This is a genomic window from Paenibacillus dendritiformis, from assembly GCF_021654795.1.
In the GTDB taxonomy this organism is placed as follows: domain Bacteria; phylum Bacillota; class Bacilli; order Paenibacillales; family Paenibacillaceae; genus Paenibacillus_B.
The window spans coordinates 3,628,981-3,742,905 of sequence record NZ_AP025344.1 but is presented as its reverse complement, the minus strand read 5'-3'; the positions used below and the strand labels follow the sequence as shown (position 1 = coordinate 3,742,905).

Annotated in this window: 123 protein-coding genes and 1 riboswitch (2 of these 124 cut by a window edge); of the genes, 118 read left to right on the top strand and 5 right to left on the bottom strand. The window is 56.3% G+C overall.

Going from position 1 to position 113,925, the window contains the following annotated elements; all coding sequences use genetic code 11:
* Window positions 1-950, top strand: the 3' portion of a protein-coding gene (locus L6439_RS16585) for a mannonate dehydratase (protein WP_168178045.1). The gene continues 124 nt to the left of window position 1, outside the view; the window shows 950 of its 1,074 coding nt (coding positions 125-1,074); its start codon lies off the left edge, out of view; it ends in the stop codon at window positions 948-950.
* A 77-nt stretch (window positions 951-1,027) separates the two neighbouring features.
* On the opposite strand, the gene L6439_RS16580 is transcribed toward L6439_RS16585, so the two are convergent.
* Window positions 1,028-1,177 carry a hypothetical protein gene (locus L6439_RS16580; RefSeq protein WP_168178046.1) on the bottom strand — a complete coding sequence of 50 codons (150 nt, stop codon included), beginning with the start codon at window positions 1,175-1,177 and terminating at the stop codon, window positions 1,028-1,030.
* Between the two features lie 151 nt (window positions 1,178-1,328).
* Here L6439_RS16580 and L6439_RS16575 point away from each other — a divergent pair, with 151 nt between their 5' ends.
* From L6439_RS16575 to fur, 4 genes are all read left to right on the top strand, one after another.
* Entirely contained in the window at window positions 1,329-1,916 is a 588-nt protein-coding gene (locus L6439_RS16575) for an NUDIX domain-containing protein (protein WP_168178047.1), read from the top strand.
* Complete coding sequence (locus tag L6439_RS16570) at window positions 1,904-3,115, top strand: endonuclease Q family protein (RefSeq protein WP_420540598.1); 1,212 nt, start codon at window positions 1,904-1,906, stop codon at window positions 3,113-3,115. Before L6439_RS16575 ends, L6439_RS16570 begins: the two co-directional genes overlap by 13 nt.
* 121 nt (window positions 3,116-3,236) lie before the next feature.
* The gene (gene spoIIM, locus L6439_RS16565) at window positions 3,237-3,881 is read left to right on the top strand and encodes a stage II sporulation protein M (RefSeq protein ID WP_168178048.1); all 645 of its coding nucleotides are present in this window, start codon (window positions 3,237-3,239) and stop codon (window positions 3,879-3,881) included.
* Window positions 3,882-3,983: 102 nt separating this feature from the next.
* Window positions 3,984-4,463: a ferric iron uptake transcriptional regulator gene (gene fur, locus L6439_RS16560; protein WP_168178049.1), complete on the top strand. Its 480-nt coding sequence runs from the start codon at window positions 3,984-3,986 to the stop codon at window positions 4,461-4,463.
* 15 nt (window positions 4,464-4,478) lie between these two features.
* Here the strand turns inward: fur and L6439_RS16555 are convergent, their stop codons facing one another.
* Complete coding sequence (locus L6439_RS16555; protein ID WP_213468204.1) at window positions 4,479-5,894, bottom strand: S8 family peptidase; 1,416 nt, start codon at window positions 5,892-5,894, stop codon at window positions 4,479-4,481.
* Window positions 5,895-6,082: 188 nt separating this feature from the next.
* Between L6439_RS16555 and ald the strand changes: the two genes are divergently transcribed.
* The 33 genes from ald to L6439_RS16390 all read left to right on the top strand — a co-directional run bounded on the left by ald (window position 6,083) and on the right by L6439_RS16390 (window position 38,915).
* A complete protein-coding gene (gene ald, locus L6439_RS16550) occupies window positions 6,083-7,201 on the top strand; it encodes an alanine dehydrogenase (RefSeq protein ID WP_213468205.1) in 1,119 nt (372 codons plus the stop codon).
* 87 nt (window positions 7,202-7,288) lie between these two features.
* The gene (locus tag L6439_RS16545; RefSeq protein WP_168178052.1) at window positions 7,289-7,525 is read left to right on the top strand and encodes a DUF4227 family protein; all 237 of its coding nucleotides are present in this window, start codon (window positions 7,289-7,291) and stop codon (window positions 7,523-7,525) included.
* Window positions 7,526-7,668: 143 nt separating this feature from the next.
* On the top strand, window positions 7,669-8,655 hold the full coding sequence (locus L6439_RS16540) for a tyrosine recombinase (protein WP_168178053.1): 987 nt from the start codon (window positions 7,669-7,671) through the stop codon (window positions 8,653-8,655).
* Window positions 8,652-9,473, top strand: coding sequence for a purine-nucleoside phosphorylase (locus tag L6439_RS16535; RefSeq protein WP_168178054.1), 822 nt, complete (start codon window positions 8,652-8,654; stop codon window positions 9,471-9,473). The genes L6439_RS16540 and L6439_RS16535 overlap by 4 nt, the downstream gene beginning before the upstream one ends.
* 34 nt (window positions 9,474-9,507) lie before the next feature.
* Window positions 9,508-10,836: a pyrimidine-nucleoside phosphorylase gene (locus tag L6439_RS16530; RefSeq protein ID WP_168178055.1), complete on the top strand. Its 1,329-nt coding sequence runs from the start codon at window positions 9,508-9,510 to the stop codon at window positions 10,834-10,836.
* 223 nt (window positions 10,837-11,059) lie between these two features.
* Window positions 11,060-12,289, top strand: coding sequence for a D-alanyl-D-alanine carboxypeptidase family protein (locus tag L6439_RS16525; protein ID WP_168178056.1), 1,230 nt, complete (start codon window positions 11,060-11,062; stop codon window positions 12,287-12,289).
* Between the two features lie 89 nt (window positions 12,290-12,378).
* Complete coding sequence (spoIIAA, locus tag L6439_RS16520) at window positions 12,379-12,732, top strand: anti-sigma F factor antagonist (protein WP_006676804.1); 354 nt, start codon at window positions 12,379-12,381, stop codon at window positions 12,730-12,732.
* On the top strand, window positions 12,729-13,178 hold the full coding sequence (gene spoIIAB, locus L6439_RS16515) for an anti-sigma F factor (protein ID WP_168178057.1): 450 nt from the start codon (window positions 12,729-12,731) through the stop codon (window positions 13,176-13,178). The genes spoIIAA and spoIIAB overlap by 4 nt, the downstream gene beginning before the upstream one ends.
* An 11-nt stretch (window positions 13,179-13,189) precedes the next feature.
* Entirely contained in the window at window positions 13,190-13,945 is a 756-nt protein-coding gene (gene sigF, locus L6439_RS16510; RefSeq protein WP_087442623.1) for an RNA polymerase sporulation sigma factor SigF, read from the top strand.
* 996 nt (window positions 13,946-14,941) lie between these two features.
* Entirely contained in the window at window positions 14,942-16,696 is a 1,755-nt protein-coding gene (locus L6439_RS16505) for a spore germination protein (protein WP_213468206.1), read from the top strand.
* A 145-nt stretch (window positions 16,697-16,841) separates the two neighbouring features.
* A complete protein-coding gene (gene lysA, locus L6439_RS16500) occupies window positions 16,842-18,182 on the top strand; it encodes a diaminopimelate decarboxylase (protein WP_213468207.1) in 1,341 nt (446 codons plus the stop codon).
* Between the two features lie 126 nt (window positions 18,183-18,308).
* Window positions 18,309-18,746 (top strand): peptidylprolyl isomerase, encoded by a 438-nt coding sequence (locus L6439_RS16495; RefSeq protein ID WP_168178060.1) that lies wholly within the window; start codon window positions 18,309-18,311, stop codon window positions 18,744-18,746.
* 522 nt (window positions 18,747-19,268) lie between these two features.
* Window positions 19,269-20,081, top strand: coding sequence for a transglycosylase SLT domain-containing protein (locus tag L6439_RS16490; protein WP_213468208.1), 813 nt, complete (start codon window positions 19,269-19,271; stop codon window positions 20,079-20,081).
* 110 nt (window positions 20,082-20,191) lie between these two features.
* Window positions 20,192-20,614: a VanZ family protein gene (locus L6439_RS16485; RefSeq protein ID WP_331253358.1), complete on the top strand. Its 423-nt coding sequence runs from the start codon at window positions 20,192-20,194 to the stop codon at window positions 20,612-20,614.
* 79 nt (window positions 20,615-20,693) lie between these two features.
* A riboswitch (FMN riboswitch) is annotated at window positions 20,694-20,859 on the top strand.
* A 263-nt stretch (window positions 20,860-21,122) separates the two neighbouring features.
* Window positions 21,123-22,292: a bifunctional diaminohydroxyphosphoribosylaminopyrimidine deaminase/5-amino-6-(5-phosphoribosylamino)uracil reductase RibD gene (gene ribD, locus L6439_RS16480; RefSeq protein WP_213468209.1), complete on the top strand. Its 1,170-nt coding sequence runs from the start codon at window positions 21,123-21,125 to the stop codon at window positions 22,290-22,292.
* Window positions 22,273-22,932: a riboflavin synthase gene (locus L6439_RS16475; protein ID WP_213468210.1), complete on the top strand. Its 660-nt coding sequence runs from the start codon at window positions 22,273-22,275 to the stop codon at window positions 22,930-22,932. The genes ribD and L6439_RS16475 overlap by 20 nt, the downstream gene beginning before the upstream one ends.
* Before the next feature lie 23 nt (window positions 22,933-22,955).
* Window positions 22,956-24,197 carry a bifunctional 3,4-dihydroxy-2-butanone-4-phosphate synthase/GTP cyclohydrolase II gene (locus L6439_RS16470; protein ID WP_213468211.1) on the top strand — a complete coding sequence of 414 codons (1,242 nt, stop codon included), beginning with the start codon at window positions 22,956-22,958 and terminating at the stop codon, window positions 24,195-24,197.
* A 53-nt stretch (window positions 24,198-24,250) separates the two neighbouring features.
* Window positions 24,251-24,718, top strand: coding sequence for a 6,7-dimethyl-8-ribityllumazine synthase (gene ribH, locus L6439_RS16465; protein ID WP_213468212.1), 468 nt, complete (start codon window positions 24,251-24,253; stop codon window positions 24,716-24,718).
* 82 nt (window positions 24,719-24,800) lie between these two features.
* On the top strand, window positions 24,801-25,595 hold the full coding sequence (locus tag L6439_RS16460) for a segregation and condensation protein A (protein WP_168178066.1): 795 nt from the start codon (window positions 24,801-24,803) through the stop codon (window positions 25,593-25,595).
* Complete coding sequence (gene scpB, locus L6439_RS16455) at window positions 25,564-26,181, top strand: SMC-Scp complex subunit ScpB (RefSeq protein ID WP_168178067.1); 618 nt, start codon at window positions 25,564-25,566, stop codon at window positions 26,179-26,181. The genes L6439_RS16460 and scpB overlap by 32 nt, the downstream gene beginning before the upstream one ends.
* A 1-nt stretch (window position 26,182) precedes the next feature.
* Window positions 26,183-26,884, top strand: a complete 702-nt coding sequence (locus L6439_RS16450) for a metal-dependent hydrolase (RefSeq protein ID WP_168178068.1) — start codon at window positions 26,183-26,185, stop codon at window positions 26,882-26,884.
* A gap of 241 nt (window positions 26,885-27,125) precedes the next feature.
* Window positions 27,126-27,830, top strand: a complete 705-nt coding sequence (locus L6439_RS16445) for a DUF2953 domain-containing protein (protein WP_213468213.1) — start codon at window positions 27,126-27,128, stop codon at window positions 27,828-27,830.
* Between the two features lie 137 nt (window positions 27,831-27,967).
* Window positions 27,968-28,408, top strand: coding sequence for a GerW family sporulation protein (gene ytfJ / locus L6439_RS16440; RefSeq protein ID WP_168178070.1), 441 nt, complete (start codon window positions 27,968-27,970; stop codon window positions 28,406-28,408).
* A 213-nt stretch (window positions 28,409-28,621) separates the two neighbouring features.
* Entirely contained in the window at window positions 28,622-29,851 is a 1,230-nt protein-coding gene (locus L6439_RS16435) for a D-alanyl-D-alanine carboxypeptidase family protein (protein ID WP_213468214.1), read from the top strand.
* A gap of 44 nt (window positions 29,852-29,895) precedes the next feature.
* Window positions 29,896-30,540: a nucleoside recognition domain-containing protein gene (locus tag L6439_RS16430; RefSeq protein ID WP_168178072.1), complete on the top strand. Its 645-nt coding sequence runs from the start codon at window positions 29,896-29,898 to the stop codon at window positions 30,538-30,540.
* An 80-nt stretch (window positions 30,541-30,620) separates the two neighbouring features.
* On the top strand, window positions 30,621-31,154 hold the full coding sequence (locus tag L6439_RS16425; RefSeq protein WP_168178073.1) for a spore maturation protein: 534 nt from the start codon (window positions 30,621-30,623) through the stop codon (window positions 31,152-31,154).
* A 153-nt stretch (window positions 31,155-31,307) separates the two neighbouring features.
* Complete coding sequence (locus tag L6439_RS16420; RefSeq protein ID WP_213468215.1) at window positions 31,308-31,658, top strand: hypothetical protein; 351 nt, start codon at window positions 31,308-31,310, stop codon at window positions 31,656-31,658.
* 547 nt (window positions 31,659-32,205) lie between these two features.
* On the top strand, window positions 32,206-32,949 hold the full coding sequence (locus tag L6439_RS16415; RefSeq protein WP_168179767.1) for a pseudouridine synthase: 744 nt from the start codon (window positions 32,206-32,208) through the stop codon (window positions 32,947-32,949).
* Between the two features lie 268 nt (window positions 32,950-33,217).
* Window positions 33,218-33,739, top strand: coding sequence for a redoxin domain-containing protein (locus L6439_RS16410; protein WP_168179766.1), 522 nt, complete (start codon window positions 33,218-33,220; stop codon window positions 33,737-33,739).
* Between the two features lie 24 nt (window positions 33,740-33,763).
* Window positions 33,764-35,428 (top strand): cytochrome c biogenesis protein ResB, encoded by a 1,665-nt coding sequence (gene resB / locus L6439_RS16405; protein ID WP_213468216.1) that lies wholly within the window; start codon window positions 33,764-33,766, stop codon window positions 35,426-35,428.
* Window positions 35,425-36,678 (top strand): cytochrome c biogenesis protein CcsA, encoded by a 1,254-nt coding sequence (gene ccsA, locus L6439_RS16400; RefSeq protein ID WP_213468217.1) that lies wholly within the window; start codon window positions 35,425-35,427, stop codon window positions 36,676-36,678. Before resB ends, ccsA begins: the two co-directional genes overlap by 4 nt.
* 79 nt (window positions 36,679-36,757) lie before the next feature.
* A complete protein-coding gene (locus L6439_RS16395; protein ID WP_168179763.1) occupies window positions 36,758-37,474 on the top strand; it encodes a response regulator transcription factor in 717 nt (238 codons plus the stop codon).
* A gap of 1 nt (window position 37,475) precedes the next feature.
* Window positions 37,476-38,915: a sensor histidine kinase gene (locus L6439_RS16390; RefSeq protein WP_168179762.1), complete on the top strand. Its 1,440-nt coding sequence runs from the start codon at window positions 37,476-37,478 to the stop codon at window positions 38,913-38,915.
* A gap of 156 nt (window positions 38,916-39,071) precedes the next feature.
* Here L6439_RS16390 and serA read toward each other — a convergent pair whose 3' ends face one another.
* A complete protein-coding gene (serA, locus tag L6439_RS16385; RefSeq protein WP_213468218.1) occupies window positions 39,072-40,658 on the bottom strand; it encodes a phosphoglycerate dehydrogenase in 1,587 nt (528 codons plus the stop codon).
* Between the two features lie 519 nt (window positions 40,659-41,177).
* Here serA and L6439_RS16380 point away from each other — a divergent pair.
* The 62 genes from L6439_RS16380 (at window position 41,178) to L6439_RS16075 (ending at window position 92,949) form a co-directional block, all read left to right on the top strand.
* Window positions 41,178-41,768, top strand: coding sequence for a CPBP family intramembrane glutamic endopeptidase (locus tag L6439_RS16380; RefSeq protein ID WP_168179760.1), 591 nt, complete (start codon window positions 41,178-41,180; stop codon window positions 41,766-41,768).
* Window positions 41,765-42,160: a hypothetical protein gene (locus L6439_RS16375; protein WP_168179759.1), complete on the top strand. Its 396-nt coding sequence runs from the start codon at window positions 41,765-41,767 to the stop codon at window positions 42,158-42,160. Before L6439_RS16380 ends, L6439_RS16375 begins: the two co-directional genes overlap by 4 nt.
* Window positions 42,161-42,166: 6 nt before the next feature.
* Window positions 42,167-42,976 carry a metallophosphoesterase gene (locus tag L6439_RS16370; RefSeq protein ID WP_168179758.1) on the top strand — a complete coding sequence of 270 codons (810 nt, stop codon included), beginning with the start codon at window positions 42,167-42,169 and terminating at the stop codon, window positions 42,974-42,976.
* A 134-nt stretch (window positions 42,977-43,110) separates the two neighbouring features.
* On the top strand, window positions 43,111-43,539 hold the full coding sequence (locus L6439_RS16365; RefSeq protein WP_168179771.1) for a DNA-directed RNA polymerase: 429 nt from the start codon (window positions 43,111-43,113) through the stop codon (window positions 43,537-43,539).
* 266 nt (window positions 43,540-43,805) lie between these two features.
* Window positions 43,806-44,426 (top strand): genetic competence negative regulator, encoded by a 621-nt coding sequence (locus L6439_RS16360; RefSeq protein ID WP_168179757.1) that lies wholly within the window; start codon window positions 43,806-43,808, stop codon window positions 44,424-44,426.
* A 174-nt stretch (window positions 44,427-44,600) separates the two neighbouring features.
* Window positions 44,601-45,851, top strand: coding sequence for a Glu/Leu/Phe/Val family dehydrogenase (locus L6439_RS16355; protein ID WP_168179770.1), 1,251 nt, complete (start codon window positions 44,601-44,603; stop codon window positions 45,849-45,851).
* Between the two features lie 65 nt (window positions 45,852-45,916).
* Window positions 45,917-46,630, top strand: a complete 714-nt coding sequence (gene prsW, locus L6439_RS16350) for a glutamic-type intramembrane protease PrsW (protein ID WP_168179769.1) — start codon at window positions 45,917-45,919, stop codon at window positions 46,628-46,630.
* A gap of 53 nt (window positions 46,631-46,683) precedes the next feature.
* Window positions 46,684-46,833, top strand: coding sequence for a hypothetical protein (locus L6439_RS16345; RefSeq protein ID WP_168179756.1), 150 nt, complete (start codon window positions 46,684-46,686; stop codon window positions 46,831-46,833).
* A 119-nt stretch (window positions 46,834-46,952) separates the two neighbouring features.
* A complete protein-coding gene (gene ypeB / locus L6439_RS16340; protein ID WP_168179755.1) occupies window positions 46,953-48,296 on the top strand; it encodes a germination protein YpeB in 1,344 nt (447 codons plus the stop codon).
* Window positions 48,297-48,414: 118 nt separating this feature from the next.
* A complete protein-coding gene (locus L6439_RS16335; RefSeq protein WP_168179754.1) occupies window positions 48,415-49,050 on the top strand; it encodes a flagellar brake protein in 636 nt (211 codons plus the stop codon).
* A 794-nt stretch (window positions 49,051-49,844) separates the two neighbouring features.
* Entirely contained in the window at window positions 49,845-50,045 is a 201-nt protein-coding gene (locus L6439_RS16330) for a diadenosine tetraphosphatase (protein WP_213468219.1), read from the top strand.
* A gap of 147 nt (window positions 50,046-50,192) precedes the next feature.
* Entirely contained in the window at window positions 50,193-50,897 is a 705-nt protein-coding gene (gene cmk, locus L6439_RS16325) for a (d)CMP kinase (protein ID WP_168181459.1), read from the top strand.
* Between the two features lie 6 nt (window positions 50,898-50,903).
* Window positions 50,904-51,482 (top strand): lysophospholipid acyltransferase family protein, encoded by a 579-nt coding sequence (locus L6439_RS16320; protein WP_168181460.1) that lies wholly within the window; start codon window positions 50,904-50,906, stop codon window positions 51,480-51,482.
* A gap of 256 nt (window positions 51,483-51,738) precedes the next feature.
* A complete protein-coding gene (rpsA, locus tag L6439_RS16315; RefSeq protein WP_006678906.1) occupies window positions 51,739-52,959 on the top strand; it encodes a 30S ribosomal protein S1 in 1,221 nt (406 codons plus the stop codon).
* Window positions 52,960-53,070: 111 nt separating this feature from the next.
* The gene (locus L6439_RS16310; protein ID WP_237096503.1) at window positions 53,071-53,664 is read left to right on the top strand and encodes a permease; all 594 of its coding nucleotides are present in this window, start codon (window positions 53,071-53,073) and stop codon (window positions 53,662-53,664) included.
* A gap of 139 nt (window positions 53,665-53,803) precedes the next feature.
* The gene (gene der / locus L6439_RS16305; protein WP_168181463.1) at window positions 53,804-55,126 is read left to right on the top strand and encodes a ribosome biogenesis GTPase Der; all 1,323 of its coding nucleotides are present in this window, start codon (window positions 53,804-53,806) and stop codon (window positions 55,124-55,126) included.
* 12 nt (window positions 55,127-55,138) lie between these two features.
* Window positions 55,139-55,753, top strand: a complete 615-nt coding sequence (gene plsY, locus L6439_RS16300; RefSeq protein ID WP_168181464.1) for a glycerol-3-phosphate 1-O-acyltransferase PlsY — start codon at window positions 55,139-55,141, stop codon at window positions 55,751-55,753.
* The gene (locus L6439_RS16295; protein WP_213468221.1) at window positions 55,743-56,768 is read left to right on the top strand and encodes an NAD(P)H-dependent glycerol-3-phosphate dehydrogenase; all 1,026 of its coding nucleotides are present in this window, start codon (window positions 55,743-55,745) and stop codon (window positions 56,766-56,768) included. The genes plsY and L6439_RS16295 overlap by 11 nt, the downstream gene beginning before the upstream one ends.
* Before the next feature lie 95 nt (window positions 56,769-56,863).
* The gene (locus tag L6439_RS16290) at window positions 56,864-57,142 is read left to right on the top strand and encodes a stage VI sporulation protein F (protein WP_168181466.1); all 279 of its coding nucleotides are present in this window, start codon (window positions 56,864-56,866) and stop codon (window positions 57,140-57,142) included.
* A 181-nt stretch (window positions 57,143-57,323) separates the two neighbouring features.
* Window positions 57,324-57,503, top strand: a complete 180-nt coding sequence (locus tag L6439_RS16285; protein ID WP_006678900.1) for a DUF2768 family protein — start codon at window positions 57,324-57,326, stop codon at window positions 57,501-57,503.
* A 28-nt stretch (window positions 57,504-57,531) separates the two neighbouring features.
* Window positions 57,532-57,834: a 2Fe-2S iron-sulfur cluster-binding protein gene (locus L6439_RS16280; protein ID WP_168181467.1), complete on the top strand. Its 303-nt coding sequence runs from the start codon at window positions 57,532-57,534 to the stop codon at window positions 57,832-57,834.
* A gap of 118 nt (window positions 57,835-57,952) precedes the next feature.
* Window positions 57,953-58,591, top strand: coding sequence for a nucleotidyltransferase family protein (locus L6439_RS16275; protein ID WP_213468222.1), 639 nt, complete (start codon window positions 57,953-57,955; stop codon window positions 58,589-58,591).
* Between the two features lie 57 nt (window positions 58,592-58,648).
* A complete protein-coding gene (locus tag L6439_RS16270) occupies window positions 58,649-59,005 on the top strand; it encodes a 2Fe-2S iron-sulfur cluster-binding protein (protein WP_172878989.1) in 357 nt (118 codons plus the stop codon).
* Window positions 59,006-59,292: 287 nt separating this feature from the next.
* Window positions 59,293-60,033, top strand: coding sequence for a hypothetical protein (locus tag L6439_RS16265; RefSeq protein WP_213468223.1), 741 nt, complete (start codon window positions 59,293-59,295; stop codon window positions 60,031-60,033).
* A gap of 364 nt (window positions 60,034-60,397) precedes the next feature.
* Window positions 60,398-61,876 (top strand): stage IV sporulation protein A, encoded by a 1,479-nt coding sequence (spoIVA, locus tag L6439_RS16260; RefSeq protein ID WP_168181471.1) that lies wholly within the window; start codon window positions 60,398-60,400, stop codon window positions 61,874-61,876.
* Between the two features lie 280 nt (window positions 61,877-62,156).
* Window positions 62,157-62,429: an HU family DNA-binding protein gene (locus L6439_RS16255; RefSeq protein WP_006678894.1), complete on the top strand. Its 273-nt coding sequence runs from the start codon at window positions 62,157-62,159 to the stop codon at window positions 62,427-62,429.
* A 168-nt stretch (window positions 62,430-62,597) separates the two neighbouring features.
* Window positions 62,598-62,819, top strand: a complete 222-nt coding sequence (gene mtrB, locus L6439_RS16250) for a trp RNA-binding attenuation protein MtrB (RefSeq protein ID WP_168181472.1) — start codon at window positions 62,598-62,600, stop codon at window positions 62,817-62,819.
* A gap of 197 nt (window positions 62,820-63,016) precedes the next feature.
* Window positions 63,017-63,568 (top strand): ATPase, encoded by a 552-nt coding sequence (locus L6439_RS16245; protein ID WP_237096502.1) that lies wholly within the window; start codon window positions 63,017-63,019, stop codon window positions 63,566-63,568.
* A 124-nt stretch (window positions 63,569-63,692) separates the two neighbouring features.
* Complete coding sequence (locus L6439_RS16240; RefSeq protein WP_168181474.1) at window positions 63,693-64,562, top strand: heptaprenyl diphosphate synthase component 1; 870 nt, start codon at window positions 63,693-63,695, stop codon at window positions 64,560-64,562.
* A gap of 38 nt (window positions 64,563-64,600) precedes the next feature.
* Window positions 64,601-65,338, top strand: coding sequence for a demethylmenaquinone methyltransferase (locus tag L6439_RS16235; RefSeq protein WP_210429554.1), 738 nt, complete (start codon window positions 64,601-64,603; stop codon window positions 65,336-65,338).
* Window positions 65,331-66,200, top strand: a complete 870-nt coding sequence (locus L6439_RS16230) for a UbiA-like polyprenyltransferase (RefSeq protein WP_168181476.1) — start codon at window positions 65,331-65,333, stop codon at window positions 66,198-66,200. Before L6439_RS16235 ends, L6439_RS16230 begins: the two co-directional genes overlap by 8 nt.
* Complete coding sequence (locus L6439_RS16225) at window positions 66,197-66,826, top strand: UbiX family flavin prenyltransferase (protein ID WP_213468224.1); 630 nt, start codon at window positions 66,197-66,199, stop codon at window positions 66,824-66,826. Before L6439_RS16230 ends, L6439_RS16225 begins: the two co-directional genes overlap by 4 nt.
* Entirely contained in the window at window positions 66,798-67,667 is an 870-nt protein-coding gene (locus L6439_RS16220) for a menaquinone biosynthesis protein (protein ID WP_168181478.1), read from the top strand. The genes L6439_RS16225 and L6439_RS16220 overlap by 29 nt, the downstream gene beginning before the upstream one ends.
* Window positions 67,668-67,675: 8 nt before the next feature.
* The gene (hepT, locus tag L6439_RS16215) at window positions 67,676-68,650 is read left to right on the top strand and encodes a heptaprenyl diphosphate synthase component II (protein WP_213468225.1); all 975 of its coding nucleotides are present in this window, start codon (window positions 67,676-67,678) and stop codon (window positions 68,648-68,650) included.
* Window positions 68,651-68,742: 92 nt separating this feature from the next.
* A complete protein-coding gene (gene ndk, locus L6439_RS16210; RefSeq protein ID WP_168181480.1) occupies window positions 68,743-69,186 on the top strand; it encodes a nucleoside-diphosphate kinase in 444 nt (147 codons plus the stop codon).
* 168 nt (window positions 69,187-69,354) lie between these two features.
* The gene (locus L6439_RS16205; RefSeq protein ID WP_213468426.1) at window positions 69,355-70,236 is read left to right on the top strand and encodes a CheR family methyltransferase; all 882 of its coding nucleotides are present in this window, start codon (window positions 69,355-69,357) and stop codon (window positions 70,234-70,236) included.
* 90 nt (window positions 70,237-70,326) lie between these two features.
* Window positions 70,327-70,512 carry a molecular chaperone gene (locus tag L6439_RS16200; protein WP_213468226.1) on the top strand — a complete coding sequence of 62 codons (186 nt, stop codon included), beginning with the start codon at window positions 70,327-70,329 and terminating at the stop codon, window positions 70,510-70,512.
* Between the two features lie 215 nt (window positions 70,513-70,727).
* Window positions 70,728-71,897, top strand: coding sequence for a chorismate synthase (gene aroC, locus L6439_RS16195; RefSeq protein ID WP_213468227.1), 1,170 nt, complete (start codon window positions 70,728-70,730; stop codon window positions 71,895-71,897).
* 11 nt (window positions 71,898-71,908) lie between these two features.
* On the top strand, window positions 71,909-73,030 hold the full coding sequence (aroB, locus tag L6439_RS16190) for a 3-dehydroquinate synthase (RefSeq protein WP_213468228.1): 1,122 nt from the start codon (window positions 71,909-71,911) through the stop codon (window positions 73,028-73,030).
* A gap of 2 nt (window positions 73,031-73,032) precedes the next feature.
* Window positions 73,033-73,401 carry a chorismate mutase gene (gene aroH / locus L6439_RS16185; protein WP_168181484.1) on the top strand — a complete coding sequence of 123 codons (369 nt, stop codon included), beginning with the start codon at window positions 73,033-73,035 and terminating at the stop codon, window positions 73,399-73,401.
* Window positions 73,402-73,811: 410 nt separating this feature from the next.
* Window positions 73,812-75,455 (top strand): anthranilate synthase component I, encoded by a 1,644-nt coding sequence (trpE, locus tag L6439_RS16180; RefSeq protein WP_213468229.1) that lies wholly within the window; start codon window positions 73,812-73,814, stop codon window positions 75,453-75,455.
* The gene (gene trpD / locus L6439_RS16175) at window positions 75,452-76,507 is read left to right on the top strand and encodes an anthranilate phosphoribosyltransferase (protein WP_168181486.1); all 1,056 of its coding nucleotides are present in this window, start codon (window positions 75,452-75,454) and stop codon (window positions 76,505-76,507) included. Before trpE ends, trpD begins: the two co-directional genes overlap by 4 nt.
* Window positions 76,497-77,300, top strand: a complete 804-nt coding sequence (trpC, locus tag L6439_RS16170) for an indole-3-glycerol phosphate synthase TrpC (RefSeq protein ID WP_168181487.1) — start codon at window positions 76,497-76,499, stop codon at window positions 77,298-77,300. The genes trpD and trpC overlap by 11 nt, the downstream gene beginning before the upstream one ends.
* Before the next feature lie 19 nt (window positions 77,301-77,319).
* Window positions 77,320-78,090: a phosphoribosylanthranilate isomerase gene (locus L6439_RS16165; protein ID WP_213468230.1), complete on the top strand. Its 771-nt coding sequence runs from the start codon at window positions 77,320-77,322 to the stop codon at window positions 78,088-78,090.
* On the top strand, window positions 78,047-79,270 hold the full coding sequence (gene trpB, locus L6439_RS16160; RefSeq protein WP_213468231.1) for a tryptophan synthase subunit beta: 1,224 nt from the start codon (window positions 78,047-78,049) through the stop codon (window positions 79,268-79,270). The genes L6439_RS16165 and trpB overlap by 44 nt, the downstream gene beginning before the upstream one ends.
* Window positions 79,267-80,097 carry a tryptophan synthase subunit alpha gene (gene trpA, locus L6439_RS16155; RefSeq protein ID WP_168181490.1) on the top strand — a complete coding sequence of 277 codons (831 nt, stop codon included), beginning with the start codon at window positions 79,267-79,269 and terminating at the stop codon, window positions 80,095-80,097. Before trpB ends, trpA begins: the two co-directional genes overlap by 4 nt.
* A 42-nt stretch (window positions 80,098-80,139) precedes the next feature.
* A complete protein-coding gene (gene hisC / locus L6439_RS16150) occupies window positions 80,140-81,237 on the top strand; it encodes a histidinol-phosphate transaminase (RefSeq protein ID WP_213468232.1) in 1,098 nt (365 codons plus the stop codon).
* On the top strand, window positions 81,234-82,328 hold the full coding sequence (locus L6439_RS16145) for a prephenate dehydrogenase (protein WP_213468233.1): 1,095 nt from the start codon (window positions 81,234-81,236) through the stop codon (window positions 82,326-82,328). Before hisC ends, L6439_RS16145 begins: the two co-directional genes overlap by 4 nt.
* A 266-nt stretch (window positions 82,329-82,594) precedes the next feature.
* Window positions 82,595-83,689, top strand: coding sequence for a phosphotransferase (locus L6439_RS16140; protein WP_213468234.1), 1,095 nt, complete (start codon window positions 82,595-82,597; stop codon window positions 83,687-83,689).
* Between the two features lie 566 nt (window positions 83,690-84,255).
* Window positions 84,256-84,837: an RNA polymerase sigma factor gene (locus tag L6439_RS16135; RefSeq protein ID WP_168181494.1), complete on the top strand. Its 582-nt coding sequence runs from the start codon at window positions 84,256-84,258 to the stop codon at window positions 84,835-84,837.
* The gene (locus L6439_RS16130) at window positions 84,837-85,433 is read left to right on the top strand and encodes an anti-sigma factor family protein (RefSeq protein ID WP_168181495.1); all 597 of its coding nucleotides are present in this window, start codon (window positions 84,837-84,839) and stop codon (window positions 85,431-85,433) included. Before L6439_RS16135 ends, L6439_RS16130 begins: the two co-directional genes overlap by 1 nt.
* A 48-nt stretch (window positions 85,434-85,481) precedes the next feature.
* The gene (locus tag L6439_RS16125) at window positions 85,482-86,096 is read left to right on the top strand and encodes a histidine phosphatase family protein (protein WP_168181496.1); all 615 of its coding nucleotides are present in this window, start codon (window positions 85,482-85,484) and stop codon (window positions 86,094-86,096) included.
* A gap of 139 nt (window positions 86,097-86,235) precedes the next feature.
* Window positions 86,236-87,390: a hypothetical protein gene (locus L6439_RS16120; RefSeq protein WP_168181497.1), complete on the top strand. Its 1,155-nt coding sequence runs from the start codon at window positions 86,236-86,238 to the stop codon at window positions 87,388-87,390.
* Between the two features lie 69 nt (window positions 87,391-87,459).
* A complete protein-coding gene (locus tag L6439_RS16115) occupies window positions 87,460-87,966 on the top strand; it encodes a gamma carbonic anhydrase family protein (RefSeq protein ID WP_168181498.1) in 507 nt (168 codons plus the stop codon).
* Window positions 87,967-87,989: 23 nt separating this feature from the next.
* The gene (locus L6439_RS16110; RefSeq protein WP_006678866.1) at window positions 87,990-88,169 is read left to right on the top strand and encodes an IDEAL domain-containing protein; all 180 of its coding nucleotides are present in this window, start codon (window positions 87,990-87,992) and stop codon (window positions 88,167-88,169) included.
* 94 nt (window positions 88,170-88,263) lie between these two features.
* Window positions 88,264-88,719 (top strand): DUF2487 family protein, encoded by a 456-nt coding sequence (locus L6439_RS16105; protein WP_213468235.1) that lies wholly within the window; start codon window positions 88,264-88,266, stop codon window positions 88,717-88,719.
* A gap of 166 nt (window positions 88,720-88,885) precedes the next feature.
* Window positions 88,886-89,422: a QcrA and Rieske domain-containing protein gene (locus L6439_RS16100; protein ID WP_006678864.1), complete on the top strand. Its 537-nt coding sequence runs from the start codon at window positions 88,886-88,888 to the stop codon at window positions 89,420-89,422.
* A 19-nt stretch (window positions 89,423-89,441) separates the two neighbouring features.
* Complete coding sequence (gene qcrB / locus L6439_RS16095; protein WP_168181500.1) at window positions 89,442-90,113, top strand: menaquinol-cytochrome c reductase cytochrome b subunit; 672 nt, start codon at window positions 89,442-89,444, stop codon at window positions 90,111-90,113.
* 18 nt (window positions 90,114-90,131) lie between these two features.
* A complete protein-coding gene (locus L6439_RS16090; protein WP_213468236.1) occupies window positions 90,132-90,995 on the top strand; it encodes a menaquinol-cytochrome c reductase cytochrome b/c subunit in 864 nt (287 codons plus the stop codon).
* Between the two features lie 143 nt (window positions 90,996-91,138).
* The gene (locus L6439_RS16085) at window positions 91,139-91,774 is read left to right on the top strand and encodes a DUF1405 domain-containing protein (protein ID WP_168181502.1); all 636 of its coding nucleotides are present in this window, start codon (window positions 91,139-91,141) and stop codon (window positions 91,772-91,774) included.
* 52 nt (window positions 91,775-91,826) lie between these two features.
* Window positions 91,827-92,669 carry a sporulation protein YpjB gene (locus L6439_RS16080; RefSeq protein WP_213468237.1) on the top strand — a complete coding sequence of 281 codons (843 nt, stop codon included), beginning with the start codon at window positions 91,827-91,829 and terminating at the stop codon, window positions 92,667-92,669.
* Window positions 92,670-92,781: 112 nt separating this feature from the next.
* Window positions 92,782-92,949 (top strand): hypothetical protein, encoded by a 168-nt coding sequence (locus L6439_RS16075; protein WP_213468238.1) that lies wholly within the window; start codon window positions 92,782-92,784, stop codon window positions 92,947-92,949.
* Between the two features lie 481 nt (window positions 92,950-93,430).
* Here the strand turns inward: L6439_RS16075 and L6439_RS16070 are convergent, their stop codons facing one another.
* Window positions 93,431-94,348 (bottom strand): transposase, encoded by a 918-nt coding sequence (locus tag L6439_RS16070; RefSeq protein WP_213468239.1) that lies wholly within the window; start codon window positions 94,346-94,348, stop codon window positions 93,431-93,433.
* Between the two features lie 763 nt (window positions 94,349-95,111).
* Entirely contained in the window at window positions 95,112-95,981 is an 870-nt protein-coding gene (locus L6439_RS16065) for a YitT family protein (RefSeq protein ID WP_213468240.1), read from the bottom strand.
* A gap of 166 nt (window positions 95,982-96,147) precedes the next feature.
* Between L6439_RS16065 and L6439_RS16060 the strand changes: the two genes are divergently transcribed.
* The 18 genes from L6439_RS16060 to L6439_RS15975 form a co-directional block, all read left to right on the top strand.
* Window positions 96,148-96,528, top strand: coding sequence for a nucleotide pyrophosphohydrolase (locus tag L6439_RS16060; RefSeq protein ID WP_168181504.1), 381 nt, complete (start codon window positions 96,148-96,150; stop codon window positions 96,526-96,528).
* A gap of 29 nt (window positions 96,529-96,557) precedes the next feature.
* A complete protein-coding gene (gene dapB, locus L6439_RS16055; RefSeq protein WP_213468241.1) occupies window positions 96,558-97,361 on the top strand; it encodes a 4-hydroxy-tetrahydrodipicolinate reductase in 804 nt (267 codons plus the stop codon).
* A 41-nt stretch (window positions 97,362-97,402) separates the two neighbouring features.
* Window positions 97,403-97,825 (top strand): methylglyoxal synthase, encoded by a 423-nt coding sequence (mgsA, locus tag L6439_RS16050; RefSeq protein ID WP_168181506.1) that lies wholly within the window; start codon window positions 97,403-97,405, stop codon window positions 97,823-97,825.
* The gene (gene bshB1 / locus L6439_RS16045; protein ID WP_213468242.1) at window positions 97,825-98,523 is read left to right on the top strand and encodes a bacillithiol biosynthesis deacetylase BshB1; all 699 of its coding nucleotides are present in this window, start codon (window positions 97,825-97,827) and stop codon (window positions 98,521-98,523) included. The genes mgsA and bshB1 overlap by 1 nt, the downstream gene beginning before the upstream one ends.
* Before the next feature lie 67 nt (window positions 98,524-98,590).
* The gene (gene bshA / locus L6439_RS16040) at window positions 98,591-99,751 is read left to right on the top strand and encodes an N-acetyl-alpha-D-glucosaminyl L-malate synthase BshA (RefSeq protein ID WP_213468243.1); all 1,161 of its coding nucleotides are present in this window, start codon (window positions 98,591-98,593) and stop codon (window positions 99,749-99,751) included.
* A gap of 71 nt (window positions 99,752-99,822) precedes the next feature.
* Window positions 99,823-101,112 (top strand): CCA tRNA nucleotidyltransferase, encoded by a 1,290-nt coding sequence (locus tag L6439_RS16035; protein WP_213468244.1) that lies wholly within the window; start codon window positions 99,823-99,825, stop codon window positions 101,110-101,112.
* Window positions 101,109-102,080, top strand: a complete 972-nt coding sequence (locus tag L6439_RS16030) for a biotin--[acetyl-CoA-carboxylase] ligase (protein WP_213468245.1) — start codon at window positions 101,109-101,111, stop codon at window positions 102,078-102,080. Before L6439_RS16035 ends, L6439_RS16030 begins: the two co-directional genes overlap by 4 nt.
* 355 nt (window positions 102,081-102,435) lie before the next feature.
* Window positions 102,436-103,317 carry a 3-methyl-2-oxobutanoate hydroxymethyltransferase gene (gene panB / locus L6439_RS16025; protein WP_168181338.1) on the top strand — a complete coding sequence of 294 codons (882 nt, stop codon included), beginning with the start codon at window positions 102,436-102,438 and terminating at the stop codon, window positions 103,315-103,317.
* Window positions 103,314-104,225, top strand: a complete 912-nt coding sequence (gene panC / locus L6439_RS16020; protein WP_213468246.1) for a pantoate--beta-alanine ligase — start codon at window positions 103,314-103,316, stop codon at window positions 104,223-104,225. The genes panB and panC overlap by 4 nt, the downstream gene beginning before the upstream one ends.
* Window positions 104,210-104,596 carry an aspartate 1-decarboxylase gene (panD, locus tag L6439_RS16015; protein WP_168181340.1) on the top strand — a complete coding sequence of 129 codons (387 nt, stop codon included), beginning with the start codon at window positions 104,210-104,212 and terminating at the stop codon, window positions 104,594-104,596. The genes panC and panD overlap by 16 nt, the downstream gene beginning before the upstream one ends.
* A gap of 186 nt (window positions 104,597-104,782) precedes the next feature.
* Complete coding sequence (locus L6439_RS16010) at window positions 104,783-105,415, top strand: tetratricopeptide repeat protein (protein ID WP_213468247.1); 633 nt, start codon at window positions 104,783-104,785, stop codon at window positions 105,413-105,415.
* A 117-nt stretch (window positions 105,416-105,532) separates the two neighbouring features.
* Window positions 105,533-108,388, top strand: a complete 2,856-nt coding sequence (gene dinG / locus L6439_RS16005; protein WP_213468248.1) for an ATP-dependent DNA helicase DinG — start codon at window positions 105,533-105,535, stop codon at window positions 108,386-108,388.
* A 35-nt stretch (window positions 108,389-108,423) separates the two neighbouring features.
* A complete protein-coding gene (locus tag L6439_RS16000) occupies window positions 108,424-109,071 on the top strand; it encodes a redox-sensing transcriptional repressor Rex (RefSeq protein WP_168181343.1) in 648 nt (215 codons plus the stop codon).
* Window positions 109,068-110,375, top strand: coding sequence for an amidohydrolase (locus tag L6439_RS15995; RefSeq protein ID WP_213468249.1), 1,308 nt, complete (start codon window positions 109,068-109,070; stop codon window positions 110,373-110,375). Before L6439_RS16000 ends, L6439_RS15995 begins: the two co-directional genes overlap by 4 nt.
* A gap of 12 nt (window positions 110,376-110,387) precedes the next feature.
* Window positions 110,388-110,909: a cell wall elongation regulator TseB-like domain-containing protein gene (locus L6439_RS15990; RefSeq protein ID WP_168181345.1), complete on the top strand. Its 522-nt coding sequence runs from the start codon at window positions 110,388-110,390 to the stop codon at window positions 110,907-110,909.
* Window positions 110,910-111,201: 292 nt separating this feature from the next.
* Window positions 111,202-111,768: a quinolinate synthase gene (locus L6439_RS15985; RefSeq protein ID WP_213468250.1), complete on the top strand. Its 567-nt coding sequence runs from the start codon at window positions 111,202-111,204 to the stop codon at window positions 111,766-111,768.
* Entirely contained in the window at window positions 111,737-113,254 is a 1,518-nt protein-coding gene (locus tag L6439_RS15980) for an AAA family ATPase (protein WP_168181347.1), read from the top strand. Before L6439_RS15985 ends, L6439_RS15980 begins: the two co-directional genes overlap by 32 nt.
* A gap of 132 nt (window positions 113,255-113,386) precedes the next feature.
* Window positions 113,387-113,925 carry the 5' portion of a 3-hydroxyacyl-CoA dehydrogenase family protein gene (locus L6439_RS15975; RefSeq protein ID WP_168181348.1) on the top strand. 334 nt of this gene lie beyond the right edge of the window, so the window shows 539 of its 873 coding nt (coding positions 1-539); its start codon is at window positions 113,387-113,389; its stop codon lies off the right edge, out of view.

Here is a 113,925-nt window from a genome sequence, read left to right as displayed (position 1 = left end):
GCCGCGAACGGATTCGCGGCCTGAAGGAGACGGTGGAGGCGCACGGCTTGCGGCTCGCCGTCATCGAGAGCGTCCCGGTGCATGAAGATATCAAGCTGGGGCTGGCCGGGCGGGACCGGTATATCGACAATTACGTCGCGACGCTTCGCAATCTGGCGGCCGAAGGGATCCGGACGGTATGCTACAACGTCATGCCGGTGTTCGATTGGACCCGATCGAAGCTCGATCATGTCTTGCCGGACGGTTCCACGACGCTTATCTATGAGGATGACGTCATCCAGCAGATGGATCCGGCATCCGGAACGCTGCGTCTGCCCGGCTGGGATACGAGCTATCTTGACGGGGAAGCCGGCCGCCTGTTCGAACGGTACCGTTCGATCGGCGAGGAGCAGTATTGGGAGAATATCGCTTATTTCGTCCAGCGGGTCATGCCGGAGGCGGCGGAACTGGGGATAAGGATGGCGGTTCATCCGGACGATCCGCCGTGGCCGATATTCGGCTTGCCGCGAATCCTGGGCCGCGAGGAGCAGTTCGCCCGCTATTTGTCGCTGTTCGATCATCCCGCCCACGGCATGTGCTTCTGCACCGGCTCGCTCGGCTCTGATCCGGCCAATGATTTGCCGCAAATGATCCGGCAGTTCGGCAGCATGGGGCGGATTCATTTCGTGCACGCCCGCAATGTGCGGGTGACCGGACGCCGCTCGTTCCAGGAGACGGCCCATCTGTCCTCCTCCGGTTCCGTCGACATGACCGCGGTGATGCGCGCGCTGGCGGACATCGGCTACACCGGCCCGCTGCGCTCCGATCACGGGCGCATGATCTGGGGAGAGCAGGGGCGTCCCGGCTACGGACTGTATGATCGGGCACTCGGCGCCGTCTACCTGAACGGCATTTGGGAAGCGGTGACGAAGTGTTCGGAAGCATCACGGGCGAGTCATTCCGCCAAGTAAGACTAGGGTACGTACAAGGCGACGACTGCCTTGGAACGTACCCTTTTTTTGAGGACAGGCCGCAATGCGATGCGTCTCTACTTTTTGGCCCGGCTTTGCTGCTTTTGGAGCGTCATGGACAGCGTGGCGGTACGTCCTTCGCGAATCATGAGCCTTCTCAGCTCGGCGCGAATTTCATAGCTTTTGCCGACGAACAGCAGATCCTGCTTGGAATAATATTGTTTCACGTCACTACCTCATTTCGTTCGGACGAGCCGTTTTGGTATAATAGGTATGTTGCATCGGCCGGAATTATGTATGCATAGCGGCGGCTCGCTTCGGGGGCGGACAGCCCCGGAAGGACGAGCCAACCATTTATTATAAGGGAGTGGCCACGAGATGAGCGTGCACGATGATGTCAATCAAGCCAACAACCGCCCGTCGCTCGAAGAAGTGACGGTCGATACGTCTACCATTTTCGAAGGGAAAATTATCGATCTTCAGGTCGTTACTGTTACTTTACCCGATGGGACAAAAGCAACTCGCGAAATTGTCCGCCATCCGGGCGCGGTCGCGGTGCTGGCGATCAAGGACGGGCGCATGCTCGTCGTCGAACAGTACCGCAAGCCGCTGGAGCGGACACAGGTCGAGATTCCGGCAGGCAAGCTGGACGCGGGGGAGCGTCCGGAGGATGCGGCCAAGCGGGAGCTGGAGGAGGAGACAGGCTTCCGGGCACGGTCCTTGATTCCGCTCGGGGCGTTCTCGACCTCTCCGGGCTTCGCGGACGAGATTATCTACCTGTATGCGGCGGTCGATTTGGAGGAAGGCACGATGAAGCCGGACGAGGACGAGTTCCTCGAGGTGAGCGCGCTCACGATGGACGAAGCGTTCGAGGCGATGCGCCAGGGCCGAATCGGCGATGCGAAGACGATACAAGCGCTCTATGCATGGAAAATATACGAGATGACGGGCTCATGGCCGGTATAGCCGCGCGAGAGGAAGGATTGATGTTCGCCGGCATGCGCGTCTTCGGAGATTTCCATATCCATATCGGCAGCACGTCCCGCGGCGCACCGTGCAAGATGAGCGCAAGCCGGGATCTAACGTTCGAAGCGATTGCGAAGGAAGCGTCGGAGCGCAAGGGCTTGCAGCTGATTGGGATTATCGACGCGCATGCGCCAGGCGTGCAGGAGGATATCGCCGACTTGCTGGAGCGGGGAGAGATGGAGGAGCTGGCCGACGGCGGCATCCGCTACCGGAACACGACGCTGCTTCTAGGAGCCGAGCTTGAGATCCGGGCGGAAGGGCTCGGAATGGCGCATGTGCTGTGCTATCTTCCCAGCTTCGATGCGATGCGCCATTTTTCGGCCTGGCTGTCGCCTTACGTGACCAATATGAATCTGTCTTCCCAGCGGGTATACGTCTCGGCCCGGGCCCTGCAGGAGCAGACCGCAGCGCATGGGGGCCTATTTATCCCGGCGCATGTCTTCACGCCGTTCAAGAGCATCTACGGGAACTGCTCCGATCGCATGGCGGATGTATTGGACATGGAGCTGATCGATGCGGTGGAGCTGGGCCTTAGCGCCGACACCGAGATGGCCGGTCTCATCTCGGAACTGGACCGGTATACGCTCCTCACGAATTCGGATGCCCATTCGCTGCGCAAGATTGCCCGGGAGTACAACCAATTGACGGTCGCCGAGCCCAGCTTCAAGGAATGGGCGTTGGCGCTTCAGAACCGGGATGGCCGGCGCGTCAACGCCAATTACGGACTGAACCCGAGCCTGGGCAAGTATCATCGCTCGCGCTGCGCGGATTGCGGAGCCGTGCCTGAGCCGGCTCAGCTTCCCGCGGCATGCCCCGCCTGCGGCAGCGGCAAAATGGTGCAGGGCGTGCTCGACCGCATTAACGCCATCTCGGATCGGGATGGCAGCCAGGTTCCCGCTCATCGGCCGCCGTATATTATGCAGATTCCGCTGGAGTTCATTCCGGGCGTCGGGCCCCGCACGCTGAACAAGCTCCTTGATCGGTTCGGCACCGAGATGGCGGTGCTGCATCAGGCGACCCCGGAGCAGCTCGCGGAGACGGTCGGCGAGAAGACGGCGGAATATATCGTCAAGGCGCGAAGCGGAGAGCTGGTCCTGGCGAGCGGCGGGGGAGGAACCTACGGCAAAGTCCTCGCGTAACGGCGAAGCCCGCCGGGCGGAACGACAGCCCCGGCGTTCATATTCGGACGAGCCGCCGCATACAATGGAATGACACAGAGCCGCTGTGAGTCCAACGTATGGGAAAGGAGCCGTTCCCCGCATGAAGCCGCCATCGCATTCGCTTCGCGCGCAACTTCATTTGTACCTTTTTGTCTCGATTTTGTTTTTGGTTGGCGTCGTGTTCGGGGCGCTGCTGGTCAACGCGCTGACGCTGGAGCAGCAGCAGGATCTGGGCAGCCATCTGGGCCACTTCTTCGTCATGCTGGACGGCGATAGTCCGGCGCCGGACCGGGCCGGGATGTTCGCCGAATCCGCCTTGCTATACGGCAAATGGATTGCGCTGATCGCGCTGCTGGGCTTTTCGATCATTGGGTTTCCGCTTATCCTTGCGCTTGTCTTTGCCAAAGGGATCTTCATCGGCTTCGCGGTGGGCACGCTGATTGGCCAATACGGGTGGAAGGGGATGCTGTTCGCTTTCGCTTCGGTCGCCCCTCATAACTTGCTGGCCATACCGCTCATCCTGATCGCCAGCGTCGCATCGATTACGTTCGCCACGTATATCTTGAAGAACCGGGTCTTCATGCCCAAGGTTCAGTCGCTGCGCGAACCGCTAGGCCGCTTCGTTCTCGTTCAGACGTCGGCAGCCGCCGGGATGGCCGTCGTGGCCGCCGTCATGACCTGGATATCGCCCTCTCTCATGAAGCTGGCCGCCCCGCTGCTGGCCGGAGCGGTATCCGGAGGATGAGACCCTTTTTCATTTGCGTAAATGATTTGACACTTATTGCATTCTCCCCCTATAATGATAGAAGCGAATAGAATTGCGGATTGGCGGGCAAGGGGGGAGATCATGGAAGCGCGTATTGAGAAGATCAAACAACAACTGCAATCCCAAGGGTACAAGCTGACACCCCAGCGTGAAGCAACCGTTCGCGTTCTTCTCGAGAACGAAGAGGATCACCTCAGCGCGGAAGATGTATTCATGCTAGTGAAGGAAAAGGCCCCTGAAATCGGTCTTGCCACCGTGTACCGGACATTGGAACTGCTGAATGAGCTGCACGTGGTGGAAAAATTGAACTTCGGGGATGGTGTAGCCCGTTATGATTTGCGCGGCGACAACAACAAGCATCACCATCATCATTTGATCTGCGTCCAATGCGGTTCGATGCAAGAGATACAGGAAGACTGGCTGGGCCCGCTGGAAGAGCGACTGGAGAAGGAATTTCAATTCCACGTCGTCGACCATCGGCTTGACTTCCAAGGCATATGCCGGGAGTGCCAGGAGAAGGAGCGCCTTCGCAGAGAATCTTCATCGAACGATGAATCATAACATACAGCCTCGATGTCAATGACGTCGAGGCTTATTTAATCTGTGACGGATGGAGTTTCTTGACAGATCTGCCGAACGCTGCTTGCGCGAGGCGGTCCTTGCCGCCTTCTGGCGTGAGCCCGGCACATCTGCTGGCGCCGCGGATGGAGCGGGCGGCCGTGAACGCGAAGGAGACGGATTCTTGCTTGCCACGCCTGCCGTAAGCGCTGCCGGCAGCGCGGGGCTGCACATTTTTGTCGCGTGGCGCTTAGCCTTCTCCGTGTACGCGAGCGCCCCGTGCGCATTGATTAGCCCCGCGCCTTGGGCGGTCATCGCTTCCCCTTGCAAGCGGTGGGACGTATGAACCAAGGCGGCGCGAATCTGTTCCGGCTGTATGCCGGGACAAGCCGCCGCCATCAATGCCGCCGCGCCCGCGACATGCGGGGCTGCCATCGAGGTCCCTGAATCTAAGGCGAAGCCGCCCTTATTGCTCGTTGAGACAATATCCGAGCCTGGGGCCGAGACATCGATCCCGGCGCCGCGGCTGCTGAAGTCGGCAATGCAGTTGAGCCGGTCGGTCGCGGCCACCGCGATCACCTCCGGATAACTGGCTGGCTCATCAATGGCTTCCGCATCCTTGCCGTTGTTGCCGGCCGAAGCGACGATGGCGATCCCTCGGCGGTGAGCGCGGCGGATCATGCTGTGCAGCAGCTTGCTGGGACCGTTCAGACCCAGGCTTAGATTGATCACATCCATCCGGTTCCGAATACACCATTCCACGCCTTCTACGATATCGGATACATAACCTTCGCCATTTTCATCCAGAGCCTTCACTGCATACAGCTCCGCTTCGGGAGCTGTGCCGTACAGGAGTTCCCCTCTGCCGAGCGCGGCGGCGGTGCCTGCCACATGGGTGCCGTGACCGTGGTCGTCGTCATAGGATTCCCCTGGGCGAATCGTGTTGATCCCGCCGGAGATGCAAAGATCCGGATGGGGCGAGATCCCTGTATCGACAATCGCGATCCGAATTCCCTTGCCTCGGGTTGCCGGCCACACTTTGGGCGCCTGAATCCGTTTTATACCCCATGGTATCTGCTGCATAGGAGCCGCTTGACTTTTGGCTGTAGAATGGTTCTGCTTCATGGAACGCACTCTAGCGGAAGAAGAACGCAGACCCCGACCAACCGCATGAGCCCGCACGCGGGCATCGTTTTCGATTCGGCGCACGCTGGGATGCTTCCTTAATTCGGCCAGCTTGGCATGAGGATGAACATGACAGCATAGCATGCAGGCCGATTTCACCTGCTTCACGGGAACGATGCCCTGCTTTTTCAACTCGCGAACGCACGCATTGAAGCTTTTTCGATCTTTCAGCACGATGATTTTCCGTACCGTGTGCCGGGCAGGCTTCCCGTGCACGACGGCTTGTAACATGCGGGGTAAGTTGCGCATGCCATACCGTCCTCCCGTTCCATTCAGGATAGGTTCCGTTGTGCCTTCGTATAAGGGGCACACGTTTAGAGTATGGGAACGAACGAGAGACGGTGAGCCTCCGCGATGCATTTGTCGCGATGGCAATTGGAGCGCCTGCCCAAGGGAAGACTTATTAAAGACCATTATTGTCATTGGGAGGATTCTGTATGAAAATTGGAGTGCCTAAAGAAATCAAAACGAATGAGCGCCGCGTCGCCTTGACCCCTTCGGGAGTTCACGCGCTTGTGCAGGACGGTCATCAGGTCATCGTGGAGCGCGGAGCCGGCGTTGGCAGCGGATTTGAGGATGAAGAATATGTACGGGTAGGCGCTGCGGTTGCGCCGGATGCGGCCGCGGTATGGGGCGAATCGGATTTGATCGTGAAGGTCAAGGAACCGCTGCCGGAGGAGACCGCCTTTTTCCGGGCCAATCAGACGCTGTTCACGTATCTCCATCTGGCCGCCGCTCCTTACCTGGCTGAGGCCTTGGTCCAATCCGGGATGTGCTCGCTCGCGTATGAGACTGTCCAGCTCCCGAACGGCAAGCTGCCTCTGCTCACCCCAATGAGCGAGATCGCCGGCAAAATGTCGGTACAGATCGGCAGCCATCTGCTCGAATCCTATGTAGGGGGCCGGGGCGTGCTGCTCGGCGGCGTGCCGGGCGTTCCGCCAGGAGAAGTCGTTGTTATCGGCGGCGGGGCCGTCGGCACGAATGCGGCCAAAATCGCGCTTGGCATGGGGGCTCGGGTAACGATTCTCGACCTGAACATCGACCGGCTGCGCGAACTGGACGATTTGTTCGAAGGGCGAGTCACGACCGTAGTCTCCCAGCCGTTCTATGTGGAAGAAGCGGTCCGCCATGCCGATCTGCTGGTCGGAGCCGTTCTCGTACCGGGGGCGAAGGCGCCTCGCATCGTGTCCGAGGATATGGTCAAGCAGATGAAGCCCGGATCCGTCATCGTCGATGTCGCCATCGATCAGGGCGGTTCGATCGCGACGATGGATCGCGTCACGACACACGAGAACCCGACCTTCGTGAAGCATGGCGTCATCCATTATGCGGTCGCCAATATGCCGGGGGCCGTCCCGCGCACGTCCACGCTCGCCCTGGCGCATGCGACGCTCCCGTATGTGCGGAAGCTGGCTGCCTTGGGGCTCGAAGGAGCAATTCAACGGGCGCCTGAACTGAGAGGCGGCCTCACGACATACGAAGGCGGGATCGTACACCGGGTCGTCGCGGAAGCGCTTGGCTACGAAGCGCGTCCGGAGCCGTTCCCGTCCGCCTAGCGCCCTTCATCCCGATGGCATAACCCGTCCGCTTGTCTCATACGTTACGAGTAATGGGGGCAATTCCGGTAAGGGGGACGTAAGGGAATGATCGTGTCGCTTCGCAAAGTATTGGACCGGCTCAAGTTCGCCGCGCTTTTTTTGCTCTTGACATATGTGATGGCTCATCTGCTCGGAAGCGTATCCGACTGGATCTCTCCCGTGGATAAATATCGAGAGCCGCAGGGCAAAGCGGTGAAGGTATTCCAGACAGAGGGAATGGCTGACATGGAGCCTCATACGTTCAAGGAGCGGCTTCGCCTGTTCTATTGGCTGGGGGAATAAGTTCGGCATTCACGCATCAGACACACGTTGCGAAGCAGGAAGATGCGGAACCAGCGTGGAAAGTATAAGTGGAAAGCATAAAAGGAAACTACTCATGTCTGGCGCCTCTATAGTGGGAGAAAGACGCAGCAAGGAGATTTAACATGCAGCATCCGATAGAAGAGTGCATCGAACGTTATGAACAGCATGTAACACAGGAGCGGCGAATGTCTGTCCATACCCGAGCCGCGTATCTGCGGGATATTCGCGCGTTCCTGGGGGCGGACACGATGAGCGGACTGGATTCGATCGGGGCGCTCCGGCCTTTTCATGTAAATCAATATGTATTTCAGCTGAAGCGGGAGGGGCGGGCCGCAGCGAGCATTTCCCGCCTCGTCGCTTCGGTTCGCTCTTTCTGCCATTACTGCATCCGCGAGGGATGGCTGGATCTGGATCCGACGCTCGGGCTGGAGCGGCCGAAGCCGGAAGCGAAGCCTCCCGAGATTTTGTCGCCGGAGGACACCGAACGGCTGCTCCGCCTTCCGGATCTGGCCACCGAGCAAGGAATCCGCGATCGCGCCATGCTGGAGACGCTGTATGCGACCGGCATGCGCGTGTCCGAGCTCATGGCGATGAATGTCGGAGACGTGCAGCCCAAATTGGGCTTCGTGCGCTGCTCTTCCGCGAACCGTGAGCGGGTGATCCCGCTCGGACAGGCTGCGGCCGAGGCGGTTCAGCGGTACTTGGAGGAAGCGCGGCCCCGGCTGCTCGGCGACGGAGGCGACGGGCCTGCCAGCGGAGACGAGAGGCCACGGAATGGAACCGGAGCGGAGATGGGGGAAGAGGCGTTATTTCTCAATGTGCGCGGACAGCGTATGTCCCGCCAAGGGTTTTGGAAGACCATGAAGAAATATGCGGAGCGCCTGGAACTCCCGTTTGCGCTTACGCCGCATACACTGCGCCACTCGTTCGCGGTGCATCTGCTGCAGAACGGAGCCGACGTCCGCGCGGTGCAGGAGATGCTTGGCCATACCGAATTAGCGACGACGCAGCGGTATATCGCGCAAATGTCAAGAACAAGCATGAAGGACGTCTACACGCACGCGCATCCGCGCGCCAGAACATCATCATTCGGGGAGGAAAAACAATGAATCAAGCTTATGAACACATCCAAGAAGCGGCATCCTATATTCAGAGCCGTACCAGCGCCCGTCCGGAGATCGGGTTGATTCTCGGCTCGGGTCTAGGCGTTCTGGCCGAACTGGTCGAGAATCCTGTCACGATTCCGTACCATGAGATTCCGCATTTCCCGGTATCCACCGTCGAAGGCCATGCGGGCGACCTGCTGATCGGCACGATTGAAGGACGAACGGTCGTCATGATGAAAGGGCGCTTCCATATGTATGAAGGCTATGGCCCGGAAGTGACGGCGTTCCCGGTGCGGGTCATGAAGGCGATCGGCGCGGAGAAGATCCTTGTCACGAATGCGGCCGGCGGGATCAATACGAACTATGAGCCGGGCGATCTGATGGTCATTAGCGACCATCTCAACTTGACAGGCCGCAATCCGCTCATCGGGGCGAACGACAACCGTCTCGGCGTCCGCTTCCCGGATATGTCCCAGGCATACAGCCCACGGCTGCGCCAGCTGGCGAAGGCCACGGCGGAGGAGCAGGGGTTCACGCTCCGCGAAGGGGTCTACGCCGGGCTGCTCGGCCCGAACTATGAGACGCCGGCCGAGATCCGCATGCTGCGCATGATGGGAGCGGACGCGGTAGGCATGTCCACCGTCTCGGAAGTCATTGTCGCCAGTCATGCGGGCCTTGAGGTGCTGGGCATCTCCTGCATCAGCAATATGGCGGCGGGAATTCTCGATCAGCCATTGTCCCATGACGAGGTGATGGAGACGGCGGATAAAGTGAAGGACGCCTTCTTGAAGCTGGTACTGGCACTGATTCCGAAAATGTAAGCTTGATTACAGCATCCGATTAGGAGGAGCGAAGATGAGGGCAGTCGACATCATTCACAAAAAACGGGAAGGTCACGAACTGACCGCCGAAGAAATTCGTTTTCTCATTCAGGGCTACAGCAGCGGCGAGGTGCCGGATTATCAGATTGCCGCTTGGGCGATGGCTGTTTATTTCCAGGGCATGACCGCGAGCGAGACGGCGAGTCTCACGCTGGAGATGGCGCGCTCGGGCGATCAGATCGACCTGAGCTCGATCAGCGGCATCAAGGTGGACAAGCATTCCACCGGGGGCGTCGGGGACAAGACATCCTTAATTCTCGCGCCGCTCGTCGCCGCGGCAGGAGTGCCCGTCGCGAAGATGTCCGGGCGCGGTCTGGGCCATACGGGCGGAACGATTGACAAGCTGGAGTCGATTCCTGGCTTCCGGGTCGAATTGGAGAGGGAGCAATTTTTCAAGCAAGTGAACGAGATAGGCGTCTCTCTTATCGGGCAGACCGGCAATATTACTCCTGCGGACAAAAAGCTGTACGCTCTGCGCGACGTAACGGCCACGGTCGAATCCATCCCGCTCATTGCCAGCTCGGTCATGAGCAAGAAGATTGCGGCTGGAGCCGACGCGATCGTGCTCGATGTGAAGACGGGAAGCGGCGCTTTCATGAAGACGCTGGATGACTCGATTGCCCTCGCGCAGGCCATGGTCGATATCGGCACGGATACGGGACGCCACACGATTGCGGTCATCTCGGATATGGATCAGCCGCTCGGCCGCCTGATCGGAAATTCATTAGAAGTTGAGGAAGCGATACAGACGCTGCGCGGCGAAGGTCCGCGCGACTTGTATCGTCTCTGTATCGTGCTCGGCTCCCATATGCTCGTGCTGGGCGGGATCGCCCGCGATGCGACGGAAGCGGAAGCGCGTCTGGAGCAATTGATTGCGGACGGGTCGGCGCTTGAGAAGCTGAAGGAGCTCATTGCGGCCCAGGGCGGAGACGCGTCGGTCGTGGATCATCCGGAACGGCTGCCGCATGCCCGGGAACGCTTCGAGGTGAAAGCGGAAGCCGGCGGCACGGTATCGGCCATTCAAGCCGAAGAGATCGGCATTGCCGCGATGCTGCTTGGAGCCGGAAGGGAGACGAAGGATTCCGTTATCGATCTGAGCGTTGGCATCGATCTCCGCGCCAAGGTGGGAGATGCCGTGAATGCAGGCGATGTGCTCGCCGTGCTCCATGTCAACGACGCTTCGCGTCTGCAGGAAGCGGCGCAGAAGATTATCCAGGCATACCGGATTACTTCCGAAGCGAGAGCCGAGGCGCCTCTTGTCTATGCGATCGTCACGAAGGATGGCGTAGAGAGATTTGTCTGAGCATGCCTCTCTGCTCAGAGTTCCACAGGAAGCCGTTCCCTCCGCGGCAACCCATGAGGGATACCGTTTCTAGCGAAACCTTTGGTTTTGCTAGAAACTTTTTTTATGTCCGGAAAAGTGGAATATTTTGCTTGCGATCAGACAAGACTGAAATTAAGCACATCTGGCGGAGGATAGACCCGTCCATTCTGTTGTGCACAACTCTTGTAGGAGGGGAACTGCTTTGAAGAATAGGCTATATAGAATGGCATGTTCCGCATTGCTGAGCGCAAGCCTGATGACGACCGGCGCCGCTGCAGCGTTCGCCGACGTGCCGCCATGGACCGGAACGGAAGAGCCTAGTCAGGCCACTTCATCAACGGGCGCAGCAGAAGTGCAGCTGGCGGAACATGCACGCTCGGCCATACTGATGGATGCGGATACGGGTACCATCATTTTTCAGAAAAACAGCCATGATCGGCTGCCGCCGGCCAGCATTACGAAAATCATGACGATGCTGCTTGTGATGGAAGCAATAGATGAAGGCAAGCTGAAGCCGACGGATAAAGTTACGACCAGTGAGTATGCGGCATCAATGGGCGGATCACAAATCTTCCTCGAGCCGGGCGAAGAAATGACGGTCGATGAAATGATGAAGGGAATTGCAATGGCTTCAGGCAACGATGCATCGGTCGCCATGGCGGAGAAGGTCGCGGGATCGGAAAAAGCATTCGTGCAAATGATGAATGAGAAGGCCAAAGAACTCGGCATGAAGGATACCCACTTCGAGAATAGCAACGGTCTTCCTGCGGACAATCATTATACATCCGCGTATGACATCGCTCTGATGTCTCAAGCCTTGCTTCAATACCCGGGCGTCACCAAATATACGGGGGCTTACGAAGATTATTTGCGTCAGAACACCGCCAAAAAGTTCTGGCTTGTCAACACGAACAAGCTGGTCCGGTTCTATCAGGGGGCGGACGGATTGAAAACGGGATATACTTCGGAAGCGAAGTTCTGCCTGTCTGCCACAGCCAAGCGGGAAAATTTGCGCGTAATCGCGGTCGTGCTGGGCGAACCGAATACGAAGACGCGCAATGCGGAAGTGACGCAAATGTTCGATTACGCGTTTGCCCAATACATGAATGTTCCGATTCTGAAGAAGGGCGATGCCATCGGCAGCATTCGTGTGGAAAAAGGAATGGTCGAGTCGCTTGATCTGGTGGCCCAGCGCCCATACCATGTACTGCTCAAAAAGGGCGGTTCCAAGGAGAACGTCCATTTCAAGCTGGAGTCTCCGGATTCCATCAAAGCGCCGATCGAAAAAGGCCAGTCGCTTGGCAAGATTATCGTGTATCAAGGGGATAAAGCGATCCGTGAATACCCTGTCGAAGCAACCGAGTCCATAGCGAAAGCTGGCTGGTGGACGTTGTTCAAGCGGACGTGCGGAAAGTTGTTTTTTGTCAAATAACAGCGTGCTTCTTCTAGTTTTGTCGCCAGGCAGGAATTGGGTTTGGCGGCGACGAATGGGATCGGCAACATGGGAGGAGAGTGATTCGCATGAACTTGCAGGTGGAATTGGAACACCGGCGCAATGTACTGATCACCCGTCTGAGGGGAGAGCTGGATCATCATACATCGGAAATTGTACGCATGCAGTTGGATGAAGCGATTCAGCGCGGACAGGTGAACCATGTGGTGTTAAGCTTGAGCGAATTGACCTTTATGGACAGTTCCGGTCTGGGGGTCATTCTCGGCAGATACAAGCAGATTAAGGGCAGAGGCGGAAAAATGGCCGTCTGTGATCTGAACCCTGCCGTACGGCGGTTGTTCGAGCTGTCGGGCTTGTTCAAAATCATGCATGTCTACGATAACGAGCGCCAGGCGCTCCTTGGATTGGAGGACGTATCATGAGTGGACATTCGAACAAAATGTCATTGGAATTTTCCAGCCGCTCGGAAAATGAAGCCTTCGCGCGCGTCGCCGTGGCGGCCTTCGTAGCGCAGCTGGATCCGACTCTGGAAGAGCTGACGGATTTGAAGACCGTAATCTCCGAGGCGGTCACGAACAGCATCATTCATGGATATGACAACAATCCGGAAGGCATCGTATCGATTACGGCTGAGATTGAGGGAGATCAGATTATGCTGACGGTCTCCGACCGGGGCCGTGGCATTGAAGATGTCGAACTGGCCAGACAACCGCTGTTCACATCCAAGCCGGACATGGAACGCTCGGGCATGGGCTTCACCATTATGGAGAACTTCATGGATGAATTTGAAGTGACAACCGAATTGGGCGCCGGTACCACCATCCGTATGAAAAAGCGGATCGAATCCAAAAAAGCGCTCTACAATTAGGGGTTGAAGCCATGAAAGCTGATGTGAAACAATCGTCGCAAAGTTATTTGGACGACGCAGAAGTGAAACGTCTGATAGCGCTGAGCCAAGCGGGTGATGCCGTGGCTCGCGAAACGCTGGTCAATTGCAACATCCGGCTTGTATGGTCGGTCGTGCAGCGCTTTATCAACCGCGGGTACGAACCGGATGATTTGTTCCAAATCGGCTGCATCGGCTTGCTCAAATCGGTCGACAAATTCGATTTGACCTACGACGTCAAATTCTCTACCTATGCCGTGCCGATGATAATCGGAGAAATTCAGCGCTTTCTGCGCGATGACGGGACGATCAAGGTGAGCCGTTCCTTGAAGGAAATGGCGAACAAGGTCCGCAAAATGAAGGACGAGCTCTCGAAGCGGCTCGATCGTCTTCCTACCATTAAGGAGGTCGCGGACGAGTTGGGCATCTCGCCGGAGGATGTAGTCTTCGCCCAGGAGGCGAACAAGCCGCCAAGCTCGATTCACGAGACTGTCTTCGAGAACGATGGGGACCCGATCACCTTGATGGATCAGATCGCGGATGATTCCCAGGACCGCTGGTTCGACAAGCTGGCGCTGAATGAAGCGATTGAAGGCTTGAGCGAACGGGAACGGCTTATCGTCTATTTACGCTATTTCCGCGATCAGACGCAATCGGAGGTTGCCGGCCGGCTCGGCATCTCCCAGGTGCAAGTCTCCCGTCTGGAGAAAAAAATATTGCAATCCATCAAGGCGCAAATCGCACAATAAAGCGGACACCGCAAGGAGTATTCCTGCGGTGTCTTTTCATTTGGTGTGTTAGGGAGGCCCGCAGGCTGTTTGTCTCTTATCTGGGGAAGGGCGCGAGGCACGGAGCAAGCCGCTTATTCTCATTATCCCCTTAGGCCAGGCGCATGCATTTGGGCGGTGCTAAAATTGATGATCGGTTGCCCGTCCTGATCTGTTATGGCCCGCTGATGCCCGGTGTTTCGCCGGATGCACTCATTTGGCGTAGCGGGCAGATCTTGTGCTTGTGCTTTTGCTTGTGTCGAATGGGAGGGGATCGTCCCCAATCTCTTTGCGGCACTCTCCCATCGGGTCAGGGAGCGGAATTTTCCATCCGAAAAGACCGAGCACTTCCCGCTGCGGAATTGCCCTGCCTCATGCCCGGCCTGATGTACCGGGACAATCTATCCTCTATAAGGCCTCGAACCATTCTGACGAAATGGGATCGTGCTGTAAGCTCCTAAATCCATGCTGCACGCCCTGACTGTAAGGGATAGTGCTGGTAAGCTCTTAAAGACGTGACTGTAAGGGATAGTGCTTGCAGGGAGCAGCTTGTATGCCGACCCGCCCTGACTGAAAGGGAGAATGCTCATAAGGAACCTGATCGCAATCGCTCGGCCCTGATTCGCAGGGATAGGCCTGCAAAGGCTCTTGTCTTGCCGGCCTCCTGGCCGAAAGGGAGATTGCAAGTAAGAGGCCTTGCCAGCTCATCGCATTGATCTGAACGAATGGGATAATCTTCCTAAGGCTCGCCGTATATCGAGGGAGTCCCGCTGCCAATATCCTGACCGAAGGGGAGAGTAACGCTCAAGCTTCGGAGAGGAGAGCGGCCAGTAGGGAACCGGGGGTATGGAGGATGGAGGAGGGCGAGGCATGACGCCAACGGATGCAAATGTTTCCTACCCGGTTCTTTCCTCATAATGCAATGGAACTCAACCATACTAAAGATATATATTACATGGCGACAGGAGGTTTTTCGCGATGAAGGAGCAGCAGACGCATGAGCCGGGCCAGCCGGAAGGAGAGCTGCAGCCTCTGCTTTCTGCGGACGGTTCGCATGAATCCGGAGCTCAGGAGAATGAGCGGGGGCGAGGATTAGCGGATGCGTGCCAGCAGAGTGGAGCCATACAGAAAGGAAAGGGCCATAAGCGGGGCAAAAGAAATGCGCGGAATGGCAATGGCATGCAGGGGCAGGTTGAAGTCTCCAATACGATTGAAGAGGCGATCGCGTATTGGAGTGGCGATGATGATATTCCGAAACGGCTTGAGGATACGAAGAAGACATTGAAGGAGGTCGTCGGTTTTACCGATTCGTTTGATGTCATTTTTCGGGAAATGACATTCGGCGGGCGGCGTGTCGGCCTCTTTTATTTGAATGGCTTCGCCAAGGATGAGGTTATGACGATCATTTTGACGCGTCTTACCTTCCTGGACAAAAAATCGCTGACCCCGAACGCGCTTAAGGCATTTTTTGATTGCTATATCCCGCATATTCAGGTGGAAAAGGTAAACAAGTTCAGCGAGGTAATCAACAAGGTGCTCGCTGGCGGCAGCGCCTTCTTCATCGAGCATGAATCGGAAGCGATTGTGACGGATGTCAAGACATTCCCGTCCCGGGGACCGGAGGAGCCATCGCTGGAAAAGGTCGTGCGCGGGGCTCGCGACGGATTTACCGAAACGCTGCTTACGAACGTTACGCTCGTGCGGCGGCGGCTTCGCGATCCGGGCTTGAAATATGAGATCATTCAGGTCGGAAGACGGACGCGAACCGATGTCTGCATTGCATATATTGATGATATCGCCGACATGTCGCAGGTGGAGGCCGTCCGCAGGAAGATTAAAGCTGCCAATCTGGAAGGACTGCCGCTCGCCGATAAGCAACTGGAGGAGGTTATTGTCAACAAAGGCTGGAATCCGTATCCTCTCGTGCGGTATTCCGAGAGACCGGACGTGGTGGCGGCCCATTTGCTCAACGGAAATGTCGTCATTTTCGTCGATACGTCGCCTTCCGTCATGATCCTGCCGACGACTTTTTTCGATCTGTGCCAGCATGCCGAAGAGAACCGCCAGACGCCCTTTATGGGGACCTATATGCGATGGATTCGGTTCATCGGCATATTTTGTTCCTTGTTCCTGCTTCCGCTCTGGATGCTGTTGGTGATCGATCCAGGCCTTAAGCCGGCCGCCTTGCAGATTATCGGTCCGCATAAAATGGCGAAGCTCCCTATTTTCCTGCAGTTTTTGCTGGCTGAGATCGGCATCGATCTGATGCGCATGGCGGCTGTCCATACGCCGTCCCCGCTAGCGACAGCACTTGGTCTCGTGGCGGCGGTCCTGATTGGCGACATCGCGGTGAAGACCGGCGTCTTCGTGAATGAAGTCATCTTGTATTTGGCCGTTACGGCGGTCGGAATGTTCGCTACGCCTAGCTATGAGCTGGCACTCGCCAATCGGATCATCCGGCTCCTTTTGCTGGTGGCGGTCGCTTTGTTCAAAGTGCCGGGATTGGTCATCGGCGTTACGGTGTTTATTATATGGCTATCGCTGCACCGCTCCTACAATTCGTCATATCTGTGGCCGTTCATTCCATTCAATGCGAAGGCGATGTTCAACATTCTGTTCCGTCAACCGGTCCTGAACATGAAAACCCGGCCGAGCTTCAACAAGACCCGCGATAACACGAAGATGCCCCCGGATCGCTCTTCCGGTCGGAATGACGGCGAGCTGCAGACGTAGCACGGTGTCGCGATAAAGATATAATGCAAACGTTATGTACAAAAGTCCATTCTTCCATATAGAATGGACTGGTATACTCGATGTAATATTTTTCATGGTGCTGGGAGATCCAGTGTATGGATGAGGAAATGGGGAGAAGAGAACGATGCACTTACATGGAACAAGTACTGTCAATGAATCCGGCCACCTCGAAATCGGCGGCTGCGATGTAACCACCTTGAAAAATCAGTTCGGAACACCGCTGTACATCATGGATGAGGCGCTCATTCGTACCCGCTCCCGCGAATATATGGAAGCGTTTCGCGAATCGGGGCTGAACTTCCAGGTTGCCTACGCGAGCAAGGCATTCTGCGTAATGGCAATGTGCCGCATCGCGGACGAGGAGGGCTTGTCCCTCGATGTCGTATCTGAAGGGGAACTGCATACGGCGCTGCAGGCAGGCTTTCCTGCCGAACGGATTCATTTCCATGGCAATAACAAGACCCCGGCCGAGATCGAGATGGCGCTTGATGCCGGCATCGGATGCTTCGTCGTTGACAGCTTCGCAGAGCTGCACCTGCTGAATGCGATCGCCAAAATGCGGCGTCAGCGGGTCGCGGTGCTCTTGCGCGTTACGCCCGGCGTCGAAGCGCATACCCATGAATATATCTCGACCGGGCAGACGGATTCCAAGTTCGGCTTCGATATCGGGAACGGGACGGCGCTCCGGGCGGTCGCGCAAGCATCCGATGCGGAAGGCTTGCAACTGCTCGGCGTTCACTCCCATATCGGATCGCAAATTTTCGAGACGGAAGGATTCCAGATGGCGGTACAGCGCGTCGCGGAGTTCGCGGCCAACGTGCTCAGCCAGATGAATGTTGTCTTCCCCGTCGTGAACCTGGGCGGCGGCTTCGGCATTCGCTATGTTGAAGGCGATACGCCGTTGGCTGTGCGGGATTACGTGAAGGCGATAACGGAAGCGGTTCGCACGCATTTCGGGAAGATTTACAGCGAGCTGCCGGAGATCTGGGTCGAGCCGGGCCGGAGCATCGTCGGGGAAGCCGGAACGACGCTGTACACCATCGGTTCGATTAAGGATATCCCCGGGGTTCGCAAGTATGTTGCGGTCGATGGGGGCATGACTGACAATCCGCGTCCGGCGCTGTATGAATCAAAATATGAGGCGCTTGTTGCCAACCGTGCGAAGGACGCGGTCCGTGAAGTGGTCTCGATTGCGGGCAAATGCTGCGAGAGCGGCGATATGCTCATCTGGGATGTGGCGCTGCCATCCGTGTCGGCCGGAGATTTGCTGGCCGTCTCTTGCACGGGAGCTTATAACTATTCCATGGCCAGCAACTATAACCGGATTCCGCGCCCGGCTGTGGTCTTTGTCCGGGACGGGGAAGCGGACTTGGTGGTCCGCCGCGAAACCCGTGAAGATATTGTCCGCTGCGATCTGATTCCTGCACGATTGGAAAAGCGCGAATCGCAGCCGCTTGGCCGATAAATTCCGCGCCCCGCAATTCGCCTGCGCATTGGCGGAGCGGGGCCGTTTTCTTTTTGCGCCCAAATAACGTATAATCGTTAACGATAGTTATATCCCACAACGAGTAATGAGAGGAGTTCATACATAATGAGCAAATTTGCACAAATCGAGATGGAAAAGGGCGGAGCCGTCAAAATCGAACTGCATGAGAAAGAAGCGCCGGGAACCGTAGCCAACTTCGAGAAGCTGGCAAATGAGGGCTTCTATAACGGGTTGACCTTCCACCGCGTCATTCCGGGATTCGTCGCCCAAGGCGGATGCCCGCAAGGAACCGGAATGGGCGGGCCGGGGTATACGATCAAGTGCGAGACGCAAGGCAATCCGCACAAGCATGTTCGCGGCGTGCTCGCGATGGCGCATGCCGGCAAGGATACCGGCGGCTCCCAATTTTACATCACGTATGACGCATTCCCGCATTTGGATGGCGTGCATACGGTTTTTGGTAAAGTTGTGGAAGGAATGGAAGTTGTCGACCAAATCAAGCAAGGCGACAAAATGAAGGAAGTTCGCGTCGTAGAAGGATAAAGTTCGCCTCCCTGCTCCCGGCAACTGCGGAGCAGGTTTTTTTTTACATTCAGAAACATTAGACAAGAAAAAAATATTGCGTATAATCATAGAAGATGATAAAATGCTATGGAAAGAACGAACATGCGTTCCCTAGCAACCATGGCAGTCCAGCCGGCCGGCAGCGGCAACGCAAGCAGGCGGCTTGTGCCATATCAGAACAGACCCGAAGCTATTGACAACAAATCAGGTTGAAGCGAATAGGTAATCTGCTCCCGGAATGGTTCGATGCCGGGCAAGCGACGATTTATTTTGCACTGATTCCCCATTTGAACACCTCATGAATCAATCCCATCCATTGCTTCCGTTTGATATCGCTTCTATCATTTCCGCCTTCCCGTATATCTCACTCTCCCCTATGAGAATCGGAAATACCATGATTTGTTTCAAGCTAACCAAGATTGAATAAGTAGAGATAGAGAGAAACGAAGCCGGATAATGGGACCGGCGATGTCGGGGTAGGGTCATTAAGAGGAGATGAACATGAAGAAAGGTGTCATAACCGTCGTAGGCGCAGCCATTGTCCTTACATCCTGCAGCCTGGATGGTCTGAACAGAGAGACGGCCACGTATCAGGAGTATTTGGATCGGGTGCCGCTCGTATTTGAACTGGAAATGGAGCGTCAGGCCCGGCAAGCGGGTTGGCATAAGACGAGCGGAAGAGAAAAAGAGGTTCGCATTCAATCGGCGTCCGAGAAGAGCGAGGCGCCCGTTCGCCCTCGCATTCCGTCGGTTAAGCTGCCGGAAGAAGTGCTTGATGTGATCTGGAAGGAAACGAGCAAAAAAAATATTGATTACATGACCTTTTTGGCTCTGATCAAAGTGGAGAGCAACTTCAATGCCGAGCTGGTGCACAGCAATCCGAACGGTACGGAGGATTACGGGCTCGTACAGATGAACTCCGTCAACGTATCGCGGCTGTCCAAAGCGATCGGACGCCCGAATCTTGATATGTTCGAGCCGAAAGACAATATTCTGCTCGGCTTGGCGGAATTGCTGGAATGCCGCGCTTACTGGCAGGACGATTATAAGGGAGATGACCTGGAAAAAGCGATGCTCCTCGCTTATAATCGAGGCAGATACGGCTCCAAGCGCTGGATTCAGGATAAAGGCACGCTGGACAGCGCCTATACGAAAAGAGTGCTGAATACGAAGGCCCTGTATAAGCGCGAAGCGGCCAAGGCCGCCCAGGCCGCCAAGGCGGCCCCGCAGAAGCCGGGGGTGAAGACGGCTTCCCCGAAGCTGCAGAAGCCGGCTCAGACGATGAGAATCCAGCGCGCGAGACAGGCGAATTAAAACGGGCCGGACTCTATATGTAGAAAGGGGCACGCGAATCTATGCGCCAGAGAAGCCGGTTAGGCCTCCTATGGTTCATATTAACCATCGCTTGGATGGGATTTATATTTATGAAATCGGCCGAGCCGTATTCAGTCCAGGACATGAAGCCGGCGCTTGGCTCCTTCATGCCGGAAGAGAAGCTGCTTCGCTATCTTCCGCGCTGGGAATTTCTGTACGACGGGAGTCTTGTGTCGTGGCGGGAGCCTTATCATTTCATTGAATTTTTTATTCGCAAATTCGGTCACGTCACCGAATTCGCCTTGCTGACGCTTCTGCTTATCTTGACGTTCTCGGCCCGCGTCCGTTCGAAGGGCCTGATAGCGGCGGGGAGCGGCCTGATTGCCATCTTATACGCCTGTTCCGATGAGTGGCACCAGACCTTCGTGCCCGGGCGGACCGGGCATCTCGCCGACGTGGCGGTCGACTCGATCGGAGTGGCGCTCGTATTGGCTGCCTATGTACTCGTGAGTGCGGTCCGGCGGAGAAGGTGAGGTATGGCCTTGCCTTTTTCCGCGCGAAGTGATAAGATCCGTTACGTAATCGCATGGCGGTTACTTAATATGATATCTGCTGAACCTTCAGGGCAGGGTGCAATTCCCGACCGGCGGTGATGGAAGGGTAGCGCTGTTGACGGCTACCGCCTTCCTTAGTCCGTGACCCGGGCGAACTTCGTTCGAACGGTGGATCTGGTGCAAATCCAGAACCGACAGTATAGTCTGGATGGGAGAAGGGCGTCAGGAGAAGAGTTTTCTTTTTAACTCTTTTAGTTCTTTTTTTCACATAGTTTTTTCAGTTGCCGATTCAGCCGGTTTATTTGTCGTACGCGGGAAGGCGGTTGCGTTCCGTCTCATTTTTGCGAAGATGCCGGACTGTTTATTTGACTGTGCTATGATGAAAAAGAGTACATACCTGTAAGCTCAACAACCTAGCCCTTCGGAGGATTCCGAAGGGTTTTTTGCTGCGATGGGGCAAGCTGTAAAAAGAAGGAGGGACGCTCTGGTGCATCCGGTAATCAATGACGAGTTCTACATGCAGTTGGCGCTTGATGTGGCGGAACGGGCCATGGGGCAGACCGGAATCAATCCGGCCGTCGGCTGCGTCATCGTCCGCGAAGGCCGGGTCGTCGGACTGGGTGCGCATCTGCGGCGCGGCGAAGGCCATGCGGAGGTGCATGCGCTGCAGATGGCCGGCGAAGACGCGCGCGGCGCTGCCGCCTATGTGACGCTTGAGCCTTGCAGCCATTACGGCAAGACGCCCCCTTGCAGCCTTCGCCTGCTGGAAGCCGGAATCAAGCGCGTCGTCATCGGCTGCCTGGATCCGAACCCGGCGGTCAGCGGCCGGGGGGCCCAGTTGCTGCGCGAGCAGGGCGTCGAAGTGACGGCAGGCGTGCTCCAGTCCCAAGCCGAGTCGCTCATCGAGATGTTCGCCAAGTACATCACGACCGGCCTGCCGTATGTGACGCTCAAGACGGCGAGCACCCTGGACGGCCGCATCGCGACGCATACGGGCGACAGCCGTTGGATCTCCAACGAGCAGGCCCGGGAACGGGTGCAAGCGATGCGCCACCGCCATCAGGCGATTATGGCCGGAATCGGCACGGTGCTGGCCGACAATCCGTCCCTGACGACGCGGCTTGCCGTACCGGGCCTGCATCCGACGCGGCTTATCGTCGATTCACGGTTGCGGCTGCCGCTGGAGGCGAAGGTCGTCGCCGATCGCTCCGCGCCGACGATCGTGTTCACGACTTCCCGGGCGGATGCCGGGAAGCGTGAAGCGCTGGAGGCGCGCGGCGTAGAGGTTATCGCCGCGGGCGACGGGCCCCGGGTCGATCTGCGGCGCGTGATGGAATGGTGCGGAAGCCAGGAGATCGGCTCGATCCTGCTGGAGGGAGGCGGCCGTCTGAACGGGGCGCTGCTGGAGGGCCGCTGGGTGGATCGGGTCGTGCTGTTCTACGCGCCGACGATTGTCGGCGGCGCGTCGTCGCCGCCCAACTTCGCCTTCGATGGCGTAAGCCGGATGAACGACGCTTACCGGCTCCGGCATACGCGGGTCGAGACGCTGGGAGACAATGTCTGCATCAGCGGTTATCCGTTCGGCACCGTATTTGAAAGGATAGCCGCCACGCTGAATGAGAAGGGAGGAAGCGACGATGTTCACGGGACTCGTTGAAGAAGTCGGACGGCTGCAGGCCGTGACGAAGCGCGGAGAAGCGATGGTGCTGCATATCCGGGCCGCGAAAGTGCTGGAAGGGATGAAGATCGGCGACAGCATCGCGGTGAACGGAGTATGCCTGACGGCGGTCTCCCATGACTCCGGCTCCTTCATGGCGGATGTCATGCCCGAGACATTCCGGCATACGAATCTGAAGGATTTGCAGCCGGGCGCTCCGGTCAATCTGGAACGGGCGATGGCGGCGGACGGCCGTTTTGGCGGACATATCGTACAGGGCCATGTCGATGGGCTGGCGCGCATTATGCGCCGGACGGCGCAGGCGAATGCGGTCGTGTTCGAGTTCCTCGCCGAAGATCCGGGCATGGCCAAGTATATGATCCCGCGCGGATCGGTTACCGTGGATGGCATGAGCCTCACCCTGACCCGGGCGGAGAAGGGGATGTTCGCCGTATCGATCATTCCGCATACGCTCGCCGAGACGGCGCTCCAGGGCAAGCAGCCGGGAGACACAGTCAATATCGAATGCGACGTGCTGGCCAAATATGTCGATCATTTGCTGGCCTGCGGCAGCCGCTCCGCCGCGAGCGGAAACTCCCGCATCAGCAGCGCCTTTTTGGCGGAACACGGCTTCATGTGACATCATGCAAAGGGGGAAGAGCGATGAGTGAACAATTTTCGTTCGATACGATAGAGGATGCCATCCGCGACTTAATGGAAGGCAAAGTGATCATCGTCGTCGATGACGAGGATCGAGAGAACGAAGGCGACTTCCTGGCGCTGGCTGACAAGGCGACGCCGGAAGCGATCAACTTCATGATTACCGAGGGCCGCGGGCTCGTCTGCGTGCCGATTACGCCCGAGCGGGCAGAAGAACTGGATCTGCCGCCGATGGTTACGCATAACACCGACAATCACGGGACGGCCTTCACAGTGTCGATCGACCACATCGAGACGTCGACGGGCATCTCGGCCCATGAACGCTCGCTGACGATTCGGAAGATGCTTGATCCGAAGGCGCAAGCGGCAGACTTCCGCCGTCCGGGCCACATCTTCCCGCTGATCGCGAAGCGGGGCGGCGTGCTGCGCCGCGCAGGCCACACCGAAGCGGCCGTCGACTTGGCTCGCTTATGCGGGGCATCCCCGGCCGGGGTCATTTGCGAAGTCATCAAGGAAGACGGGACGATGGCACGGCTGCCAGACCTGATCGAGATCAAGCAGAAACACGGCTTGAAGCTCATTTGCATCAAAGATCTCATTCATTATCGCAACGAGAAGGAGAATCTGGTCCGGCGCGAAGTGGAAGTGAACATGCCGACAGATTTCGGCGTGTTCCGGGCGATCGCTTACACGAACGAGGTGGATAACAAGGAGCATGTCGCTCTGGTGAAGGGCGAAATCGACAGCTCGAAGCCAGTGCTGGTCCGGGTTCATTCCGAATGCCTGACCGGCGATGTCTTCCATTCGCACCGCTGCGATTGCGGTCCTCAGTTCGCTGCCGCTTTGCGCGCCATTGAGCGGGAAGGGAACGGCGTGCTCCTCTATATGCGGCAGGAAGGCCGGGGAATCGGCCTCATCAACAAGCTGAAGGCGTACAAGCTTCAGGAACAGGGCCTGGATACGGTCGACGCGAACCTGAAGCTCGGGTTTCCGGCGGATCTGCGGGACTACGGCATCGGCGCGCAGATTTTGAAGGATCTCGGCGTCCGCCAGATCCGGCTGATGACGAACAATCCCCGCAAAATCAAAGGGTTGGAAGGCTACGGCCTGGAGATTGTCGAGCGCGTGCCGATTCAGATGCAGGAAAATGAAGACAATACCCGTTATCTGCATACGAAAGCGGCGAAGCTCGGGCATATGCTCGTATTCGACGATATCGAGCAGAACGAACATATCGAATCCTGATTCACTATTTGGAAGCTTCAGAGCAGACTATATTCCATCGGGAGGTTTTACCAATGCCACATGTATTTGAGGGTCATTTAGTATCTGAAGGTTTAAAATACGGGATCGTTGCCGGGCGCTTCAATGAATTCATCGTCTCCAAGCTGCTGTCCGGCGCGCTGGACGCGCTGAAGCGCCACGGCGTGAAGGATGAGGAGATCTCGGTCGCCTGGGTTCCCGGCGCATTCGAGATTCCGCTTATCGCCCAGAAAATGGCGGAAAGCGGCAAGTATGACGCGGTGATCACGTTGGGCGCCGTGATTCGCGGATTTACGCCGCATTTCGATTATGTGTGCAGCGAGACGGCCAAAGGGGTGGCTCAAGTCAATATGAAAACAGGCGTCCCGACCGTGTTCGGCGTGCTGACGACGGATTCGATCGAGCAAGCGATCGAGCGCGCAGGCACGAAGGCCGGCAACAAGGGTTGGGAAGCCGCCGCGACGGCAATCGAGATGGCTAACTTGACGAATCAGCTGAAATAGTGCTTATTTAATGTAGTGCCCTTTATAGAGGTACACCCTTTATAATCGGGCGCTACATTTGTTTTTTACAGGAGGAACGTTCGTGTCCGTCACTTACAAGCTGGAGCTGTTCGAAGGGCCGCTTGATCTGCTGCTTCACCTTATCGATCAAGCGGAAATTGCCATTCAGGATATCTCGATCAGCGAGATCACCGATCAATATATGGATTATTTACATAGCATGAAGGAATTGGAATTGGATATTACGAGCGAGTTTCTCGTTATGGCAGCGACCCTGTTAGCGATGAAATCCCAGCAGCTCTTGCCGAAACCGCCTGTCATGGAATGGGACGACGACCTGATGGACTACGAAGAAGAGGAACTGGATCCTCGCGCGGAGCTGATCCGCAAGCTGGTAGAATACCGGAAATATAAAGGAATCGCCGAGCATTTGCGGGAAAAGGAAGCGGAGCGAAGCCTGCTGTTCACGAAGGAGCCGGAGGATCTGACTCCGTTCATGCCATCGAAGCCGTCGAATCCGGTGGAAGGACTCCATGTGTCGGATTTGATTGCCGCCTTTCAGAAGGCGCTTCGCAAAGCATCCCGGCGCACGATGGTCGCCACGATTCACCGCGACGAAATTTCCGTGAAGGATCGGATCCGCGATATCGTTACGGTGCTGCGGCCGGTGGGAAGGGGAGGCAAGCTGCTGTTCTCCAAGCTGCTGAGCGAGCAATTGACCCGCCACGAGGTGGTTGTGACGTTTCTTGCGGTGCTGGAATTAATGAAGCTGAGACAGATTCGATGTTTTCAAGACCGGGTGTTCGATGAAATCGTGATTCAGTGGCAAGGGGATGGGGAAGACGATGGACTTTCAGACGTTGAAGTCGATTATTGAAGGGCTCCTGTTTATGGCGGGAGATGAAGGTTTAAATAGTAAGCAAATCGCAGAAATTACGGAACAGCGGCAGGAAATCGTCATGGAGGCCTTGCATGATTTGCAGGCGGACATGGAGCGTTCGAAGCGCGGCATCCAGATCGTGGCCATTGCGGGCATGTATCAATTGGCGACTTTGCCGGATCATGCGCCTTATTTTGAACGGATGGCCTATTCTCCTTCCCGGTCCTCGCTGTCCCAGGCAGCGCTCGAGACGCTGGCTATCGTGGCCTACCGCCAGCCGATCACTCGCGTGGAGATTGAAGAGATTCGCGGCGTCAAGTCGGATCGGGCCATTCAGACGCTGGTGAATAAGGATCTGATCGAGGAAACGGGCAGAGCCGAAGCGATCGGAAGGCCGATACTGTATGGCACGACACGCGCGTTTCTTGATTATTTCGGGTTGGGCAGCTTGTCCGAGTTGCCCGAAGCGGCGGCCTTTGAACAAAGTGAAGGCTTGGAGGAGGAAACGCAGCTCTTGTTCGAGAAATTAGAAGGACGGCAGCTTACGATTGAGGATGTGAACGAAGAAGGAGGAGAACGTTAAAATGCGAATTCAGTTTCATGGTCATGCATGCGTCGCAATCGATACCGGGAAGCATCGGCTTATCATCGATCCGTTCTTGACGGGGAATCCGGCCGCGAAGGCCGCCCCGGAACAAATTCAGGCGGATTACGTGCTGCTAACCCACGGTCATGGCGATCATATCGCCGACGCGGCGGATATTGCGAAGCGGAATGATGCCACGATCCTGGCCATTGTGGAGCTGGCCGACTACATGGAACGGCTGGGAGCGCGCGCCATCGGCATGAATCTGGGCGGAGGAGGCACGTTCGACTTCGGCTCGATCAAATGGGTCAATGCTCTCCACAGCTCATCGGTCACGGTAGACGGGCAGGCGCAATATTTGGGCAACCCGGCGGGAATCGTGCTTCAGATGGACGGGTTGACGGTATATCACGCGGGAGACACGGCCCTGTTCAGCGATATGAAGCTGATTGGCGAGCGGTATAAGCCGGATATCGCTTTCCTGCCCATTGGCAGCTTCTTCACGATGGATCCGGAGGATGCGCTCCTGGCCGCGCAATGGATCAAGGCGAAGGTCGTCATCCCGATTCACTACAATACGTTCCCGCCGATTGAACAGGACGGCGCGGCCTTCGTGTCCCAACTGAAGGTGATCGGCATTCAGGGCGTGGAACTGGCCCCGGGACAAACGCTTGACACCGATGAATTGGAGCTTGGCTGACCTGTGCTGGCATGGGCGGGAGCAAGCCCGGAGAACGCAGCGAATGAAATAAAGCGGATATAAGCTGAAAGTTGCAGCAATGAACAAGCCCGCCAGCGGACGACACGAGTCGATCTGCGGCGGGCTTTGCCGTGCCTCGCCGTCCCCTTCGGCCAGGAAGCGATGGAACATCCTGCATGTATAATTGGATAAAAGGCCATAATACGGTTAGTTCAGGAAATCATCCGGATGGAGGCAGACTATGGGGATATGGATAATGGCAGGCATCGCAGCGGTCATCGCCATGCTGCTCTTCCTGATTCTCTTCTCGACCGTCGAATGCAAGTTGGTCATTCACAAAGCGGATAAGCATGAGCGGGTATTCCTGATGATCCGGGCCTTCTACGGATGGATTCGCTGGCGGTACGAATGGCGTTCCATCCGCTTCATCAATATGGAGGAAGGCTTCAATCTGAAGCAGAAGAAGAAGGAGAACTTCGGCGGGAGCAGTCAGGATAGAACGAGGCGACAGGTGAACCGGGAGACCGTCGCCCGGTACATCAGACGGATCAAGCGGCTGGCCCGCCATACAAGAGGCATCGTCCAGTGGATCGAGGAGACGATGGACAAGATGAAGTGCAGCCTGTTCATCTGGGAGACGGAGATCGGACTTAGCGATCCGGCCGGAACCGCCATCGCCACAGGCACGACCTGGTCTCTCAAGTCATGGCTTGTCGGCAAGCTTAGCTACGCGCTTCGCTTTCAGGATTATCCGAAACTGGAAATTACCCCTCAATATCATCATCCTTGCTTCTCCACCCGCCTCGTCTGTATTGCCGAGATCCGATTCGGCCATGTCGTTCGCGCGCTGGCCCGTCTTATCTTCCGCATTATGCGTGCCGAAGGCGGGATCGGCATCTGGCGGCGGACGCTGGCGGACGCCAATGCGCGGAAAGTGCAGGGATAGCCTATACATACTACGCTTTATTTGTGCGCAAGCTATCCACGTGCAGGCAATACCTGATGTGGGGATAGGTGTGGTAAAGCCGGTTTTCGGCTTTTGGAACGGCACTATTTTATATACGCGGAGGAGGACTCAAGGCAATGGCAGAACATCCTGTCGCAGGATTGATGCAAGCTGCGTTCGAGAATATCAAAGCCATGGTCGATGTGAACGCGATCGTTGGCGATCCGGTTCAGACCCCGGACGGCAGCGTTATTCTTCCGATCAGCCGAGTCGCTTTCGGCTTCGCTGCGGGAGGGAGCGACTTCCGGATTGATCCTCGTCGCGGCGGATCCGGGAACGGGCATGAGGATCGGAAAGGGGCTCCTGCCCTGCCCTTTGGGGGAGGAAGCGGCGGCGGCGTCTGTTTGACCCCGATTGCGTTCCTTGTCGTGGGCCAGCAGGGCATTAATGTCGTCTCGCTCGATAATCAGACCCATCTGCTCGAACGCATTATCGACGTGACCCCGAGCGTGCTTGACCGGATCGAAGCGATGTTCACGCGCGACCGCTACGACGGACCGAATGAAGAAGAGGCGTGATATCGTAATGCTCTTACACGCAGAAGCGTCAAGTTCGCCTGCCTTCCCCGTCCGCTAAGCGATGTGCGAAGGAGGAGCGGGCTTGGCGCTGTTTGTCATGCGCGAGCGACGGCGTCTTCTTTCGCATGTTTTCTCGTCTGCTTCCGCATACCTGGAAGAAGACAAGCATACACATGGTAACAATTGGACTGGCATCATCAAAAGGAGGACCCTATGATCCGATTCACCAACGCGGGATTCACCAAAAAGCTGCTGCTTATAAGCTCCGTGCTTCTTGTCTTTAGCTCGTTCAGCGAGGCGGGCAACGGAAGCACGGGGCTTTCCGATAGCTCCGTCCAGGTGGCGCAAGCGGAACCCGAACGCGAGCCCGGGCGCCGGGCCGAGCGGTTAAAGCCCCCGGCCATCCATGCCAAGGCGGCGGCGCTCATTGATGTCGCCAGCGGGAGAATTCTGTACAGCCGGAACGGCGAAGAGCCGCTGCCGATGGCGAGCACCACGAAGATTATGACGGCCATCGTGGCGATTGAATCCGGCAAGCTGAGCGATGTCGTGAAGACGAGCAAGCGGGCATTTGCCAAGGAAGGATCCTCCTTGTACCTTCGCAGAGGGGAGGAAATGAGCCTCCATCATCTGCTGTACGGGTTGATGCTTCGCTCCGGCAACGATGCCGCCGTCGCGATTGCGGAGCATGTCGGCGGGTCCGAGGAAGGGTTCGTGTACATGATGAACCAGAAAGCGGAAATGCTTGGCCTGGAAAAGACGCAGTTCCGCAACCCGCATGGGCTTGACGCCGACGGGCACTATACGACGGCGAACGATCTGGCGCGGCTGTCCGCTTATGCGCTTCACAATCCGACCTTTCAGGAGATCGTCCGCACGAAGGTGAAAACCGTGCCGAATCCGAATGCGAATTGGGATTATAAATGGACGAATAAAAACAAAATGCTGCAGCTGTACGAGGGAGCCGACGGGGTGAAGACCGGATATACGTCCAAAGCGCTTCGCTGTCTCGTCAGCTCGGCGACGAGACACGGCCAGCAGCTAGCGGTCGTGACCCTCAACGACGGCAACGACTGGCTCGATCATACGCGCTTGCTTGATTACGGGTTTTCCGCCTTTCCGGCGGTGCCGCTCATCGCCAAGGGCGACAAGATCCAAGGCTATGAGCATCTGCAAGCTTCGGTCTCGGCCGCCTACCCGCTCGGTGAGGATGAGCGCGGCCAGGTGAAGGCGTCCGTCCGGCTTGTTCCGGCGGGAAGTCTCGATTACCGGTTAGGCTACCGCGGCACGATACGCTATGAGTTGGATGGCCAGCCGCTCATCGCGGTCCCGTTGGAGGAGGCTGCGGCAGGCGGCGACGGGCCAGGCAAGGGGGATTCCCCCGCGGCCAGATGGTTCGACGGGCTGCGGACCGCGGTCGGCGCGTTATTCGATGCGAGTTAATCGCAGCGGGGAGGGAGCGCCGGAAGGGATAAGGGGGGAGAATAATGGTCAATGCAATCTGGATGTTCATGCTGCTGGTCGGTTTTATCTCAGCCGCCGCCCAAGGACGGATTGACGCGGTGACGGAGGCGGTTTTTGACGGCGCGAAGACCGGAGTCACGGTCAGCTTTGGCCTAATTAGCGTGATGGTATTCTGGCTGGGGATGATGCGTATCGCGGAAGACGGCGGCCTGTTGGCCAAGGTCGCGAAGGCGCTTGGCCCGATCGTCCGTTTTTTGTTCCCGGACGTGCCGCCGAATCATCCGGCGCTCGGGTACATCATGTCCAATATGAGCGCGAATCTGCTCGGCCTGGGGAACGCGGCGACGCCGATGGGGATACGGGCGATGCAAGAGCTTCAAAAGCTGAATCCGGACAAAGAGTCGGCGACGCCGGCGATGTGCACGTTGCTCGCCATTAATACGTCCAGTATTACGTTGATTCCGACGACGCTCATCGCGATTCGGATGAACTTCGGCTCGGCCAATCCGGCCGAGATCGTCGGCACGACGCTGCTGGCCACGATGGTGGCGACGCTCGCCGCGATTGCTGCCGACCGGTGGTGCCGCAACCGGGCTTCGGTACGTCCGCCGAATAAGACGGCCGGAACGGGCCAGGACGGTCTTGGCGTCCCGCCGATGCCCGACTAAGACCCGGCAGGCCGGTCATTCGGCCACGCGCCATTGGCTGAAGAGGGACTTCATCACTCGTTCGGAAAGGACGGCTGCGCATGTACGCTGTAGTGTCGCTTATTTCGGCCTGGGCGATCCCGGCCATTATCGTCTTCATTCCTTTATATGCGTATTTCAAGCGGATCCCCGTCTATGAATCGTTCGTGGAAGGGGCGAAGGATGGCTTCCAGACCTCGATCAACATCATTCCGACGCTTGTGGGGATGATGGTTGCCATCAGCGTGTTCCGGGCCTCCGGGGCGATGGAATGGATCGTCGGCTGGTTCGCGCCGCTTCTCAGCTGGTTCGGCGTGCCGAGCGAGGTGCTGCCGCTGGCGTTCCTGCGGCCGATTACGGGTGCGGGTTCGCTTGCTTTTACGACCGATCTGATTAAGACCTACGGCGCCGATTCCATGATCGGACGCATGGCTTCCACGATTCAGGGCAGCACCGATACGACGCTGTATGTGTTGATGGTCTATTTCGGAGCGATCGGCATCCGCAAGGGACGCTATGCGCTCAAGGTGGGCCTGTTCTCCGATTTGGTCGGCTTTGTGGCCGCCATTATCGTCTGCCTGCTCGTATTCGGGTGAGATGGCGGAATCGAATCATGGGAAGGAAGCGTCTCATCAGCATTGCAAAAAGATTGAGGTGACGAGTCAACAGCGAATGTGGATGCGGAAAAAACGGAGAAGCTCCATAGCGACGGTACAGAGCGAAAATGACGGCGCGCAAAACGGGGGAAGATGTCGACTACGCAATGGCCTGATTTACGGGATCCAAGCGACCGCGTCGGATGCTGGGGGGGTATCATCGCCTTCTGGGAGGATCATCGCCTTCAGGAAGCATTATCGGCCTGCTGGAAGCATCGTTGCCTCCTGGGGCTTGGACATGCGGAGGAAATTGCTGCTATTTTACAGGAAGTTCGGCTTAATGAGTCCACCTCCCAAGGAATTGCTGCAAATCTGCATCATTTTAGGCCCTTTTGCTTCAAGGCCGAAGCGGGTGAAATTCCTGTAATTTTGCAGGATTCCCTTTCTGGCAAAGTCGTCCATATCGAATTGCTGTATTTACGCAGGATTTCGCTTGCCGAATAGGCGTATCTGGAGAAATCGTGGTGTTTTGCTGACTTCGCCTGCCGGATGGGCGTATCTGGAGAAATCCTCGGGTTTGACGGATATCGCCTGCCGGATGGGATGGGCGTGTCCAGGGAAATGGTGCAGTTTTCAGGCCGGTGGAGATGTCCATTTTCCTCTCGAAACTTGGCACCCATTTTAAATCGATTTTTTTCTACAGAGAGACGAGATCCGCCACATAAAAAATGAAGTGCCGAAATTTCCCCTGGACTTTCTCAACAGCCTGAGAAGTAGATGATGTTCATCGCTTTTTCACTTTTCTAGATTGAATAGCCGGAAATTAATGCCGTTTTGCAGGATTCCCTATTACGGAGTGCTCTTCATAAAGAAAAGTTTTTTGGCCGTTTTTTCGGAGAGTCGAGCTTTGAGAATCGGGGGCTGTCTCAATGTAGTTGAATTCTACTTTTGGGACACCCTCTCTTTGTCATGGAATTCGACAATATTTTGAACCTCCGGCTTGTGGTCTTGTTCACAAAAGGATATCATAGGTTTGAGGTGACAGACATCGATGGAAGAACGATTGCAAAAAATAATGGCAAACGCAGGGGTTGCGTCGCGCCGCAAATGTGAACAATTGATACTGGACGGGAAGGTGGAGGTGAACGGAGAGGTCGTGACCGCGTTAGGGGTCAAGGCGGATCCGGCAACTGACATCATTACCGTGAACGGCAAGCCGATTACCGCGAATGCCAACAAAGTATATGCCGCCTTTCACAAGCCGAAAGGGGTCATTACGAGCATGTCGGACCCGGAAGGGCGCAAAACGGTCCTGGATTTCGTCAAAGGAATCGGAGCGCGGGTGTATCCGGTAGGGCGGCTCGATTATGATACGGAAGGGCTGCTGCTTCTGACCAATGACGGCGATCTGGCGAACATGCTCATGCATCCGCGCCATCACGTGGCCAAGACGTATCACGCGACGGTCAAGGGCATTCCGCACGGCGATGTGCTGGACAAGCTGAGAGAGGGCATTCAACTCGATGACGGTATGACGCAGCCAGCTGAGGTGGAATATCATGATGTGGATATGGAGCGCCAATCGGCCACGATCAGCATCACGATCTACGAAGGGCGGAACCGCCAAGTCCGCCGGATGTTCGAAGCGATCGGGCATCCTGTCGTGAAGCTGAAGCGGGTTCAATTCGGCAGCATCTTCCTGCAAGGGATTCCGCGGGGCAAATTCCGGCACCTGACCAAATCCGAGGTCAACGAATTGAAGATGGCGATCAAGGCGAACCGCACAGAGGCCTGAACCGATTCTCGAATCGGTCGGAACGAACCCGGCAGGCGTGGGGTTTGTTTCCCGTTGCTATGACACATAATTTTCATATTAAGGAAGAGGGGGTACTCCGCCAATGACTTATAATGATCGTGGATGGTGTGCGGAAATTGTAGCAACTCCTCTGTCTGGTTGTGAAAAACGTCATAGAAACGAGCGTTCAGACAGTCCGGTTTTCAGAAGTTTAGAAGGGGCTTGATCAAAACCGGATGATGAACAACCTCTGGAAGGGGCGAAGATAATGGGGAAACGCAATAAGACAGTGCAAATCATTATTTTAGCGGGCATCCTTCTCCTTGGCGGCTTCGCTGTCAGTTCCGCCTTCAAGAAGCCGGAGACGCCAAAAGCCGGGGATGCGATCCCGAACCTGACCTTGCAGAGCGTGCAGGGGGATCTGGTTCAGTTAAGCGATTACCGGGACAAGACGGTGGTCCTGAATTTCTGGGGATCCTGGTGCGAGCCGTGCGAGCGGGAAATGCCTGCCTTGCAGAGCACGGCCGATGATTGGAAGGAACGGGGGGTCGAGGTTGTCGGCGTCAATGCGGGGGAAGATGCGCTGGTCGTCGAGAACTATATGAAAAAAGTGAACGTCGGCTTCACGATGCTGCTTGATCAGAAGAAGAAGGCGATCAAGGCGTTCGGCATCGGGCCGATGCCGACCACGTTCTTCATTAAGCCGAACGGCAAGGTCCACGCCATCCATATCGGAGAATTATCCCGTGATCAGCTGAATGCTTATCTTCAGCAGATTACAGGCAGCTAACCGGGATGGAAGGAGGGCAATGACGTGGCGTTTGTCAACACGAAGTGTGAATGCGGGCATCAGAACGCCGTAGGAACGGTGCTGTGCGAAGCCTGCGGCAAACCGCAGAACGAGGATTCCGGTTCCGATGCGGTGCTCGAAATGAGATATGACGGCGTCGCCCGCAAGTCGCAAAAAGCGAATCCTTCATGGATTGACCGGATCTGGAATTTTTTCTCGTCGGTCAAAATCGCGATCATCATCATTATCATCACGCTGATCGGTGCTTCTCTCGGGACGATATATCCGCAGGAAAGCAATTTCATCTCGATTGACGCCGCGACCTACTACAAGCAGACCTACGGCACGCTCGGGCATATCTATTATTTGCTCGGCTTGTCCCATACGTATGAATCATGGTGGTTCATTACGCTGCTCGTCATGATCGGGGCCTCGCTCGTCATATGCAGTCTGGATCGGGTCCTTCCGCTGTACCGCGCCTTACATAAGCAAAAGGTTCGCAAGCATGAGCAATTCATTACGCGGCAGCGCGTTGTCTATCAAGGGGACATCAAGGAGGAGCCGGAGGCGTGGCTGGACAAAATGTCGGACGCCCTCAAAAAACGCGGCTACCGCATTATCCGCGACGACGGGGCGCTGCTGGCGGAGAAGAACCGCTTCAGCCGCTGGGGGCCTTATATCAACCATATCGGCCTCATCGTCTTCCTGCTGGCGGTGCTGGCAAGAAGCATTCCGGGATGGCATCTGGAGTACTATGCCGGATTCCCGCAGGGAGAGCCGCGGGAAATTCCGAATACGCCGTACTATTTGCAAAATGATCATTTTAGGGTGGAATATTATTCGGAAGACGAGATGCCGGAGCAATTCGTCAAGGAAGGGCGGGTATTCCCGAAGCTGTTCGAGACGAAGGCGACCCTGTTCCGCTGTGTCGACAAGTGCGACGATCCGGTGGCCGAGCCGGTGCTCGAGAAGGTTCACCAGCATGATATCCGTGTCAATGAACCGATGGAATACGACGGAATCTCGGCGTATCAGTTCGATTTCGATCTGAAGCCGAAGCTCGTGGCGGTCAAGCCTGAGCTGCGGAATCCGGCCACGGGCGAAGTATACGGGCAATTCGAGCTGAAAGTGAACCGGACGGAACGGGAGTATAAGGTAGGGCCGTATACGTTGGAATTAACGAGCAAATTCATGGATTTTGGCTTGAACAGCAAGGGCGAGCCGACGAATCTGTCGCAGGAGCCGAATGCTCCCGCTTTTATTTTCCTGATTAAGGGGCCTGGTTTATCGGATGAGGGAGAGCCTTATCTCTATTTCCCGCTGCAAAAAGATAAGGTCCGCTTCCAGCAGGATGTCATTAACGGCAAGATGGCGGAGCGGTTCGAGGTCCGCGTGTCCTCGATGGAAGATGTGACGATGTCCGAGTCGACAAGCTTCCTGACCGTGCGCAAGGATACGGCGATGCCGTTCATCTGGGTCGGGGCCGCGATCAGCATGATCGGCCTTGTCATGGGCTTCTACTGGCAGCACCGCCGCGTATGGCTGCGGCTGGACGGGCAGAATCTGGCATTGGGAGCGCATACGAACAAAAATTGGTTCGGCTTGCGCAATGAAGTGGCGCGCGCATTGGCGGCCGCCGATGTGCAGGTGGATTCGAAAATGATAGATCGTGGGGGGAATAAGGCTTGAATTTGCTGCAATTTAGCCAGGACGCCTATTTAGTCGCATTTTTCTTGTTCTGCATCGCGTTCATTCTGTTCGTATTCGCCTTGGGGGGCGGCAAGTCCCAGGACTACGGCCGCCGGGAACGGAAGTGGGGGAAGATTGCGTTCGCCGTGACGATCATCGGCTTCTTGGCGCAGGCCGCCTACTTCTTCACGCGGTGGATCGGGGCGGGGCATATTCCGGTCAGCAATATGTACGAATTTATGTCCTTCCTGGCGATGATGATTATTGCCGCTTTCGTCGTGGTGTATCTGATATACCGTTCGACGGTGCTCGGCGTCTTCGGGGTGCCGCTGGCCGTGATCATCATGGGCTATGCCTCGGTTTTTCCGAGTGAAGTTCAGCCGCTCATCCCGCAGCTGGACTCGATCTGGCTCTATATCCATGTCACGATGGTCGCGCTCGGCTACGCGTTCTTCGCGGTCGGGTTCCTGGCCGGCCTGCTTCATCTGCTGCGCTCGATTCGCTGGGATGCCGGGGCGCCGCGCAGGCCGCAGCGATGGCTCGAATTCACGATGGCCAGCATCGTTATCGTCATCGGCTTTATCTCGATCGTGTTTATTTTCCGGGGAGCCGGATATGAGATCATCATCGACCAGAAGGTGGAGAGCGTCAAGAACGGTCAAATCGAGACGAGATTGGAAAAGGTTACGTATCAAATGCCGCCGCTGGTCGCTCCGTACAACAGCGACTCGGCTTCCTTGGAGAAGGTGCCGAGCTTCATCGGGATTTCGCTTCCGCTGATGGAAGCTCCAAGCTGGATGAAGGGCGTGCAGGCAGGGCGGAAGCTGAACACCGTCATCTGGTCGCTGCTGACCGGACTGGTGCTCTACGGTCTCATTCGCTTGATTATCCGCAAGCCGATCGCGAAGTCGATTCAACCGTTTGTCCGCGGCGTCGATCCGGAGCTGGCCGATGAGATCAGCTACCGCTCCATCGCTCTGGGGTTCCCGGTGTTTACGCTGGGCGGGCTTATCTTCGCGATGATCTGGGCGCAGATTGCCTGGTCCCGCTTCTGGGCGTGGGATCCGAAGGAGGTCTGGGCGCTCATCACGTGGCTGTTTTATAGCGCCTATCTGCATTTGCGCCTGTCGCGAAGCTGGATCGGGACCAAATCGTCCTGGCTTGCCGTCATTGGCTTTTTGATCGTTATGTTTACCTTGGTCGGAGTCAATCTCATTATCTCCGGGCTGCATTCCTATGCCGGAGTATAATCCGGGCAGCTGCGCATGCGACTGGACAGGACCACGTTCTGTCCAGTTACGCGTATAACCATTGGAAGGGGAGTCGTATATGTCTGAACATGTGAATCGCATACTGGTGGTCGATGATGAAGAACGCATTCGCCGCCTGCTCAAAATGTATCTGGAAAAAGAGGGATACGCGATCGATGAGGCGGAAGATGGAGAAGTGGCGCTCCGCAAAGCGGTAAGCGAGGATTATGATTTGATCCTGCTCGACGTAATGCTGCCGGGAATGGACGGCATTGAAGTGTGCACGCGGCTGCGGCAGGTCAAGGCTACGCCGGTCATCATGCTTACCGCCAAAGGCGAAGAAATGAACCGGGTGCAAGGGTTCGAGGTGGGAGCGGATGACTATGTCGTCAAGCCGTTCAGCCCGCGCGAAGTGATCTACCGGGTCAAGGCGGTGCTTCGCCGTTCGTCGGCGACGGCGTTCTTGACCAACGATCCGAAGACGAGCAACAATATCGTATTCCCGCATTTGGTTATCGAGCATGATGCCCACCGCGTCACGGCCGGAGGCCAGGAAGTGAGTCTGACGCCGAAAGAGTATGAGCTGCTGCACTATCTGGCAATATCTCCGGACAAAGTATTCTCGCGCGAAGAATTGTTGAAGGATGTTTGGAACTACGAATTTTTCGGAGATCTGCGGACCGTGGATACCCATGTGAAGCGTCTGCGCGAAAAGCTCAACAAGGTATCGCCGGAGGCGGCGGCTATGATTACGACCGTATGGGGCGTCGGTTACAAGCTAGAGGTGCCTAAATAACGTGAAATTTTGGCGAAGCATTGTCGGAAAGCTATGGATGACCATTATCGGTCTTGTCGCCTTCGTCATGGCTACGTTGGGCGTATATCTGCTGCCTTACATTGACAGCAACTTCGCGCATCCGAATGACATTAAGCAATTGTTCGTTTATACCGCCATCACCGGCTTCTCGCTGACGACGTTCTTTGCGCTGTTCCTCTTCACGAAGATTACGCAGCCGCTGCGCAAGCTGAAGGAGGCGGCCGACACGATCCGGCAAGGAGACTATTCCACGAAGGTGACGATACGCTCTTCCGACGAGATCGGCGAGCTGTCCCGCACGTTCAACCATATGGCCGAAGAGCTGAAGCTGACGATTCAGGATTTGCAGCATGAGAAGGAGCACCTGGCCAGCGTGCTGCGAAGCATGACCGATGCGGTGATTACGTTCGACGCCGCCGGCCAGATGCTTCTCACGAATCCGCAGGGCGAAGCGATTCTGAACACCTGGAATCAGATGGAGTGGAACATTCAAGAGGAGGGAGCCGAATCTTCGGCGGTTCCCGATCCGTTGAAGCCTTATTTCGACAAGGTCGTGAAGGAAGGGAAGGAAGTCACCGCGCGGGTTCATGTGCAGAAGGAAGTATGGTCGGTCGTGATGGGCCCGCTCCATGCCGACAGCCGCGTGCGCGGGGCGGTGGCCGTGCTGCGGGATATTTCCGAGGAAGTCAAGCTGGAGAAGCTCCGGACGGATTTCGTCGCCAATGTGTCCCATGAGATTCGAACTCCGCTCTCCATGCTGCAAGGTTATAGCGAGGCGCTGATGGATGATATCGCCGCTTCCCCCGAGGAGCGGCAGGAACTGGTCCAGGTCATTCATGACGAATCGCTGCGCATGGGGCGTCTCGTCAAAGATCTGCTGGACTTGGCCAAGATGGAATCCGGCCATATGCAGATGCATTGGAATGAGACCGACGTAAATGAACTGATTTACCGCGTATTCCGCAAGTATACGGTGCTCGCGAAGGAGCAGCAGATCCCGATCGTGCTGAAGCTCGAAGCGCACGATCCGGTGCTGCCCGCCGCCGACGAGGATCGGCTGGAGCAGGTGCTGACCAATCTGCTGGACAATGCCCTGCGGCATTCGTCGGCGGGGGAGGAAATCAGCATCGGCACGTGCCGCGGCATGTCCGCAGACGGCGGCGAGACGCTGAGCATCGTCGTTCGGGACCATGGCCAGGGCATACCGTCTGAGGATCTCCCCTATATTTTCGACCGCTTCTACAAGGCCGACAAGGCCCGCAAGCGGGAAGCGACCGGCGGGACCGGATTGGGCCTCGCCATCGTCAAAAATATTGTGGAGGCCCACAAGGGCTCGATCCAGGTTCACAGCGTGCAGGGCGAAGGGACAACATTCACCATTCAGCTCCCGATCCCGGTGTCGCAAAAAGAGAACGGTTGACGAAACGGGAAAACTCCCTTTTCCGCTTGGCGGAGAAGGGAGTTTTGTGTCATGCGGCGATTCGCTAATCATGTCAGAGCAGGACGGATTTTTTACCAAAATCTTGTTGCCCGTGGAACAAGGCGCATGGCTTTGCTTGTTATCGGCGCCTTTTCGTTATAAGACGATGACTTTCGCTTTATTGATATCCGCATGGGCTTTCAGCTCCGCGAGCACATCCTGCGGCACCGACTTGTCCACGGATAGCACCATAATCGCGTCTCCGCCCGCGATCTTGCGTCCCACCTGCATCGTCGCGATGTTCACGCCGTTGTTCCCGAGCAGGGAGCCGACCAGTCCGATGACGCCCGGCTTGTCATGATGCGAGATCAGAAGGAGATAGCCTTCCGGCACCAGATCGACCGTATATTTATCGATCTGAACGATTCGCTCTCCGTATCCGTTCAAGAGCGTGCCGGCCACGAGCCGTTCCTCGGTGCTCGTGCGCAGCTTGACCGTCAGCAGGTTGGTGAAGCCTTTGGCGATATGGGATTTTTCCACCAAAATATTGATGTCGCGAACCTTGGCCAGATGCATCGAATTCACCTCGTTCACATCGGAGCCAAGGTGGCGGGACAGCACGCCTTTCACGATGTAGCGCGTAATCGGCTGAGTGTCCACCTCGGCCAGGTCGCCGCAGTAATTGACGACGATCTCGAGGACAGGGCTTTTGGCCATTTGGCCGGCGAATTGCCCCAGCTTCTCGGCGAGCTTGAAGTAAGGCTGGATCTTCTTCAGCACGCTTGGCGCGACCGGAGGCATATTCACCGCATTTTTGAACGGTTCGTTCCGCAAAATATGAAGCACCTGCTCGGAGACGTCTACCGCCACGTTTTCTTGCGCTTCGACCGTCGATGCGCCGAGGTGAGGGGTGACAATAATGTTCGGATGATGCAAGAACGGATGATCCGCTGCAGGCGGTTCCGCCTCGAACACGTCGAAGGCCGCCCCGGCTACGATGCCCTCGTCGATCGCCTCGATTAGCGCCCGTTCATCGATAATCCCGCCGCGGGCGCAGTTGATAATGCGCATTCCCCGCTTCATCACTTCGAACTGCGGCCGGGAGATCATATGGCGCGTCTCGTCGGTAAGCGGCGTATGCACCGTGATGAAATCGGCGGCGCGGATTATCTCGTCAACCGTTCCAAGCTTGACGCCAAGCTTCTCCGCCCGTTCGTCCGTCATGAACGGATCGTAGCCGATGACTTCCATGCCGAACGCCTTGGCGCGCTTCGCGACCTCGCTCCCGATGCGTCCCATGCCGAGCACGCCCAGCGTCTTGTTCATCAATTCGACGCCAAGGAACGACTTGCGATCCCATACGCCGCCAATCGTCTTCACGTACGCTTGCGGAATATGGCGCGACAGGGCCATCATCATGGCGAAGGCATGCTCGCAGGTCGTAATCGTGTTGCCGTCCGGCGCATTGATGACGATGATTCCCCGCTTCGTCGCGGCTTCCAGATCGATGTTGTCCACCCCGACACCCGCGCGTCCGATCACCTTGAGCTGCTTGGCGGCTTCCATGATGCGCGCCGTCACCCGCGTCTGGCTGCGGACAAGCAGGGCGTCGACATCGCCGATGATGTCGATCAGCTCGTCTTCAGACAATCCTGTCTTTTTCAGGACGGTCACATCCTGCGCGTCGACGAGCTGCTGGATGCCGAAATCGCTGATCGGATCCGATACGAGTACTTTGAACATGGAAATCTCCTCCCAATATCTAAATCATAGTTATCTATAAAAAAACTCCCGTCCGCATACTACGACCGTAGTAAGGGACGAGAGTCTTCTTCCGTGGTGCCACCCTTCTTCGCCCGGCGCTTGCGCGCCAGACCTTGACCATCTCGCAACGAGATGCCGAGCGTTAACGGGCTCTAGCCGGTTGGACCTACGCACTTGCCGCCGGCAAGCTTCAGCACAACAACTCCGGAACGCTGGAACATGATGGTCCGCCGCCGATTCCCACCAACCATCGGCTCTCTGCAGGGCTTCGCATCTGTTCTTTTCCTTCACCGTATTACATCATGAAATTTTATTTAATGTATCACGCATCCTGATCGGTGTCAATAGGGAGAAAAAAGACCTAATTGCATAGGAAACGCAGGGCGAATCGCAGCGGCGGAGGTTGTATCGGAGCCATTTTTTCTGATATGATTCATCTGTCGGTTCATCGCAACTTTACTTGCATGTGTGTGTATATATCGGTAAGGCAGGGATCGAATGAAACAGAAATGGAACCAATTTAAACAACGGCAGGTTCGTGTTCACGAGCTGGACGATCGCCTCCTGCTTCTTAACTTGTACCTGACTCAAGGCCTCACCCTGCTGGCGGGATTGATATGGATTTGGCTGCAGGGCAGAAATCCGTTCGCTCTTCTGGCCGTGCCGGAAGCCTGGCAGTGGTTGTGGTGGAGCGCCGGATTGGCCGTCGTCGTCGTGCTCGTCGACATCGCCGTGTCGCAATTCGCGCCGGAGGACATGACAGACGACGGGGGCATGAACGAGAAGCTGTTCGGCAAGCGGCCGGTGTGGCATATTGTCGTGATTTGTCTCATCGTGGGCATCTGCGAAGAGCTGCTGTTCAGGGGGGCCGTCCAGCATGCTTTTGGCCCGTACTGGACCAGCATACTGTTCGCCGCGATCCATGTCCGCTATTTGCGCCATTGGCTGCCTACACTGATGGTCTTTCTAATCAGTTATGCGCTCGGAACCGTCTACGAATGGACGGGGACTTTGTGGGCGCCGATTGCGGCTCACTTTTTCATTGATTTGATTATGGGACTTATTTTACGCTTTCGGAGGGAATTATGAGCGAGAAGCGGCCTGACCCGTCATTTCGCGGGTTCACACGCAGAACCGCGGCCCCCGACATGGAAGACAGCCCGGCGCTCGCTGCGCTGCGCCGGCTGCGGGAAGATTCGGCATCCAAGGCTTCGGCCCAAGGGATGGAAGCGGCCGGGTCCCATCCAGACACCAAGACAACAGCATCGAATCGCCAGGAAGACGAGCCCGGGGAACATGCGGAGGCTCTTCTTGATGGGGAAGAGGATGATGATCGTTATTTGCCGCCCCGCAAAGAATTGTATCCTTCCAATTACGCGAAACTTACGCAATGGTTTTACAATATATTGTTTTTGCTGTTTATCGGGCTGTTAATCGCGCTCTTTTTGTGGGGGCGGCATAAGATGGCGTTGGGAGGATAAATCGCCATGATTGCTGTGATCGGTCTTGTTGTATTGGGCTTCTGTGCCGTGGCGGGCTACATGCTGCGGGAAGCGAGCGGATGTAACATTGTGGAGGAAGAAGTGTCGTTAAGGCGGCTGCCGTCATCATTTGACGGCACCCGCTTGTTTTTTATTTCCGATATTCACCGGCGGACCATTGACGATCGGGAGCTCGCGGCTCTGATGCAGCACGACAAGCCGCATCTTGTCATTATAGGCGGGGATATGACGGAAGCCGGCGTTCCGCTCGAACGTTGCAGACATAACATACGGATGCTGTCGCGCCTTGGCCCGGTCATGGCCGTTCATGGGAATCATGATTACAGGGCCGATATCCGCAAGCTTGACGATATGCTGAGGGAATTGGGCGTGAAGGTGCTGGACAATGAAGCTGTCCGGCTGGAGCGGGACGGAGCCTGGATATGGCTCGTCGGCTGGGATGACTTCAGCACGGGAAGAACGAACGCCAAGCTCAGCATGCTTGACGTCAAGCAGGAGCCGGGCTGCACTATTGTCGTCACTCACGATCCGCTGTCCCTGCGGGGCGAGAATTTGGACGGGATCGATCTGGTCCTGTCAGGGCATACGCATGGCGGCCAAATTTGCTTGCCTGGCCTCGGACCTGTCCGCACAGGCAAGTTTTACCGCCAATACTTGGCAGGCTGGTATCCGTTCGCGGACAAGAATGGACATTGCACACGGCTGTTCATCAGCAGGGGATATGGGACCTCGCATGCCCCTGTGCGGCTGTGCAGCCCGCCGGAGGTTCATTTCATTACGCTCCGGGCACGCTAAAAAACAAAATCCTCGCATTCCAGTCCCTGCGATGGATGCCCCATTGTTTCCTGAATTTATTGCGCATGGTTCGGGTGAGCGGCGACCACACTAACTACTGAATCCGAATAACCAAGGAGGGATCAGCAGTGAATATGAGGGCGTTTTTTACCGGTACGGCTCTCGGCGTAATCGCCGGCATGTATATGGCCGATCGCCGCTCGCTTGCGAACCTGCAGTCCAAGCTTCAGGTGGCTGGCAACGTGATGCAGGACGTGATGGGCCAAGCGAAAAACAAAGTGATGGACTCTGCGATGACGCTTGCCAATATGGGCAACGCCTTGTCCAAAGCGGCCAGCCAAGCGAATCCGAACGAGTTCAGCCTGGACAAAGTAAAGCAGCTTATCGATAGCGATCCGGAAGTCAAACGCAAGGTTGATGCGATTCTGCGCGAGAACGGACTGGCTCCGCTGCCTTCATCCATGAATTCTTCGGCTGCTGCGATCAGCGCCCAGGACGCAATGAAGACTGCGGTTCAAACGCTGGAGACCAAAGCGGACATGCAGCAGCCCGCCCGCCACTAATGAAATAGCTAGCAATGGCTGCGAGATCATGCAGCCGATTCGGGCCGTCTTGATCGAGCAACCGGCAACAAGAGCCGTCGAGCGTTCATCGACGGCTTTTTTGGGTATTTTCCATACATACCTAAGAAGATCCGGACAGGCCATTTTATGTAGTGCAAAACATTTGAATTAATGATAACATGAGGTTACAAGGAACCATTTTCAGCACATATTATATGTTGCTTCATAATCTGTTATAACCGAAGTTGCAAAGGAGGGTCCTGTCCATGAAAATCGAACGTCTGAGCCAAGACAAAATCCGTGTTTTCCTTACGTTCGACGATTTGTCGGAGCGCGGGATCCAACGCGAAGATCTCTGGCGCGAGATGACGAAGCTGCAGGAGCTGTTCGCGGAAATGATGGACCAGGCTTACACTGAACTCGGATTCGACGCGACGGGACCGCTTGCCGTAGAAGTGTTCGCAATGCCTGCGCAAGGCATGGTCGTCATTGTAACCCGGACCCGCTGGGATAGCGCGGGGCATCATGCGAGCGGCGCGGATGAAGACGAGCTGGATGATGTGTATGAAATGGAAGTGACGCTCGAAGAGAGCGACACCATCGTTTTCGCTTTCCGCGATTTTGAGCATTTCATCGAGGCCGCCCATACGGTGAATACCAATTATACCGTCTCTGGCGCGCTATACCAATATAATAATCAGTGGATATTCTATGCGGAACCGGAGGATCTCGACTCTCACCGTCTGCAAGGTCTGGTCTCTATTCTTGCTGAATACGGGGAAGCCGCATCCGTAACTGCCGCGGTTCTGGAGGAGTACGGAACCTGCATTCTCCCGGAGAATGCGATTGCTGTCATCTGCAGTCATTTCCCTCCTCGGCACGCTTAAATGGTTTCTGTTGATTAACAGGGAGCGCCCGCTTCGGAACGGAGCGAGTCCCCTGTTTTCATTTGTCATCATATGTCAGTCAGTATATTCAAGCTTGCTCTCATTGGACACAGCAATGTCCAGACACCCGGGTTCAATGAGTATATCTACTATAAACCTATGAGGTGAATAATGATGACCGCTAATGATCACAACTCCCTGCTTGCTTCCACTCAGCTCGTAATTGAACAGGCTTTGCAGCGTCTGGGTTATGGACAAGATATGGTGGACCTGATGAAGGAGCCGCTTCGCATGCTGACGGTTCGTATACCGGTGCGCATGGATGACGGCAGTGTTCAGGTGTTCACCGGCTTCCGCGCCCAGCATAACGATGCAGTCGGTCCAACCAAGGGAGGCGTGCGCTTTCATCCTGGCGTGACAGAGGAAGAGGTCAAAGCCCTGTCCATTTGGATGAGCTTGAAATGCGGAATTGCCGATTTGCCGTACGGCGGCGGCAAAGGCGGAATTATTTGCGACCCCCGGCGGATGTCATTCGGCGAACTGGAGCGGTTGAGCCGCGGATATGTCCGCGCGATCAGCCAGATGGTCGGTCCGAACAAGGATATCCCGGCGCCGGACGTCATGACGAACTCGCAAGTGATGGCATGGATGGTCGATGAGTATAGCCATATTCGGGAGTTCGACTCCCCGGGCTTTATTACGGGCAAGCCGCTTGTGCTCGGAGGATCGAGAGGACGCGAGACCGCTACGGCGCAGGGCGTCGTCATGATGATTTTCGAAGCGCTCAAGGTGCGCGGCATTCCGCTCAAGGATGCGCGCGTCATCGTTCAGGGCTTCGGGAACGCGGGCAGCTATCTGTCCAAGTTCATGCATGAAGCGGGAGCGAAGGTTGTCGGTATCTCCGACGTCAACGGCGCGCTTTATGATCCGGAAGGTCTCGATATCCCGGATTTGCTGGACCGCCGGGATTCCTTCGGCACCGTCACCAACCTGTTCAAGAATACGATTACGAATGAAGAACTGCTCGTGCAGCCTTGCGATATCCTCGTTCCGGCCGCGATCGAGAATCAGATTACCGAGGACAACGCTCACCAGATTCAGGCGAGCATCATCGTCGAAGCGGCCAACGGCCCGACGACGATTGAAGCGACCAAGATTGTCACGGATCGGGGCATCCTGCTCGTACCGGATGTATTGGCCAGCGCCGGCGGCGTCATCGTATCTTATTTCGAGTGGGTCCAAAACAACCAAGGCTACTACTGGAGTGAGGAAGAAGTTATGCAGAAGCTCCAGAAGCTGATGACGCAGGGCTTCAACAAAGTATACGAGACGCATCAGTTGAAGCAAGTGGACATGCGGCTGGCCGCATACATGGTCGGCGTGCGCAAGACGGCTGAAGCGGCGCGCTACCGGGGGTGGGTGTAAGTGTGGGCATAGTACCGGCTATCACAGCGATAGCCGCCAGCACTTCAGATACGGCCGTGCAGACGATGGAATCAACGACGCCGATACTGCCTTTGCTGACGGCCGCGATAGCCCCCGGCATTGCGCTGTTGGTGTACTTCTATCTGAAGGACCGGTATGATTATGAACCGATTCATATGGTCGTGCGCGTGTTCCTGCTTGGATTTTTGATTGTCTTCCCGATCTTGATCGTACAGCACGGGCTCGTGCTGTGGTGGGGCGACAACCCGCTCGTCTCCTCCTTTGCCATTTCGGCCGGGGTGGAAGAGGCGGTCAAATGGTTCGTGCTATATCATATGATCTATAATCATGTTGAGTTCGACGAGCATTACGACGGAATTTTATATGCCGTTGCAGTGTCTCTCGGCTTTGCCACCATCGAGAACGTCTTGTATGCCTGGATTAATCATTCTTCCTTCTCGCATTTGCTCCTGCGGGCGCTGCTGCCGGTATCGGGGCATGCGATGTTCGGCGTAATGATGGGATATTATATGGGCAAAGCGAAGTTCACCCAGGACAATGGCGGACGGACCAGGCGCTACCTGGCCTACTCCCTGCTGTTCCCTATTTTCTGGCATGGCATTTATGATCTGATATTGTTGACGGTGACACGTTACTGGATATGGTTTGTCGTACCGTTGATGATTTTTCTATGGTACTACGGCATGGGCAAGGTGCGCCGGGCGAATGCCCGCTCGCCTCTCCACCTGGTGAAGCGCGAGGAAGAGATTAATATGTAAGCCGTTGGGCAATACTGGCACATAGTAATGTTCCTTGATGGAGGAGTGAGCGTGTGCGGGTAAAAGTAACCATTCGCTGCAACCGGTGCGGCGAGAAGTTCGTGCTGCGCGGCAAGAGGGAAAAAGGCCGTGTAGAAACGGGTTTCAAGCAATGCCTGTGCGACAACCGCGAAAATTTTGAAGTCGAAGAAGAACCGCTTTGAACTGGCAAGTTGCCATCATAAAGAGCGTAACATAGGAAACGATGCATAAACCTTCCGCTGTTCCAGCAAACTATGGACAAATCCATGTACAAGTTGCTGTGAAGGGAGACGTTTGTACCATGTATAAACGATTTAGTGCTGTCATGTTTCCCATCGTTACGCTCTTTTTTATTGGAGCGATCGTGTGGGGCTATCAAGAGCATCAGGAGAAAAATTCAATCTTGATCAAGGCCGAAAACCAGTATCAAAGGGCTTTCCATGATTTAACGTATCATGTGGACAGGCTGCATAGCGAACTGGGACGCACCCTCGCGGTGAACTCGACCTCGCAGGCCATGCACCGCAAAGGGCTCGCCAATGTATGGCGCATTACGAGCCAAGCGCAAAACGAGATCAACCAGCTTCCGCTGACGCTGCTGCCGTTCAACAAGACAGAGGATTTTCTGTCCCGCATCTCCAATTTCGCTTACCGCACTTCGATTCGCGATCTGAGCAAAAAGCCGTTGTCGGATGATGAAGTGAAGACCCTGAAGACGCTGTATAAGAATGCGGGCGATATTTCAAAGGATTTGCAGCAGGTGCAGCATAAAGTCATCGCCAACAATTTGCGCTGGATGGATGTGGAGACCGCGATGGCCTCCGAGCAACAAACGATGGACAACACGATTATCGACGGCTTCAAAACGGTCGACAAAAAGGTCGGCGACTATCCAGAATTGAACTGGGGACCTACCATCGCCAACATCTATACGAAGCGTTCCGTCAAGATGCTGAAGGGCCAGCCGCTAAGCGCACAGCAAATCCGCCAGAAGGCGGAGCAATTTTTGGGCAACAAAAAGTACAATAAGATCGAAGTCAGAGAGAACGGCAAAGGAACGGAGCATGAATCCTATACGGCGTTCGCTGATTACGGCAATGACGGAAAGGGAACGGTCACGATCGATTTCACCAAACAAGGCATGCTGATGGCGTATATGGACGCCCGCGAAATCAAGGAGAAGCGGGTGTCGATGAAGCAGGCTTCCCAATCCGCGAAGCAGTTTTTGAAGAAACACGGCTATCCCGACATGGAGGCCGTCAAATACAATGAACGAAACCGTGTCGGCAGCTTCACCTTCGTCCCTGTCGAGAACGGCGTCTATCTCTATCCGAAGCAAGTCGGCGTGCGCGTGGCGCTTGACAATGGGGAAGTGACCGGGCTTCAGGCGACGGACTATGTATATGAGCACAAGGATCGGAGCATCGGCAAGCCGAAGCTCACGAAGCAGGAAGCTCAGAAGATGCTGCATCCGGAAATGGAGGTCCTGTTCGATCGGCTGTCCCTGATTAAGAATGACGAAGGGGAAGAAGTGCTGTGCTATGAATTCGGCGGCAAGATCAACGGCACAACGTACCGCATCTATATTAACGCCGACAATGGCGAAGAAGAGCACATCGAAGAAATGACTGCCGTGCAAGAATAACCTTGCGCCGCAGAAGCGCCGGCAGGGCGTCTATCCTGGAGACGGGAGGATGCTTGCCGGCGCTTTGTGCTGTTGGACCTCAGCATCCCGTGGTATAATTGCCCACAGGGGGGAGCTTATGTTACCGAATATCAATGATATGCTGTATATGCAACTGGAGCGTTCTCCGGGGACCTATAAAGCGAGGGTGACCGAATTGGATGACGAGTTCATCTGGATGGAGGTTCCGCTCTGCGAGGAGACCGGCAAATTCGGATTGTTCGCCATCGGAGATGAGCTGGATGTCTTTTACTCCCGGAACGACGGGATAAGATGGCATTTCCGATCCAGAGTCGAGGGCAAGCGCAACGAGGCGATTCGAATGCTGTCCATCCGCAAGCCGAACCCTGACGGTATGACCAAAATGCAGCGCCGCAATTATTTGCGGGTCCAGGCTCAACTGGAGACGGCGGTGTCGACGCTGGACGGCGTTCAATTTTTGGCGTGCACGGAGGATGTCAGCGGCGGCGGGGTCTCGCTTACGGCCGCGCCGAAATGGGGCCTTCGCGAAGGCCAGCTGCTGCAATGCTGGCTTGCGGTTCCGTTCCGCAACGGAACGATCGAGCATATCCCGTTCACCGGGGAAATCGTGCGGGTTCGTCCGCTGCATGAGGAGCGGAACCTGATCATGATGAAATTCGGGCAGGTTGCCGAATTGGACCAGCAGAAGCTGATCCGGTTCTGCTTCGAACGCCAAATTGAGGCGAGGAAATGAGTCTTGTCTCCGAACGCATCATACATACGGGGGGCCAAAAAGCGCGTCTTAAATCGTTTTTTACCGGGAGAATAGATCCATCGCAGGTAAAGAGTCCCATAAACTGCTCAATGCCCTGATTTTACGGGATCCAAGCGACCGCGTCGAATGCTGGGGGGTATCATCAGGATCATCGCCTTCAGGAAGCATTATCGGCCTGCTGGAAGCACTATCGGCCTGCTGGAAGCATCGTTGCCTCCTGGGGCTTGGACGTGCGGAGGAAATTGCTGCTATTTTACAGGAATTTCGGCTTAATGAGTCCCCATCCCGAGGAATTGCTGCAAATCTACATCATTCTAGGCCCTTTTGCTTCAAACCGAAGCGAAACGGGGGAAATTCCTGTAATTTTGCAGGATTCCCTTTCTGGAAAAGTCGTCCCTATCGAATTGCTGTATTTATGCAGGATTCGCTTACCGAATCGGCGTGTCTCAGGAAATGGCGCCGTTTTCAGGCCGGTGGAATTATCCATTTTCCTACTCATAACTTCTTTCTCAACAGCCTGACTTTTGCAGGAATTTCATCAAATAGCGGCTTAAAGAGCAGAAATTGCTGCAGCCACGCAGCATTTCACGGATTCATCCTTACGTTCGAACGGTTTGCATGTCGCCGTTTTTCCGGCATCCACATTCTATGTTGAGTCGTCACCTCAATCATTTTGCAATGCTTATGAGACACTTCAGCGCTAAATCGGCAGTGCATAATCTGATGGAGGTCCAGCCATAATATTCCTCAAAAACAAGGAGGAGCGGGAGCCGGTGCATGATCGGGAAATGGCGCTTATGGATTGGTGGGAACGGATATTCAGGTGGATGATCCGGATTGGGCTGGCCTTCGCCGCGGCGCTTCTTGCGGTGCAGCTGCTGCTTATGCACGGCGGGGTACGAAGCTTGCTCTGCAAGGTGGAGAGGCTGGAAGGCGTGCCGTATCCGGCGGCCGGCCCGCGGGGGAAGCCGTGAATCCGGCTTGGGGGAAGGGCATTCCCTCACATTGCCTGTTTTGCATCCCCTCATGAAGTGTGGTATAATTTTGACGTCGCAGGCAACGCCTGCTTTTTTAGTGATATCTCTATACACGGTGATTGTTCCAGGAAGGAGTCAGACTCGTTGACAGTACAGTCCAACGCTCCTGCGCTTCGTTTGAATATCGCTATCGACGGGCCTGCAGGAGCAGGGAAGAGCACAGTGGCCCGCCTCGTCGCCCGCGAATTGGGTTATACGTATATCGATACCGGTGCGATGTACCGGGCGGTAGCGTTACATATGTTACGATTGGGCATTGATCCTGAGGACGGGGATGCCATTCAAGAAGCGATGAAGGATGTCGCGGTTGAACTGATCCCGCTGGATTCCAGGCAAGCCGTTCTGTTGAACGGAACCGACGTAACGGACGAGATCCGGACGCCGGAGATTAGCCGGCTCGCTTCCTCGTATGCCCGGTCATCCGCCGTTAGGGAGAGGCTTGTCCAACTTCAGCGCGGCATGGCTGCCCGCAAGGGAGTCGTCATGGATGGCCGCGATATTGGCACGCATGTTCTTCCCGATGCCGAACAGAAGTGGTTCGTTACCGCGTCCGTAGAAGAGCGCGCGCGCCGGCGTTACGCCGAATCGAGCGGCGTTGACGGCGCCACCGTAGAGCAGTTCATGCGGGAGATTGCGGCTCGCGACAAGCAGGACGAGACGAGGGACGTAGCTCCGCTGCGGCAGGCGGAAGACGCCGTTCTGCTCGATACGACGCGCATGACGATCGATGAGGTCGTTCGCGTCATCGTGGATCAGGCCAAATTATTATGCAGAGATGGGGAACGGTAATCAATTATGTTTTATAAGATGATGAGGGCGCTGCTTCGCCTGATTTACCGGCTTCTTTTCCGGTTGGAGGCATCCGGGACAGAGCATGTGCCGAAGGATGGCGGCGTTGTCCTCTGCTCTAACCATATCAGCCTGCTGGACCCTCCGGCGATAGGAATATTGCTGAAGCGGCGCATTCGCTTTATGGCGAAGGCCGAGCTGTTCAACATCCCGGTATTCGGAGCGGCCATCAAGGCGCTGGGCGCCTTTCCCGTCAAGCGGGGCGGCGTTGGCAAAGAAACGATCCGCACCGCGTTTCAATTGCTTCAGGACGGGGATATTATGGGTATATTCCCTGAAGGCACGCGCAATACCGGCCAAGGGGCCGCAGCGAAGAAGGGAGCGGCGATGATTGCGCTCCGCAGCGGCGCGGCTGTCGTTCCGGTGGCGATTGTCGGCAGCTATAAGCTGTTCCGCAAGACCCGGGTCGTCTATGGTCCGCCCATCGATATGTCGGATCTGTCGGAACAGAAGGGAAGCGACGTTCTGGAGACGGCAACCGAGCGCATTATGGACCATATCCATCGGCTTAAGCGGGAAGCTTGACGATTCCGGAGGCCAGCGTGCATGAATTTCCGCTAACGTCAGATACTACAGGTATTATTTACAGGTTATATTCGACAATGTTACGACATCCCGATGCGGAGCGGCTGTTCGAACGGCCTGCGGACGCGGACGGATTCGCATATTATGGCATTCGCGCCAGCGGTGCCAGCTGCAGAAGGGCACGGAAGAGTCCTTGCGAAGTCCGCCTCTAAGGCGGGGTTCAATAAATGGGGTTTCAATTGAGGAGGTAGTTCACATGTCTGAAGAAACAAAAGTCAACGAAACAGCCGAAACGGCAAACCAGGAAGTGATGGAAAACATCGTGTCCGTCAAAAAAGGGGATACCGTCAAAGGCACGATTGTCAAAATCGACGACAACCAAGCGGTCGTTAGCATTGGATATAAATATGACGGTGTCATTCCCGTCCGCGAATTGTCTTCCGTTTCCGTAGACAATATCGCGGATGTTGTCCAGGTAGGGCAAGAAGTCGAATGCAAGGTTGTCAGCATCGACGATGACAAGGAGCGCATGGTTCTGTCCAAGCGCCAAGTAGACAGCGAGAATGCATGGGATGTCATGCAGCAGCATTTCGACAACAATGAAGTATTTGAGGTTACGGTTGTTGATGTCGTGAAGGGCGGCGTCGTAGCCGATGTCGGTGTCCGCGCATTTATTCCTGCATCCATGGTAGAACGTCACTTCGTGGAAGACTTCAGCGATTACAAAGGCCGCACGCTGCGCGTAAAGGTCAAGGAAATCGATCGCGAGAACAACAAGCTCATTCTGTCCCAAAAAGAAGTGCTTGACGAAGAGTTCGAAGCGAACAAGAAGCGCGTCATGGAAAGCCTGAGCGAAGGTCAAGAGCTGGAAGGAACCGTACAGCGCCTGACTCAATTCGGCGCATTCGTTGACGTGGGCGGCGTGGACGGTCTCGTGCACGTGTCCGAGATGGCTTGGCATCATGTCGACAAACCGTCGGATCTTGTTCAGGAAGGACAAAAAGTCAACGTTAAAGTATTGAAAGTCGATCCGGCTAACGGCAAAATCAGCCTGAGCATGAAAGCGACGCAGCCAGGTCCTTGGGAGCAAGCTGCCGACAAGATCAAGACTGGCGATATCTTGACTGGCGAAGTGAAGCGTCTCGTCGACTTCGGCGCCTTTGTTGAGGTGGCGCCTGGCGTGGAAGGCTTGGTTCACATTTCCCAAATCGCGCACCGCCACATCGCGACGCCGTCCGAAGTGCTGAAGCAAGGACAGACTGTCCAGGTGAAGGTGCTTGACTTCAATCCGGCCGAGAAGCGTGTCAGCCTGAGCATCAAGGAGACCGAAGAAGCGCCGGCTCCTGCGCCAAAAGCCGAGAAGAAAGTGATGAAGGAAGAGCTGAACAATAACCCGAATGTTTCCTTGAACAATCAGGGGATGAGCGTCACTTTGGGTGAGCGCTTCGGCGACATGCTCAACAAATTCAAAAAATAATCGCATCCGTGTCCTTCGGCGGGCTCCCCAGGAGCCCGCCGTTTATTTTTGCAGATTCCTTCAAATAATAAGCAAAAAAGGAATCGGAGTTGAAGCGATGTGTTGCCGGGGATGCTGTCATTCATTTTGTGGCTCTGCTGTGCCATCTTGATGGCGACGGGATGGAGGGATGTGCTGCTGCGAGGAACTCCCCGATCGGCCCTGCTCCTGGTCGGCCTGTTCTGGCTGTTCTATCACGATGCCGGCATCGGGCTGCTCCCGGAAGGACGCGGGATTCAGCCGGCATGGCTGCTGTGGTGCATGATCGCGGGAATTCTGGCCGGCCTGCAGGCTCAGGCCTCCGGCTGGTTCACGTTCGTCCTGGCCGGCCGCATTGTCATGATCGGCGCGGTCTGGCTGTGGACGGCGCTGCTGTCCCAATCGGCGGTGTGGCCGCTCCCGCTTCTCCCGGCGCACAGTGCCGCCTATTTAACGATTATCGCGATTGTGCTGCTGTGTTCCCGGGACTGGACGCATCAGTGGATTATGCTGACGCTGGGGCTTACCTCGGGGGAGTGGCTGATCCAATTGAAGCTGTCCCCTGCCGCGGAATTCGGCGGCAGCGCCGTGCAGGATGCATGGTGGCTCCTGTTCGTGACCGTCCGGCTGCTGTCCGCCGTCATTGAATGGTCCCGGCACAGATGGTGGCAGACGCGCTGGCAATAAGCCGGCGGCGCCTGGTCCGCGAGGGACAAGCCGACCTGCAAATTAGCCAGGTCTTCTGCAAATTGGTTAGCCAAGGTGCTGATTTTTTGATATGATGAACTACGTGTAGATGTTGCATTAGAGATGAGGAGTGAACTGCATGGCAAAACCCGTTGTTGCCATTGTCGGGCGGCCGAATGTCGGCAAGTCCACCATTTTTAACCGAGTCATCGGCGACCGTTTGGCCATCGTGGAGGACAAGCCTGGCGTGACACGCGACCGTATTTACGGAACGGGCGAATGGAACGGCAAGCCGTTCAACATTATTGACACGGGCGGAATCGAAGTGTACGGCGAAGACGAGATGCTCCGCTCCATCCGTGTGCAGGCCGAGTTGGCCATTGAGGAAGCGGATGTCATTGTATTCATGTGTGAAGCGAAGAGCGGCGTAACCCAAGCGGACGAGGAAGTGGCTGAGATTTTGTTCCGTTCCGGGAAGCCGGTAGTTCTTGCGATTAACAAAGTAGACAACTTGCAACGCATGGACGATGTTTATGAATTTTACAGTCTTGGATTCGGGGATCCGGTGCCCATCTCCGGTTCGCACGGCACGGGACTTGGCGACTTATTGGATGAAGTGGTCCACCGCTTTCCGGACACGACCGAGGAAGAATACGATGAAGATGTCATCCGGGTCGCCTTGATCGGCAGACCGAACGTAGGCAAGTCATCGCTTGTCAATGCCATATTGGGCGAGGATCGCGTCATTGTGAGCGATATTGCCGGCACGACGCGCGACGCGATCGATACTCCGTTCGAGAAGGACGGCCAGCGGTTCGTGCTGATCGATACGGCCGGAATGCGCAAGCGCGGCAAGGTGTATGAGACGACCGAGAAGTACAGCGTCATGCGCTCCATGAAAGCCATCGAGCGGGCCGATGTCGTCCTGATCGTCATCAACGGCGAGGAAGGCATCATCGAGCAAGACAAGCATATTGCAGGCTATGCCCATGAGGCCGGCAAGGCGGCGCTGTTTGTCGTCAATAAATGGGATGTCGTCGAGAAGAACGATCGCACGATGCATGAATTCGAGACGAAGATTCGCGATCATTTCCTGTTCATGCCTTATGCGCCCATCGTCTTCCTGTCCGCCAAGACGAAGCAGCGGCTTCACAAGCTCCTGCCGGTCGTCGAGCATGTTGCAGAGCAGCATGCGAAGCGAATCCCGACCCATCTGCTCAACGATGTTGTCAGCGATGCGGTCGCCTACAACCCTCCGCCAACGGATAAAGGCAGACGTCTGCGCATTAATTATGCGACGCAGGTCGCGGTGAAGCCGCCGACGATTGTTATCTTCGTCAACGATCCGGAGCTGATGCATTTCTCCTACGAGCGCTATTTGGAGAACCGGATCCGGACGTCGTTCGACTTCGAGGGCACGCCGATACGGCTGTTCACCCGCCGCAAATCCGATGAAGGTTAGGGGAGTTCGGAATTGGTATATTCAATCATTGCCATTGTGGCAAGTTACTTAATCGGTTCAATCAGCTTCAGCCTGCTGTTCGCCAAATTGCTGCGCGGAATCGATATCCGGCAGCACGGGAGCGGCAATGCCGGCGCGACCAATACGCTGCGCGTGCTGGGCAAGGGACCGGCGATCTGCGTGCTGCTGCTGGATGTGGTCAAAGGAATTATTGCCGTGCTGCTTGGATGGTGGATGACCGATAATGCTTGGTTGATGGTCGGGTGCGGCATCGCGGCGATCGTCGGTCATAACTGGCCGGTATACTTCCGTTTTCGCGGCGGCAAAGGGATCGCGACGACGATTGGCGTCCTGGCGATGCTGGCGTTTTGGCCTGCCTTCACGGCAGGCGTGCTGGCCATCGCCTCGATTGTCTGGAAGCGGTATGTGTCCCTCGGCTCGCTTATTTTTACGCTTCTGACACCGGTCTTTATTTTGATTTATCGATATGATTGGCCGATATTTTGGGGCAGCCTGCTGATTTGCGCGTTCGCCTTCTATCGTCACCGAAGCAATATTATGAAGCTGTGGCGAGGCACGGAGAACCGCCTCGGCTCGAAGAAAGGAGAGGTGCCGCGTGTCCGCTAAAGTTGCCGTGCTCGTCGCCGGAAGCTGGGGGACGGCACTTGCTGAGGTGCTTGCGCAGAATGGGCATGACGTGTATTTATGGACACGCCACTGCGACCAAGCGGAAGAAATTAATGAGAAGCATCGCAACGGAAAATATTTGCCGGATGTCGTGCTTCATCCTGGCTTGAAGGCGACTTGCAGCATGCAGGAAGCGATGGAGGGGGCCTCGGCGTGCGTGGTCGTGGCGCCTTCTTCTGCGATGCGCCAAGTGGCGGGGCAGATGAAGCCGTACGTTACGGAAGAGATGATTATCGTCCATGCGACGAAAGGCTTTGAGACCGAATCGCTCGCCCGCATGTCGGAAGTATTGGCTTCAGAGCTCGAATGCGGCATGGAGCGAATCGCGGTCCTGTCGGGGCCGAGTCATGCGGAGGAGGTGGTCTTGCAGTGTCCGACGACGGTAGTCGTCGCTTCCGCCGGATTGGAGACGGCGGAGCAGGCGCAGGACCTGTTCATGAATGACACCTTCTTCCGGGTGTATACGAATCCCGATGTGCTTGGCGTCGAGTTGGCCGGATCGCTGAAAAATATTATCGCGCTTGGCGCAGGCCTGTCCGACGGCCTCGGATTCGGCGATAACGCCAAAGCGGCCTTGCTGACGCGAGGTCTGGCCGAGATAGCGCGGCTCGGCACGAAGATGGGCGCCAATGCGCTTACGTTTGCGGGCTTGGCCGGCGTCGGCGACCTTGTCGTCACTTGCACGAGCCAGCATAGCCGCAATTGGCGCGCCGGTTCGATGATCGGGCAAGGCATGGCGGTGGACGAGGTGTTGTCCCGAATGGGGATGGTCGTCGAAGGCATACGCACGACGAAGGCAGCCTACCGTCTCTCCCGGCAATACGGGGTGCAGATGCCGATTACCGAGCAGCTGCACCGTGTCCTGTTCGAAGGCAGGGAAGCGAAGACGGCGGTAGAATATTTGATGGGCCGCGTCCGCAAGCATGAGATCGAAGAAGTGGCTGCCTGGTCCTGACCGCTCAGGGCTGAGTGCGGAAATGTAGCTCCATCTATCACCTCTCCTGGAATCTGTTCATACATTGAAGGTAAACAGACTTGAGGAGGGAATATATGTCGAGCAACAAATTCCCGAAGGAAGCCTTGAACAAAATCAACAAAAAAGCCGGCAAAAACATAACCGAAAACCAAATCAAAAAGCTTGCCGGAGCGGTTAAGCCTTCCACGCTTCAGAGCGAGGCCCAACTGCGCCAGCTCATCAAGCAGGTCGCTGCGGTGGCGAAGCTTCCCGTGACGGAGTCTACAATAAATGATATTGTCAGCGCCGTGAAGAAGAGCGGCATGAATCCGAACAACATGGAAGCGTTGATGAAAATGATGATGAAAAAGTAGCGTTTCCCGACCCGAACCGGCCGGCAGCGTAGGCGAATGCTTGCGCTGCTTTTTTGTATGACGGACCGGATAAGCCGTGGCTTGCACAGCTTGCGAAGGAGAATTATCCACTCTCGTTTTCTTATGCGGATACGAATGGTATAATGGGAGCAGTTTGTGAGGAATGGGAGAATCAGAGACTATGGATGGTATGACGAAGATGTGGGTATCGTTTATCGGAATCGGCCTAATGGCTTTTTCCGCTTTTTTAATCATGTTCGCCCGCACGAAAACCAAGGGTTGGGTGAAAGGCATTCTATCGTTTGTCGCATTCATTATGTTGTTGGCTGGCATGCTGTACGGCCTGATTTCCATTATGTAATCACAATACTCGGGAGGAACAACGGAATATGGCAGAGATTAAGCTGCGGGGACGCGAACGGGAGGCTGCCGTGACGGTGCAAGTCGGGACGACGCTCCTTGAAGCCGCCATCCAGGCCAAGGTGGACTGGTCTTATTCCTGCACGCGGGGTACCTGCGCCCGCTGCCGGTGTCGGATCGTCTCCGGCTATGACAACCTGGGCGATGTCACCGACGCGGAATGGAACCGGATGGAGGAGGACGAATTCCATCAAGGCTACCGGCTCGCCTGTCAGACGACGGTGGTGAAGGACGGTCAGGTGGAAGTCATACATAAGCCGTATTTTGGATGACGCCGCTGCGTCTGTTCGCTGTCCATCATGATGGACGGTACATCAATTGCACGCGTGGTGACGGGCTCTATGCCTATCGCTCCGCGTCGAGATTCACAGAAGAAATGGAGCGCGCCGCATGAACCAACACTCATTGTCTCATTCGCTAGAAAATTGTATCGCCCTTATGACGGAGGCCTGCACGCCGGGAACGCTGCCATGGATGCTGGGCGGAAGCTGCGGCTTGGTCCTCCAAGGCGTGGATATCGAGCGCGAGCCGCGCGATATTGATCTGTACGCTGATGAAGCGGAGGCGGATGCCTTGCACCGCGCCTGGGGCGCTTGGTCGGCGGATGAGCCGGTATGGAGCGTCACCGGCCGTTATCGATCGCTGCTAAGCCATTACCGTCATGACCGGGTAACGGCCGAGCTGGTCGGAAGCTTCACGGTGACGACCCCGGAATGCCGCTATGAGACGGTGATTGTTGGAGGGTTATGGCCCGTCGGGCCAGAGCATGAGATCGGCCGCCGCATCATCCGGCTGATGCCGTTGGCGCATGAGCTGGTATTCAATCTGCTCCGGGAGCGGGAGGATCGCACGGAGGCCATCGTGCGCGTCATGAACCGGGAGCCGGACAAGCATGTTGAGGCCATGCGGGCGGTATGGGATCGCTGCCGTGCCAGCTCGCGCTTTACGGAGCGGTTGTGCGCGCTATGCCCGCAGGTGATGGCGGGCATCAACCCGAACCGGACCGTTCGCGAAGCGGAGGAAGAATAAGGATGCGGCCAGGCGGTTAGCGGCGCCGAGATGGTTGCAGGGAAAGGGAGGAGCGCTGTGGGAACGCGCGTGACATTCATGCCGGCCGGCAAAATGATTGATGTCGTCCGTCCGACGACGCTGCTGGCGGCCGCCCGACAGGCCGGAGTGGCCGTGAGAACGCGCTGCGGCGGCAAAGCGGGCTGCCTCCTGTGCAAGGTGAATGTATCCGGCGATGCGCATGCGGTCACGGCTCCGACGCCGCCCGAGGCGCGGAAGATGGGGATGGAGGAGACGCTGGGCCCTCGTCTGGCGTGCCAGGTCAGGGTGAGCGGCAGATCGGGAAGCGTCACTGTCGAAGTGCCGGAAGATCCGTTGAAAGCGCTCGTGCGCCGCAAGCTGGAGGAACAGCGGGGCGAGGACGGGCTGTGGTAGCAGGGTGAAAAATAGATGTTCAAAAAGCCGGATTTCAGCACCGGGAAGGTTGCAAAAACTCGAAGCATATGCTTTCGATGCGAGTTTTGCTTCGCAATACTTGGAAGGAGCAGCGGAGTGTAGGTCAGACGACTTGAGCAGCTATCGTGTTTCCGCAGGAAACATGCTGCGAAAGCATGCGCTTTTCAAGAGCGAATGCAAGATTCGATGCCGCGTTGCTTCTCGAATTCCTTCGTGATCCAAAGCGGGCTTTTTGAACAACCTCTAATAGAAACAGGCTGGAGGGAATGATAGTGAACCGACAACGAGGGGCCGGCATCGTCGCTGTAACCGCTCTATTGCTGGCGCTGCTGCAAGGATGCATGTATCCGCAGGAACTGCGGAAGGAGAATCAGCAGTCCGCCCGCGAGGGCGTGCTGCTCGTACAGAGCGCGGTGGATGAATATTTGAAGGATACCGGACTGCTCCCGATACAGAACAGCGAAGAGGATGTTCCCCGGTATGAGAAGTTCCGCGTTGACTTCGAGGCGCTGAAGCGCAGCGGCAAGCTGAGCGCCACGCCGGCCAGCGCGTTCGAGGCGGGCGGCACCGGAGCGTATCTGATTATCGACGAAGAGACGGAGCCGAAGGTCCGCATCATGGATTTGACGGTGGCGCAATATGTGAACGATGCCGCCCGTGCCGTCGATTCCTACAAGCGCAAGCAAGGACGCCTGCCTTCGAAGGAAGAGGCCTACCCCGGCTTCTACCGCATTGATGAAGCCGCCGCCGGTCTCAAGCCGTCGAACGTCAGAAATCCGTTCAGCGGAGAACCGTTGGCACTGATCATGGATGAACAGGGACGCGTCTATGCCGATTACGCGATGGAGCTGATGCAGATCATCGAGGGAGGGGACAAGCCGCCCGCCGGGGATGGAGCCGATCTGCGCCCGCTGCTGACCAAGAATTCATTCTATGTCCCGGTCAAATCCGTCCCGTACATTTGGAAGGATGGCGCACCGTGGCCGCAAGTTGACACCGAATCATAAGCGATTCGCCGGCACAGGCGTGAGCAAAAACAAGACCGTATGGAAATTTTCCCGTACGGTCTTGTTTGCGTTGTCATACTTTTCTATGACTTTCATATAACTGATTTGGAAGGCGTGAGTGCGCCCGGCGAAGAAAAATGTTGCTATCAGGGTCATATTTGCGATAGGTGCGAAATAAGATGGTACTAGTCCAAAAACATGTACGAGTTGCGTCGCACTGCCCTTGTACAACGTGAAGTCTCGGCGGAGAACACTGGCGACAACGGCAACAGCTCAATCCTAGCAACGGTGCCAATCGTTTCAGAAGGACGAGAGGCGGACGAAAGCCTCTTGTCCGTCGGAACATTTTGAGGAGGGGATATCATTGGAAAAAGTGGACATCTTTAAGGACATTGCCGAGCGTACCGGCGGGGATATTTACCTCGGGGTCGTCGGTGCGGTCCGCACGGGGAAATCGACTTTTATCAAACGCTTCATGGAGACGGTCGTTCTCCCGAATATTACAAATGAATCCGACCGCATTCGTGCCGTCGACGAACTTCCGCAGAGCGCTGCGGGCAAGACCATCATGACGACGGAGCCGAAGTTCGTCCCGAACAATGCGGTTCAGATTAAGGTGGCGGAAGGACTGGAAGTGAACGTCCGCCTGGTGGATTGCGTCGGTTACGCCGTGGAAGGCGCCAAAGGCTATGAAGACGAGAACGGGCCGCGGATGATCAATACACCTTGGTTCGAGGATCCGATTCCGTTCCAGGAAGCGGCGGAGATTGGCACGCGGAAGGTGATTCAGGAGCATTCCACCCTCGGCGTCGTCGTCACGACCGATGGTTCGATCGCCGAGATTCCGCGCCATTCGTATGTCGACTCCGAAGAACGGGTCATCAACGAATTGAAGGAAGTCGGCAAGCCGTTCGTGCTCGTCATCAACTCGACGCGTCCGAAGAGTGATGAAACCATTGCACTGCGCAACGAGCTGCAGGAGAAATATGACATCCCGGTCATGGCCCTCAGCGTCGCTACGATGAGCGAAGATGACGTGATGGGCGTGCTGCGGGAAGTATTGTACGAATTCCCGGTTCATGAAGTCAATGTCAATCTGCCGAGCTGGGTCATGGTGCTTCATGACAACCATTGGCTGCGCACCAGCTATGAGAACTCGGTTCGCGATACAGTGAAAGATATCCGCCGTCTGCGCGATGTCGACCGCGTCGTGCAGCAGTTCATGGACTATGAATTCATCGCCCGCGCCGGACTTAGCGGGATGGATATGGGGCAAGGCGTTGCCGAAATCGACTTGTACGCGCCGGATGAACTGTATGATCAGATTTTGATGGAGGTCGTCGGCGTTGAAATACGGGGCAAGGATCATTTGCTTCAGCTGATGCAGGAATTCTCCCATGCGAAGCGGGAATATGACCGGTTCGCCGATGCGCTGGAGATGGTGAAGACGACGGGCTACGGCATCGCGGCTCCGACGTTAAGCGAGATGGCTCTCGACGAGCCAGAGCTTATCCGTCAAGGATCGCGCTTCGGCGTGAGGCTGAAAGCGACGGCCCCGTCCATTCATATGATCCGGGTCGATGTCGAATCCGAATTCGCGCCGATTATCGGCACGGAGAAGCAGAGCGAGGAATTGATGCGTTATCTGATGCAGGACTTCGAGAACGACCCGACGAAGATCTGGGAATCCGATATCTTCGGCCGTTCCCTCCATTCCATCGTAAGGGAAGGCATTCAGGGCAAGATCGCGATGATGCCGGACAATGCCCGCTACAAGCTGCAGGAGACGCTGGGCCGCATCATCAACGAAGGGTCGGGCGGCCTGATTGCCATCATCCTGTGACAGGACGTTCATACCGGATACGGAGCATAGCTCAGGCGCTCCTTGTTCTCTCGGGAACAGGGGGCGGATTGAGCTATTTTTGTTTGTTTCGCGGCGCAGCGCCGATTTTACCCCCTTGCATTTGTGATAGCGGTATATTACTATAAATTTGTTCCTCGACCATGAAAGACGGCAGAGCCAAGCTATATCTGACGTTTTTAGGGTTGATGATGTATATTTTCATAGGAAACAGTGAAAAAAAGGGATAACAGGACATATTTCATCGGGAGGTGAACTGACAATGAACAAATCCGAATTGATTACCGAGGTTGCAGAGTCCACGGAATTGTCCAAGAAAGACGTGACGAAAGTGGTAGACGCCGTCTTCGAAGCGATTTCCAACGCACTGCAGAACGGTGACAAGGTCCAATTGGTAGGCTTCGGCAACTTCGAGGTGCGCGAGCGTTCCGCCCGCAAAGGCCGGAACCCGCAAACGGGCGAAGAAATCGAAATTCCTGCGAGCAAGATCCCTGCGTTCAAACCGGGTAAAGCACTTAAAGACGGCATCAAATAAGTGAACTTACATACTCTAGTGACCATGGGGAACGCGAGCTCAGTGAAGCCGCGACGGGATTCCGTCGCGGCTTTCTCTTGTCCGGGAGCCGTGTCTATCCGTTCGTGACGGGCTATGGGCAAGCGGCCCAACCATGTTATAATAGCGAGAGAAGAGGAGGGAGTTCTGTTGGAGAACCAGACCGACTATATCGTGATCAAGGCGAAGGATCAAGGCGTTCAAGTATTCGGACTGACCCGGGGCCAAGATACCCGCTTCCATCATATCGAGAAGCTGGATAAGAATGAAGTGCTGATTGCCCAGTTCACCGAACATACGTCTGCGGTCAAGGTGCGCGGCAAGGCCGTCATCCTGACGAAGCATGGCGAGGTCCATACCGATACGGATTAAGGCGAGCTGCTCCGCCATGCTGCGGGGCGGTTTTTTTGCGGCGCCCGGCAAGGCTGCCGCGGTTGATCTGCTTCGGAATTGCTGTCATACCCCGCACAATTTCACTGTATGATGAGGTATGGACATCCTCTTCTGGGTCGAGACTGGAAATAGGGCTTCAAGCGGATGTCTCCAACATGTACAGTAGGGGAGCGGGTATGATGAACCGGGTTCAACGCTGGGGGCCGGCGATGCTGACGGCGATGGCGACCATCCTGCTGACGGCGGGGCTTGGCTGGCTGTCCGCCGCTCATCGTGCGGACGGGAACGCGCCGCGGGAGGCGGCTGCCGTAACGGCATCGCCGCAGACGATCTCCGTCACCGATGCGCGGCTGGTCGACTACTTATCGGATATTCCGCTGCAGCTCAGACTGAGCCGTGCGGCATGGAATGGAGACGGGCTGACGATTGACATGAAGGTCGCCTCCACCATCGCGAGGCCGGATGCGATCTATCATGATATATACGAGATGCTGCAGTACAGCTTTACCCGAACGGATAATGTGAACCGGCTGCTGCTGCGGATCGTCATACAGGACGAGCGCTTGAAGAAAAATTATGTCCTGCTGTCGCTGGACGCGCGCAAGCAGGAAGCCGCGCCGGAACGGTTGAAGGCGATTCGCGAGGGCATCGTCACGCCCGATACGGAACAGGCGCTTCGCTTTATTTATACGCCGCTATGGGAGCGGACTTTTCCCGGAGACAGATAGAAGGGATGATCGGCCCGGCGGGAAAGCAAGAAAATATGCCCGTTCATATGGAACCTATGATATAATGATTTAGATTGCGACATCCCGCCAGGATGACTAACCGCTTATTGTCGGAGGACTCATAATGGAAGTAAACCACATTTCGCAATTGGCAAAACGGTACGTAGAACATGACATGATACAGGCGTACACTGACCTGCCTGCGTTCCCACACACGCGGGTGGAGCTGATGTTCGCCTTTTTAAACCGCAGCAAGAAGGGTGCGGAGCATAGCGAGCTGATTGCGCTGGTGACCTCGCTCGTGCAAGTCGGTCTTGACACCCACGACATGATTGAAATGGCGACCAAGGAGGAGAGCGACCGCAATCTGCGTTCCCGTCAGCTTAAGGTGCTGGCGGGCGATTATTTCAGCAGCCGCTTCTATCATCTGCTCGCCCAGGCCGGACAGATCGATGCGATCCGGGCGCTGAGCCAGGCGGTCTGCGCCGTCAATCAGCTCAAGATGTCCACGCTAGACAAGATGAAGCAGTGGGCGATGACGGCGGAGGAATATTTGCGCGCTTGCGTGTCCCTGCGCAAGACGCTGTTCCAGTCTTTCAACCATCGTATGGCTGCCCAGGACGTAGGAGTATGGGAGCAGCTGCTCGACCAAGTCGCCGAACTCGAAGTGATGAAGCAGGAACAGGAACGCTCCGAGCAGTTCCAGCGCTTCGAAGGCAGTTGGTCTTATTGGCATGTATGGCAGCAAGGCACGGAAGAAGAGAGAAGGAAGATGAAGCAGCGCGCCTACGACACCGCGTTTTGGAACGCGATGATGGCGAAGTATGAAGCGAGACAGCAGTTGGCGCACCAGATTCGGGTCATTCAGGACAAGCTGCAGACCATCACGTCCGCGATGTCGCTGGACGCCGTGACGACAGGACGGGTCGTCCAATTGCTCAGCCCGCTCGTGCTGCCGTCTTCTCCGACCAATGCTGCGGCTCAACGCAGTTAACATACCGGATTGAGGTGAAGGGCAAGGTGACGCATAACATGGAGACTCACTCGCCAAAGACGGGGAAGTCCAAGGAAGAATATGTGCATGATGTGTTCGAGAACATTGCTCATAAGTACGATATCATGAACGATATAATGAGCTTTCGGCGCCATAAAGCGTGGCGGAATTATACGATGCGCCGGATGAATGTTCAGCCCGGGGAGACCGCGCTCGACTTGTGCTGCGGGACATGCGACTGGACGATCCAGCTCGCGCAGGCCAGCCGCACGGGACAGATGATCGGTCTGGACTTCAGTCCGAAGATGCTGTCCGTCGGGCAGCGCAAGATAGAAAAATTGGGCTTGCAGGATCAAATCCGGCTTGTGGAAGGCAATGCGATGGATCTCCCGTTCCCGGACAACAGCTTCGATTATGTGACGATCGGCTTCGGGCTCCGCAATGTCCCCGACTATGATCAGGTGATTCGGGAGATGCGGAGAGTGGTCAAGCCCGGGGGGCGTGTCGTCTGCCTGGAGCTGAGCAAGCCGACCTGGCAGCCGTTCAAAGGGCTGTACTATTTTTATTTCGAACGGCTCCTTCCGCTGCAGGGGAAATTGATTGCCAAGCGCTACGAGCAGTACAAATGGCTGCCGGAATCATTGGCATCGTTCCCGGGCCGCCAGGAACTGGCCGACATGTTCCGCGCCGCCGGCCTGGAGCAGGTGGAAGCGAAGGCGCTGACTGGAGGAATTGCCGCGCTGCACATCGGCACGAAGGGGAATGGACATGTTTAAAAAAGTGCGTATTTTCCTGGAAATGATAAAAATCGAACATACGTTATTCGCGCTGCCGTTTGCGTTCATGGGCGCCATCCTCGGTTCCATGGTTATGGATAACCGCTTCCCTACGCTGGCCGAATGGGGTTGGATTCTGATGGCCATGGTCGGAGCGCGAAGCGCGGCGATGGCGTTGAACCGGCTCATCGACGCCGCCATCGACGCCAAAAATCCGCGCACGGCTAACCGCGCCATTCCGGCGGGCCTGCTTAAGGCGGGGGAAGTGATACTATTCACGGCCGTATCGTTCGGATTGCTGTTCTGGGCAGCCGCCAATTTGCAGCCGCTGGCTGTTTATTTATTGCCGATTGCCGTCTTTATGCTTGTCTTTTATTCATTCACGAAGCGGTTTACATGGCTGTGCCACTTTATTCTTGGCTTGACGATCGCTCTCGCTCCGCTAGGGGGCTGGGTTGCGGTCACGAATGAGGTGAACTGGACTTCTATTATTTTTTATTTGACCGTGGCTTGCTGGACGACGGGCTTTGATATCATCTATGCTTGCCAGGATTACGAATTCGATCGCAAGGAAGGCTTGAAATCGATTCCCGCCCGGTTCGGCATTGCGAAGGCATTGTGGATAGCGCGCGGGTTTCACATTGTGACGGCGATGGGGTTCCTGCTGCTGCTGTTCCTCACGCAGTTGAGCTGGTGGTATATTATCGGCACGATCATCGCCTCCGGCTTGCTCATTTATGAGCATATGCTGGTCAAGCCGTATGATTTGAGCCGGACGAACACCGCATTCTTCACGCTGAACGGCATTTTGAGCATTGTCGTATTCGCCTTCACCTTGCTGGATTTGGCGGTGAGCTCATGACAGCGGAGAACAAACGTTATGTCGTCGGCATTACCGGAGCGAGCGGAGCGATTTACGGCATCCGGCTCGCGGAATGCCTGCTGCAAGCGGGATGCATCGTGCATCTGCTCGTCTCCGATGCCGGGTGGCGGGTGCTCAAGGAAGAGCTGGGTTGGGAAGCGACCCGGCGCCAGGAGGCGATCGGGCGGGCGTTCGGCGAGCAAGCCGGACGCATCGTGTACCATCCGATCCAGGATATCGGGGCCAGCATCGCCAGCGGCTCCTACCGTGTCCAAGGCATGATCATCATGCCTTGCTCCATGGGGACGCTGTCCTCCTTGGCCCACGGCTCCTCGGACAACCTGATGGGGCGGGCTGCCGACGTGATGATGAAGGAAGGGCGCCCGCTCATCGTCGTGCCGCGCGAGACGCCGGTGCATGCGATCCATCTGGAAAACATGCTCAAGCTGGCGCATATGGGCGTGCGCATCGTGCCGGCGATGCCGGCGTTCTATTATCATCCGAAGACGTTGGACGACATCGTGAACTTCCTGGTCGGCAAGGTACTGGATACGCTCGGCATCGAGCATCAATTGTTTAGAAGGTGGGGGGAACCAGATGGCACTGCAGCAAGACACGAACAATAACCCGTCCCATATTCGCATCGGCCGCATCGACTATACGAACGTATGGCCGATCTTTTATCATTTTCAACCGAAGAATACCCGGGCCGTGTTGGATATGATCCCGGCCGTTCCTGCCGGGCTGAATCAAGCGATGCGGGAGGGCCGGATTGATATGGGTCCGATTTCGGCGTTTGCTTACGGGATTTCCTCGGAGCAGTACACGCTGTTTCCGAATTTGTCGGTGAGCGCGCACGGCCGCGTCAATTCCATTTTTCTCTTTTTGAAAAAGCCGCTGGAGGAAGCGCTCCGGGGCAAGATCGCATTAACGACAACGTCGGCTACGTCGACCAATCTATTCAAAATTATTGCCGCGAAGTTCTACCATGCCTGTCCGGACTACATTCCGATGGATCCGGATCTGGACGCGATGATGGCTGAAGCGGACGGCGCCGTACTGATCGGCGATCATGCCATCCGGGCTTCCTGGAATAACCCCGGATATGAAGTGATCGATCTCGGCGAGCTGTGGCGCCGATGGACAGGGCATTGGATGACCTTCGCCGTATGGGCGGTCAACCGGGACGTCATCCGCCAGCATGGGGACGATATCAAGATCATTATGGAAGCATTCGAAGCGAGCAAACGGAAGAGCCTTCTCGATCCGCGCCCGCTGGCACAGGAGGCCGTACGTACGATCGGCGGTACGGTTGACTATTGGATGAAGTATTTTACCAATTTGAATTACGATTTCGATCGTCCGCAGCAGGAAGGGCTTCAATGCTATTTCCAATATGCGTACGAGCTAGGGCTCATTGATCATGAAGTTCGGCTTGAACTCTGGTCGGAAAATACGGTTGGTTAGGTGAAGGCATGAAATTGTGGGACATTTACGCGACAATGAAGCAGGATGTATCGTATATCGAGGAGCAGCTGGAACGATCGATAGCGAACGATCACCGGACGCTGAATGACGCTTCGCTGCAGCTGCTTAAGGCAGGGGGCAAGCGCATCCGCCCGGTCTTCGTTCTCTTGGCCGGCAAATTCGGGACCTATGATCTGGAGAGACTCAAATATGTAGCCGTCCCTCTGGAGCTGATTCATATGGCTTCGCTCGTTCACGACGACGTGATCGACGATGCCGATACGCGGCGGGGACAGCTGACCGTCAAAGCCAAATGGGACAACCGGGTTGCCATGTATACCGGAGACTACATCTACGGGCAGGCGCTGGTGCTGGCCACCGAGCTGCAGGACCCGCAAATTCACCGCATTCTGTCGAAAGCGATGGTTCAAATGTGCATCGGGGAGATGGAACAGATTCGGGATTTCTTCAATACGTCCCAATCCGAGCGGCAGTACCTGCTGCGGATCCGGCGGAAGACCGCGCTTCTGATCGCGATCAGCTGCCAGCTGGGGGCTATCGCTGCCGGCGCATCGGCCGCCATCGGGCGCCAGTTATACCGCTTCGGCTACAATGTCGGGATGGCGTTCCAGATTCGCGATGACGTGCTTGATTTGACCGGCACCGAAGCGCAATTGGGGAAGCCTCCGGGCAATGACATCCGGCAGGGCAATTTGACGCTGCCTGTCATTTATGCGTTGGAAGAGGCCGGACTGCGGCAGGCGCTGCTCCGGGACATTGAACGCATCCGGCGCATGAACGGAAATACGGATGTGTCTTCGATCTTACATATGATACGGGAGAGTTCGGGGATCCGGCGCGCGGAACAGCTCGCCGAACGCTATATCAAGAAAGCGGTTCATGCCCTGGAACAGCTGCCAGATATCCGCGCGCGCAAAAACCTGCGGGATATCGCCTATTTTATTGCCAATCGATCCCATTGATCCGGATATAAAAAGTCAAGGTGCGAAATGATGAAATATTTGGTATACTTGGTTCGCTGGACTACTTTCACAATAAATTGAGGAGTGAACCTATGGAACGCACATTCATCATGGTCAAACCTGACGGCGTGCAAAGAGGACTCATCGGGGAAATCGTAAGCCGCTTTGAACGCAAAGGATGGAAGCTTGTATCCGGGAAATTAATGATGATTACGCGCGAACAAGCGGAACGCCATTATGCAGAGCATGCAGAAAAGCCGTTTTTTGGCGAATTGGTTGATTTCATTACTTCCGGTCCCGTGTTCGCCATGATCTGGGAAGGTGATGAGATTATCAGCTTGTCGCGCTTGATGATTGGCAAGACGAAGGTAGGAGAGGCGCAGCCGGGAACGATTCGCGGCGACTATGCTTCCCACACCCCGCTCAATCTGGTGCACGGGTCCGATTCGCAAGAAAGCGCTGCCAGAGAGATCGCGAATCTGTTCGCCGACAGCGACATTCTCAGCTACGATCGCGCGGTAGAGTGCTGGATCTGATGATAGCCCGCAAGTTGAAGGTTCTCCTGCATTACCGGCCTAATAATTGTTGAAAGAGCTTACATAAAGCAGGAAAAACATCGCAACACGGCGAATAGGAAACTGTTCAGCCGTGTTCTTTGCTGTTGTGAAGAACGGCTCCCATGATGAAGTGGTGGAGAGTGAATGATGATGCATGAATCGAAGCGGCAGCCTGCCCTATCGTCCTATCCTTTCGGTCAAGCGACAGCCGAAAGCGGAGCCTCTTCCGCAGCTGCGGGACATGAGGATGAGGATTACCGGCATTTCGTGACGGAGATCAAGCGCCTGACAGGCATTGATCTGCTGCAGTACAAGGAAGCGCAAATGAAGCGGCGGTTGACGACGCTGCGCATGAAGAACGGGTACACAACCTTCCGCAGTTTTTTCGAAGCGATCCGGCAGAACCCGGGCTTGCTGGATGAATTTTTGGACCGGATGACGATTAATGTCTCCGAATTCTGGCGCAATCCGAACCGGTGGGTCACGCTGAGAGACAGCGTGCTTCCGGCGTTGGCTGCCAATGCGAAGCAGCTGCGCTGCTGGAGCGCTGCCTGCTCTACCGGCGAGGAACCGTACACCCTGGCCATGATATTAAATGAGTCTGGCCTGCTGCAGCGCTCCCAGATTACCGCTACCGATATTGACGAGAACGTCTTGATGAAGGCGAAGGAAGCGTGCTACGTGGAGCGTTCGCTCAAGGATGTCCCGGATGCGTACCGGCAGAAATATTTTCAGCAGGCGCCGGAAGGATACCGGATTGTCGAGTCGTTGAAGAGCGCGATACGGTTCCGGAAGCAGAATCTGCTGGAGGACGCGTTCGACTCTTCGCATGATCTGATCATTTGCCGCAATGTCATGATATATTTCACGGAGGAAGCCAAATTCCAATTGTACCGCAAATTCGCCGATGCGCTAAAGCCAGGCGGGGTTCTATTCGTGGGAAGCACGGAACAGATCTTCAATCCGAGCCAATACGGCTTGGACACGATAGAGACGTTCTTTTACCGGAAAATGGCATCTAGCGTATAATCCGTTTCCCTTCTTCCGATACTAGACTTACGCAGAAGGGGATGAACACCCTCAAGGATGACGACGAGGACGGAGGGACGTGCAACGATCATGGACAAGAGGACGGTCATCGCGGCTTACCACCGAGGAGAATTAACGATACATGAATGCGCCCAAATTATCGGAGTGGAAGCGACCTTGAAAAACTGGCTGCCCCTGTTGGCGGAAGAGGGACGGGCGGGAACGGCTCCCGGGGAGCTGCGGGCGGCTGCGAAGCGCGCATCCGTATGGAGATAGCGGGGGGATGATCCGCTCCCGTTCCCTTCCCATGGAATCCGCTGCCGAGGGGCGGCGCGAGTTACCGATGCGGACAGGTCATGACACGCTCCGGCGGCAAACGCCCCGGAGCGTGTTTTTGTTTTCTTGTCAAACGTTGCCTCCTATACTATAATGAGCAAAAGAGTTAAGGATTTTAGCCATTTACAGCAATACAGCTTAAAGGGGGAGCAACGGTGAGTCTACGTTATTTGACAGCAGGAGAGACCCACGGACCGCAATTGACCGCTATCGTTGAAGGGATGCCCAGCAACCTGGCGATTGACTTTGAACAGCTGAACTTTCAGCTTCAGCGCCGCCAGAAAGGGTACGGCCGCGGACGGCGGATGCAGATTGAGACGGATACGGCCGCAATCGTCGGCGGGGTGCGTCATGGTTATACGACCGGAGCTCCTATCGCATTGGTAGTCGAGAATAAGGATTGGAAGCATTGGCGGAATATTATGAATGTCGAGCCGATCGAAGGCTCCGACGAAGAAAAGCGCCGGGTCCATCGTCCCCGTCCGGGACATGCCGATCTGAACGGCGGCTTGAAGTATCAATTGACCGATCTGCGCAACGTGCTGGAGCGCTCCAGCGCTCGAGAGACCGCGGCCCGCGTCGCGGTAGGCGCGGTCGCCCGTCAGCTGCTGGAAGCGTTCGGCATCAAAATAGGTGGACAGGTTATCCGTATCGGGGAGATCGAGGCGCCGCCGCATTCTCTCCCGCTGGATGAGATGATCGAGCGGACCGAGCAATCTTCGGTTCGGGTCGTTGATCCCGCAACCGAGAAGGCGATGGAGGCCTATATCGATAAAATCAAGGCAGAGGGCGATTCGATCGGCGGCATCGTGGAATGCGTCGTCGAAGGCGTTCCTGTCGGATTGGGAAGCCATGTGCAATATGATCGGAAGCTGGACGGGCGCATCGCGCAGGCAGTGATGTCCATCAACGCGTTCAAAGGCGTCGAGATCGGCATCGGCTTCGAAGCCGGCCGCCTGCGCGGGTCGCAGGTCCACGACGAGATTCTCTATGACGAAGAGAAGGGCTATACGCGCGCTTCCAACCGCCTCGGCGGCTTCGAGGGCGGCATGACGAACGGAATGCCGATCGTCGTTCGCGGCGTGATGAAGCCGATTCCGACGCTGTATAAGCCGCTTCGCAGCGTGGATATCGACACGAAGGAGGCCTTTACGGCTCAAGTGGAGCGATCCGACGCATGTGCCGTGCCTGCGGCCAGCGTCGTCTTGGAGCATGTCGTCGCATGGGAAGTCGCGAAGGCGTTCCTGGAGAAATTCGGCGGAGATTCGATGGAGGAGATTCGCGCCAACTACGAGCAATACTTGCAGCAAGTGGCCCGGTACTAGGAGGGAGCGTCATGGAGAACAAGGAAGCGATGCAAGCCGTCGAGCTGAGAGTCGATCTTGGCGAACGCTCTTACCCGATCTGGATCGGGAGCGGACTGCTGGACCGGCTTGGCGAGGCGAGCCGGCAGGCGGATATTCCTGCGGGAAGCCCGATTCTCGTGATCACCGATGAGCATGTGGGCCGCCGTTATCTGAACCGGGCCGAGCAATCGCTGCACGCGGCCGGTTACCGTACCGCGGCGCTTACTGTGCCGCCAGGGGAACAATCCAAATCGCTGGCCGTCTTCGAGGACTGCATCCGGGCCGCGCTGGAGGCGGGCTGCGATCGGATGTCGACGGTCGTGGCGCTGGGCGGCGGCGTCGTCGGCGACCTGGCCGGCTTCGTGGCGGCCTCGTATATGCGCGGCGTCCGCTTCATTCAGGTGCCGACCACGATTCTGGCCCATGACAGCAGCGTCGGGGGCAAGGTTGCGGTGAATCATCCGCTGGCCAAAAACATCATCGGCGCCTTCCATCAACCCGAGTTCGTGCTCTATGACACAGCCACCCTGCAATCGCTGCCTGATCGGGATGTTCGTTCCGGTCTGGCGGAGATGGTGAAGCACGGCTTGATCTGGGACGCCGGCTTCGTCGATTGGTGCGAAGCGAATGCCGCGAAGCTGCTGGCCAAGGATGAGGAAGCGCTGGCCTATGGGTTGGCGCAAGGCTGCGCCGTCAAGACCGCCGTCGTATCCCGGGACGAGCGCGAGAACGGGCTCCGGGCGATTCTGAATCTGGGCCATACGATCGGCCATGCCCTGGAGGCGGTGGCCGGCTATGGCGAACTGCTGCATGGCGAAGCGATCGCGATCGGAATGGTAGGTTCGGCTCGTCTGGCAGAGCGGATCGGGGCGGCGGCGGATGTCGCGGCGCGGACGGAAGCGTTGATGCGCCAGTTCGGCCTGCCAGTATCGATTCCGGCCGGCTATTCGACCGAGGCGATTCTGGATGCGATGATGCATGACAAGAAGTTCAAGGAGGGCCGGACGGTATTTGTGCTCCCGACCGCTATCGGCAAGGTGGAGATCCGGCGCGATGTGCCGGTCGAACTGGTGCGGAACATCATCGAAGAGTTGAAAGGGGAGACGAATTAAGCATGTATGCAAGGGGAATACGCGGAGCGACCACCGTCCAGCGCAATGATGCGGATGAAATACGGCGCGAGACGACCGTCCTGCTTGAACATATCGTGGCCGAGAATCAGATCGTTCCGGAGGACATCGTCAGCATATGGATTACGATGACCCAGGATCTGAACGCTTCCTTCCCGGCACAGGCCATTCGCGCGATGCCGGGCTGGGAATGGGTGCCGTTAATGTGCGCCGTGGAGGTGCCCGTCGCAGGCAGCCTGCCGCTGTGCATCCGCCTGATGGTGACCGTCAATACAGACAAATCGCAGCGGGAAATGCGCCACGTGTACTTGAACGAGGCTTCCCAGCTGCGCCCGGACTTGGCTACTTCATAGCGGAGAAGCGTCCCCGGATATAAGCGTTCCCGTGCGGAAGAAAGAAACGGAGATGCCGTGCTTCCGTTCGGGTGTTGACGCATCGTTCATTTGCGGGTATGATGTGAAGAAGCATAGTTGAGTAGAGTTAGTTGAGATGAGATTGAGTTGAGTCGAGCCGAGAGCATGGATAACGTCATAGGCGGAAGCCTTCGCCATAGGTGTAGAGCCCTTTCTCCCTTTTTGCGCCGCAACCGGGGAGATATTTGGCGAAGCTGATCTTTCTTTGGCGATCCAATCTTCTTTAGATATATCCTGAGCTTGCTCATCCACAATGTCATGATCGAACCAACGAACCTCTACCTTGCGGTAGAGGTTTTTTTGTATCTTGCTTCCATCCGAATCACCCGAATTCGAAAGGAGTGGATGTCATGCATCCTCATGTGGATGAAGTCTTGCGATTATCCCGCACTTATCCGGTTATTCCGGTCTCCGAGACCATTACGGCAGATACAGAGACCCCGATACGATTGTTTCAAAGACTGAAGCATGAGTCTTATGCTTTTTTGCTGGAAAGCGTGGAGGGCGGAGTCCAATGGGCCCGCTACTCCTTTATCGGCACCGATCCCTTTTTGATTTTGCAGGGCAAGAACGGCACGCTTCGCATTACCGAGCGCGATGACGTCACCGAGATTCACGAGCGTCCGCTAACCGCCGTAAAGAAGCTGCTGCGCAAGTATGAAAGCCCGACTCTGGCAGGCATGCCGCCGCTCACGGGCGGAGCGATCGGATTTTTCGGCTATGATCTGGTGCAGCAGTATGAGCGTCTTCCGCGCCATCGGCGGGACGATCTGCTGATGAATGATATTCAATTCATGTTCTGCGATCAGCTGATCGTCTTCGACCACGTCAAGCAGCAGATGCACTTCATCGTCAATCTGCATCTGGACAGGGACGAGACGGAGGAGCATATCCGGGCGCAATACGATCAGGCGAGAGAGAAGCTGAGACGGCTGCAGGAGAAGCTGTTGGCCGCTCCGGCCACCGGACTGCAGAGCGGCCGCTACCTCCCGGGAGGAAGCGCCTCCGAGCTGAGGCCGTACCGTTCGAATGAGACGCGGGCGTCTTTTATGGATAAGGTGGAGCGCGCGAAGGAATACATTCGCGGCGGCGACATCTTCCAGGTCGTCCTCTCGCAGCGGTTCGAGCGGCAGACGGCCGTCGATCCGCTTGATGTGTACCGGGTGCTGCGAATGACGAATCCTTCCCCATACATGTACATTCTGAAAATGAACGACGAAACGCTCGTCGGCACCTCGCCCGAGGCGCTTATCCGGGTCAACGGGGAGCGGGTGGAGACGCGGCCGATCGCCGGCACCCGTCCGCGCGGACGGACGGAGGAAGAGGATATGGCGTTGGAGGAAGAGCTGCTGAAGGATGAGAAGGAGCGGGCCGAGCATGTGATGCTGGTCGACCTCGGGCGCAATGATCTCGGCCGGGTCTGCGAATTCGGCACGGTCCGCTGCGATACGTATATGGGCATTGAGCGCTATTCCCATGTGATGCACATTGTATCGAATGTATCCGGCACGCTGCGCCGGGACAAAGATTTCTTCGATGCCTTTCTGTCCTGTCTGCCGGCCGGGACGGTATCCGGCGCGCCGAAGCTGCGGGCGATGGAGATTATCGCGGAGCTGGAGCAGGAAGCGCGCGGAGCCTACGCCGGCGCCATCGGTTACTTGGGCTTCAACGGCAATATGGATACCTGCATTACGATTCGGACGATTATTTTCAAGGGCGGCACCGCCTATGTTCAGGCCGGCGCCGGCATTGTATGGGATTCGGTTCCCGAGAAGGAATACGAGGAGACGGTCAACAAGGCGAAGGCGCTGCTGCTCGCCATTCAGACGGCGGAGGAGATGTTCGAATGCTCGGCTGCATCCATCGAAGCGCCGAAGGAAGGCCGTCTATCCGTCCAGGCCGCGAAGCCGGCCGCGCTCCCGGTCAATTGGGACTATTACGCGGCTGTCCAACCGGAGAAGAAGCCTACGGCAGAGAGGAGCGTATCGCAATGAGTACTTACACGGTTCCAGACAGCGTCTTGACGAAGCAAGCGCTGGCCCAAGTGATGGCCGGCGGTCATCTGAGCCGGGAAGAAGCGCGGGAGGTCATGTCCGACGTGATGGACGGCCATGCCTCTGCCGCCCAGATCGGCGCTTTGCTGGCCTGCTTGCGCCTGAAGGGCGAGACGGTGGACGAAATTGTCGGGTTCGCCGAGGCGATGCGCAGCCGTGCCCGGCACGTCATCACCGCGCAGGATCGCCTGCTTGATACATGCGGGACCGGCGGATCCGGGATCCACAAGCTGAACATTTCGACGGTGTCGGCCATTATCGCGGCTTCCGCCTCCGTGCGGGTCGCGAAGCACGGCAACCGTTCCGCCTCAAGCCGCTCTGGCAGCGCCGACGTGCTTGAAGCGCTCGGCATCAATATCCATCTGACGAGCGAGCAGGCCGCGGAATGCCTCGACCGCGTCGGCATCTGCTTCATGTTCGCGCAGGTGTTCCACCCCGCGATGAAGCATGCGGCTGCGCCCCGCCGGGAGCTGGGCGTGCGCACGGTGTTCAATATGCTCGGACCGCTGACCAATCCGGCGGGAGCGGATCGCCAGGTGCTGGGGATCTATGACCGCAGCCGCACCGGGACGATCGCGGCGGTGCTCCGCGAGCTGGGCTTGAAGCGGGCGCTCGTCGTCGCGAGCGCAGACGGGCTCGACGAGATCAGCCTGTCCGCCCCGACCCGGATTAGCGAGCTGAAGGACGGAGAAATAAGGACATATGAGATTACGCCGGAGCAGCTCGGACTGCAGACGCAGCCGCTGTCCAGCGTGCTGGGCGGCGATGCCGCGACGAACGCGGCCATAATCGGCCGCATCCTGCACGGGGAACAGGGACCGCACCGCGACATCGTGCTCGCGAATGCCGGAGCCTGCATCTATGTGGCCGGGCAGGCGGAGAGTATCGCCGAAGGCGTCCGGATCGCGGCCGCCGCGATTGACAGCGGGAAGACGCTCCGCAAGCTGGAGCAATGGAGAGAAGCGACAGGGGGATGGAGTCATGTTTCTTGAACGGATTGTAGGGACGAAGCGGCAGGAGGCGGCGGAGCTGGCCGCGGCGATGAATCGCCGGGAGGCCGAGCGTGCGATTGGGCAGCTGCCGCCGTGCCGCTCGCTGAGATACGCGCTGACGGCCGGGAAACGGCGTTCCGTCGGCTTGATTGCGGAAGTGAAGAAGGCATCCCCTTCCAAAGGGCTAATCCGCCAAGACTTTGATCCGGCGGCCATCGCCCGGGGCTATGAAGCCGCCGGGGCCGACGCGTTGTCGGTGCTGACGGATCGCGTTTATTTTCAAGGCGGCAACGATATTTTGCGCGAGGTGCGCAGCCGGACGGAGCTGCCGGTGCTGCGCAAGGAATTCATCATCGATGAGCTGCAGCTCCTGGAAGCCCGTCTCATCGGCGCCGATGCGGTGCTGCTCATCGCGGCGATATTGAATGACAGCGAGCTGGCTCGGCTGAACCGCTGCGCTCTTGATCTGGGCATGGAGACGCTGATTGAAGTTCATGATGAGGATGAGCTGCAGCGGGTGCTGGCGCTTGACGATGCGCCGCTCATCGGAATCAACAACCGGAATTTGCATACCTTCGTCACGGATCTGGAGCAGACCGAACGGCTTCGCGCGCTCGTACCGGCCGATCGGACGCTGGTCAGCGAGAGCGGAATTCATAAGCCGGAGCATATGAACCGGCTGGCGGAGACGGGAATCGATGCCGCGCTCGTCGGCGAGCATCTGATGCGGCAGCCAGATGTGGAAGAGGCCGTAGCGCAATTAATGGGCGGTCTGCCGCGGGCCGCGGTATGACGGAAGGAGAGAGTGTGTGATGCCGGGAATGGCGGAGGAAGCGGGGATGAAGCGGGTCGGCGGCGGTCATAATCAGGCGCCGAGCGTGAAAATATGCGGGGTGGCCGGATTGGAGATGGCCCGGGAGATCGTGGGAGCCGGGCCGGACTGCATCGGGTTCGTATTCGCGCCAAGCCGGCGCCGCGTCTCGCCTGCCGATGTGCGCGGCTGGTTGGCCCGCTTGGAGGAAGAGGGCGCGAAGCTTCCGCTCACAGTCGGGGTGTTCGCCCGCCCGCGGCGGGAGGATGTGGACGCGGTGCTGACGGAGGCTCCCCTCGACGCGGTGCAGTTGATCGCCGGCCATGATCCGGACCTTCCGGCCTGGCTGAAGGGCCGGCACAAGGTTCAGGTCTGGCTGACGGTGCCGATTGCCGGCGCGGAGCCGGGCGGGAACCGCATGGCTGAGGGGGAAGCGATGCTGCGCCGCATGCGGCATTCCATTGACGCCATTCTGCTGGATACGCATGATCCGTCGCAAGGGGGCGGCTCTGGCCGCACTTTCGATTGGACCGTGATTCCGGGCTATCGGTCGCTTGCGGAAGAGCTTGGCCTTCCCCTGTACGCGGCGGGCGGGCTAAGTCCGGACAATGTTGGAAGGCTGCTTGCCGGCGGCCGCCTCGATGGCGTCGATGTATCAAGCGGGGTCGAGACCGAAGGGGTAAAAGATATTCGTAAAGTAACCGCATTTATCGAAAGGGTGAGAGCATATGGAACAGACAGAGACGAAGAGAACGGCGGCGGCGCTGCCTGACGCTCATGGCCGCTTCGGCGACTTCGGCGGCAGATACGTGCCGGAGACGTTGATGAACGCGCTTCTCGAGCTGGAAAAAGCTTATCATAAATATACGAAGGAGCCGGAGTTCCAGGCAGAGCTCATCCAGCTTCTGCGGGAATATTCCGGCCGGCCGACCTCGCTCTATTATGCGGAGCGGTTGAGCGAGACGTTGGGCGGAGCCAAAATTTATTTGAAACGGGAAGACCTCAATCATACCGGCGCCCACAAAATCAACAACACGATCGGCCAGGCGCTTCTGGCCAAGCGGATGGGCAAGAAAAAGGTCATCGCCGAGACGGGAGCGGGGCAGCATGGCGTAGCGACGGCAACCGTGGCGGCCCTGCTCGGCATGGAGTGCAAGGTGTTCATGGGCGAGGAGGATATGAAGCGGCAGCGGCTGAACGTATTCCGCATGCAGCTGCTCGGGGCGGAGGTCGTTCCCGTCCTGTCGGGAACCCGCACGCTGAAGGATGCCTGCAACGAGACACTGCGCTACTGGGTCAGCCATGTCGATGACACCTTCTATATACTCGGGTCGGTGACCGGTCCTCATCCTTATCCGATGATGGTGCGGGACTTCCAACGCATTATCGGGGACGAGACCCGCAAGCAGATATTGGAGAAGGAAGGGCGCCTGCCCGATCTCGTCATCGCCGCCGTCGGCGGGGGCAGCAATTCGATAGGCATGTTCTACCCGTTCCTTCAGGATGAATCGGTGGCGCTGCTCGGCGTCGAAGCCGCCGGCAAAGGAATCGACACGCCCTTCCATGCCGCCACGATGACGAAGGGGTCCCGCGGAGTGTTCCAAGGCTCGCTCAGCTATGTGCTGCAGGATGAATTCGGCCAGGTACAGCCGGCGCACTCGATATCGGCCGGATTGGATTACCCGGGCGTCGGTCCGGAGCACGCGTACCTGAAGGACAGCAAGCGGGCGAAATACGTGCCGATCACGGATGCCGAGGCGCTGAACGCGCTTCAATTGCTGAGCCGGACGGAAGGAATTATTCCGGCGCTGGAATCGGCTCATGCCGTAGCGCAGGCAATCAAGGAAGCGCCGTCGATGACTCGGGACTCGATACTGGTCATCTGCCTGTCCGGCCGCGGCGACAAAGACGTCAATCAGATTATGGAGACGCTGGGGGGAGAAGAAGGATGAGCGACATGGCTGCACAGGCAACGAACCGGCTGGATGATATGTTCACGCGCTGCCGCGCGGAAGGAAGGGCGGCGTTGATGCCGTTCATTACATTGGGCGATCCGGATCGCGGGACGACCTTGAAGCTGCTGCTCCGCTTGGAGGAAGCGGGCGCGGACGTGATCGAACTGGGCGTGCCGTATTCCGACCCGCTGGCGGACGGACCCGTCATTCAGCGGGCGGCGGAGCGGGCGCTTCGCGGCGGCGTGACCTTGGAGGACAGCTTCCGGGTAGCGAGACGGGCCCGGGAGCAGGGAGCGCGTATTCCTTATGTTTTGTTCACCTATTATAATCCGGTCATGCAGTACGGAATCGAGCGCTTCTTCCGGACCGCGGCGGAGGCGGGCTTCAGCGGGGCCATCATCCCCGATCTGCCCTACGAAGAGAGCGGGCCGGTGCGGGAAGCGGCGGATGCTTGCGGCATTCACCTCGTTCCGCTCGTCGCGCCGACCTCGGAGGAGCGGATCAGCCGCATCACGGCGCAAGGCCGGGGCTTCATTTACTGCGTATCCTCGCTGGGCGTGACCGGGGTAAGAGACAGCTTCGATGACGAGGTCGAGCGGTTCATCCGGCAGGTACAGGCAACGACCCCGCTCCCTGTCTGCGTCGGGTTCGGGATCTCGACGCCAGCTCACGTGAAGCAATTTTCGGCGTACTGCGACGGCGTGATTGTCGGCAGCGCTATCGTGCGGAAAATTGAAGAAGCTCAACCATTGTTGTCCGATGAGGCCACTTTTGAAGATGGGATCTTGCAAATTTGCGATTTTGTGCGACAATTAAGAAATTAACGCTTTGCAGCGACTTCCCATGTAAGGAAAGGTGGTAACCGGATGCAACCGAAGAGCAGTATTGTACATCTCCCTGTCTATCAGCCAGGGAAATCGGTCGATGAGGTAAAGCGGGAACTGGGCTTGGACCGCATCATTAAGCTGGCGTCCAACGAGAATCCGTTCGGATGCTCTCCTCAGGCCAAAGAAGCGATGAGACAGGAAATTGAAAATGCCAGCATTTATCCGGACGGGGCCGCGGTGGCGCTGACGGCCGCGATCGCCGAGAAGTTCAATGTCGGCCCGGACCAAATCGTGTTCGGCGCCGGCTCCGATGAAGTGATTCTGATGCTGTGCCGGGCGTTCTTGGTGGCGGGCGACGAGCAGATTACCGCCGATCAGACCTTCCCGCAATATAAGCACAACGGGGATATCGAAGGCGCGGTCACGGTCGAGGTTCCGCTGAAGGAAGGGACCCATGATCTGGACGCGATGCTCTCCGCCGTCACGGAGCGGACGAAGATCATCTGGATCTGCAACCCGAACAATCCGACGGGGACGATTATCGGCCGCGCCGAGTTGGAGCGGTTCATGGAGCGCGTCCCGGAGCGGGTGCTCGTCGTGCTGGACGAAGCCTATTGCGAGTATGTCACAGACGAGTCTTACCCGGACGGTCTCGACTATTTGCCTCAATATAAAAACTTGATCACGCTGCGGACCTTCTCCAAAATCTATGGATTGGCCTCGCTCCGGATCGGATACGGCATCGGGCATCCCGACGTCATCCGCCTAATCAATCAGGTGCGGGAGCCGTTCAACACGTCGCGCTTCGCGCAAGCGGCCGCCCTGGCTGCCGTTCAGGATCACGCATTCATCGAGGAGTGCCGCCGTCTGAATGCGGAAGGGATCCGCTATGTACAGGAGCAATTCGCCAGATTGCAATTGTCCAGCTTCCCGGCCCATGGCAACTTCATCATGGTAGACGTCGGCCATCCGGGGCAGCAGGTGTTCGAAGCGCTCATGCGCAAAGGAATTATAACGCGGGCAGGCCATAAGAAGTATCCGACACATATCCGCATCACGATCGGCTCCCGCGAGCAGAATGAAGCGATGATCGAAGCGTTGGAAGCGACATTGGCGGAATTCAAGGTGGGCATATGAGCACGAGAATCGCGATTCTGGGCGTAGGACTGATTGGCGGTTCGCTCGCCCTGTGCTTCAAGAATAACCCAGGGATTCATGTTATCGGATACTCGCCGAATCCCGCTTCAACCGAAAAGTATGTCAAGCGCGGGGTCGTCGACGAAGCCACGACCTCGCTGCAGGACGCGGTGCGGGATGCGGATTATATTTTTGTATGCTCTCCGGTAGGGATGCTGGAGTCGATGCTCCGAAGCCTCCACCAGCTGGATGTGAAGCCAGGCTGCATCGTCACCGATGTCGGGAGCACGAAGGCGTCGGTTGCCCGCTGCGCCCGCGAGCTGGCTTGGAGCGGAGTGCATTTTATCGGCGGCCATCCAATGGCCGGATCGGAGCGTTCCGGCGTGGAGGCGGCTTCGACGCTGCTGTTCGAGAACGCTTATTATGTCTTGACTCCGGATGAGGATGCCGATGAAGCTGCGTACAGCAGGCTGGTCTCCTTGCTTCGCTGCACGAAGGCCCATATTATCCGCATGAATCCGGAGGAGCATGATGCGGTCGTAGGCGCCATCAGTCATCTTCCGCATATCGTCGCCGTAGCCTTGGTCAATCAAGTTCAACAGTACAACGAGGACAATAGTCTCCACGAGGTGCTGGCCGCCGGCGGATTCCGCGATATTACGCGCATCGCATCGAGCGATCCGGTGATTTGGCGGGATATTTTGTTAAATAATCGGGATATCCTTCTCCAAATGCTTCAGGACTGGAAAGCGAACACGGAGCAATTCATCAATCTATTGCAGCAGCGAGACGGCGAAGGGATTATGCGCCAATTCGCGATGGCTGGCGAGTTCCGCAGCCGGATGCCGGAGCGGCGCAAAGGCGTGCTGCTCGGGCTTCACGATCTGTATATGGATGTCCCGGACACGCCGGGCATTATCGGAAAAATCGCGACCGAGCTCGGCAACCATCATATTAATTTAAGCAATCTTCAAATTATTGAGAGCCGGGAAGACGTGCCGGGGGTCCTTCGCCTCTCCTTCCGGCAGCAGGAGGATGCGGATCGGGCCAATGAGCTGCTGACCGGCAGCGGGTACCAGATCTATGTGTGAAGGGAATGTCCCAGAGCGCATTCTTCTATTCCTTGGCAGGGCAGCGTGCAGCATATACGGGTGACAACGGGCCAGTCGAGGGGCAACCTTGACCGGCCCGTTGGCTTTTGCGCGCTGCCCGAGCTCCATGACAGGTTGGCAATCTCTGGAGCCGAACGGACAGGAAATTTTACGGTGGATGTAGAAAGAGTAAACCGGCAGAGTGCGTCAGGAACTCGAGAACCGATAAAGCAAATCAAACCATTACCGAAGGAGGCACGTCATCAATGCAATTCCCGTTCGAGGAGGCGCTTGGCCGGATTGGCTTGAGCACGAAGGGCCTCTCGGCCTCTTATCTCGGCGAGGGGGCATGGCATACCGCTTATTTGCTGAGCACCCGCGAACATGAAGCTCTTGTCCTCCGCGTTCCGAAGCCGGTCGTATACGGCGCTCCCTTTGGAGATAACGAGCAAGAAATGCTGGGGGAATACGCGGCTCGGGGGCTGTATTACGAACATGCGAATCGGGCGCTGCCGGGAGTTTGTCCTGATTTTTTTGCCTCTCATGCAGAGCCGGGGCTTACCTTTACGATTGAGTCGTATTGCGGGCCCACGCTGTCGCTGCAAGACACAACCCGGTCGGATGCGGTCGAGCTCGGACGGCAGTGCGGACAATTTATGGCGGCCATGAGCCGGGGGGAGGCTCCGCTGCGCGGCTTTGGCTTCCTCGGTTGGCAGGAGGAAGGTCTCGCCGGAGAAATCCAGGGGGACCTGCAGATCTACTGGCATGAAGAAGCGAATGAGTACCGGGAGCAATTCAAGGAGCTCCTTCAAGCCGGGATTCCGCTGCAAGAAGACATAATCCGGGACAAGCTGGAAGAGGCGCTCCGTTACCGGCTTGGGAGAACGCCCCGGCTATCGCTGACGAACCGGGATATATCCCCCGAGAACATTATCGTTGACAACGGGCGGCTCCGGCTCATCGATCCGCTTCCGCTGCAGTATGATGATCATGTGTTTGCCGGAAATCTCCTCAACAACTTTAACACGCTATTTCCTTCGTACGACAGTTCACCTCGTTATGCGAAGCACCGCTTCAGCAGCTTCCGGTCCCAGCTTAACGGATTCGCCGACGGATTTCTTGCCGGTTATGCCGAAGGAGACGAGAACGTTGAATATTCCGTAAAGGTGGAGGAATTTCTGATGCTGCTTGATCTGGCCTGCCATCATGCGGGGCTGATGGACGAGGAATGGAGCGAGGGAATCCGGCTGCGGGTCGGCGACCGGGCTGCCGTGAAGAAGCGAATCCCCGAGTATATTCGGCGGTTGGAGCAATTTGAATTTGAGAAGGGGCGGAGCAATAATTATGGGGAAAAGCCCTGATTTTCGGTGCTACGGAAAAATCTGTGAAATGAAGTAAATAATTTTAGAAAACCTATTGACGGAATGAAAACGGATACATTATAATAAAGGCACAGTATGGTTTCTCTCCACTCCTATCCAATATCTAAGTGCTCATAAGTAAGCACGGCGCCACTTCGGTGGCGTTTTTTTTTGCCTATTTTTTTCTGCGTCATTCTTTACATCGGAAATGCTTCGGGAAACCGTATCTGTCCGGGGACAAGCCGGTTTTCTTGCAATGGAAGCTAGCCCGAGCACTTTTTGGAAGGAAACGGCATACCATATGGATGTAACCTTACGGAAACGTAAGCTTGGTTGCCAAATACCTTAAAAATTTTTAATCATTATTCGACTTTTGTATGCTAAAATACGACTATATGTGAGGAAATTATTTAACATTTTGAAGAATACTCTTACATACGCTTTATAGGTGAATGAGAGAATGACGTAATTTGAACTCCGATCCGCAACTTTTCTATACTTCGAGAGTATACCTTAACAGGTAGCGCATCGGGAAGGATATGGAAAGCAAGGAGGAACTTGAGTCCATGACCGATTCCCAGATCATCCGCGAAATAAAAGACGGCAACGTCGAGTTGTTCGCGGAATTGATGAATCGTTATCAACGAAAACTGCTATCATTTATTTTTCATATGTTAAAGAGCTCCCAGTTGGAATTGCTTGCCGAGGATTTATGTGCCGAGACGTTCTTCAAGGCATATCGGAGCCTGAATACGTTCCGTGAGGCAGAGGCCTCTTTTTCGACCTGGCTATATACGATTGCCCGCAATACGGTACTAAGCGAGCTGCGGAAGCAGCGCAGCGTGCAAGTATCGTTGGACGATGACTACAGTATCGTTCCGGAAGCGCCGCGCGAGGCGGCACCGGAATATGCGTTGCTGCGGAACGAGAAGGTATCTTTGGTGCGCGACGCCATTAACCGTCTGCCGGAGAAGCAGCGTTCGGCCCTCATCCTGCGCGAGTATGACCAACTGGATTACCAAGAGATTGCCCATGCCTTGGGGCAGACGGTAAGCTCCGTGAAATCGCTGCTGTTCCGCGCTCGTGCGAGTGTGAAGTCTCAGTTGGAGGCCTACATTACCGAGCCGGGAGTTGAGGGGATGAATTAATGATGAAATGCGCGGAAGCGCTAGATTGGATGTCAGTCTATTCCGAATTGCCTGAAGACGATCCGCAGCGGCTGGCGATTGAGAAGCATTTAAGCGAATGCGAATCCTGCGCAGAGCAGTACAGCGTATGGGCTGCAAGCGAGGAATGGATGGTCGGCGATTCGGACATAATCGTTCAAGAGGCATCCGGTTCCGGGTTTTCCACGGCACGGGTTATGAATATGATTTACGAAGAACAAGACTGGCTCGTTCCGGTTCATCAACGTTCACAGACATGGTCCCTGCGATCTCGCAATATGCTTGCAGGGATTGTTGCTTTTTGTATGGGGATATTTTTGTGCGCGCTCATAGTGCTGCTTGTCCGCAGAGAGCAATCGAATATCGAAGATATCAGCGGGGTAATCCCGACGGTGGTGGCCGGCGGGGAACAATCGGGCTGGGGGAAAATGACGATAGGCGTCCCGGTGGCGAGCATCAGCGATCCGGTCATTTTGCAAGTGGTGCCTACGATTCCTCATTATTGGATAGCGTTATCCTTGTTCGGAATTACGTTTGCATTATTGCTGCTGAATTGGCTGACGCGGGTGCGTCGTTAATTTTAATAGAGGTTATCCACATATTTATACGGTACAGAAGGAGAAGCAATGGCCCAATATATCGGATTGGTTAGACACGGGATTACCGATTGGAATGCGCAGGGGAAGATTCAAGGACGGACGGACATTCCGCTGAACGATACCGGCCGGAAGCAAGCGGCGCTGCTTGCCGAGCGTTTGAAGAAGGAAGATATCGCATTTGACGCCGTCATCTCAAGCGGCCTTCGCCGGGCTGACGAGACGGGGGCTATCCTTGCGGAGGCGCTGAATATTCCGCTGCTCGAGCCGGAGCCGGGATTAGTGGAGCGTGCTTACGGGCAGGTGGAAGGAACGACGCCTGAGGAACGGGAGCAGCGCTGGGGCGCTGACTGGCGCCAGCTTGATCTCGGTCAAGAGCGGGATGACGCGCTGCGCGACCGGGCCGTCAAGACGCTGGAATCCCTCGCGGGCCGCCATGAAGGGCGGAACCTTCTGGCCGTGACGCATGGCAGCTGGCTGGCCCAACTGTTCATTGCTTTGTTCGGACAAATGTCGCAGGGCCATATCGGCAACTTGTCGTACTCGATTCTTGAGCGGCAAGGCGCCGAGTGGCATCCTGTATTGTATAATTGCACCAAACATATCCAACCGTCTGATGCGGTCACGATTCACCGCGGCAGATAGAAGCAGGCCTTGGTTCCTATGGGTGAACCGGGGCCTGTTTATTTTTCTTTTCCTGAATAAATGCCGGACTTTTTCCAATAATGGTTAATGTAACAAGGACTCGGTCAAGGAATGAAGTTACAAAGAACGGAGGTTCGGCATGAATCTGGCAGATATGCTCAGTTATGCGGATATCGGGCAGCTCGCCCGGATTGCTAAGCGGTACGGCTGCGTATGCAATGAACGCTCCAAGCATGAATTGATCCAATCGATTCTGCTGGCTCTTGGCAGCAGGGATGTGTTCGAACGTCATGTGAATGAGATGTCGCTGGAGGAACGGCGTTTTCTCAATTCCATTCTGTTCGATAAGCGGTCTTCCTTCAGCCTGGAGGAACTGGTGGCCCGAGTGCAGCAGACGAAGTTCGATACCGTGGTGCCTGGCAAGTCGGATCCTGCTCCGAACGGGCCCCAACCTCGGGATACGATTGCGAAGTTCAAGCATAGCGGCTGGCTGTTCAACGGATGCAACCCGCAGACCAAGTATTTGTTCCAGATTCCGGCCGATTTGAAGCAGCGTTTCAAAGATGTGCTGTACCAATCCTTCGCCAGCCAATTGCAGCTTACCGCTGAACCGCATGCCTACCGCGACGAGGATGGGAGAATCGGAGATGACATTTTGCAGCTCCTTGATTTCGCCGCGACGGAATGTCCGCCTCTGAATTCGGAAGGGGTAATGTACAAGCGGGCACAGCAGCAGCTTCTCGATGCGTTCGCGATTCGGGAAGCGCCGATAGGCAAAGGGGAATGGCGATTCGGTTACGGCCGGCGGTTCCATGATTATCCGAACCGGTTCTCTTTCATTTATGACTACGCCTTCTACCAAGGCTGGCTGGAGGAAGGAGACGGGCGGCTGCGTCTCTCCCCGGCGGGCGAGGAGAGGCGGAGCAGCAGAGGAACCGAGCCGACGGCCTCGCTCTACCGTTTCTGGTTGAAACTGTACAAGAACGCCATTCCGAATTTGCTGTCCGTCGTTCACTGGATCCAGCTCTGCACATCCAAATGGACGACGCTGGAGTCGCTGGAACGGACGCTGCTTCCTTACATCCGGCCGTTCTACTTCGACACATCCGAATCCGTATTTCGGCAGCGCGTCATCATGATGATGCTCCATCTCGGTCTGCTTCGGCTGGGGGAGACCGGACATGAAGTGCAAGTGCTGCAGATGACGAAGAAAGGGCAGCAAATCATCCAGGGCGTGTATGTGGCCCATGAAGACAGGATTCAACTGAACGTTGACAAGCCGCATGCCCATTGATACGATGAGACCACCTTTTATCCCATAGGATGGCAACGATAAATAGGTGTCTCGGAGGTGTGCGAACATATGATGATTTCTTACAAAGGCGTTCAACCGAGCATCGATCCCTCCGTGTATGTAGCGGAAGGAGCGAAGCTCATCGGTGACGTAACCGTCGGTCCCTTGTCCACCGTATGGTTCAACGCCGTGCTGCGCGGCGATCTCGCGCCGATTCGGATCGGACGGGAAGTGAACCTGCAAGACGGCGTTATCGGCCATGTCAACACGGATCAGCCATTGATCATCGCGGATCGCGTCTCGATTGGACATGGCGCGATCGTGCACGGCTGCCGGATAGGCACAGGTACATTGATTGGCATGGGGGCCATTGTACTGAACGGAGCGGAAATTGGTGAATATGCTTTAGTAGGAGCTGGTTCCGTCGTCACTGAGAATAAAAAATTACCGGCCTATACTCTTTCTCTCGGTTCACCCGCAAGAGTCATACGGGAGTTGACAGACGAAGATTTGCAGCGCATGAAGAGAACAACGGATAGCTATGTGGTGAAAGGAAAGGAATATAGGATCTCTTAATCGTTAGGTTGGAGGTGCATCCTATGGATAAAATGAAAGTGACGTATGAAGCGATGTTAAGTTTGACTGCGGAAATGATCTGGGACGACGCGATACGGAAATACCGGACGGAACGAATCTATGAAGAAATTGATAAAGCGTTGGCAGCAGGGGATGAGACCACGTTCCGATCCTTGACGGAAGAATTGAAGACGTTGCAGTAACCCCTAATGAAGAAGCGCTTTGAGCGATTCTTCATTTTTTTGTACAACGGGTTATAATATGGGGGAGGAGTAACTGGAAAAAAGGGGGAGCAGCATGAAATTCAGCGAGTTGACTGCAGAACAATGGGAGGAATGGGGGCCTTATCTAGACACTTGCATCCTGCCGGTGACCGGCTTGACGGGGCTGGAGTCGCCGGTCGAAGCGGCGGAACGGCTCGAACGGCTGCGCGATTGGCTGGACGGGGTCGAGATCCCGTTCCACGGGCGCACCGTAACGTATCCGGCTTACCATTTTGCGGGAGGGAGCGAGCCGCAGCCGGAAGATATCGCGCTGTTGGACAAGGTATGCGGGCGTCTTAGAGAACAAGGATTTTCCTATATTATCATCGTCTCCCATGCCATCCGGCTCCGCCAGGGACAGGTGTCTCAAGCAGATGCTGTGTTTACGCCGGCAGAGCTTGGCACAGAAAATGCGAACACTGTCAAGGAATTGATGAAAGACAAAATTCAAAAAATGTGGTACGCATCACAATTTGAAGAGCAATTGTGACAAAATCTCAACATTTTTTGGCGCGAATCGTGTTCCCATTTGCATTTCGGCTGGTAAATTCTTGACGCTTTCATGGCACTGGGATATTATAATGATGTCCTAGTTAGATTGTGATTCTCATCATAGCAAGCTGCGAGAACGGTTGTGTAAAGGGGGTAAGACAGTAATGAGCAAACCGCAAAATAACGAGCAGAAACCTCACCAACCTCGCAAAGAAATGTCTCGTAGACAATTTCTTTCTTACACATTGGGTGGAGCGAGCGCTTTCATGTTCGTCGGTCCAGCTATTCCCATGGTACGGTTCGCCGTGGATCCGCTTCTGCAGAAGAAGACAGAGGGGAACTACATAAAAGTCGCGGAAGTTAGCAAGATTACCAATGAACCTCAGGAATTTACATTCGACGTAACGCAAATCGACGGTTGGTATGAGAGCAAGCCTCAATTGGTTGCCTGGATCAGCAAGGACGAGAACGGCGATATTTTTGCGTTGTCACCGGTATGCAAGCACTTGGGATGCACGGTTAACTGGAATTCGAATCCGAAGTACAAAGATCAGTATTTCTGCATGTGCCATGGAGCGCATTACACGAAGGAAGGCAAGCAACTGGCTGTAGCTCGCGCGCCGCTGGACGAGTACAAAGTGAAAATTGAAAACGGTTTTGTATATCTTGGTGACAAGATTCCGAACCAACACGTGCAGTAACAAGGAGGCGTAGTGTCAGATGTTTAAAGGGGTTTACAACTGGATTGACGAACGTCTGGATATCACGCCGATATGGCGCGACGTGGCGGATCACGAAGTTCCGGAACACGTGAATCCGGCGCACCATTTTTCCGCGTTCGTGTACTGCTTCGGTGGGTTGACGTTCTTTATCACCGTGATTCAGATTTTGTCCGGTATGTTCTTGACGATGTATTATGTTCCGGACATTGTCAACGCTTACTACAGCGTTGAGTATTTGCAGACCAAGGTTGCCTTCGGCCAGATTGTACGCGGAATGCACCATTGGGGCGCGAGTCTCGTCATCGTAATGATGCTCCTACATACGTTGCGGGTGTTCTTCACCGGCTCTTACAAATCGCCGCGCGAAATGAACTGGGTCGTGGGCGTATTGATTCTCTTGATTATGATCGGTCTCGGGTTCACGGGATACCTGCTTCCATGGGATAACAAGGCATACTTCGCAACCAAGGTCGGTATGGAGATCGCCGATACCGTTCCATATATCGGACCGTACGTCAAGGAATTGCTGCAGGGCGGCACGATCGTCGGAGCGCAGACGCTTACGCGATTCTTCGCCATTCACGTCTTCTTCTTGCCGGCGGCTCTACTGGCCTTGATAGGTGCTCACTTCCTGATGATTCGCCGTCAAGGTATTTCTGGACCGCTATAAGAGAGGAGGAGAGACCAATTGGCACACGATAAGTCGTCGAATACTGAGAAAATCGTATATGTCGGTGATTCACGCATCAAGAGAAAAAGCGAGAGAGCGATTCCGCCGGATTATACCGCATTCCCAGGGAAGTCCGAAGCGTTCATTCCGTACTTCTTATTGAAAGAATGGATGGTCGGCGTCGTAGCTTTGGTAGGGATTTTCGTGCTAACGATTGCGGAGCCTGCTCCGCTAGGTTATCCGGCAGACCCGAACAATACAGCGTTCGTTCCCATTCCTGACTGGTACTTTTTGTTCTTGTATCAGTTCTTGAAATATCCATATGCGTCCGGCAGCTATGTCGTAATCGGCACGGTGCTCATACCGGGTATCATGTTCGGCGGATTAATGTTGGCGCCGTTCCTGGACAAAGGGAAGGAACGCCGCTTCTATAAGCGCCCTGTAGCTTCGGCGCTCATGATTGTGAGCTTGATCGCTTGTTTCTATTTGACTCGCGTCGCTTGGCTGGGTTATGAGGCCGAGTTGGCAGAGCTGAACATTAGACCGGAGCATGAGGTCCGGTTAGAGAAAGCCCGCGAAGCTGCGATGGCCGGCAAGCCTACGGGACAGCCGAAGCCGAACAAGGAGATCGCCCTGGTTGACAAGGATGATCCTGCTATGGATTATATGAAAAAAGCGGGATGCTTGAGCTGCCACGCCACTGACCTGAAGGGTCAATCCGGTCCTTCGCTCCGGGGCATCGGCGATACGTTAACCAAAGATGATATCCTCGACATCCTCCATAACGGAAAGGGCAACATGCCGCCAATGAAGGATGCAGCAAGCGAAGAGGAACTGAATCATATCGCCGAATGGCTTGCGAAACAGAAAGCAGAGAAGTAAAATAAGTAGAGACTCGAGCCTGACCGTTATGACGGTCAGGCTCGTTTTGTAGATAAATATTAGTTCATTCGATCCCTGCCCCGCGGCAAGCGGGCGCGTTCGCGATGTCCTGCAGGATCGGAGCGGAAGAAGGTAGAGTACATATGAAGCTGACAGCTTTATTCAGCCGTCCTTTTTTAAGCCGTCGTTGGGTGCTGTGGACGTTATTTTGGTGCAATCTGCTTGGCACGGTGTACGGATATTATTGGTATAAAGATCAATTGATCTATACGTGGAACAACCATCCGGGATGGCAACTTCCATTTGTCCCGGACAGCCCGACGGCCAGCTTATTTTTTACAATCAGCATTTTCCTTCTATTAATACGTCCGGAACCCCGTTCCGTATGGGGAAGCGTCATCGCCAAGCTCATTGAAGCCCTGGCGGTAGTCACTTCCATCAAATACGGAATATGGGCATGTGCCATGATACTTGCCGGGGCCGCCCTAGGTAACCCGATGGTATGGCAGGATTGGATGCTGATCAGTTCCCATCTGGCAATGGCGGTAGAAGCGCTGCTGTATGTACGCTTATTTCGGTTTGGCAGTGCCAGCTTAACGGTCGCGGCCTGCTGGACATGGCTCAATGATACCGTTGATTATAGCGCCGGCGTGTTTCCGTGGCTTCCCCGTACCCTCCATCCGTATTTATTGGAGGTATGCGTGTTCACGTTTGCCTTGACGGGGGCTAGCGTTGCGTTAAGCTGGGCAGCGATGAAGCAGGCAAGACGAAGCGGTTAGCGGAGGCATAAATTTGGACATCTCCCCATACGATGATGGGGGAGGGATGTACATGCTTATTAGGCGTTCACGTTGGCTAGCAATTGTGCTCGGAATTATTGGCATGTGTACACTTGGTCTGGCGCCGGCCGCTGCCGCATCAGAGCCGAACGGCATAGCCGGCAAGCCGGAGGAACGATGGCAGAAGCTGGACCGGCAAGCGGAAGCCATATATCAGGCCGTGAAGAAGCAAGAGCTCGAACAGGCGCGGCAGCTTGTGCAACAGATGGGAGAAGCAATGACCGACACTTCATTTTACGGCGCGACGGGTGTCGAAGGGGTGCGGGCGCTTAGCGACGCGATCGTTCAAGTAAAGCGCGCGTTGCCTGCGATAGAACTGAATGAGGAGCGTCTGATGCATGCGGCGGCCCGCTTGCGGCTGGCGTCCGATGCGTTAATCCATAAAAAACAAGCGATGTGGCTGCAATATGAACAAATGCTGCGTGACGAAATGAATCGAATGAAGCAGGTTACGCAAGAAGCAGAGTGGTTGTCCAGCGCCAAGCAGTGGCTGTTGCATGTAGACCGCATCCGGCCTGCAGCGGCCATTCAGCGCAGTCCGGAGACGATGGAGGTCATCGAATCCCTCGTCCGGCTTGTCGAGCGCGCCGTGGCCAAGAAGACATCTCTTGCCGAGGTCAATCAGGCGTTGAACCGGCAAGGGGATGAATGGCTTCGCCAACTGTTCGGCAAGACCAAAGACGCTCCGACCTTCGGCCAAGAAGATACCGGGGCGCTGCCGATTCAATGGACTTTGCTATTTACGTTCATCATCTGCTCCGTCCTGTTCTATGTCGCATTGCAGAAATACCGGTACGAGCATGATTCGATTCGCCCTGGCCGGTTCCGTAAGTAATGCACAACCCAAACATTTGGGATATGGATGTGAGTTCCCGCACGAAGCGGCTGCCGTCCCGGGGGGGCACTGCTTTAGCTTAGTGACCCCTCATTGTGGGGGGAGGATTTGCATGGAAGGCTGGCAAGGGTTTTTACGTCCTTATGAATATTCTCCCCTTGGCTCAGGAACGATGGACACGAACCGCAGCCGCCTCCTCAATCGCGCCTCTCCCGGCCTAAAATTGGTTTCGTCCCTGCCCTTCCGCACGACGGGTATCGGACGGGAGCGCGCAGGCTAAAGGCGAAGAATGATTGACCACCCGATCAATACAGGTCAGGGACACTGAAGGAATCACAAGAAACCGCCACCTTTGCCGCATATGACCGGTATTCATAGAGAAGAGAAGAAACATCGTCTCTCGGTGTTGAAGACGCCGATCTAAAAAGCGAAATAGAAGTCTCTTGCAATCGAAAGAAAGCAATCACGCGGCAATGCGTGATGCGGCCCGACATATTAAAACATGCACCGCCTTAAGCTGCGAAAGATGCTATTCACCAGAGCCGGGCGCGAAAACCGACCCTAGACGCGGCGAAGACGCTATTCAGCGGATCCAGACTGTAGACGTCGCAAAAGATGCTATTCAGCGGATCCAGACCGAAGACGTCGCAAAAGATGCTATTCAGCGGATCTAGACTGTAGACACCGTGAAAGATGCTATCCAGGGGAGCTAGACCGTAGACGCCGCGAAAGATGTGAATTCGGGCGCGAATACAGGCTGTCTACGCCGCGCAAGATGCCGCCCGGGATGAAGGAAGCGCTTCTCTCCTAGGTGTTAAACTAACCGGCGACGCTTGGATAAGACATAGTTGGAGTAATTGAGAGGCGACGGAAGCGCATGGCGCATTGAGCCGGAAGGTGAATTCATCCAGATAGCGCTGCAGGTACTTAGGGCCGATTCCGTGGAAGGTTCGGTTCAACCATTGACGAGCCTGCCGATACATCGTATACAGCCGGCTGTCCCGGCGGATGCGGAAAATGTAGCGGTTAATCTCGGTCTCATAGTTATCGTCTTTCGCGACATGATGATCTTGGAAGTGCTGACATCCCGAAGGAAGCAGCAGCTTGCCCGACAGATGCTCCCTGCCGATAAGTTTCATCTTGAATTGCCGAGCCGGTCCGTGTGCGGAGAACGAGAGAGCCTCCGCAGCGATAATCGCCGTCTCCTTGTTATGCATCACGATCGGCGAACTGAACGGGCGCCCATAGAATACGATAATGCCCTTAACATCTCCTTTCAAACGATTCTTGGTATCATAGTAATGTATTGCGCCTCGAATTTTATGTAAAATGAGCCAGGACGTCTTGTATGTTACTCGGAGCACGGCTTGCAGCTGAACGGCATTGATTCCCCGCTCCTGTAGCGAGACGAGCCAAATTGCCGCAAGCCACTTCCGAAGAGAGGTTCTGCTGCCTTCCATAATCGTGCCGGCGATAAGGGAAGTCTGGTGACGGCAGGAGCGGCATTCATACAGAGGCAGCCGGCGTGTCCTGATGACATAAGCCCGGCGATGCTCGCAGCGCGGACAAATGAAGCCTTCCGGCCATTTGACTCTCTCCAAATAAGCGGCGCAATCTGCCTCAGTCGCGAATGTGTTCCACAGCTCCTCTAATGTCCCGATCTTGTCCAGCTCCTCCACTTGCATCCCCTCCAGACTATCCTGTTTTATGCGAACTAACGTTCCCTGATTCGATTATAGCGAACATATATTCCGGTTTCAACCCTTTCTTTCCAAAAAAACGGGTTCAAACGATTTGTTTTCTATCTCCCTACTTCTTTTCACTCTCCCTTCGAGTCAGGCAAAGCGGAAGCCAATGTTATTTGCAGATCATCTGTAACTGCCCTATAACTGGAATGACATAATCGTTGCTGGAAAAATGAAGGGAGGCATGTTAGCGCAGCAATTTTTTTCGTGATGGGGGCCTCTTACTTCAAGACATTCCCCCTTTTGCATCGAGATAGATCGGTTTTTCTGAATGAACGGGATATCAGGATAAAGTGGCGGAAGGAGGCCTGGGCGGGACGAGGGGAATTATTGAAGAATCGTATAGCATAGGCTGCCTGACGCAACGGGAGAGTAGTGAAAAGAGCGCTGACAGCCATGAATCACACTGGATTACATGACATGCAGATCCTATGCTATTTGGAGCAAATCTCGCCTTCCAGAGGGAATACATGCGTTACCGAGGCGCTCCAGTTGCCGGACCGGGTATTCCCTCATGAAGCATGCGATAATTACATGAGACGGTCTATTTCCCGACTTATCCGCTCATGCATGACGTGAATGGCCAGCCATTCATCGTTCGTTCCCTTTAAAAAGCAAGCAAACAAAAACCGGAAGCGTGAGCCCCCGGCGGCTTCAAAATGTTACGAGTCTTCATCCCCGATATATTTCATTGCGGTCAGTCTTCGCGGAAGCCTTCTCCCAGCACGTCATGAACATCGCTGACGACGATGAAAGCGCGCGGGTCGTTTTGTTTGACGAGCGTTTTGAAACGTCGCATTTCGGTGCGGCTGACGACGCAGTACACCATTTGCTTTTGTTCACGGGAATAGGCTCCAATGACTGGAATGAGCGTTACCCCTCGTTCCATCTCGCCGGTTATCGCCTGCGAGATCGCTTCGGCATGGTCGGTGATGACGGTGAAGGCTTTGGCCGCATACGCCCCTTCCTGAATAAAATCGATGATTCGGGAAGAGATGAAAACGGTTACGAGAGTGTACAGTATTTTTTCCTTCGGGATGTAGAATAAGGCGGAGCCGATGATGAAGATATCGAGCAGCAAAATGAACTGCCCCATGCTGATCCCGAACCTTCGGTTCGCGATGCGGGCCAGGATGTCTACGCCTCCGGTCGTGCCGCCGAAGCGGAACACGATGCCAAGGCCGGCCCCTAACGTAACCCCCGCATACAGGGGAGCAAGGATGAAATCATGTTCGGTCTGGAACGGGAGGATCCAATGTTGGGCCACGCCCCGTTCGAACAGCCACAAAAAAAAGGTAAGGGACAGAACGCCATAGATGCTGTATATTAACTGCCGGGTTCCCAACGCTCTCCACCCGATTGCAAAAAGCGGGATGTTCAGCAAAAGCGTGGAAATGGACGGCTGAATGCCTGCGGCATAGTTCAGCAGCACCGTAATCCCGGTGACGCCGCCTTCCATAAGCTGGTTGGGAAGAATGAAGTAAATCAGACCGAACGCGTACACGGCGGTTCCGATCGTTATTGGCAGGTAGGTCTGCCATATGCGCTTCAGCCAGGTCGAATTCACGTGTGGCAAGGCTCCTTTTTTAGTGAAGATAAACTTCGCGCCTCAGCGGCGCATTCTTAGTATATCGAAATAAGTTACATATAAAAAGCATTTGTTTTCCAGCCGGGTATACGTTAACATAGTAGCAGAAATGAAACATGAAACAGCTGACGAAGAAGGGGATGGCATGGCGACAAATTCGGATTTGAAGGTGCTCTTGTCGTCGCTGCGCGAGAAGCCGTTGGCGGAAATGCAGCGCGAAGTGGACCGTTACATATCGCAGTTCAAGGAAGGATATTTCAGCCCGCTTGCCTTGTTGGCGCGTTTGTCGGAAGAGGTCGGCGAATTGGCCCGAGAAGTGAATCATTCGTATGGCGAGAAGCCGAAAAAGGCTTCGGAAGCGGACAATTCCATCGAACTGGAGCTCGGGGATATCCTGTTCATTCTATTGTGCTTTGCCAATTCGCTTGGCATTGACTTGACGAAGGCGCATGACGACGTCATGCACAAATTCACCACGAGAGACGCTGATCGGTGGACTCGGATCGAGAAAGATCCAGACGCTTAGCGGGTACGATAAGGAAAGGAAGGGCGAGGATGGAACAAATCAAAGTAGCCGTAGTCGGAGCAGGAGGACGAATGGGCCGGGAAGTCGTAAAAATGGTGCTGGGAGATGACAAGCTTCGCCTCGTAGCCGCTGTCGACCGTTCAGCCGGACCTGTCGACGCCGGTTCGCTGGCCGGATTGCCGCCCTGCGGCGTCATCGTCGAGTCCGATCTTGAGAAGGCGCTGGAAGCGAGCGCGCCGGATGTGATGGTTGATTTCACGACGCCGCAGGCCGTCCTGCAGCATACCGAGCTGGCGATCCAATACGGGGTTCGCCCGGTGATCGGAACGACGGGATTCGCTCCGGAAGATATTGAACGCTTGGGCGAAATGTGCAAGAATCAAGGAATCGGGGGCCTCATCGCGCCGAACTTCTCGATTGGAGCGATCTTGATGATGCGCTTCGCGCAGCAGGCGGCCAAATATTTCCCGGATGTTGAGATTATTGAATATCACGGGGATCAAAAGCTGGACGCGCCTTCGGGGACGGCGATTAAGACGGCCGAGCTCATTTCGGAGACGAGAGAAGAGAAGCGCCAGGGCAATCCGAACGAAGAAGAAAAGCTGGAAGGCGCGCGCGGAGGGTACTATAATGGGTTCCGCATCCATAGCGTACGGCTTCCCGGGGTGTTTGCGCAGCAGGAGGTTATTTTCGGCGGTTATGGACAAACCTTGAAAATTCGCCATGATTCTTATGAACGGGCCGGCTATATGCCGGGCGTCAACGTCGCGGTGAAGAAAGTGATGGAGCTTCAAGAGCTGGTTTACGGATTTGAACATCTGCTGGACGACTAAGCCCGTTTTTTACAGGGGATATCGCAACGGAGGGTTACGACATGTACAAAATCGCATTTATCGCACATGACCGCAAAAAAGACGAGATGGTCAACTTCGTGACGGCGTATGAGAGTGTGTTCCGCGGCCACCAGTTATACTCGACGGGCACGACGGGGCTTCGCATTATGGAGCAAACCGATTTGGACATCCATCGCTTCCAATCGGGGCCGCTCGGCGGCGATCAACAGATTGGCGCACTTGTGGCCGAAAATGAAATGGATCTGATTATTTTCCTGCGTGATCCGTTAATGGCCCAGCCGCATGAGCCAGATATTATCGCGCTGCTTCGTCTATGCGACGTACAGGGCATTCCGGTGGCGACGAATGTCGCGACGGCGGAAATTTTGGTTAAGGCGCTGCAGCGCGGCGATTTTGCATGGCGGGAATTGTCTCATAAATACAAGCCGGGAGTGGAAGAGTAATGCAAGAGCTGGATATCCTTGCCTTCGGCGCGCATGCGGACGATGTGGAGATCGGGATGGCGGGCACAATCGCCAAGCATACGAGGCTCGGCTTTCGTGTCGGCATCTGCGATCTGACGGAGGCGGAGATGTCCTCGAATGGCACGGTGGAGCGGCGGCGCGGCGAGGCGCAGCAGGCAAGCGACATTCTTGGCCTGACGGTTCGAGACAATCTGAAGCTGCCTGACCGGGGGCTAGAGCTCCGGCGCGAGCATATCGATGCGGTCGTGCGCGCGATCCGCCGCTATCGTCCGCGCATCGTATTTATGCCATACTGGGAGGATCGCCACCCTGATCATATTCAATGCAGCCGCATTGTGCAGGAAGCGGTTTTCAATGCGAAGCTTCGCCGCTATATGCCCGATATGCCAGCGCATCAGGTAGAGCAGGTTTTTTATTATTTCATTAATGATATCGCTCCTGCCCAGATTCTGCTCGATGTGACGGATGTCTATGAAGAGAAGCGCAAGGCGCTGCAGGCCTATTCTTCTCAATTCATCCGTCCGAGCGGGACGGATGATGTCGTCCTGACGCCGCTTAATCAAGGGTATGTGGAACGGGTCGAGGCGCGAGACGCCTTGCTTGGGCAGGCCAGAGGCTTTGCCATGGCCGAAGGATTTGCGATGAAGGGGCCATATGCCGTTTCCGCCTTTTTATAAATATCCGTTCAGGGCATGATGGATGCCATGCAACGAAGCATTTTCGAACAGACAGGAGGGAATCGGCTTGAAGGAAGGACTAAAAATCGGAATTACCTGCTATCCGTCTCTCGGAGGCTCCGGCGTCGTTGCGACCGAGCTGGGGAAGCTTCTGGCGGAGCGCGGCCATCAAGTGCACTTTATTACCCACAATATACCATTCCGCCTCGGATCCGGGTTCTTGAAGAATATCTACTATCATGAAGTGGATGTCAACGATTATTATGTCTTTCGCTATCCGCCCTATGATTTGTCGCTGGCGAATAAAATGGCGCAGGTAGCCAATATGCAGCAGCTGGACGTCCTGCATGTTCATTATGCCGTGCCGCATGCGGTGTGCGCCTACCTGGCCAAGCAGATGTCTCATCCGAATCTGAAGGTCGTCACGACGCTGCACGGGACGGATATTACCGTTCTCGCCCAGGATGAATCGCTCAAGGATATGATTCGGTTCGCTATCAATGAGAGCGATGCGGTTACTGCCGTTTCCCAAGATCTGATCAAAGAAACACGGGAGCTGTTGGATATCGCCCGTCCGATCGATTTGACCTATAACTTCGTTGACAAGCGCGTCTATTATCCGCGGGATGTCGCTCAGCTCCGCGCTGAATTCGCTTATCCGTTTGAAAAAATTTTGATGCATATTTCAAATTTCCGACCGGTGAAGCGGGTGGCGGATGTCGTGGATATCTTTTATCGCGTGCAACAGGAAGTGGCTGCCCGTCTCGTGTTCGTCGGCGAAGGGCCGGATATGCCGAAGGTGCAGTGCAAAATCCGGGAGATGGGGTTGGAGGACCGGGTTCACTTTCTCGGCAAGCAGGATGAAATCGCCCAAGTCATCTCGATGGCCGATTGCTTGCTGCTTCCCTCGGAGAAAGAGAGCTTCGGTCTGGTTGCCCTTGAAGCGATGGCTTGCGGCGTGCCGACAATCGGTTCGGAGGCCGGAGGAATTCCGGAGCTGGTGAAGCATGGAGAGACCGGATTCCTTGCCCCGATCGGAGATACGGAAGCGATGGCCGATTACGCCATTCAGCTGCTGAGCCAGCCGCGGCTCGCCGAGACGATGCGCGATGCGTGTCTGCATCGGGCACGCCACGATTTCTGTAACGATCTGATTACATGGGAGTATGAAAAAATTTATTACCGGGTGCTCGGCCAAGAGGCAGGCATTCCGAAGCCCGTCTGTTAACGTAGAGCCGGAATCTATTGCGCGCAATGGCTGCCATTGCGCGCGCTTGCATGTAAAGGGGTGACCCAGGGATGAAAGGAAATCTTGAAGAAGAATTGCTGTACGCGGAGGCTCGGGAAGTGATGCGCCGCTTGCTGGACGCGGGGCATGAAGCTTATATTGTCGGAGGCTCCGTGCGGGACAGGCTGCTTGGCAGGCCGATCGGCGACATCGATATCGCCACCTCCGCTCTGCCGGAGCAGGTGACGGCGTTGTTCCGGCGCGTCGTGCCCACGGGACTCGCGCATGGGACGGTAACGGTCGTCACGGCTCATTATACCTATGAGGTGACGACGTTCCGCAAGGAATCGGCCTATGAGGATCATCGGCGGCCCGAAGAGGTCGAGTTCATCGGCGATCTGGAGGAGGATCTCCGCCGCCGCGATTTTACCATCAACGCGATGGCGCTTGATATCGAAGGGCGCCTTCGCGATCCGTTTGGCGGCCGGGACGATTTGGAACGGCGCCTTATCCGCTGCGTCGGCGATCCCGAGACGCGCTTCCGCGAGGACGCCCTGCGGATGCTGCGGGGCGTCCGGTTCGCGTCGCTGCTGGGCGGACGCATCGCCAAGTCGACGTGGCGGGCGCTTCTCCGCCAGCGGGAGACGCTGCGCTATGTCGCGATGGAACGGGTGCGCGACGAGCTGTGGAAGCTGACCGCGGGATCTGATCCGGCCCGCGGGTGGGCCATGCTGGCGCGCAGCGGGCTCCTGCGCTATGCGAAGGAGCCGCTCGGCGCGCTGGCGGGCCCCGCGCCGGACGGCTGGCCGCGGCTCTTGTGCGCGCTCGGAGCGGTGGATGGACCCGAGCTGCGCTTCGCCGCGCTGCTGCTCGGCCTGGCGGCCGGCGAGGCGGAAGCGAAGCGCATCGTGCAGGCGCTTCGCTTCTCGGGCGCGCAGCAGGACGCAGTGCTCGGCGTCCTGCGCGCGGAGGAGCGGCTGGCGGCCGGAGGCGAGGCCGCCCTGGCCGGGCCCGGCGGCGAGCGCGCCTGGCGCCGGGCCTACGCGGAAGCGCTCTACGCCTGCGGCGAGGACGCGCTCCGCGGATGGCACGCCTGCCGCACGGCGCTGGCCGGCGTGCCGGAGGAGCGGCTTGCGCCGTTCCTGCGGGACGGCGAAGCCTCGCTCCAGCGCATCGCCGTCCGCCGCTTGCCGGATATCGCCCTGACGGGCGGGGATCTGCTCCAAACGGCGGAACGGCCGGCCGGGCCGTGGCTTCGCGAGGCGCTCGAAGCCGCCTGGCTTGCGGTCGCGCTCGGCGACGTGCCGAACGAGCGCGACGCGCTCAGGAAATACGTGGAGAAAGAGTGGAACAAAGAATGAATCAAAAACTACTGGACTGGTTCCGGGAACACCCGGATCAATATATTTCCGGCGAGGAATTGAGCCGCCGGCTCCAGATTACGCGGACGGCCGTCTGGAAGCAGATCAACGTCCTCCGCGCCAAGGGCTACGCCTTCGACGCCGTGCCGAAGCTCGGGTACCGGCTCGTGACCCAGCCGACCCGGCTCGATGAGGCGGCCCTCCTCGGCAAGCTGGCGCCGGGCGCCTTCGGCAACCGGCTGCGCATCCTGGAAAAGACGGAGTCAACGCAGAACGAAGCGGCCGCCTGGGCGAAGGAAGGCGTGCCAGAGGGGGCGGTCGTGCTGGCGGAGGAACAGACGGGCGGCCGGGGCCGCCAGGGGCATGTCTGGCATTCGCCGGCAGGCAAGGGCGTCTGGATGAGCATCGTCCTGCGCCCCCGCATTCCGCTGCCGTATACGCCGCATCTGACCTTGCTCTCGGCGGTCGCGATGTTCCGGGCGATGAAGAAGCTGACGTCGGCCCCGCTCGGGATCAAATGGCCGAACGACATCTTGGCCGACGGCAAAAAAGTGGCCGGCATCCTGCTTGAGTCGGCCGCCGAGGACGAGCGGCTGCTCTATGTGATTGCCGGCATCGGCATTAGCGTCAACCTGGAGGCCGCGGACTTCCCGGAGGAGCTGCAAGACCGGGCGACGTCGTTGAAGATCGTGACAGGCCAGGAAATCGACCGGGCGTCGCTGGTGGCGGCCTGCCTGCAGGAGCTCGAGCAGTTGTACCGCTTGTACGAGGAGGAAGGGTTCGGGCCCATCCGCACGTTGTGGGAGGCGCAGAGCATCACGCTCGGCCGCCGGATGACCGTCGAGACCCCGCAGGGGCCGCTGGAGGGCGTAGCGGTGGGACTGGATGAATCCGGCGCTCTTCTGGTCAGGGACAAGACGGGAGCGGTGCAAAAAGTTTTTTCCGGGGATGTGCATTTTTCCGGGTGAAACCGATCCAAGGATCTGCTATACTGTAGTCGGTGAGGCGGTATCTCGGCAGAGAATCGCACTCACCCGGGTAAGCAAGGAACATCGTGCCGACAAGTACATATTCCTTGACGAACGTGATGCACGTATCTGCTCTGAGCCGAAGGGACCGAGACAGAAGGACGTCCGCATGCGACCTCTTTTTCTCTTTGGTGACCTTTTTAGCAGGAGATGCTGAAAGGTTTTTTTGTTTTGCGCACACTAAAGAGAAGAACCGAGGCCGAACAACAAAAGGAGGCCGGCCCCAAACGGTCCGGGTTCACAAAGGTTTCGCGATGCAGCGGACTTTTTGAACAGCCTCTGCAAAAGGAGATGGATGTACGAGATGGCAACACAACCGTTAAGCATTGTGAAAATGAAAGCGATGAAGGGGCGCGGGGAGAAGCTGGCCATGGTTACGGCGTATGATTATCCGTCGGCCCAGCTCGCGGAAGCGGCCGGCGTCGATCTGATACTCGTCGGCGATTCCCTGGGCAATGTCGTGCTCGGCTATGACTCGACGCTGCCGGTCACGCTCGACGATATGGTGTATCATTCGCGGGCCGTGCGCCGGGGAGCGCCCCGCACCTTCATCGTGACAGATATGCCGTTCATGACCTATCACGGCAGCATGTCGGACACGCTGGCCGGCGTCCGCCGCATTATGCAGGAAGGCCATGCCCATGCGGTCAAAATGGAGGGCGGCAGAGAGATCGCGGGTACGGTCGAAGCGTGCGTGCAGGCAGGGGTGCCCGTCCTGGGCCATATCGGCTTGACGCCGCAGTCGGTGCATCAGATCGGCGGCTACCGCATTCAAGGGAAGACGGCCGAGGATGCGAACCGCCTGCTGGAGGATGCCCTGGCGCTGGAGAAGGCCGGCGCCTTCGCGATTGTGCTGGAACTGGTGACGGCGCAGGTGGCGGCTTATATTACGGAACGGCTTTCGATTCCGACGATCGGGATCGGGGCGGGAGCGGGCTGCGACGGACAGGTGCTCGTATTCCACGATCTGCTGCGCTATACGGCGGATTACCGCGAGAAGCGGTTCGTCAAAACCTATGCCGATATCGGCGCCATAATTGAAGAGGGAATCGGGGCCTACGTTCGTGAGGTAAAAGCGGGAGCCTTCCCGGCGGAAGGCCATTCGTTCGCGGCAGACGAAGAAGTGCAGGTCCAATTGTACGGGCATGCGGGCCAGGAAGAGGGGGATGGCCGATGATCATCGTACGGACCATCCCCGAGTTGCGGACCGAGGTCCGCAGGCTGCGGCAGGAAGCGGAACGGCAATCGGGGCCGGCGGAGGTCGGATTCGTCCCGACGATGGGCTATCTTCATGAAGGCCATGCCAGTCTGATGCGGCAGGCGAAGGAGCACTGCGCGGTCACCGTGCTGAGCATCTTCGTCAATCCGATCCAATTCGGGCCGAACGAGGATCTGGCCCGATATCCTCGCGACGAGGAGCGGGATCTGAAGCTCGCGGCTTCGCTTGGCATCGATATCGTCTTTCTGCCGTCTCCGGAAGAAATGTATCCGCAGCCGACGAAGACGACGATACATGTGCGGGAAGTGACCGAGCCGCTGTGCGGGGCGTCCCGCCCGGGCCATTTCGACGGCGTCACGACCGTCGTCGCCAAGCTGTTCCATATCGTCAAGCCCGATCGCGCATACTTCGGAATGAAGGATGCGCAGCAGGTGGCCGTCATTCAACAGATGGTGGCCGACCTGAACTTCGACGTCGCGATCGTGCCTTGCCCTATCGTGCGGGAAGCGGACGGGCTCGCGCTCAGCTCCCGGAATGTGTACCTGAGCGGGGAGGAACGGAAGCAGGCGCTCGGCTTATCGCGCTCGCTCCGCATGGCGGAGGAATGGCTGGAGCAGGAACCCGGGCTTACGGCGGAAGAAGTAAAGTCCCGCATCCGTCAGGTTATCGAGGAAGCGCCGCTGGCGGATATTGATTACGTTGACATCCTGACGTTCCCGGCGCTGCAGGCGCTGCCTTCCGGGGAACCGCTCGGCCAGGCGGGGAGCGACGTGCTTATCGCGCTGGCGGTCCGCTTCGGTCGGACCCGCTTAATCGACAACCGGCTGTTCAGCCGTCAAGGAGGACGCTTATGTTCCGTGAAATGATGAAATCGAAAATTCACCGCGCGACGGTGACGGAGGCCAACTTAAATTATGTGGGCAGCATCACGATCGATGAGCATCTGATGGAATGCGCCGACATTTGGGCCAATGAGAAAGTGCAGATTGTCAACAATTACAACGGCGCCCGTCTGGAAACTTACGTCATTCCGGGTCCGCGCCATTCCGGGGTCATCTGCCTGAACGGAGCGGCAGCGCGGCTTGTGCAGCCCGGAGACAACGTCATTATTATTTCCTATGCCGCGATGACCGACGAAGAAGCGCGTTCCTATCAGCCCAAAATCGTGTTCGTCGATGGGGAGAACAAGCCGGTGGAATTGCTGGCCGGAACGGAAGCTCACGCGACGATTAAATAATACGATCCAATGGCCGCTCTCACGGCGGGCGCATGCACGTCTCCCCCAGCTAAGGCCAAGCCCTTGACAGCGCCAGGCTCCGTTGGGGAAACGTTGGAGCGCGGAATGAAATCCACCCCCTTAACACACAATGAACGTAGATCCGTTATCGACGATACGCATCACTCGTAAAGGTGGGATGGAATCGTGCTGCAACAAGTATTCGCGACGATGAATGAAGTGCTGGATGAATTAATTCGCCAGTATCCCCAAGCGGCGGGAGAGCGCAAGCAGGAACTGGACCGGCAATTGAAGGTGCTGTCCACCATGAGCGATTACATCGTGGAGGAGTGGCTTCGGTTCGAGGAGAAGCTCGCCGCGCTGCGTCCTCACAGTTCCAATGACGGGATCGAGGCGCAGCCGCAGCCGGCGTTGCCCGATTTTACGGATCCGTTCCAGCGAGGTCAGGGATACTACATGCTGATGATGTATGATGAAGCCGTCAAGCATTTGGAAGCGGCGGCATCGATAAGGCCGGACCATATCGACAGCCGTATTTATTTGGCCATGAGTTATTTGCATCTGGGCCGGAATCAGGAAGCGGGACATCATTTTCAGCTCATCATTCCTCTGACCGAGAGCAAATGCCTCAAAGCGATCGCTTACAATGCCTTGGGGTGCATCAGCGCCGAGCAGCGGGATCTTTCCAAAGCGAAGGAATACTTCAGCAAAGCGCATCTGCTTGATCCTTCACTGCCAGAGCCTGTTTTGAACTTGAAAGCGTGTCTGTCGGATGGCGATCATTTGCAATATGGCGGTGAGTGGATTCACATGCCGTAACCAGAGAGGGAAACCTGTTCGTAAAAAATACGCACAGATGTTTCCCTCTGTGCATTTCCAAATAGCCGATCATCTGTTATGCTAAGAACAGAAATCGGTGAGAGGAATTAACAGATAATGAGATTTGCTGTGTTGGATTTTGAGACGACGGGCAATCAGCCCAGCGATGAAATTATACAGATTGGCCTTGTCGTTCTGGGGCATGATCTGAACGTAGAGCAACAATATCACACCCTGGTCCGTCCGACGGTTAGCATACCCGAATTTATCACGAATCTTACGGGGATTTCCGATAACGATGTTCAGGATGCGCCAGAACTGGACGAGGCCATGACCGGGATGGTCCCGCTGCTGAGCGACGTGATCCTGGTCGGCCACAACGTCGGCTTCGATTACCAATATTTGCGGCAGGCCCTGGAGCAGACGGGTTACTTGCCGTTCACCGGCCGGATATTGGACACGATCGAGCTGCTTCGCATTTTGTTCCCTTCGCTTCCTTCTTATCAGCTAGGTTCCGTAGCTCATGATTTCGGCATTGCGCATGATCGGCCTCATCAGGCGGACAGCGATGCGCTTGCGACGGCCGAGATCTTCCGCCGGTGCATGGAAGCCATTGACGACTTGCCATTGCTTACGCTGCAAGGCGTCGTGGATGTGTTCGGGGATCACGAAGAACGCGATTTGAAGTGGCTGCTGGCGGAGAAGCTGAGCGAACGGGAGCGGAATATGGCAAGCTGGGAGGAGGAAGGCTACTTCCCTTACCGCCAATTGATGCTCAAGCACGACGATTGGACCGATACGCCGCCGCCTCGCGACGCGTCCGCGGACAATCCGCTGGCCGGCAAATCATTCCGCCACTTTCTCGATGAAGTGAAGCAGCGGATGGAAGCGATGCTGGATCACTACGAGCCTCGGGCCTCCCAGGAGCAGATGTTCAACGAAGTGATGGAGTGCCTCGATGAGAATAAGCATCTGCTGATCGAAGCCGGAACGGGAACGGGCAAGTCGCTCGGCTACTTGCTGCCGTCCCTGTATCACAGCGTTCTTCACGAGAAGAAGGTTGTGGTCAGCACCCATACGATCAACCTGCAGGAGCAGCTGAGACAGCGCGATGTGCCGCTATTGGAGCAGATTGTTCCTTTTTCATTCAAGGTTTCGATCTTAAAAGGACGCAGTCACTATTTGTGTTTGCGTAAATTTGAACATAAAATAAGTAACAGAGAGTTCGTTCACGCAAGAGATGACAGCATTACAGCGGCGCAGCTGCTCGTATGGCTCAGCCGGACGGAACATGGAGATGACGAGGAGCTGCATCTCGTGCATAAAGGGCCCGAGTTCTGGGATTCGGTCTCGAGCGACAGCGATTCCTGCCTGAACCGTTCCTGTCCTTGGTTCCGCCGCTGCTTCTATCACCGGGCCAAAAATAACGCGAATCTCTCCGATATCGTCATTACGAACCACTCGTTATTGTTTACCGACGTGATGGCCGACCATCGTCTGCTGCCAAGCTATGAGCATCTCGTCATTGACGAGGCCCATCATTTCGAGGAGACGGCCGGCAAGCACTTGGGGACGAATTTGCAATATTTTTCACTCATTCACCCGCTGACCCGGCTGTTCAAAGACAGCAAGAGCGGCGCTCTTGTCGTGCTTCAACAGCGCCTCCGGTTGTCAGGCCATGAGAAAGCGCTTATCTGGGCCGAAGGGATCGATAAGCTGCTCCAGCAGATCGTCGACGTCAAGGAGCAATGGGATCGGCTGCATGATATGCTGTATCAGCTGCTTCCTTCGGGGGAAGCCGGTCAATTCGAGGGCGGACAGACGGTGCTTCGTCTCCCGGCCGGCGAGCGTCCGGAAGAGTGGCCCGAAGCGGTGGAGCTGGAAAAATCGATCCACACCCGGCTCAGCGACATCGTGCGCTCGGGCGAAAAGCTGGTCAATGAGTGGAAAGAGGCCGATGACGAAGAACTCGAAGGCGTCATCGTCGATATTAGCGGGCTGCTGAAGGATGTAGGACAGGTGCGCGACGATTTCCGCCTGTTCATGCAAGGATCGGATCCGGAGACGGTCTACTGGATGGAGGGCAATACGCAGTTCAAATTCAAGTCGCTGCAAATGTATGCCGTGCCGGTTGATGTGAGCGACGCGCTGAACCGGTATTTCTTCGAACCGAAAAAGAGCGTCATCCTCACTTCGGCGACGCTGTCCGTCGACAAGTCCTTTCAGTTCGTGCAGGAACAGATCGGCCTTGCGGAAGCCGCCAATGACGGCAGGCTGCATACGGTGATTCTGCCTTCCCCGTTCAATTACCGGGAGCAGGCGCTGGTCGTAATCCCGCGGGATTTCCCCAGCGTCAAAGGCTCGTCCGACGCAGTCTTCAATCAGACGCTCGCGAAATCGATCGGGGATGTGGCGCTCGTCACGCGCGGCAGGATGCTCGTCCTGTTCACTTCGTACCGCATGCTCCGGGATGTGTACGACCCGCTGAAGGAAGCGTTGAGCGCAAGCGGCATCCAGGTGCTGGGCCAAGGCATCGACAGCGGGAACCGCAGCAAGCTGACTCGCCGCTTCCGGGAGCAGCCGGCCTCCGTGCTGCTCGGTACGAGCAGCTTCTGGGAAGGCGTCGACATTCCCGGCGACGCGCTTACCTGTCTCGCCATTGTCCGGCTGCCCTTCCAGCCGCCGAACCATCCGCTCGTCGAAGCCAAATGCGATCGGCTGAAGCGCCAGAAGCAGAACCCGTTCCGGAAATATTCGGTTCCGCAGGCGGTCATCCGCTTCAAGCAGGGCTTCGGACGCCTTGTGCGGACCGCTCAGGACAAAGGCATCGTCATCGTGTACGATACGCGGGTAATCGAGACGAGCTACGGCAAACATTTCTTATATTCGCTTCCTGGGCCGAAGATGGAGCACATGGCCAATGTGCAGCTGGTGCCCAGAATCGAAGCGTGGTTAAGCGAGCACGAAAAATAGGCGTGTAAGAGCGATGAGGGGGCAACGAAATAGATATGAAAACGTTGAAAATATCAGAAGCTGTCGTTCGCAGACTGCCGGTTTATTTACGTCATCTGATGGAACTGAAGCAGCGAGAGGTTCTGACGGTTTCTTCACAGGATTTGGGGCAGAAGCTGGACCTCAATCCCGCCCAGATTCGCAAAGACTTGGCATATTTCGGCGATTTTGGACGCAAAGGAATCGGGTATGACGTCTCTTACCTGATTCAACAAATCCGTCATATACTGAAGCTGGATCAGATTATTCATGTCGGTCTCGTCGGCGCGGGGAAGCTGGGCCATGCATTGTGCAACTATACGGCTTATATGAAGGATAATATGCGGATTGTGGCCGTATTCGACGCGCTGGAGTCGAAGGTAGGCACCGAGATCAATAATCTGCGGGTGCAGCCGATGAGCGAGTTGGCGGACACCGTGCGCGAGCAGAAAATCCGCATCGGCATCATTACCGTGCCCGCCTCGGAGGCGCAGCATGTCGCGGAACAGTTCGTCGAGGCGGGCGTCGAGGCGATCTTGAACTTCGCGCCGGTCATCCTTCGCGTCCCGGCTCATGTCCGGGTGCATACGGCCGATTTTACGACGGACATGTTCAGTCTGGCCTATTATTTATCCGATGATAGAAAGGAAGCTCCGGTAGAATGACGAAAATGATTATTGAGAACGGGACCTTTGCTTCGCTCCGCCCAGGCGCGGAGCGCACGGCCGTTACAGGCGCGATGGTCATTGAAGATGACATGATTGTATATGTGGGAGAACAGCTGCCGCAGGAGCATGACACTTCCGAAGCGGCGCGGATCGACGGCAAAGGGCTGTTCTTCATGCCAGGGCTCATCAACACGCACGGCCATGCGGCGATGTCGCTGCTGCGCGGATATGGAGACGACATGGTGCTCCAGACGTGGCTGCAGGAGAAGATGTGGCCGATGGAAGCGAAATTCACCGCGGAGGATGTCCGCTGGGGAACGGCGCTCTCGGTCCTGGAAATGCTGAAAGGCGGGACGACGACATTCGTGGATATGTACGACCATATGGATGAGGTGGCCAAGGTCGTCGAGGAGTCCGGCATGCGCGCCTGCCTGATGCGCGGCGCCATCGGCTTATGCCCGGAAGACGTGCAGGAAGCGAAGCTCCGGGAAGCCGTTCAATTCGCCCAGGATTGGCACGGGAAGGCGGACGGGCGCATCACGGCGATGCTGGCTCCGCACGCTCCGTATACATGTCCTCCGGGCTTCATCGAGAAGTTCGTGCAGGCGGCGCATGATCTCGATCTTCCGCTGCATACGCACATGTCGGAGACCGCGGCGGAAGTCGCCCAGAATGTCGCGGACTACGGGCTTCGTCCCGTCGCTCATCTGGAGAAGCTCGGCTTCTTCTCCCGGCCTTCCTTCGTGGCGCACGGCGTGCATCTGACCGATGAGGAGATCGAAGTACTGGCTCGTCACGATGTAGCGGTCTCTCATAATCCCGGCAGCAATCTGAAGCTGGCTTCCGGCGTCGCCCGGGTGCCCGAGCTGCTTCGCGCGGGCGTAACCGTATCGCTCGGAACGGACGGGCCGGCAAGCAACAACAATCTGGATATGTTCGAAGAGATGCGCCTGGCGGCCCTGATTCATAAGGGCGTATCCGGCGATCCGACGGCCGTTCCGGCAGCTGAAGCGATGCGCATGGGCACGCTGTACGGAGCCCGGACGATCCGGGCGGAGAAGCTGGGGCTGCTGGAAGCCGGCATGAAGGCGGATATCGTAGCGGTGAATGTGAACCAGCCGCATTTCGTGCCGCATACCGACTTCGTCTCGCATATGATCTATTCCGCTTCCGCTAAAGATGTCGCCCATGTATGGGTCGACGGGCGCCAAGTGATCAAGGACGGCCAATGCCTCACCTTGGACGAAGAGCGCATTCTCTATGAAGCCGGGCGGTGCTTCGAGCGCCTGCTTGAGCGCTGACGGGAGGAACGCATGGCCAGAAGCCGCAGTCGCCGCCGCCGCAACCGGTGGTTCATCGCCGCGCTGGCGTTCGTCGTGCTTATCCTGCTCATTGTCGCCTTGGTGATGTATGTCAACTACATTTATTCCGACGAGCGCATGAAGGAAGCAGACATCTTGCAGCGCGCCCAGCAAGAGGCGCCGTTGACCGAAGTGAACGGCATCGAGAAGAGCATATGGGATGAAGTCGTCTATGTCATAAATGGGGTTAATCAGGAAGGGAAGGCCGTCTGGGTATGGGTATTCCCCGATCGGGTCGCCTCGATCCCGGCAGCCGACAGCGCGGATAAGGCTTCGGTGAAGGCCGCGATTCAACAGGCGCATCCCGATGCCCGCATCGTCCGCCTGCTGCCCGGATATAAGGACAATCAATATGTGTGGCAGGCCTTCGTCCAGCGCAAGGACGAGAAAGGAACGCGCCGGTATTTTTATCAGTTTTATTCTTTCTACGACGGTTCTCCGGTGGGCGAGATCTATGGCCTGCCCAACCAATAGAATAGCCAAGGGGGCTTGGAACAGCGGCCCTCTTCTGCCGCACCGCTTCGCTTCAGCGTCATACCGCCGCTGAAGGGAGGCGGTGTTTTTTGCTGTCTTGGCAGTCATGGAACACTTTACATTCCGTATTCGTATATCAGATATGATATACTTTTGTATATCGTGTTTTGATAGATAAAAACACAATTTTAGCACCGTATGTCAGCGAAGCAGATCTCTTATTTGCAAGCTTGCAACTTGTCTCAAATTGCACTTTCCGCGATATACAGGAATAGAAAGGGGTTTTTGTGGCATGACGAAGAACATTCGCATTGCGCCGACCCTGCTTATTATGCTGCTGACCGGCGGTATTTTATTCGGCGGGTGGGCCGTATATCAGACGAAGTATGTGCAACAGCCCGTAGATCGCGTCATGCGGCAGCATGCCGAGATTACGAAGTACCAGGTAGACTGGCATTCGGACACGCTGAACATTCAAATTCAGGCCGATCCGGACGCCGATATTCGTGAAGTGGTGCAGAAGCTCAATGCCGAGATTGTACAGTATGCCAAGGGCAACAAAGTGCTGATTGAATATATCAATGAGAACAGTACGCCATCGATTGACCAATGGTGGTCGCAGGCGATGTTCGATGTAGCCGAGGCGATGGTTCACCGGAATTATAGCGATATTCCGAAGAAGCTTAAGGAGCTTCAGGCGAATCAGCCAGGCGTTGAAGTCGTGACGGAAATGGATAACCAGTATGTCTATATCCAACTGAAGGACGAGCAAGGCAGCAAGACGATGCTCTTGCCGCTGGACGGAACCGCAATGGGGGTGTGGCCGCATGAAGAACAGACTGTCCATCCGCTGGCCTGAGGCGGCAATCGGAGCCGCGATCGCGATTGTTGTTTTTCTCGCCTTTCGCGGCGTGAATATCCTTCCGATCGTGTTGGCAGCCGTCGTGTTGATCGCGCTCTCTTTCGTCGTCCAGCGGCGCGGAGGCGCCGGCGTGACGACCGGAGGCTCCCGCAGCGATTCGCGGAAGTCGTCCGTCGCTCCGCTCAGCTTCGAGCAGATTGGTGGGCAGGAGCGGGCGAAAAATGAATTGATTGAAGCGCTCGATTTCTTGGTTCGCCCGGATGCGATTCGGAAGTTCGGGATCCGTCCGCTCAAGGGCATCCTGCTGACCGGTCCTCCGGGCACGGGGAAAACGCTGATGGCCAAAGCGGCGGCCCACTATGCCGATGCCGTCTTCATCGGCGTCGCGGGCAGCGAGTTCGTGGAAATGTTCGTCGGCGTCGGCGCGGGCCGCGTACGCGAGCTGTTCAAGCAGGCGCGGCAGCGCGCGGCGAAGGAGAAAAAGCAGAACGCCGTCATCTTCATCGACGAGATCGATGTCATCGGCGGGAAGCGGGAAGGCGGCCAGCAGCGGGAATACGATCAGACGCTGAACCAGCTTCTGACGGAGATGGACGGGCTGTATGCCGACATGAGTCCGCGCATTCTCGTCATGGCCGCGACGAACCGCAAGGAGATGCTGGATAGCGCTCTCCTGCGTCCGGGACGGTTTGACCGTCATATTCAGGTCGATCTCCCCGATAAAAAGGGCCGGCTTCACATTTTGAAGCTGCACGCCAACAATAAGCCGCTCGCCGACGACATCGATCTGGAGCGCATTGCCGACGAGACCTTCGGCTTCTCCGGCGCGCAGCTGGAGAGCGTCCTGAACGAAGGAGCGATCTACGCGATGCGGGACGAGTCGAATGTCATTACGACGAATCATCTGTCCCAGGCGATCGATAAAGTGATGATGGGCGAGAAGATCGACCGGGAGACAAACCAGGAAGAACGGCGGCGTGTCGCCATCCACGAGCTGGGGCATGCGATTATGGCGGAAGTAGTCCGCCCCGGAAGCGTATCCCAGGTGGCGCTCAGCCCGCGGGGACAAGCGCTCGGATATGTCCGCCATCAGCCGCTGGAGGAGCGTTATTTGTACACGAAGCCTTTCCTGGAGGAACAGATTATGATCGCGCTCGGCGGCGCGGCGGCCGAGGAGATCTTTTACGGGAACCGGAGCACCGGCTCGCAGGGCGACTTCGATCACGCGCTGAACATTGTCGACTCGATGATCAATGCCGGGCTCACGGAGTTGGGCATCGTCCGCTTGAAGCAGCTGCCGCCGGAAGCGGTAACCCGGCAGACGCAAGCTATCATGGAGGAGCTCTTTCAGCGTACGCATGCGCTGCTGTCTGAGCGCAAGCCTGCCTTTGATCGCGTTTTGCACCAGCTTCTGCGCGAGGAAAACCTGAGCGGAGAGCAATTTCGGTGTCTATTATGTGACAGGCAGGAATTCCCAGCGTGAAAACACGCTGGGTTTTTCTTTTTAATTTCAGGATTCATGTTATGATAGATTAAGATCCCTGTGCACTGATAACGAATGCCTGTTATCGGGTACACTATACAGAGCATAGATGGAGGAAAGGTGGAAGAAACCATGTTTTTCAAGAAAATCGGCGTCATCGGCGGCGGTACAATGGGCCAAGGCATTGCGGAAATGCTTGCTGTCAAAGGCTTGGACGTGCTGTTGGTGGAAAAGTCGACAGAGAAGCTGGATCATGCCTACTCGATGATTGAAGCGAGTCTGGACAAACAATTGGAGAAATGGGCCATCACCCAGGCGGAGAAAAAACTGATCCTGTCCCGCATACATAAGGTGACGCATTTGGCGGAACTCGGAGGATGCGAATTGGTCATCGAGACGATCTCGGAGGATTTGGAAGCGAAAAAGCAAGTATTTGCGGAACTGGATCGCGTTTGCCCAAGCAATATTATTTTGGCAAGCAATACATCCACATTGTCTCTAACCGAACTGGCCAGCTCGACGAAATATCCGGATCGGGTTATCGGCATGCACTTTATTTATCCCGTCGCGAAGGTCGAGCTTGTGGAGATTATCCGCGGGCTGAAGACTTCGGACGCTACATTTAACGAAACGAAGCGCTTCGTCGAAGAGGTTGTGCAGAAGAAAGGCGT

Excerpts from the sequence above, each read along its gene's own strand:
- L6439_RS16575 (WP_168178047.1), top strand. The coding sequence starts at position 1,329 with ATGAGCGTGCACGATGATGTCAATCAAGCCAACAACCGCCCGTCGCTC.
- L6439_RS16570 (WP_420540598.1), top strand. The coding sequence starts at position 1,904 with ATGGCCGGTATAGCCGCGCGAGAGGAAGGATTGATGTTCGCCGGCATG.
- spoIIM (WP_168178048.1), top strand. The coding sequence starts at position 3,237 with ATGAAGCCGCCATCGCATTCGCTTCGCGCGCAACTTCATTTGTACCTT.
- fur (WP_168178049.1), top strand. The coding sequence starts at position 3,984 with ATGGAAGCGCGTATTGAGAAGATCAAACAACAACTGCAATCCCAAGGG.
- L6439_RS16555 (WP_213468204.1), bottom strand. The coding sequence starts at position 5,894 with ATGCGCAACTTACCCCGCATGTTACAAGCCGTCGTGCACGGGAAGCCT.
- ald (WP_213468205.1), top strand. The coding sequence starts at position 6,083 with ATGAAAATTGGAGTGCCTAAAGAAATCAAAACGAATGAGCGCCGCGTC.
- L6439_RS16545 (WP_168178052.1), top strand. The coding sequence starts at position 7,289 with ATGATCGTGTCGCTTCGCAAAGTATTGGACCGGCTCAAGTTCGCCGCG.
- L6439_RS16540 (WP_168178053.1), top strand. The coding sequence starts at position 7,669 with ATGCAGCATCCGATAGAAGAGTGCATCGAACGTTATGAACAGCATGTA.
- L6439_RS16535 (WP_168178054.1), top strand. The coding sequence starts at position 8,652 with ATGAATCAAGCTTATGAACACATCCAAGAAGCGGCATCCTATATTCAG.
- L6439_RS16530 (WP_168178055.1), top strand. The coding sequence starts at position 9,508 with ATGAGGGCAGTCGACATCATTCACAAAAAACGGGAAGGTCACGAACTG.
- spoIIAA (WP_006676804.1), top strand. The coding sequence starts at position 12,379 with ATGAACTTGCAGGTGGAATTGGAACACCGGCGCAATGTACTGATCACC.
- spoIIAB (WP_168178057.1), top strand. The coding sequence starts at position 12,729 with ATGAGTGGACATTCGAACAAAATGTCATTGGAATTTTCCAGCCGCTCG.
- sigF (WP_087442623.1), top strand. The coding sequence starts at position 13,190 with ATGAAAGCTGATGTGAAACAATCGTCGCAAAGTTATTTGGACGACGCA.
- L6439_RS16505 (WP_213468206.1), top strand. The coding sequence starts at position 14,942 with ATGAAGGAGCAGCAGACGCATGAGCCGGGCCAGCCGGAAGGAGAGCTG.
- lysA (WP_213468207.1), top strand. The coding sequence starts at position 16,842 with ATGCACTTACATGGAACAAGTACTGTCAATGAATCCGGCCACCTCGAA.
- L6439_RS16495 (WP_168178060.1), top strand. The coding sequence starts at position 18,309 with ATGAGCAAATTTGCACAAATCGAGATGGAAAAGGGCGGAGCCGTCAAA.
- L6439_RS16490 (WP_213468208.1), top strand. The coding sequence starts at position 19,269 with ATGAAGAAAGGTGTCATAACCGTCGTAGGCGCAGCCATTGTCCTTACA.
- L6439_RS16485 (WP_331253358.1), top strand. The coding sequence starts at position 20,192 with ATGAAATCGGCCGAGCCGTATTCAGTCCAGGACATGAAGCCGGCGCTT.
- L6439_RS16475 (WP_213468210.1), top strand. The coding sequence starts at position 22,273 with ATGTTCACGGGACTCGTTGAAGAAGTCGGACGGCTGCAGGCCGTGACG.
- L6439_RS16470 (WP_213468211.1), top strand. The coding sequence starts at position 22,956 with ATGAGTGAACAATTTTCGTTCGATACGATAGAGGATGCCATCCGCGAC.
- ribH (WP_213468212.1), top strand. The coding sequence starts at position 24,251 with ATGCCACATGTATTTGAGGGTCATTTAGTATCTGAAGGTTTAAAATAC.
- scpB (WP_168178067.1), top strand. The coding sequence starts at position 25,564 with ATGGACTTTCAGACGTTGAAGTCGATTATTGAAGGGCTCCTGTTTATG.
- L6439_RS16450 (WP_168178068.1), top strand. The coding sequence starts at position 26,183 with ATGCGAATTCAGTTTCATGGTCATGCATGCGTCGCAATCGATACCGGG.
- L6439_RS16445 (WP_213468213.1), top strand. The coding sequence starts at position 27,126 with ATGGGGATATGGATAATGGCAGGCATCGCAGCGGTCATCGCCATGCTG.
- ytfJ (WP_168178070.1), top strand. The coding sequence starts at position 27,968 with ATGGCAGAACATCCTGTCGCAGGATTGATGCAAGCTGCGTTCGAGAAT.
- L6439_RS16435 (WP_213468214.1), top strand. The coding sequence starts at position 28,622 with ATGATCCGATTCACCAACGCGGGATTCACCAAAAAGCTGCTGCTTATA.
- L6439_RS16430 (WP_168178072.1), top strand. The coding sequence starts at position 29,896 with ATGGTCAATGCAATCTGGATGTTCATGCTGCTGGTCGGTTTTATCTCA.
- L6439_RS16425 (WP_168178073.1), top strand. The coding sequence starts at position 30,621 with ATGTACGCTGTAGTGTCGCTTATTTCGGCCTGGGCGATCCCGGCCATT.
- L6439_RS16420 (WP_213468215.1), top strand. The coding sequence starts at position 31,308 with ATGTCGACTACGCAATGGCCTGATTTACGGGATCCAAGCGACCGCGTC.
- L6439_RS16415 (WP_168179767.1), top strand. The coding sequence starts at position 32,206 with ATGGAAGAACGATTGCAAAAAATAATGGCAAACGCAGGGGTTGCGTCG.
- L6439_RS16410 (WP_168179766.1), top strand. The coding sequence starts at position 33,218 with ATGGGGAAACGCAATAAGACAGTGCAAATCATTATTTTAGCGGGCATC.
- L6439_RS16395 (WP_168179763.1), top strand. The coding sequence starts at position 36,758 with ATGTCTGAACATGTGAATCGCATACTGGTGGTCGATGATGAAGAACGC.
- serA (WP_213468218.1), bottom strand. The coding sequence starts at position 40,658 with ATGTTCAAAGTACTCGTATCGGATCCGATCAGCGATTTCGGCATCCAG.
- L6439_RS16380 (WP_168179760.1), top strand. The coding sequence starts at position 41,178 with ATGAAACAGAAATGGAACCAATTTAAACAACGGCAGGTTCGTGTTCAC.
- L6439_RS16375 (WP_168179759.1), top strand. The coding sequence starts at position 41,765 with ATGAGCGAGAAGCGGCCTGACCCGTCATTTCGCGGGTTCACACGCAGA.
- L6439_RS16370 (WP_168179758.1), top strand. The coding sequence starts at position 42,167 with ATGATTGCTGTGATCGGTCTTGTTGTATTGGGCTTCTGTGCCGTGGCG.
- L6439_RS16365 (WP_168179771.1), top strand. The coding sequence starts at position 43,111 with ATGAGGGCGTTTTTTACCGGTACGGCTCTCGGCGTAATCGCCGGCATG.
- L6439_RS16360 (WP_168179757.1), top strand. The coding sequence starts at position 43,806 with ATGAAAATCGAACGTCTGAGCCAAGACAAAATCCGTGTTTTCCTTACG.
- L6439_RS16355 (WP_168179770.1), top strand. The coding sequence starts at position 44,601 with ATGACCGCTAATGATCACAACTCCCTGCTTGCTTCCACTCAGCTCGTA.
- prsW (WP_168179769.1), top strand. The coding sequence starts at position 45,917 with ATGGAATCAACGACGCCGATACTGCCTTTGCTGACGGCCGCGATAGCC.
- ypeB (WP_168179755.1), top strand. The coding sequence starts at position 46,953 with ATGTATAAACGATTTAGTGCTGTCATGTTTCCCATCGTTACGCTCTTT.
- L6439_RS16335 (WP_168179754.1), top strand. The coding sequence starts at position 48,415 with ATGTTACCGAATATCAATGATATGCTGTATATGCAACTGGAGCGTTCT.
- L6439_RS16320 (WP_168181460.1), top strand. The coding sequence starts at position 50,904 with ATGTTTTATAAGATGATGAGGGCGCTGCTTCGCCTGATTTACCGGCTT.
- rpsA (WP_006678906.1), top strand. The coding sequence starts at position 51,739 with ATGTCTGAAGAAACAAAAGTCAACGAAACAGCCGAAACGGCAAACCAG.
- L6439_RS16310 (WP_237096503.1), top strand. The coding sequence starts at position 53,071 with ATGCTGTCATTCATTTTGTGGCTCTGCTGTGCCATCTTGATGGCGACG.
- der (WP_168181463.1), top strand. The coding sequence starts at position 53,804 with ATGGCAAAACCCGTTGTTGCCATTGTCGGGCGGCCGAATGTCGGCAAG.
- L6439_RS16290 (WP_168181466.1), top strand. The coding sequence starts at position 56,864 with ATGTCGAGCAACAAATTCCCGAAGGAAGCCTTGAACAAAATCAACAAA.
- L6439_RS16285 (WP_006678900.1), top strand. The coding sequence starts at position 57,324 with ATGGATGGTATGACGAAGATGTGGGTATCGTTTATCGGAATCGGCCTA.
- L6439_RS16280 (WP_168181467.1), top strand. The coding sequence starts at position 57,532 with ATGGCAGAGATTAAGCTGCGGGGACGCGAACGGGAGGCTGCCGTGACG.
- L6439_RS16275 (WP_213468222.1), top strand. The coding sequence starts at position 57,953 with ATGAACCAACACTCATTGTCTCATTCGCTAGAAAATTGTATCGCCCTT.
- L6439_RS16265 (WP_213468223.1), top strand. The coding sequence starts at position 59,293 with ATGATAGTGAACCGACAACGAGGGGCCGGCATCGTCGCTGTAACCGCT.
- L6439_RS16255 (WP_006678894.1), top strand. The coding sequence starts at position 62,157 with ATGAACAAATCCGAATTGATTACCGAGGTTGCAGAGTCCACGGAATTG.
- L6439_RS16245 (WP_237096502.1), top strand. The coding sequence starts at position 63,017 with ATGATGAACCGGGTTCAACGCTGGGGGCCGGCGATGCTGACGGCGATG.
- L6439_RS16240 (WP_168181474.1), top strand. The coding sequence starts at position 63,693 with ATGGAAGTAAACCACATTTCGCAATTGGCAAAACGGTACGTAGAACAT.
- L6439_RS16235 (WP_210429554.1), top strand. The coding sequence starts at position 64,601 with ATGGAGACTCACTCGCCAAAGACGGGGAAGTCCAAGGAAGAATATGTG.
- L6439_RS16230 (WP_168181476.1), top strand. The coding sequence starts at position 65,331 with ATGTTTAAAAAAGTGCGTATTTTCCTGGAAATGATAAAAATCGAACAT.
- L6439_RS16225 (WP_213468224.1), top strand. The coding sequence starts at position 66,197 with ATGACAGCGGAGAACAAACGTTATGTCGTCGGCATTACCGGAGCGAGC.
- L6439_RS16220 (WP_168181478.1), top strand. The coding sequence starts at position 66,798 with ATGGCACTGCAGCAAGACACGAACAATAACCCGTCCCATATTCGCATC.
- hepT (WP_213468225.1), top strand. The coding sequence starts at position 67,676 with ATGAAATTGTGGGACATTTACGCGACAATGAAGCAGGATGTATCGTAT.
- ndk (WP_168181480.1), top strand. The coding sequence starts at position 68,743 with ATGGAACGCACATTCATCATGGTCAAACCTGACGGCGTGCAAAGAGGA.
- L6439_RS16205 (WP_213468426.1), top strand. The coding sequence starts at position 69,355 with ATGATGCATGAATCGAAGCGGCAGCCTGCCCTATCGTCCTATCCTTTC.
- L6439_RS16200 (WP_213468226.1), top strand. The coding sequence starts at position 70,327 with ATGGACAAGAGGACGGTCATCGCGGCTTACCACCGAGGAGAATTAACG.
- aroB (WP_213468228.1), top strand. The coding sequence starts at position 71,909 with ATGGAGAACAAGGAAGCGATGCAAGCCGTCGAGCTGAGAGTCGATCTT.
- aroH (WP_168181484.1), top strand. The coding sequence starts at position 73,033 with ATGTATGCAAGGGGAATACGCGGAGCGACCACCGTCCAGCGCAATGAT.
- trpE (WP_213468229.1), top strand. The coding sequence starts at position 73,812 with ATGCATCCTCATGTGGATGAAGTCTTGCGATTATCCCGCACTTATCCG.
- trpD (WP_168181486.1), top strand. The coding sequence starts at position 75,452 with ATGAGTACTTACACGGTTCCAGACAGCGTCTTGACGAAGCAAGCGCTG.
- trpC (WP_168181487.1), top strand. The coding sequence starts at position 76,497 with ATGTTTCTTGAACGGATTGTAGGGACGAAGCGGCAGGAGGCGGCGGAG.
- L6439_RS16165 (WP_213468230.1), top strand. The coding sequence starts at position 77,320 with ATGCCGGGAATGGCGGAGGAAGCGGGGATGAAGCGGGTCGGCGGCGGT.
- trpB (WP_213468231.1), top strand. The coding sequence starts at position 78,047 with ATGGAACAGACAGAGACGAAGAGAACGGCGGCGGCGCTGCCTGACGCT.
- trpA (WP_168181490.1), top strand. The coding sequence starts at position 79,267 with ATGAGCGACATGGCTGCACAGGCAACGAACCGGCTGGATGATATGTTC.
- hisC (WP_213468232.1), top strand. The coding sequence starts at position 80,140 with ATGCAACCGAAGAGCAGTATTGTACATCTCCCTGTCTATCAGCCAGGG.
- L6439_RS16145 (WP_213468233.1), top strand. The coding sequence starts at position 81,234 with ATGAGCACGAGAATCGCGATTCTGGGCGTAGGACTGATTGGCGGTTCG.
- L6439_RS16140 (WP_213468234.1), top strand. The coding sequence starts at position 82,595 with ATGCAATTCCCGTTCGAGGAGGCGCTTGGCCGGATTGGCTTGAGCACG.
- L6439_RS16135 (WP_168181494.1), top strand. The coding sequence starts at position 84,256 with ATGACCGATTCCCAGATCATCCGCGAAATAAAAGACGGCAACGTCGAG.
- L6439_RS16130 (WP_168181495.1), top strand. The coding sequence starts at position 84,837 with ATGATGAAATGCGCGGAAGCGCTAGATTGGATGTCAGTCTATTCCGAA.
- L6439_RS16125 (WP_168181496.1), top strand. The coding sequence starts at position 85,482 with ATGGCCCAATATATCGGATTGGTTAGACACGGGATTACCGATTGGAAT.
- L6439_RS16120 (WP_168181497.1), top strand. The coding sequence starts at position 86,236 with ATGAATCTGGCAGATATGCTCAGTTATGCGGATATCGGGCAGCTCGCC.
- L6439_RS16115 (WP_168181498.1), top strand. The coding sequence starts at position 87,460 with ATGATGATTTCTTACAAAGGCGTTCAACCGAGCATCGATCCCTCCGTG.
- L6439_RS16110 (WP_006678866.1), top strand. The coding sequence starts at position 87,990 with ATGGATAAAATGAAAGTGACGTATGAAGCGATGTTAAGTTTGACTGCG.
- L6439_RS16105 (WP_213468235.1), top strand. The coding sequence starts at position 88,264 with ATGAAATTCAGCGAGTTGACTGCAGAACAATGGGAGGAATGGGGGCCT.
- L6439_RS16100 (WP_006678864.1), top strand. The coding sequence starts at position 88,886 with ATGAGCAAACCGCAAAATAACGAGCAGAAACCTCACCAACCTCGCAAA.
- qcrB (WP_168181500.1), top strand. The coding sequence starts at position 89,442 with ATGTTTAAAGGGGTTTACAACTGGATTGACGAACGTCTGGATATCACG.
- L6439_RS16085 (WP_168181502.1), top strand. The coding sequence starts at position 91,139 with ATGAAGCTGACAGCTTTATTCAGCCGTCCTTTTTTAAGCCGTCGTTGG.
- L6439_RS16080 (WP_213468237.1), top strand. The coding sequence starts at position 91,827 with ATGCTTATTAGGCGTTCACGTTGGCTAGCAATTGTGCTCGGAATTATT.
- L6439_RS16075 (WP_213468238.1), top strand. The coding sequence starts at position 92,782 with ATGGAAGGCTGGCAAGGGTTTTTACGTCCTTATGAATATTCTCCCCTT.
- L6439_RS16060 (WP_168181504.1), top strand. The coding sequence starts at position 96,148 with ATGGCGACAAATTCGGATTTGAAGGTGCTCTTGTCGTCGCTGCGCGAG.
- dapB (WP_213468241.1), top strand. The coding sequence starts at position 96,558 with ATGGAACAAATCAAAGTAGCCGTAGTCGGAGCAGGAGGACGAATGGGC.
- mgsA (WP_168181506.1), top strand. The coding sequence starts at position 97,403 with ATGTACAAAATCGCATTTATCGCACATGACCGCAAAAAAGACGAGATG.
- bshB1 (WP_213468242.1), top strand. The coding sequence starts at position 97,825 with ATGCAAGAGCTGGATATCCTTGCCTTCGGCGCGCATGCGGACGATGTG.
- L6439_RS16035 (WP_213468244.1), top strand. The coding sequence starts at position 99,823 with ATGAAAGGAAATCTTGAAGAAGAATTGCTGTACGCGGAGGCTCGGGAA.
- L6439_RS16030 (WP_213468245.1), top strand. The coding sequence starts at position 101,109 with ATGAATCAAAAACTACTGGACTGGTTCCGGGAACACCCGGATCAATAT.
- panB (WP_168181338.1), top strand. The coding sequence starts at position 102,436 with ATGTACGAGATGGCAACACAACCGTTAAGCATTGTGAAAATGAAAGCG.
- panC (WP_213468246.1), top strand. The coding sequence starts at position 103,314 with ATGATCATCGTACGGACCATCCCCGAGTTGCGGACCGAGGTCCGCAGG.
- panD (WP_168181340.1), top strand. The coding sequence starts at position 104,210 with ATGTTCCGTGAAATGATGAAATCGAAAATTCACCGCGCGACGGTGACG.
- dinG (WP_213468248.1), top strand. The coding sequence starts at position 105,533 with ATGAGATTTGCTGTGTTGGATTTTGAGACGACGGGCAATCAGCCCAGC.
- L6439_RS16000 (WP_168181343.1), top strand. The coding sequence starts at position 108,424 with ATGAAAACGTTGAAAATATCAGAAGCTGTCGTTCGCAGACTGCCGGTT.
- L6439_RS15995 (WP_213468249.1), top strand. The coding sequence starts at position 109,068 with ATGACGAAAATGATTATTGAGAACGGGACCTTTGCTTCGCTCCGCCCA.
- L6439_RS15990 (WP_168181345.1), top strand. The coding sequence starts at position 110,388 with ATGGCCAGAAGCCGCAGTCGCCGCCGCCGCAACCGGTGGTTCATCGCC.
- L6439_RS15985 (WP_213468250.1), top strand. The coding sequence starts at position 111,202 with ATGACGAAGAACATTCGCATTGCGCCGACCCTGCTTATTATGCTGCTG.
- L6439_RS15980 (WP_168181347.1), top strand. The coding sequence starts at position 111,737 with ATGAAGAACAGACTGTCCATCCGCTGGCCTGAGGCGGCAATCGGAGCC.